Source organism: Aquirufa sp. ROCK-SH2 (assembly GCF_054558315.1).
On sequence record NZ_JBPXKB010000002.1, the window covers coordinates 605,593 to 720,935 of the forward strand.

The 115,343-nt window shown below is 36.7% G+C and carries 92 protein-coding genes and 1 tRNA gene (2 of these 93 only partly in view); 43 read left to right on the top strand and 50 right to left on the bottom strand.

The window, feature by feature from the left end; translation table 11 throughout:
• Positions 1-418: the end of a hypothetical protein gene (locus tag V7S79_RS06635; protein WP_459489776.1), read on the top strand. Its footprint begins 425 nt before the window's first position; only the last 418 of its 843 coding nucleotides appear in the window; its start codon lies off the left edge, out of view; its stop codon occupies positions 416-418.
• Positions 419-494: 76 nt separating this feature from the next.
• On the opposite strand, the gene V7S79_RS06640 is transcribed toward V7S79_RS06635, so the two are convergent.
• Positions 495-1,328, bottom strand: coding sequence for a dienelactone hydrolase family protein (locus V7S79_RS06640; RefSeq protein ID WP_459489777.1), 834 nt, complete (start codon positions 1,326-1,328; stop codon positions 495-497).
• An 86-nt stretch (positions 1,329-1,414) separates the two neighbouring features.
• On the opposite strand from V7S79_RS06640, the gene V7S79_RS06645 reads away from it, so the two are divergent.
• From V7S79_RS06645 to V7S79_RS06655, 3 genes are all read left to right on the top strand, one after another.
• Complete coding sequence (locus V7S79_RS06645; protein ID WP_459489778.1) at positions 1,415-4,783, top strand: ThuA domain-containing protein; 3,369 nt, start codon at positions 1,415-1,417, stop codon at positions 4,781-4,783.
• 167 nt (positions 4,784-4,950) lie between these two features.
• Positions 4,951-5,256 carry a large conductance mechanosensitive channel protein MscL gene (gene mscL / locus V7S79_RS06650; RefSeq protein ID WP_459489779.1) on the top strand — a complete coding sequence of 102 codons (306 nt, stop codon included), beginning with the start codon at positions 4,951-4,953 and terminating at the stop codon, positions 5,254-5,256.
• Positions 5,257-5,392: 136 nt separating this feature from the next.
• Positions 5,393-6,673 (top strand): DUF2130 domain-containing protein, encoded by a 1,281-nt coding sequence (locus V7S79_RS06655; protein WP_459489780.1) that lies wholly within the window; start codon positions 5,393-5,395, stop codon positions 6,671-6,673.
• A gap of 15 nt (positions 6,674-6,688) precedes the next feature.
• Here V7S79_RS06655 and V7S79_RS06660 read toward each other — a convergent pair whose 3' ends face one another.
• From V7S79_RS06660 to V7S79_RS06680, 5 genes are all read right to left on the bottom strand, one after another.
• Positions 6,689-6,895: a VF530 family protein gene (locus tag V7S79_RS06660; RefSeq protein WP_459489781.1), complete on the bottom strand. Its 207-nt coding sequence runs from the start codon at positions 6,893-6,895 to the stop codon at positions 6,689-6,691.
• A 237-nt stretch (positions 6,896-7,132) separates the two neighbouring features.
• Positions 7,133-7,663, bottom strand: coding sequence for a hypothetical protein (locus V7S79_RS06665; protein ID WP_459489782.1), 531 nt, complete (start codon positions 7,661-7,663; stop codon positions 7,133-7,135).
• 57 nt (positions 7,664-7,720) lie between these two features.
• Positions 7,721-9,652 carry an ABC-F family ATP-binding cassette domain-containing protein gene (locus V7S79_RS06670; RefSeq protein ID WP_459489783.1) on the bottom strand — a complete coding sequence of 644 codons (1,932 nt, stop codon included), beginning with the start codon at positions 9,650-9,652 and terminating at the stop codon, positions 7,721-7,723.
• Positions 9,653-9,674: 22 nt separating this feature from the next.
• On the bottom strand, positions 9,675-10,538 hold the full coding sequence (tatC, locus tag V7S79_RS06675) for a twin-arginine translocase subunit TatC (RefSeq protein ID WP_459489784.1): 864 nt from the start codon (positions 10,536-10,538) through the stop codon (positions 9,675-9,677).
• A 15-nt stretch (positions 10,539-10,553) separates the two neighbouring features.
• Positions 10,554-11,843 carry a serine hydroxymethyltransferase gene (locus V7S79_RS06680; RefSeq protein ID WP_459489885.1) on the bottom strand — a complete coding sequence of 430 codons (1,290 nt, stop codon included), beginning with the start codon at positions 11,841-11,843 and terminating at the stop codon, positions 10,554-10,556.
• 167 nt (positions 11,844-12,010) lie between these two features.
• Here V7S79_RS06680 and V7S79_RS06685 point away from each other — a divergent pair, with 167 nt between their 5' ends.
• Together V7S79_RS06685 and V7S79_RS06690 are read left to right on the top strand one after the other, a co-directional pair.
• Positions 12,011-14,056 carry a protein-disulfide reductase DsbD family protein gene (locus V7S79_RS06685; protein ID WP_459489785.1) on the top strand — a complete coding sequence of 682 codons (2,046 nt, stop codon included), beginning with the start codon at positions 12,011-12,013 and terminating at the stop codon, positions 14,054-14,056.
• Positions 14,056-14,499 (top strand): hypothetical protein, encoded by a 444-nt coding sequence (locus V7S79_RS06690; protein WP_459489786.1) that lies wholly within the window; start codon positions 14,056-14,058, stop codon positions 14,497-14,499. Before V7S79_RS06685 ends, V7S79_RS06690 begins: the two co-directional genes overlap by 1 nt.
• A gap of 132 nt (positions 14,500-14,631) precedes the next feature.
• Here the strand turns inward: V7S79_RS06690 and V7S79_RS06695 are convergent, their stop codons facing one another.
• The 6 genes from V7S79_RS06695 to V7S79_RS06720 form a co-directional block, all read right to left on the bottom strand.
• Entirely contained in the window at positions 14,632-14,880 is a 249-nt protein-coding gene (locus V7S79_RS06695) for a hypothetical protein (RefSeq protein WP_459489787.1), read from the bottom strand.
• 216 nt (positions 14,881-15,096) lie between these two features.
• A complete protein-coding gene (locus V7S79_RS06700) occupies positions 15,097-16,818 on the bottom strand; it encodes a M3 family oligoendopeptidase (RefSeq protein ID WP_459489788.1) in 1,722 nt (573 codons plus the stop codon).
• Between the two features lie 51 nt (positions 16,819-16,869).
• Entirely contained in the window at positions 16,870-17,166 is a 297-nt protein-coding gene (locus tag V7S79_RS06705; protein WP_459489789.1) for a type II toxin-antitoxin system RelE/ParE family toxin, read from the bottom strand.
• The gene (locus tag V7S79_RS06710; protein ID WP_459489790.1) at positions 17,156-17,392 is read right to left on the bottom strand and encodes a hypothetical protein; all 237 of its coding nucleotides are present in this window, start codon (positions 17,390-17,392) and stop codon (positions 17,156-17,158) included. The genes V7S79_RS06705 and V7S79_RS06710 overlap by 11 nt, the downstream gene beginning before the upstream one ends.
• 108 nt (positions 17,393-17,500) lie before the next feature.
• Positions 17,501-19,624 (bottom strand): ferrous iron transport protein B, encoded by a 2,124-nt coding sequence (gene feoB, locus V7S79_RS06715; RefSeq protein WP_459489791.1) that lies wholly within the window; start codon positions 19,622-19,624, stop codon positions 17,501-17,503.
• Between the two features lie 17 nt (positions 19,625-19,641).
• Entirely contained in the window at positions 19,642-19,860 is a 219-nt protein-coding gene (locus tag V7S79_RS06720; protein WP_459489792.1) for a FeoA family protein, read from the bottom strand.
• Between the two features lie 395 nt (positions 19,861-20,255).
• Here V7S79_RS06720 and V7S79_RS06725 point away from each other — a divergent pair, with 395 nt between their 5' ends.
• From V7S79_RS06725 to V7S79_RS06755, 7 genes are read left to right on the top strand one after another with little or no spacing between them, the layout of a single operon-like run.
• Complete coding sequence (locus tag V7S79_RS06725) at positions 20,256-20,924, top strand: heme exporter protein CcmB (RefSeq protein ID WP_459489793.1); 669 nt, start codon at positions 20,256-20,258, stop codon at positions 20,922-20,924.
• Entirely contained in the window at positions 20,912-21,592 is a 681-nt protein-coding gene (ccsA, locus tag V7S79_RS06730) for a cytochrome c biogenesis protein CcsA (RefSeq protein ID WP_459489794.1), read from the top strand. Before V7S79_RS06725 ends, ccsA (V7S79_RS06730) begins: the two co-directional genes overlap by 13 nt.
• The gene (locus tag V7S79_RS06735) at positions 21,589-21,795 is read left to right on the top strand and encodes a CcmD family protein (protein WP_459489795.1); all 207 of its coding nucleotides are present in this window, start codon (positions 21,589-21,591) and stop codon (positions 21,793-21,795) included. The genes ccsA (V7S79_RS06730) and V7S79_RS06735 overlap by 4 nt, the downstream gene beginning before the upstream one ends.
• A 6-nt stretch (positions 21,796-21,801) precedes the next feature.
• Complete coding sequence (locus V7S79_RS06740; protein ID WP_459489796.1) at positions 21,802-22,245, top strand: cytochrome c maturation protein CcmE domain-containing protein; 444 nt, start codon at positions 21,802-21,804, stop codon at positions 22,243-22,245.
• Positions 22,246-22,247: 2 nt separating this feature from the next.
• A complete protein-coding gene (gene ccsA / locus V7S79_RS06745; RefSeq protein ID WP_459489797.1) occupies positions 22,248-24,800 on the top strand; it encodes a cytochrome c biogenesis protein CcsA in 2,553 nt (850 codons plus the stop codon).
• A 3-nt stretch (positions 24,801-24,803) separates the two neighbouring features.
• Positions 24,804-25,070, top strand: coding sequence for a hypothetical protein (locus V7S79_RS06750; RefSeq protein ID WP_459489798.1), 267 nt, complete (start codon positions 24,804-24,806; stop codon positions 25,068-25,070).
• Positions 25,071-25,076: 6 nt separating this feature from the next.
• Positions 25,077-26,369 carry a hemolysin family protein gene (locus V7S79_RS06755; protein WP_459489799.1) on the top strand — a complete coding sequence of 431 codons (1,293 nt, stop codon included), beginning with the start codon at positions 25,077-25,079 and terminating at the stop codon, positions 26,367-26,369.
• On the opposite strand, the gene V7S79_RS06760 is transcribed toward V7S79_RS06755, so the two are convergent.
• Together V7S79_RS06760 and V7S79_RS06765 are read right to left on the bottom strand one after the other, a co-directional pair.
• Positions 26,362-27,507 (bottom strand): chorismate-binding protein, encoded by a 1,146-nt coding sequence (locus tag V7S79_RS06760; protein ID WP_459489800.1) that lies wholly within the window; start codon positions 27,505-27,507, stop codon positions 26,362-26,364. The two genes, V7S79_RS06755 and V7S79_RS06760, sit on opposite strands and share 8 nt — an antisense overlap.
• Positions 27,508-27,514: 7 nt before the next feature.
• A complete protein-coding gene (locus V7S79_RS06765; protein WP_459489801.1) occupies positions 27,515-27,937 on the bottom strand; it encodes a hotdog fold thioesterase in 423 nt (140 codons plus the stop codon).
• Between the two features lie 68 nt (positions 27,938-28,005).
• Between V7S79_RS06765 and V7S79_RS06770 the strand changes: the two genes are divergently transcribed.
• From V7S79_RS06770 to V7S79_RS06780, 3 genes are read left to right on the top strand one after another with little or no spacing between them, the layout of a single operon-like run.
• Positions 28,006-28,647 carry a histidine phosphatase family protein gene (locus tag V7S79_RS06770; RefSeq protein WP_459489802.1) on the top strand — a complete coding sequence of 214 codons (642 nt, stop codon included), beginning with the start codon at positions 28,006-28,008 and terminating at the stop codon, positions 28,645-28,647.
• A 2-nt stretch (positions 28,648-28,649) separates the two neighbouring features.
• Complete coding sequence (locus V7S79_RS06775) at positions 28,650-29,690, top strand: sensor histidine kinase (RefSeq protein WP_459489803.1); 1,041 nt, start codon at positions 28,650-28,652, stop codon at positions 29,688-29,690.
• Between the two features lie 11 nt (positions 29,691-29,701).
• On the top strand, positions 29,702-30,445 hold the full coding sequence (locus tag V7S79_RS06780; protein WP_459489804.1) for a LytR/AlgR family response regulator transcription factor: 744 nt from the start codon (positions 29,702-29,704) through the stop codon (positions 30,443-30,445).
• A 96-nt stretch (positions 30,446-30,541) separates the two neighbouring features.
• On the opposite strand, the gene V7S79_RS06785 is transcribed toward V7S79_RS06780, so the two are convergent.
• Positions 30,542-31,609, bottom strand: coding sequence for an AI-2E family transporter (locus tag V7S79_RS06785; protein ID WP_459489805.1), 1,068 nt, complete (start codon positions 31,607-31,609; stop codon positions 30,542-30,544).
• A gap of 108 nt (positions 31,610-31,717) precedes the next feature.
• Between V7S79_RS06785 and V7S79_RS06790 the strand changes: the two genes are divergently transcribed.
• Complete coding sequence (locus V7S79_RS06790; protein ID WP_459489806.1) at positions 31,718-32,419, top strand: response regulator transcription factor; 702 nt, start codon at positions 31,718-31,720, stop codon at positions 32,417-32,419.
• A gap of 104 nt (positions 32,420-32,523) precedes the next feature.
• Here the strand turns inward: V7S79_RS06790 and V7S79_RS06795 are convergent, their stop codons facing one another.
• On the bottom strand, positions 32,524-33,045 hold the full coding sequence (locus V7S79_RS06795; protein ID WP_459489807.1) for a DinB family protein: 522 nt from the start codon (positions 33,043-33,045) through the stop codon (positions 32,524-32,526).
• A 73-nt stretch (positions 33,046-33,118) separates the two neighbouring features.
• On the opposite strand from V7S79_RS06795, the gene V7S79_RS06800 reads away from it, so the two are divergent.
• Positions 33,119-33,195 (top strand) — tRNA-Asp (locus tag V7S79_RS06800).
• Between the two features lie 142 nt (positions 33,196-33,337).
• Here V7S79_RS06800 and V7S79_RS06805 read toward each other — a convergent pair.
• The 4 genes from V7S79_RS06805 to V7S79_RS06820 all read right to left on the bottom strand — a co-directional run bounded on the left by V7S79_RS06805 (position 33,338) and on the right by V7S79_RS06820 (position 37,637).
• Positions 33,338-35,524: a B12-binding domain-containing radical SAM protein gene (locus V7S79_RS06805; RefSeq protein WP_459489808.1), complete on the bottom strand. Its 2,187-nt coding sequence runs from the start codon at positions 35,522-35,524 to the stop codon at positions 33,338-33,340.
• A 217-nt stretch (positions 35,525-35,741) separates the two neighbouring features.
• A complete protein-coding gene (locus tag V7S79_RS06810) occupies positions 35,742-36,242 on the bottom strand; it encodes a hypothetical protein (RefSeq protein ID WP_459489809.1) in 501 nt (166 codons plus the stop codon).
• 27 nt (positions 36,243-36,269) lie between these two features.
• Positions 36,270-36,692, bottom strand: coding sequence for a hypothetical protein (locus V7S79_RS06815; protein ID WP_459489810.1), 423 nt, complete (start codon positions 36,690-36,692; stop codon positions 36,270-36,272).
• Between the two features lie 36 nt (positions 36,693-36,728).
• The gene (locus V7S79_RS06820; RefSeq protein WP_459489811.1) at positions 36,729-37,637 is read right to left on the bottom strand and encodes a hypothetical protein; all 909 of its coding nucleotides are present in this window, start codon (positions 37,635-37,637) and stop codon (positions 36,729-36,731) included.
• Between the two features lie 179 nt (positions 37,638-37,816).
• Between V7S79_RS06820 and V7S79_RS06825 the strand changes: the two genes are divergently transcribed.
• Positions 37,817-38,302 carry an ester cyclase gene (locus tag V7S79_RS06825; RefSeq protein WP_459489812.1) on the top strand — a complete coding sequence of 162 codons (486 nt, stop codon included), beginning with the start codon at positions 37,817-37,819 and terminating at the stop codon, positions 38,300-38,302.
• An 81-nt stretch (positions 38,303-38,383) separates the two neighbouring features.
• Here V7S79_RS06825 and V7S79_RS06830 read toward each other — a convergent pair whose 3' ends face one another.
• Complete coding sequence (locus V7S79_RS06830) at positions 38,384-39,448, bottom strand: helix-turn-helix domain-containing protein (protein ID WP_459489813.1); 1,065 nt, start codon at positions 39,446-39,448, stop codon at positions 38,384-38,386.
• Positions 39,449-39,675: 227 nt separating this feature from the next.
• On the opposite strand from V7S79_RS06830, the gene V7S79_RS06835 reads away from it, so the two are divergent.
• Both V7S79_RS06835 and V7S79_RS06840 read left to right on the top strand, forming a co-directional pair.
• Positions 39,676-40,512, top strand: coding sequence for an alpha/beta fold hydrolase (locus tag V7S79_RS06835; RefSeq protein WP_459489814.1), 837 nt, complete (start codon positions 39,676-39,678; stop codon positions 40,510-40,512).
• 222 nt (positions 40,513-40,734) lie between these two features.
• Complete coding sequence (locus V7S79_RS06840; RefSeq protein WP_459489815.1) at positions 40,735-42,141, top strand: FG-GAP repeat domain-containing protein; 1,407 nt, start codon at positions 40,735-40,737, stop codon at positions 42,139-42,141.
• Here the strand turns inward: V7S79_RS06840 and V7S79_RS06845 are convergent, their stop codons facing one another.
• Complete coding sequence (locus V7S79_RS06845) at positions 42,142-42,918, bottom strand: 3-keto-disaccharide hydrolase (protein ID WP_459489816.1); 777 nt, start codon at positions 42,916-42,918, stop codon at positions 42,142-42,144.
• Positions 42,919-42,992: 74 nt separating this feature from the next.
• A complete protein-coding gene (locus tag V7S79_RS06850) occupies positions 42,993-43,949 on the bottom strand; it encodes a phytanoyl-CoA dioxygenase family protein (RefSeq protein ID WP_459489817.1) in 957 nt (318 codons plus the stop codon).
• A 173-nt stretch (positions 43,950-44,122) separates the two neighbouring features.
• On the opposite strand from V7S79_RS06850, the gene V7S79_RS06855 reads away from it, so the two are divergent.
• Positions 44,123-44,965: a helix-turn-helix domain-containing protein gene (locus tag V7S79_RS06855; protein ID WP_459489818.1), complete on the top strand. Its 843-nt coding sequence runs from the start codon at positions 44,123-44,125 to the stop codon at positions 44,963-44,965.
• A gap of 224 nt (positions 44,966-45,189) precedes the next feature.
• On the opposite strand, the gene V7S79_RS06860 is transcribed toward V7S79_RS06855, so the two are convergent.
• From V7S79_RS06860 to V7S79_RS06890, 7 genes are all read right to left on the bottom strand, one after another.
• Complete coding sequence (locus V7S79_RS06860) at positions 45,190-45,972, bottom strand: glycerophosphodiester phosphodiesterase (RefSeq protein WP_459489819.1); 783 nt, start codon at positions 45,970-45,972, stop codon at positions 45,190-45,192.
• Positions 45,969-48,206: a hypothetical protein gene (locus V7S79_RS06865; protein WP_459489820.1), complete on the bottom strand. Its 2,238-nt coding sequence runs from the start codon at positions 48,204-48,206 to the stop codon at positions 45,969-45,971. Before V7S79_RS06865 ends, V7S79_RS06860 begins: the two co-directional genes overlap by 4 nt.
• A 27-nt stretch (positions 48,207-48,233) precedes the next feature.
• Entirely contained in the window at positions 48,234-49,403 is a 1,170-nt protein-coding gene (locus V7S79_RS06870; RefSeq protein ID WP_459489821.1) for a sialidase family protein, read from the bottom strand.
• On the bottom strand, positions 49,404-50,480 hold the full coding sequence (locus V7S79_RS06875) for a polysaccharide deacetylase family protein (protein ID WP_459489822.1): 1,077 nt from the start codon (positions 50,478-50,480) through the stop codon (positions 49,404-49,406). It abuts the gene before it with no gap.
• 24 nt (positions 50,481-50,504) lie between these two features.
• Positions 50,505-51,782, bottom strand: coding sequence for a hypothetical protein (locus V7S79_RS06880; protein ID WP_459489823.1), 1,278 nt, complete (start codon positions 51,780-51,782; stop codon positions 50,505-50,507).
• Positions 51,783-51,847: 65 nt separating this feature from the next.
• Positions 51,848-53,488 carry a SusD/RagB family nutrient-binding outer membrane lipoprotein gene (locus tag V7S79_RS06885; RefSeq protein ID WP_459489824.1) on the bottom strand — a complete coding sequence of 547 codons (1,641 nt, stop codon included), beginning with the start codon at positions 53,486-53,488 and terminating at the stop codon, positions 51,848-51,850.
• Positions 53,489-53,514: 26 nt separating this feature from the next.
• Positions 53,515-56,910 carry a SusC/RagA family TonB-linked outer membrane protein gene (locus V7S79_RS06890; RefSeq protein WP_459489825.1) on the bottom strand — a complete coding sequence of 1,132 codons (3,396 nt, stop codon included), beginning with the start codon at positions 56,908-56,910 and terminating at the stop codon, positions 53,515-53,517.
• 165 nt (positions 56,911-57,075) lie between these two features.
• Here V7S79_RS06890 and V7S79_RS06895 point away from each other — a divergent pair, with 165 nt between their 5' ends.
• Positions 57,076-57,939 carry an AraC family transcriptional regulator gene (locus V7S79_RS06895; protein WP_459489826.1) on the top strand — a complete coding sequence of 288 codons (864 nt, stop codon included), beginning with the start codon at positions 57,076-57,078 and terminating at the stop codon, positions 57,937-57,939.
• A 104-nt stretch (positions 57,940-58,043) separates the two neighbouring features.
• On the opposite strand, the gene V7S79_RS06900 is transcribed toward V7S79_RS06895, so the two are convergent.
• The 4 genes from V7S79_RS06900 to V7S79_RS06915 are packed head-to-tail and all read right to left on the bottom strand — an operon-like array spanning position 58,044 to position 62,797.
• Entirely contained in the window at positions 58,044-59,294 is a 1,251-nt protein-coding gene (locus V7S79_RS06900) for a hypothetical protein (RefSeq protein WP_459489827.1), read from the bottom strand.
• Between the two features lie 42 nt (positions 59,295-59,336).
• Positions 59,337-60,278 (bottom strand): dihydrodipicolinate synthase family protein, encoded by a 942-nt coding sequence (locus tag V7S79_RS06905; protein ID WP_459489828.1) that lies wholly within the window; start codon positions 60,276-60,278, stop codon positions 59,337-59,339.
• 1 nt (position 60,279) lies between these two features.
• Positions 60,280-61,785 carry a sodium:solute symporter family protein gene (locus tag V7S79_RS06910; protein ID WP_459489829.1) on the bottom strand — a complete coding sequence of 502 codons (1,506 nt, stop codon included), beginning with the start codon at positions 61,783-61,785 and terminating at the stop codon, positions 60,280-60,282.
• Between the two features lies 1 nt (position 61,786).
• A complete protein-coding gene (locus tag V7S79_RS06915; RefSeq protein ID WP_459489830.1) occupies positions 61,787-62,797 on the bottom strand; it encodes a sialidase family protein in 1,011 nt (336 codons plus the stop codon).
• A 122-nt stretch (positions 62,798-62,919) separates the two neighbouring features.
• On the opposite strand from V7S79_RS06915, the gene V7S79_RS06920 reads away from it, so the two are divergent.
• The 17 genes from V7S79_RS06920 (at position 62,920) to V7S79_RS07000 (ending at position 89,819) form a co-directional block, all read left to right on the top strand.
• Positions 62,920-65,913, top strand: coding sequence for a PVC-type heme-binding CxxCH protein (locus V7S79_RS06920; protein WP_459489831.1), 2,994 nt, complete (start codon positions 62,920-62,922; stop codon positions 65,911-65,913).
• Between the two features lie 56 nt (positions 65,914-65,969).
• On the top strand, positions 65,970-69,125 hold the full coding sequence (locus V7S79_RS06925; protein WP_459489832.1) for a PVC-type heme-binding CxxCH protein: 3,156 nt from the start codon (positions 65,970-65,972) through the stop codon (positions 69,123-69,125).
• On the top strand, positions 69,126-70,001 hold the full coding sequence (locus V7S79_RS06930) for a ThuA domain-containing protein (RefSeq protein ID WP_459489833.1): 876 nt from the start codon (positions 69,126-69,128) through the stop codon (positions 69,999-70,001).
• A 17-nt stretch (positions 70,002-70,018) separates the two neighbouring features.
• The gene (locus V7S79_RS06935) at positions 70,019-70,858 is read left to right on the top strand and encodes a sugar phosphate isomerase/epimerase family protein (protein ID WP_459489834.1); all 840 of its coding nucleotides are present in this window, start codon (positions 70,019-70,021) and stop codon (positions 70,856-70,858) included.
• A complete protein-coding gene (locus tag V7S79_RS06940) occupies positions 70,855-72,198 on the top strand; it encodes a PhoPQ-activated pathogenicity-related family protein (protein ID WP_459489835.1) in 1,344 nt (447 codons plus the stop codon). Before V7S79_RS06935 ends, V7S79_RS06940 begins: the two co-directional genes overlap by 4 nt.
• A 158-nt stretch (positions 72,199-72,356) precedes the next feature.
• Entirely contained in the window at positions 72,357-75,464 is a 3,108-nt protein-coding gene (locus V7S79_RS06945; RefSeq protein ID WP_459489836.1) for a SusC/RagA family TonB-linked outer membrane protein, read from the top strand.
• Between the two features lie 40 nt (positions 75,465-75,504).
• Positions 75,505-77,016, top strand: coding sequence for a RagB/SusD family nutrient uptake outer membrane protein (locus V7S79_RS06950; protein WP_459489837.1), 1,512 nt, complete (start codon positions 75,505-75,507; stop codon positions 77,014-77,016).
• Positions 77,017-77,079: 63 nt separating this feature from the next.
• Positions 77,080-78,276 carry an FG-GAP repeat domain-containing protein gene (locus V7S79_RS06955; protein WP_459489838.1) on the top strand — a complete coding sequence of 399 codons (1,197 nt, stop codon included), beginning with the start codon at positions 77,080-77,082 and terminating at the stop codon, positions 78,274-78,276.
• 67 nt (positions 78,277-78,343) lie between these two features.
• Positions 78,344-79,126, top strand: a complete 783-nt coding sequence (locus V7S79_RS06960) for a 3-keto-disaccharide hydrolase (protein ID WP_459489839.1) — start codon at positions 78,344-78,346, stop codon at positions 79,124-79,126.
• A 19-nt stretch (positions 79,127-79,145) separates the two neighbouring features.
• Complete coding sequence (locus tag V7S79_RS06965; RefSeq protein WP_459489840.1) at positions 79,146-81,881, top strand: c-type cytochrome; 2,736 nt, start codon at positions 79,146-79,148, stop codon at positions 81,879-81,881.
• 25 nt (positions 81,882-81,906) lie between these two features.
• Entirely contained in the window at positions 81,907-82,974 is a 1,068-nt protein-coding gene (locus V7S79_RS06970) for an aldose 1-epimerase family protein (RefSeq protein WP_459489841.1), read from the top strand.
• 12 nt (positions 82,975-82,986) lie between these two features.
• Positions 82,987-84,195 (top strand): class I mannose-6-phosphate isomerase, encoded by a 1,209-nt coding sequence (locus V7S79_RS06975; RefSeq protein ID WP_459489842.1) that lies wholly within the window; start codon positions 82,987-82,989, stop codon positions 84,193-84,195.
• Between the two features lie 26 nt (positions 84,196-84,221).
• A complete protein-coding gene (locus tag V7S79_RS06980) occupies positions 84,222-85,253 on the top strand; it encodes a sugar phosphate isomerase/epimerase family protein (protein WP_459489843.1) in 1,032 nt (343 codons plus the stop codon).
• A gap of 22 nt (positions 85,254-85,275) precedes the next feature.
• Entirely contained in the window at positions 85,276-86,433 is a 1,158-nt protein-coding gene (locus V7S79_RS06985; protein WP_459489844.1) for a Gfo/Idh/MocA family protein, read from the top strand.
• Between the two features lie 10 nt (positions 86,434-86,443).
• Complete coding sequence (locus V7S79_RS06990) at positions 86,444-87,943, top strand: sugar ABC transporter ATP-binding protein (RefSeq protein ID WP_459489845.1); 1,500 nt, start codon at positions 86,444-86,446, stop codon at positions 87,941-87,943.
• Between the two features lie 3 nt (positions 87,944-87,946).
• A complete protein-coding gene (locus V7S79_RS06995; RefSeq protein ID WP_459489846.1) occupies positions 87,947-88,900 on the top strand; it encodes an ABC transporter permease in 954 nt (317 codons plus the stop codon).
• A 4-nt stretch (positions 88,901-88,904) separates the two neighbouring features.
• Positions 88,905-89,819 carry a substrate-binding domain-containing protein gene (locus tag V7S79_RS07000; RefSeq protein WP_459489847.1) on the top strand — a complete coding sequence of 305 codons (915 nt, stop codon included), beginning with the start codon at positions 88,905-88,907 and terminating at the stop codon, positions 89,817-89,819.
• 2 nt (positions 89,820-89,821) lie between these two features.
• Here the strand turns inward: V7S79_RS07000 and V7S79_RS07005 are convergent, their stop codons facing one another.
• From V7S79_RS07005 to V7S79_RS07060, 12 genes are all read right to left on the bottom strand, one after another.
• Complete coding sequence (locus V7S79_RS07005; protein ID WP_459489848.1) at positions 89,822-92,917, bottom strand: efflux RND transporter permease subunit; 3,096 nt, start codon at positions 92,915-92,917, stop codon at positions 89,822-89,824.
• A gap of 11 nt (positions 92,918-92,928) precedes the next feature.
• Positions 92,929-94,182 carry a carbohydrate porin gene (locus V7S79_RS07010; RefSeq protein WP_459489849.1) on the bottom strand — a complete coding sequence of 418 codons (1,254 nt, stop codon included), beginning with the start codon at positions 94,180-94,182 and terminating at the stop codon, positions 92,929-92,931.
• A 1-nt stretch (position 94,183) separates the two neighbouring features.
• Entirely contained in the window at positions 94,184-95,266 is a 1,083-nt protein-coding gene (locus V7S79_RS07015) for an efflux RND transporter periplasmic adaptor subunit (RefSeq protein WP_459489850.1), read from the bottom strand.
• A 2-nt stretch (positions 95,267-95,268) separates the two neighbouring features.
• Positions 95,269-96,516, bottom strand: coding sequence for a TolC family protein (locus V7S79_RS07020; protein ID WP_459489851.1), 1,248 nt, complete (start codon positions 96,514-96,516; stop codon positions 95,269-95,271).
• A gap of 186 nt (positions 96,517-96,702) precedes the next feature.
• On the bottom strand, positions 96,703-98,070 hold the full coding sequence (locus tag V7S79_RS07025) for a HAMP domain-containing sensor histidine kinase (protein WP_459489852.1): 1,368 nt from the start codon (positions 98,068-98,070) through the stop codon (positions 96,703-96,705).
• The gene (locus tag V7S79_RS07030) at positions 98,067-98,756 is read right to left on the bottom strand and encodes a response regulator transcription factor (RefSeq protein ID WP_459489853.1); all 690 of its coding nucleotides are present in this window, start codon (positions 98,754-98,756) and stop codon (positions 98,067-98,069) included. Before V7S79_RS07030 ends, V7S79_RS07025 begins: the two co-directional genes overlap by 4 nt.
• 17 nt (positions 98,757-98,773) lie before the next feature.
• Entirely contained in the window at positions 98,774-100,117 is a 1,344-nt protein-coding gene (locus V7S79_RS07035; RefSeq protein WP_459489855.1) for a hypothetical protein, read from the bottom strand.
• Positions 100,118-100,188: 71 nt separating this feature from the next.
• The gene (locus tag V7S79_RS07040; protein WP_459489856.1) at positions 100,189-100,545 is read right to left on the bottom strand and encodes a hypothetical protein; all 357 of its coding nucleotides are present in this window, start codon (positions 100,543-100,545) and stop codon (positions 100,189-100,191) included.
• Between the two features lie 186 nt (positions 100,546-100,731).
• Entirely contained in the window at positions 100,732-101,448 is a 717-nt protein-coding gene (locus tag V7S79_RS07045; protein ID WP_459489857.1) for a pyridoxine 5'-phosphate synthase, read from the bottom strand.
• 31 nt (positions 101,449-101,479) lie between these two features.
• Complete coding sequence (locus tag V7S79_RS07050) at positions 101,480-102,472, bottom strand: aspartate-semialdehyde dehydrogenase (protein WP_459489859.1); 993 nt, start codon at positions 102,470-102,472, stop codon at positions 101,480-101,482.
• Between the two features lie 13 nt (positions 102,473-102,485).
• On the bottom strand, positions 102,486-102,992 hold the full coding sequence (locus V7S79_RS07055; protein WP_459489860.1) for a hypothetical protein: 507 nt from the start codon (positions 102,990-102,992) through the stop codon (positions 102,486-102,488).
• Positions 102,993-103,102: 110 nt separating this feature from the next.
• Positions 103,103-103,690 carry a 5-formyltetrahydrofolate cyclo-ligase gene (locus tag V7S79_RS07060; protein WP_459489861.1) on the bottom strand — a complete coding sequence of 196 codons (588 nt, stop codon included), beginning with the start codon at positions 103,688-103,690 and terminating at the stop codon, positions 103,103-103,105.
• Between the two features lie 164 nt (positions 103,691-103,854).
• Between V7S79_RS07060 and parS the strand changes: the two genes are divergently transcribed.
• Positions 103,855-104,343 carry a type II RES/Xre toxin-antitoxin system antitoxin gene (parS, locus tag V7S79_RS07065; RefSeq protein ID WP_459489862.1) on the top strand — a complete coding sequence of 163 codons (489 nt, stop codon included), beginning with the start codon at positions 103,855-103,857 and terminating at the stop codon, positions 104,341-104,343.
• Complete coding sequence (locus V7S79_RS07070) at positions 104,344-104,802, top strand: RES family NAD+ phosphorylase (RefSeq protein WP_459489863.1); 459 nt, start codon at positions 104,344-104,346, stop codon at positions 104,800-104,802.
• An 86-nt stretch (positions 104,803-104,888) separates the two neighbouring features.
• Here the strand turns inward: V7S79_RS07070 and V7S79_RS07075 are convergent, their stop codons facing one another.
• The 3 genes from V7S79_RS07075 to gcvP form a co-directional block, all read right to left on the bottom strand.
• Complete coding sequence (locus V7S79_RS07075; RefSeq protein ID WP_459489864.1) at positions 104,889-106,064, bottom strand: acetyl-CoA C-acyltransferase; 1,176 nt, start codon at positions 106,062-106,064, stop codon at positions 104,889-104,891.
• Between the two features lie 19 nt (positions 106,065-106,083).
• Complete coding sequence (locus V7S79_RS07080) at positions 106,084-108,489, bottom strand: 3-hydroxyacyl-CoA dehydrogenase/enoyl-CoA hydratase family protein (RefSeq protein ID WP_459489865.1); 2,406 nt, start codon at positions 108,487-108,489, stop codon at positions 106,084-106,086.
• 336 nt (positions 108,490-108,825) lie between these two features.
• Entirely contained in the window at positions 108,826-111,702 is a 2,877-nt protein-coding gene (gcvP, locus tag V7S79_RS07085) for an aminomethyl-transferring glycine dehydrogenase (RefSeq protein WP_459489866.1), read from the bottom strand.
• Positions 111,703-111,806: 104 nt separating this feature from the next.
• Between gcvP and V7S79_RS07090 the strand changes: the two genes are divergently transcribed.
• Positions 111,807-113,408 (top strand): M28 family peptidase, encoded by a 1,602-nt coding sequence (locus V7S79_RS07090; protein ID WP_459489867.1) that lies wholly within the window; start codon positions 111,807-111,809, stop codon positions 113,406-113,408.
• 158 nt (positions 113,409-113,566) lie between these two features.
• On the opposite strand, the gene V7S79_RS07095 is transcribed toward V7S79_RS07090, so the two are convergent.
• Positions 113,567-115,343, bottom strand: the 3' portion of a protein-coding gene (locus V7S79_RS07095; protein ID WP_459489868.1) for a DUF4954 family protein. Its footprint extends 371 nt past the window's final position; 1,777 of the gene's 2,148 nt are visible here — the last part of the coding sequence; its start codon lies beyond the right edge, outside the window; it ends in the stop codon at positions 113,567-113,569.

The following is a 115,343-nucleotide window of genomic DNA, read 5'->3' on the forward strand; positions in this document are numbered from 1 at the left end:
TAGTCCCAATACACCTTTTAGAATTAATTCAGAAGATTTCTTACAATTTGAACATACAGATGGATTCAATTATGCGTCCATTGAATTAGAACATTATCAAAACCTTTGGAAATCTCAAAAAGGACAATTTCAATTGGATTGGATCAATGGTGGGGGAATTGGTTTAATGGTACCACGTTCAGATGTGCGCTTGTTTACCATTGGTAAAAATAATTTGTGGAATATCGCCGGTGCTGGCGCTTCAATAAAAACAGGTTTGCGTTTAAATTTAACCAAATTGTTATTTTTCGAAACAACAGTCAAAGGCGGTTACACCAATTTATGGGATATCCGAACTACTGGAAGATCGGTCGATCATGCCGAACAAGCTGTTTGGTTCGGAGAATTTTATGGGGCACTTGGGTTTAGTATTAGGTAAAAGGTAAGAGGTAAAAGGTAAGAGGTCTTTTCTTTTTTCTCTCTTACCTCTTACCTCTTACCTCTTACCTCTTACATCATTTCAGTCTCTCCTTAAAGTACCCAATCGCTAGGTTCCAAGCTTCTTCAGTAGCTTTTTTGTCGAAATTCGGGTTAGATGGATTTGCGAAGGCATGTTCTGCGTCAAAGATTTTTGCGGTAACTTTTTTACCAGCGGTTTTCATGCTCGCTTCGAATTCAGCTACTACTTTTGGATTGATCCATTGTTCTTTTCCTGCAAAAAGTCCTAAAACATCCGTATTAAGGCCTTTTAATTGCTCGACATCACGGATAGGCATTCCATAGTACATCACGCAAGCAACAGCTTGTTTTTCAGCTAGAATAGAAGCTTTTAATGATAGTCCGCCACCAAAACACCATCCAACGGTTGCAATTTTTGCTTTGGGACCTACATAAGTCATGGCACCCTTGATGATAGATTCTAATCGGGCTGGATTTGCTTCCGCCATGTATTTTCCTGCATCTTCGCGTGTTGTAGCTACTTTGCCATCATACATATCAATGGCTAAAACATTCACATTACCCAAGGTGGAATAAAAATGTTCTGCTTCTCTTTTGATGTGATCATTTAATCCCCACCATTCTTGGAAAACAAACAAAGTATAAGAAGTAGGTTGTGCTGCTTCAAGGTAAAATCCATTGGCTTTTTTGCCATCGGGTGTAGAAAATTCTACCATTTTGCCACCTGCTTTACTGATATGGTGATAGGCTTTGGGCAGTGCGTGTGATTTTTGAAAGGTTTTGTTTTTGGCTAATAATTGCATTTCATCTTTTTTGACGAAGCAACAAGATTGGCCGTTTAGGTTCCATGCCAAAAATAAGGACAGGCAAATTGCGAATAAATTCTTCATAGGATATAAATTTTTTTGCTAAAAATAATCGAAAATTTCGGTTTTAATCTTAATTTGCCAGCTAGTATTTATCTAAACTTATTTTTATGAAATCAACTTGCTTCGGAATTTCCCGAATAGTCTTGAGTTTTTGTTTATCCTTATTCATTTTTCAAAGTTCTTTTGCTCAAACGCTTAATGTGTTGAAAGGGAAAAAGGTATTGGTTTTTTCTTCAACCAAAGCATTTAGACATGCATCTATCAAAGCAGGTAAGGCTGCATTTTTGAAAATGGCAGCTGAAAAAGGATTTCAGGCTGACACAACAGAAAATGCCTCTGTTTTCACAGAAAATAATTTAAAAAAATACCGTGCTGTTGTGTTTTTAAGCACAACGGGCAATGTGTTGAACGATGCGCAGCAAAATGCCTTTGAGCGTTTTATTCAAGCGGGAGGTGGTTACATGGGAATTCATGCAGCAACAGATACGGAATATGATTGGCCTTGGTACACGAAATTGGCAGGAGGGCAGTTTGCTTCTCATCCAGGTCGCCCAAATGTACAAGTGGGTAAAATGCATGTGTTGGATAAATCACATATTTCAACAGCTCACATGCCAGAATCTTTCGATCGCAAAGATGAATTTTATGATATCAAAAACTTCAATAAAGATGTGAAAGTTTTGGTAACTGTTGATGAAAAAACCTATAAAGATGGTAAAATGGGTGATTTTCACCCGATGGCTTGGTACCATGAATACGATGGAGGAAGGGCTTTTTACACCAATTGGGGACATACAGATGAGACTTTTTCGGAGCCTCTGGTATTAGATCATATTTGGGGAGGTTTGCAATGGATTTCAACGGGCGATTTTAATTACAACAAGAAATTAAGAACAGGCGTTTTGCCAGAAGATAATCGTTTTACGAAAACGATTTTAGATAAAGGTTTGGATGAACCAACTGAATTAGCGGTTACTGATGGGGGTAAAATCTTTTTTGGGGAGAGAAAAGGGCTTTTGAAAATGTATGATCCAAAGAAAGGTAAAACGAAAGTAATTGCCGATTTGAATGTGTTTTCTAAATTTGAATATGGTTTAATGGGTGTTAATGTTGATCCCAATTACAATCAAAATAAGTGGATTTATTTGTTCTATTCGCCACAAACGGGCCAAGCAGACACAGCGCAACATTTATCAAGATTTGTGTATGATGATGTGAATGATACTTTGGTGATGAGTTCTGAAAAAGTAATTTTGCGTGTTCCAGTAAAGAGAACAGGATGTTGCCATACAGGAGGATCCATTGCTTGGGATAAAGCAGGTAATTTATATTTGTCGACAGGTGATGATACGAATCCATTTGATTCAAACGGATATTCACCTTCAGACAATAGAGAAGGACGCGCAGGTTGGGATGCAAGAGCAACAAGTTCAAATACCAATGATTTAAGAGGAAAAATTTTACGTATCAAACCACAAGATGATGGTACTTATACGATTCCTTCTGATAATTTATATCCGAATAAAATTTACCATGCCAAGCAAGAAATTTATGTGATGGGTAATAGAAATCCTTATCGTATTTCTGTAGACCAAAGAACGGGATTTTTGTATTGGGGTGAAGTAGGGCCAGACGCAGGCGAATCGACGGAGAAATATGGTCCGAGAGGACATGATGAAGTGAATCAAGCACGTCAAGCAGGGTATTTTGGATGGCCTTTGTTTGTTGCCGACAACAAGGCGTACAATCAAAGGGATTTTGCCAAAGATTCAACTTGGGCGAAATATGATCCGATGGCGCCAGTGAATACTTCTCCACATAATACGGGTTTTGCTCATTTGCCAAAGGCTCAAAAAGCGTTTATTTATTATCCTTACGCAGATTCTCCAGAATTTGGCCCTGTAATTAGTAAAGGTTCAAGAAATGCGATGGCAGGTCCTGTGTATTATAGCGAAGATTATGCTAAAAATTCTGCGGTGAAATTCCCATCTTATTATGATGGTAAATTATTTGCTTATGATTGGGCAAGAGACATTATTTACACGGTTTCGATGAATGAAAAAGGTGATTTTGTCCAAATGGAAAGATTTTTACCTAACATGACTTTCTCGCATCCAATGGATATGCAATTCAACAAAGATGGAGCATTGTATGGTTTGGAGTATGGACCGAATTGGTTTGCACAAAATGATGAGGCGGTTTTATACAAATTAGAATATAACCCTGGGAATCGTATTCCAAAGGTGGAAATGAAAGCCGACAAGAAAGTAGGTGCAGCGCCTTTGACAGTGAAATTCTCATCTGAAGGAACGTTGGATTATGATGGGGATAAAATTACCTATCAGTGGAATTTTGGTAATGGTCAAACATCTTCAGCTGCTAATCCAACCTTTACGTATTCAAAACCTGGAAAATACAAAGCGGTTTTGAAGGTGAAAGATGCCAAGGGTAATGTAGGATCTGCTAGTGTTAATTTGATTGTTGGAAATGAAATTCCAAAAGTTGATGTCACTTTTGAAGGGAATAAATCATTTTATTGGAATGACAAAACAGTTAAATATGAAGTGAGTGTGAATGACAAAGAAGACGGTTCAAGTAAAACCAATAAAATTCCTGCGGAAGATGTTTTATTAAGCATTGATTATTTGGAAGGTTATGATAAAACGGTAATTGCGCAAGGTCATCAAGCCAATACTTCTTTTTCTTCTGGAAAGCGTTTGATGGATTTGTCGGATTGCAAGACTTGCCATGCCAAGGAGAAAAAATCCATTGGACCATCTTGGATAGATGTAAGCAAGAAATACAAATCGAATGCGCAAAACATCGAGACCTTGTCGAAGAAAATCATCAATGGTGGAGGAGGAGTTTGGGGAGAGCAAGTAATGGCAGCCCATCCGCAGATTTCAACTTCTGATGCGAAGGAAATTGTTCAATATATTTTGAGTTTGGGAGATGCGAAAAAAGCTTCTAAGCCAATCAAAGGAGAGTATGTAACTTCGGACAAAGGCAAGCCAGGAACCTTTATTTTTGCTGCAACCTATACTGATAAAGGAAATGGTTCTATTGCACCAGCAACGGGAACGAAAGTAGTTACTTTAAGAGATGCTCACGTAGCAGCGGTTAATTATGATAATTCTGCTAAGTCGATGAAAATGAAAGTAGAAGGATTGGGTGAAATATTAATTGCTACTGGCGATAAAGGTTTTGCGCAATTTGCGAACATTGATTTAACTGGAATTAAGTCGGTAAAGGTATTAGCGAATTACATGGAAGGAACTACGGCAGGAGGCAAATTAGAATTGCATACGGGAAGCGTTTCGGGACCATTAGTAGGGGCCATTGATATCAATGCCAGCAAGCAATTTGACATTCCAGTTAAAGTATCAGGAGTACATGATTTGTACTTTGTATACGTGGCCAACGCAAATTCTGGAGATAAGCCATTGTTTGCGATTAAGGAGTTTTATTTTAACTAGGTATTAGAAGAGAGAAGAGAGAAGAGAGAAAAGAGAAAAGAGAAAAGAGAAAAGAGAAAAGAGAAAAGTACTCTTACCTCTTACCTCTTACCTCTTACCTCTTACCTCTTACCTCTTACCTCTTACCTCTTACCTCAAAATTCATACCTCATAATTCATAATTCAAAATGGGTTTACTACAAGAATTTAAAACATTTGCCATGAAAGGCAGCGTCATTGATTTGGCTGTCGGGGTGGTGATAGGAGGCGAGTTTAGTAAGATAGTCTCTTCTTTGGTAGATGATATAATCACTCCAGCGATATTAACTCCTGTCTTGAATGCAGCACATTTGACAGACATGAACAAGCTGGTGATACCAGGCACAGCCATTAAATACGGTAATTTCTTATCCACATTTATATCCTTTTTGATCGTAGCCTTTGCTTTGTTCATCATCTTAAAAGCCATTAATAAATCGAGGGAGAAGGCGTAGGGTAAGGTAAAAGGTAAGAGGTAATAGGTAAGAGGTAAGAGGTAATAGGTAAGAGGGAAAAGGTAATAGGTAAGAGAAGAGATAGAAAAATAGAAAAGTTGAAAAACACTGCTAGTAGTAAAAGGTAGGATATAACATGCAAGAAATCATTTGTCCACATTGCAAGAAGGCGTTTAAAATCGATGAGTCAGGTTTTGCGGATATTGTAAAACAAATTAGAGATCATCAGTTTGAAGAAGAGATTCAAAATCGTTTGCAAATTGCAGAGCGAGAGAAAGAGAGTGCTGTTCAATTAGTAGAGGCAAATCTTCGAAATAAATTACAAGAATATGTTGCAAAAAAAGAGCAAGAAATTGCTCAAATGAAGGCGAATTCAGAATCTGCCCTGATTCAAAAATTGGCTGAAAAAGATATTAAGATTGCTGAAATGCAATCGAGCATTCAGAACGCTGAAATGCAAAAAAGTCTTTCTGTTCAAGAAGCCTTGCAACAGATAAAAGAAGAACGAGATCAGTTGAAAATTTCTTTGGCTCAGAAAGAATCAGAAGCTCAGGTAGCACTTATTTCACTGCGAGAAAAGTATAATTCCGATTTAAAACTAAAAGACGAATTAATTAAGTCAAAAGAAGAAGAAATAAAATTGCATAAGGATTTTAAGTTGAAATTATCAACTAAAATGCTTGGGGAGACATTGGAACAGCACTGTAAAATTCAGTTTGACATGGTGCATAATTTGGCCTTTCCAAGGGCAACTTTTGAAAAAGATAACGATGCAAAATCGGGAACAAAAGGAGATTTTGTTTATCGGGAGGTTGATGAAAATGGAGATGAGATTCTTTCCATCATGTTTGAGATGAAGAATGAGGGGGATGAGACTGCCACGAAAAAGAAGAATGAAGATTTCTTTGAAAAGCTTGATAAAGATCGTAAAGAGAAAAAATGCGAGTATGCCATTTTGGTTTCCTTATTGGAAAGAGAAAATGATTATTACGAAACGGGTATTGTGGATGTTTCTCATAAATATCCGAACATGTTCGTGGTTCGTCCACAGTTTTTCATTCAGATTATCTCAATTTTGCGTAAAAGTGGTTTAGATTCACTCAAGTACAAAGCTGAGTTGTCGATGATGAAGCGTCAAAACATTGATATCACCAATTTTGAGGAGAATATACGCAAGTTTAAAGACGATTTTGGTTATAATTACAACCAAGCTAGCAAGAAATTCCACTCGGCTATAGATTCGATCGATAAAAGCATTGCCAATCTTCAGAAGGTAAAAGAAGAGTTATTGAGTTCAGATAAAAACCTTCGTATTGCGAACGAAAAAGCGGAGAAATTAACCATTAAACGATTGACACACGGAAATCCCACCATGAAGGCGAAGTTTGATGAAAATGCTAAGGAGGGAGAAGAATAGAGGCTGAAATACCTTTTACCTCTTAACCACTTTCTTCAAATACAACATCTCCACTTTCTTTCTAGCCCATGGAGTGCGGCGCAAAAAGGTTAAACTGGATTTGATGCTTGGGTTAATCGCAAAACAATTGATGCGGATTTGGCGACTCATTTCTTCCCAGCCCATGGTTTCTACCAAATATTCAAGAATAAATTGAAGCGTTTTTCCTTCGAGTGGGTCCATTGGCTTGAAAAATTATAAAATCTATTTAATTCCTTGGTAAAATGATATGGATAAACCTTGTTTTAGATTTCTTAAATGAAAATAGCTTGTAAAATACAAGCTATAAATTTTAATTCTTTCGTGTGGTAAGGCCTAGCCTAAAATGATATCAGAATTCATCATATTATTATTTTATTTGAATGGTTGATAAGCTGTTGTAAAATTAATAGCAATTATTGATAAAACAAATGAATATGATTAATTCACTGACAAATCATTGCCTGATAAAAATCGTTTTTCCGTAATACATTCTTTATTAATGAAATCTTTTTTGAAAACTTTATTAAACCCTGACAGTGAATGTTTTGCTATGATTGAAAGTCTGATAAATGAACTTGAATCATCCCACATTTCTTCTATATTTTCAGTTGTACGAATTCTTACCGCATGTAAATTGTGTGGATTGTTTGTTGAATTGTTCGGCAAATAAGATAAAAAATTATCTTTTAATTTAATGTCATTACCTAGTAAATTCCCTCCGTTATAATCACCAATAGGTTTATAAAAAGTAAGCTCAATGTGTATGTCGAAAATTTCACTGTCAGTTAAATTGACAAATTTAAGTAAATAACTAGTTTCCCCTTTGACGACCTGTTTACTGATATAATCAGATATAACAATATCAGGCTTTTTCGTACTTAAAAAATATTTTAAGAAAAAATAGGATGCGACTACCCCAGTGGTCACACCTGTAAATAGCGAAATTGCAAAGTCAATAAAATTGTTCATGATTAATGGTTAGTTTAACGTATTTTTTTTAACACTAAGTTCACAAAGTTTATTTGATTACATTGAAAGTTCTAACCACCTTAATTCTTTTTCTTCTAAGGTGTTTTTGATTTTTTCAATTTCTTGGGCCCACTTGGCTAATTCTTGAAAATCTTCTGATCCCGCATTTAATTTTTCAATGAATGCCTCTTTCTTCAATTCCAAATCGGCCATTTCCTTTTCCAATTCCTCAAACTCTTTTTGCTCTTTGAAAGATAATTTTTTGGGCTTCGTGGCTTCGAGAGCCTCAGCCACCGCTTTTTTGTTAAAATCCTTATCTAACGGATTTTTGTTGTGATCTGCTTCTGAATTAATAGTATTTCCATTGCTTATTCCGATGCCTGAGGGTCTCGAAGGCGAGGTTTTCGAAGTCTCATTCTCCAATGCCAAACGATAATCCGTATAATTTCCATTAAAGAAATTCACTTCTCCTTCGCCTTCCACCAAGATCAATTGATCCACTAAGTTATCCATGAAGTATCTGTCGTGAGAAACCAATAATAAACAGCCTTGGAATTCACTCAAAAAGTCTTCCAATAACTGTAAGGTATCTAAGTCCAAATCGTTGGTTGGCTCATCCAAAATCAAGAAATTTGGATTCTTGACCAATACTTTCATCAATTGCAATCGCTTCTTTTCTCCTCCGGATAATTTCGAAACGGGCGTATATTGTTGAGCAGTTGGGAATAAAAATTTGCTCAAAAATTGACTCGGAGTTAAACTTTCATTTTTCCCGTAAGGAATCACTTCGGCTATTTCCGTGATCGTGTCAATGACCCTTTGTTCTGGTCTAAACTCAAAGGGTAATTGAGTATAATAGCCAATCACTAAAGTTTCTCCTGGATCGATCGTTCCCGAATCGGGTTGTTCATTGCCTGTTAATAATTGCAAAAAGGTCGTTTTACCGGCTCCATTTTTTCCAACAATGCCTATTCGATCTTTTTTCTTAAATGTATACGTGAAATCATTGACGATTTTCTTATCTCCCCAAGCCTTCTTTAAATGATTGATTTCAATGATTTTATTACCTAGTCTGGACATCTGTATGTTCAATTCTAGTTTGCTATCATCTATCTTCTTATTGGCTTTCTCTTCAGTTTCATGAAAGGCATCAATTCGATATTGCGCTTTTGTTCCTCTCGCTTTAGGTTGCTTGCGCATCCATTCTAATTCCTTACGATAAAGATTTTTTGCTTTGGAAATACTACTCGCCTCGGAAGCCTCACGCTCGGCTTTCTTTTCTAAGAAATAAGCATAATTGCCTTCGTAAGTATATAATGAACCGTCTGCCAGTTCAAACATTTTGTTGCAAATTTTGTCCAAAAAGTACCTATCGTGTGATACAACCAAAACGGTCACATTGGGGCCTGATAAAATTCCCTCTAACCACTCAATGGTCTCAATGTCCAAGTGGTTGGTAGGTTCATCCAAAATCATGATGTCTGGACTTTCAATCAACAATTTGGCCAATGCCAAGCGTTTTTTTTGTCCCCCAGAAAGCGTAGAAACCTTTTGTTCGCCATCAGGAATACCTAAACGTGAAATAATTTGCTTCGCTCTTGCTTCATAATCCCAAGCATTATTTGCCTCCATCAAAGAAAAGGCCTCTTCTAATTCTTTCGGATCTCCCGAAATCATGGCTTTTTCGTAATATTTGATAGCTACTGCACTGGGTAAATCATCTGAAAAGAGGTAATTCAATACTTCCTCATTTTCATTGAAATCAGGATTTTGAGGAAGATATCCTACTCGAATTCCTTTGCGGATAGAGATTTTTCCTTCATCTGGACTTTGCATCCCCATCAATGTCTCCATTAAAGTGGTTTTGCCTGTTCCATTTTTGCCAATTAAGGCCACTTTTTCACCTTTTTGTAAACCGAAAAATAGGTTTTTAAATACCCATCTTTCGCCCAAATTGCGTGAAACATTCTCTGCCGAAAGGTAATTCATTGTTATTTTTTAAAGAATTCGATTAAGAATCCGCTTCTTCTTCTCTCATTTTTCTACGCAATACACCTGCCGAAACAAAGATGCTGATTTCATAGAGTCCAAACAATGGAACTGCTACCAGCATTTGAGAAATGATATCGGGTGATGGAGTAATCAGAGCTGCCAAAACCAAAATAACGATTAAGGCATGTCTTCTGTATTCTCGCATGAATGATGGCGTTAGAATGCCTACTTGTGAAAGTACGTATGCCACCATCGGTAATTGGAAAGTCAATCCACAAGCTAAGGTCAACATCGACAATAGCGAAATATAATCATTGATATCAAATTGGTTTTGGATGGAGGGATCCAATTTGAAATTAGCTAAAAAGTTGATGGCCATAGGCGCAACCACAAAATAGCCAAAAGATACACCTGTGAAAAATAACAAAGAAACCCAGAAAACCGCTCCTCTCGCTGCTTTTAATTCTTTGTTCTTTAAACCAGGTTTGATGAAGCGCCAAACTTCAAAAAAGGCATAAGGAAAGGCAAATAGTAAACCTACAATAACCGACTGAGTCAAGGCCATCATGAATTGACCAGATACTTCTCTGCTTTGAAGAATAAAATCCGCTTGTTGCATGCACAGACTCGTCATACCTGTGTAATCGGCAACTCTACAAAGCAATTGATTGGTATAGAAATCTACTTTCGTAGGCCCCATGATTATGATGCCAAAAATTTCGTTTCGGAAAATCCAAGCAGTAACCGTGAATACAACAATCGACGCTAAGGAACGAATGATGTGCCAACGTAACTCTTCTAAATGATCCATAAACGACATCTCAGTGCCGTCCTTGTCTTCATTCTCACTTGAATTTTCTTCCCAATCTTGATCTAAACTCATTTTGTTTTTTTATAATTAATAAAGTGGGAATTGCTTCATCCACTCATTTACTTCACCTTTAATTTGACTCAATACTGCTTCATTTTCGTGATTCATTAAGGCTTTGTCTACCAAATCCACAATTTGAACCATTTCTGATTCTTTTAATCCACGAGTAGTCATGGCAGCAGTACCTACGCGCATTCCAGAGGTAACAAATGGCGACTTGTCGTCAAATGGAACCATATTTTTATTAATCGTGATATCGGCTTTAATCAAGGTATTTTCTGCTAATTTTCCACTTAATCCTTTTGGACGTAAGTCGATCAACATCAAGTGATTATCTGTTCCTCCAGAAATGATTTCATAACCTTTCGATAAAAACGCCTTCGCCATTGCTTGTGCATTTACTTGAACTTGTTTCGCGTAAGCTTCGAATGTCGGGGTCAATGCCTCTCCAAACGCAATTGCCTTAGCTGCAATGACATGCTCCAAAGGTCCTCCTTGTGTTCCAGGGAAAACAGCGCCATCCAAGCAAGCTGACATCATTTTCAATTCTCCTTTTAAGGTTTTGAAGCCAAACGGATTTTCGAAATCGTTCCCCATCATGATCAAACCACCACGTGGACCACGCAAAGTTTTATGGGTTGTAGTCGTTACTATATGACAATGTTGCATCGGATTGTTCAATAAACCTTTTGCAATCAAAGCTGATGGATGAGAAATATCTGCCAATAAAATGGCTCCAACTTGGTCTGCAATGTTTCTTAAACGAGCATAATCCCAATCTCTTGAATAAGCAGATGCACCACAAATAATCAACCTTGGTTTTTCTTTCAAAGCTGTTGCCTCTACTTTATCCCAATCGATCAATCCCGTTTCTTTTTCTACACCATAGAAGAATGCTTGGAAATATTTACCTGAAAAATTGACTGGAGATCCGTGTGAAAGGTGTCCACCGTGTGATAAATCAAATCCTAAAATTTTGTCACCAGGATTTAAGAAAGATAAAAACACCGCTGCATTGGCTTGTGCTCCTGAGTGCGGTTGAACGTTTGCCCAAGTAGCACCAAACAATTGTTTTGCGCGCTCAATAGCTAAAGTTTCCACCTCATCCACTACCTCGCAACCGCCATAATAACGCTTGCCTGGAAGTCCTTCAGCATATTTATTGGTTAAAACACTACCTTGTGCTTCCATCACCTGTGGAGATGTGAAGTTTTCTGAGGCAATTAACTCAATACCAAATTCTTGGCGATGTGCCTCTTGGTTGATCAAGTCAAAAATTTCTTTGTCGCGTTGGGTTGGGAATGTGCTGGCAGCCATGTATAATAAATGTTCTTTGGATACGTTTAAAGAGCGCAAAAATACGATTTTATATCCGAAATAGAAAAATTTATCGACTAATACAGATTTCTATTTTTCTAAAAGCTAAATTTGAACTTATTTTTAATAAAAATAATTACCTATTTGGTAACAATCTGACCCTTCTTATGAAATTGAAACATATACTCCTTTTATTTTTGACGCTATTGAATTTGCCTTTGATGGCTCAAAAAATCACTCCTGCCAAGTGGTCTTGGACTTTAAAACCCGAAAATCCAAAAGTTGGTCAACAAGCGGAAGTTATTTTCAAAGTAGCGATTCAACCGGGATGGTATTTATATTCATCTGATTTCGATAAAGATTTAGGGCCTGTGGTTACCACAGTTACTTTTAAGCCCAATCAAGGAATAGAAACAATCGGTGATTTAAAGCCAATTAATCCTCATTCAAAGTTTGACGCAGAGATTTGGAATGGCACTTACACCTATTTTACTGAAAAAGCGGAATTTCGTCAAAAAGTCAAAATTGTAGCACCTAATTGGAAAATAGAAGGAATTTATGATTCTCAGTCTTGTTCCAATGAATCGGGTTTATGTGTTCCTATCAAAGGACCTTTTCAAATAAGTAGTCAAAGCGAGTCTTTATCTAAGGAGTCAGCAAGTTCCACGCCAGCCGAAGAGCCTGTAGAAGCAACGAGTACCTCGCAGGTTGCTAGTGTAACTGACTCGGTCATCTCAAAACCTGAAGTAGCAACAGTTAAGAAAGCTGAAGGTCTTGAAATACCTGCTGAAGAATCCTTGTTTTCTTTTTTCTTTATCGCCCTAGGGGCTGGTTTTTTGGCATTATTAACTCCTTGTGTATATCCATTGATACCTATGACGGTTAGTTTTTTTACAAAACAAAAAGGAGGGAAGGGATTAGCATTTTTATATGGAGCATTCATTGTATTGATTTATGTGTTTTTCGGAACCATACTTGCCTTTTTTGCCGGCGCGAGCTTTGCTAATTTCTTGAGTACACATTGGATTCCGAATATGCTATTCTTTATCATATTTATCTTTTTTGGAATTTCTTTTTTAGGAGCATTTGAAATTGTGTTACCTTCCAATTTGGTCAATAATGTAGATGCTAAATCTGATAAAGGCGGTATTATTGGTGTGTTTTTTATGGCATTTACCTTGGTTTTGGTCTCGTTCTCATGTACTGGACCTCTGGCAGGATCTATTTTGATTGCCGCTTCCCAAGGCGCTTTTGTAAAACCCATTGTTGGAATGCTCGGTTTCTCTTTGGCCTTTGCCATTCCATTTACACTATTCGCTGTATTTCCAGGCTTCATGAAAAAACTACCCAAATCAGGTAATTGGATGAATGAAGTGAAAGTTGTGCTGGGATTCTTGGAAATTGCTTTAGCATTCAAATTTCTAAGCGTTGCAGATCAGGTTTATCATTGGCATTTGTTGGATCGTGAAATATTCTTGGCGATTTGGATTGCCATTTTTGGAGCTTTGACTTTGTACCTTTTTGGAAAAATTTCATTGCCACATGATGGACCTGCTGGTAAATTATCGGTACCAAGAACTTTGTTTGCTACTGCCGTTTTGGCTTTTGTGATTTATTTGGTTCCAGGTATGTGGGGCGCACCTTTGAAAGGCCTTTCGGGCTGGTTGCCTCCTATGGGAACGCAAGATTTTAAAGGAGGTTCAGGAGAAACAAGTGTGACTGAAAAATCAAGTTCTGCTGTTAAATATGGCGATTTTTTAAAATTACCCTTGGGACTCGATGGCTTTTTTGATTATGATGAGGCAAAAGCTTATGCTGCCAAGGTAGGTAAACCTATGTTCATTGATTTTACTGGCCATGGTTGTGTGAATTGTCGTAAAATGGAAGAAAATGTCTGGTCAGATCCTCAAGTATTAGCTATTTTGAAAGAGGAATATGTGGTGGTAGCCTTGTATTGCGATGATAAAACGGAATTGCCTAAGGAAAAATGGTATGTGTCTAAAGAAGATGGACAAGAAAAGAAAACTTTAGGAGATCAGAATTTGGACTTTCAAATTACTCGATTTAATTCTAATGCTCAGCCGCATTATGTGTTGATGGACCCAAGAAAGGATCAACAACCTCTGCAAACGCCTGTGGCATTCGACTTAGATGTTGCTCATTTTGTTGATTTCCTAAATAAGGGAGTCGCCGTCTATAAATCCAATCAATAATGCCCTTTGGAAAATATTTTGCTGTTATGCTAGCAACAGCTTTGAAGTATATTGCAGGCCCCATTACGGGCTTTAGTTTGGGTTTAACTTGGTATGAAACTTTATTGTCTTCATGGATTGGATTCATGTTGACGGTCATTATTATCGTTTCGATAGGTAAGTTTTTGGTGAATTGGATTGCTAGTTTTCGGAAGACGAAGCCCTTGATTTTTTCTAAAAGAGCGCGCTACGCAGTCGGCATTTGGCAAAAATTTGGTATCAAAGGCATCGCAGCTTTAACACCTTTGATTTTTACACCCATTGGTGGAAGTTTATTATCCTTATCATTCAAAGTTCCTTTGCCAAGAATCTTATTTTTTATGGCGATTTCTGGCCTTATTTGGTCCTCTGTTTATACGTTGATTATTTATCAATTAACTTTTTTGAAGGAGTATTTATTTTAGGTCTCCGTGTACTTTGTGTTTGCCTAATCTTTATTTTTTAAAACAAAGCTCACCAAGTTCAATATTATAGTAATTAAAATGCATAAAAAAAGCCGACCATGTCGGCTTTTAAAAAACTATCATTGATAAGGATTAATTTCCTTTACTGATTTCTTGTCCGTTGAATAACTTAGCGCGGATTTCATTGGCTTTCACCTCTAATTCTGGTTTAGCATCGTATTTTAATTTTGTTTGAACCGCTGCGCTGTCTGGGTGAACACCATATACGTATTCATTTCCTTCGTTCAAATCTTTTTGCTTGATACGGTTGTTCTTTTGATAATCACATGACGATGCAAGCAATGCAATCGCTAAAACAGGAAGTAAAGATTTTAATTTCATTTTCTTTTTTGTAAAAATTACGGTGCAAAAATAGTAAAGAATTGTGAATTATGAAGTATGAGGGAAGAAATATTTAGTTATTAGTTATTAGTTATTAGTTATTAGTTATTAGTGTTTAGTTATTAGTGTTTGAAAAAATTCAAGTAATTTCTAAAAGTTGATCTAATACCTGATCTAATACCTGATACCTAATAACTAATACCTGATACCTAATAACTAACCACTAATACCCACCAACTGCTTCTTCAAAAAATCCATTAACTCACTGATGTATTTTTTACTAAAGTTGAATTCAATTCCAGCTGTTGCGTAAATTTCTTTCATTGGAACGGTATAACCCAAAGCCAAGGCATCGAGGTATTGATTCAATGCTTTTTCAGGATTTTGGCAATAATTTCTCCAAACTGCAAGAGCACCTAATTGAGCAATGGCGTATTCAATGTAATAAAAAGGGACTTCAAATAAGTGTAATTGCTTTTGCCAAATATGTGCCTTAATCTCTTCTAATCCTGTCCAGTCGGTGATCTTATCTGAAAATTTCGCAATAATTTCCAACCATTTTGTTTCTCTCTCTGCTAAACTATGTTCAGGATTTTCATAAATCCAATGTTGAAAGGCGTCAATCGTGGCAACCCAAGGTAATGTTTCCAAAATGTCTTCCAAATGCTTAATTTTCGCTCTTTTCGCCTCTTCAGGATTACTGAAATATTCATCCCAAAAGTCCATGGTAATTAATTCCATACTCATAGATGCCAATTCAGCCACTTCTGATGGAAAATTTCGGAAGGAATTGATTGGTAAATCCTTGGTTAAAATGGAATGAACCGCATGGCCCCCCTCATGTAATAACGTTACCATGTCGCGCACTTGTCCAGCGGCGTTCATGAAAATGAATGGGAATCCGCTTTCTTCCAATGGGTAATTATAACCTCCTGGATTTTTTCCTTTTCGCGAATCTAAATCAAAACGATTCAAACGAACCATTTCTTTTAAACAATTAGCCAAAAATGGATCTAATTGGTCGAAAACAGTGATGGTTTTAGATAATAATTCCTCACCTGTTTCGAAGGGTTTCAATGGTTTTCTGCCCAATGGATCAACCGCTTTGTCCCAAGGACTTAACTCTGACAAGCCCATAAGGCTTTTTCTTTTTTCAGCTTGTTGGTTCAAAATCGGGACCACCGTTTCTGCTACCGCCTCGTGAAACTCAAAACAATCTGCTGCTGTATAATCGAATCTGCCTAAGCTAGCGAATGAATAATCTCTGAAATTCTCAAAACCTGCATTTTTTGCAACTAAATCACGCTTCTTAATTAATTGACTAAATAAATAATTTAATTCATCCTTTAAACCTAAACGCTTTTCCGCTATTTTTAAATAAACCTCATTGCGTTCGTTTCTATCCGTTGATTCCAAATAGGCATTGGCTTGTTGCAATGTTTTTTCTTGCCCATGAATCTCCACCATCAATCCACCCGTTGCAGCGCCATATTGGGTTTGCAAATTTTGTAATTCAGTGAACAAGGGGATGTTTTCTTCCCTAAAAATTTCTATGGCTTTTTTCATCCCGCGTAACATGATGGAGTAGCCTATACTAGGTAATTCTTGGGTAAATCCGCTTTCAATGACTTTTTTGTTCCATGCATCATCATAAACAGAGGCATTTGGCATAATTTCATTGACAAATTGTTGATAGCTTTTTTGAAGGTCCTCATTTTGATTATCGCAAGACATCTTAATGTATCGCCAAGCAAAATTCTCCGATAAATAACTTTCTAATTCCGAACGCTGTAAACAGAATTTTTCCAATTCTGCCAAACTATGGATTGTTTGATTAGAAAGTTGTTCAAAATACGGTAAAACACTTTCCCAAGTTGATAAAACAAATTCGGCAGGTAGAAAACTCCTAAGAGGAGTTTGAGTTGTAAAGGTTCTCATAAAGCGGATTTTTGACAAAAATACAGACTAGCAAAAGGAAAAGAAAGAAAATTATTTTCTTGGTTGTTTGTTCGGATGTTTTTTTTGATGGAAACAAGCTAAAACTTTAATCGATTTATTGCTAGCATTAATAGTATAATACAGAGAATATGGGAATTTTTTGATTTTGATAGATCGAATGTTTTTATACTTGATTGAAAAAAAAGGATTTGTTGCTAAAATTGAATAAACCTCGATTATTTCTAAAACAAATTTTTTTTGTGTTTTAGAACTGATTAAAGCATAGTAGTTTATGGCATTTTCAATTTCAATTTGAGCCTGGTTAGAAATTAAAATCTTATACTCCATATTTGGTTTTGAGTATAGAAATTGATTCGTTACTACTTAGATAATTCTCTTTATTTTCTTTTAATCGTTGGTCAAGCAACGCTTTTTCTTCCGAATTTAATTCATATTCTAATTCAGCTTCTTCTACTATAATTGTAATAGATTTAGATTGAAACTTTACCTTTATTTCTTCTAATATATCATTCGTTAAATCTTGCGCCGACGATAAATGATAGGTAGTTGACATGATTTTTTGATTTTAAAATAGATTACGAAATTTAGTTAGAATTATTAATACAAATAGATGAACAACTGATTTTTTGTGAAAATTATCAAGTATGTGATGTTTTATTTTTTACTTCAATACTTGATACACTAAAAAGGCTGCTAAATAAGCCAATGTCGTCATGTATCCAAACTGAATCAATGGATATTTCCACGATTTCGTTTCACGATAGGTCGTAGCCAAGGTACTCATACATTGCATAGCGAATGCATAAAAAATAAGTAAAGAAAATCCCAATGCGGCATCGTATAAAGGCTTGCCTGTTTCTGGATTGATTTCTGCACGCATTCTGTTTTTGATGGTGGCATTTTCATCTTCAACCTCTCCACCTAAACTGTAAATCGTAGACATTGTGCCCACAAAGACCTCTCGCGCAGCGAAGGATGTGATTAATGCAATCCCAATTTTCCAATCATAACCTAATGGACGAATGGCAGGTTCAATGAATTTGCCAAAATGTCCTGCATAAGAATTTTCTAGTTTTTCTGAGGCAATTTTATTGGATAATTCTACACCTTGTAAGGTAGGATATTGTTTTTTAACATTGATTTCCACTTGATTAAAACTGTCTCCAGGTCCATAACTGGCAAATACCCAAAGGACAATTGATATGGCTACAATGATTTTTCCAGCTTCAAAAACAAATGCCTTTACTGAGTTTAATATGGAAATAGAAATGTGTTTGAATCTTGGGCCTTTATAAGTAGGGAGTTCCATGATAAAATAACTTCTCTCTTTCACTTTTAAGATTTTAGACATGATCCAAGCCGAGAAAATCGCCATAAAAAATCCCAAAAGATACAATCCAAACAGAGCAACTCCTTGTAAATTAAATAAACCAAACAAGGTGTTTTTTTCCGGAACTACCAATCCGATCAATACCGTGTAGATAGGTAGTCGAGCTGAGCACGACATTAATGGGGTAACTAAAATGGTGATTAAGCGGTCTTTCCAAGAGCCGATTGAGCGAGTACTCATGATGGCAGGAACGGCACAAGCTACGCCTGAAATCAATGGTACAACAGATTTACCATTTAGTCCAAAACGGCGCATCAATTTGTCCATGATGAACATCACTCTAGACATATATCCTGTTTCTTCCAACAAAGAAATGAACAAAAATAGAAAGGCAATTTGTGGAATGAAAATCAATACTCCGCCAATACCTGCTATCAAACCATCGGTCAATAAGCCTGTCAGTTTAGTGTCTGGTAAAATTCCTTTTAACCAATCGTTCAAGGCTGCAACACCACCATCAATGGCATCCATAGGTATCGTCGCCCACGTAAATACTGCCTGAAACATGACAAATAATATGGCCAGGAAGAATAAATAACCACCTATGGGATGTAAAAAAACTTTATCCAATCGGTCCGTCCACGTTTTCACAGGAACTGCATCCCATTGTCTATTTAAGTTGATAACGCAACGTTCTACCACATCCGATAATTGCTCGTATCTCTTTACCGTCTCTGCCGACTTGTAATACTTAGAGCTAAATTGATGTTTTTCTAATAAGGCATCAAAGGTTTCTCTTTGTTCTTGGTTAAACATTTTCATCCGATCATGCTCCATCAACCATAACAAGGAGCGATAAGGGTCTGCTTCGCCAAATTTTGCTTGAATATCTTTTAATAAACTTTCTTCTACAGGAAGTGGAAGGGCATCATTGGAGGCATACAGATTATGTAATGTTTTGGAAACAGCGATACGCAATCCATTGACACCTATACCTTTTTTGGCATTGATTTCAGCCACCTCCACATTAAGTTCTCTTGCTAGTTTCAAAGAATTCAACACGTAGCCTTGATTTTCAGCCACGTCAATCATATTGAGTGCCAATACGGTTGGAATACCTAAGTCCCTCACTTGCGAGAACAACAATAGGTTTCTTTTTAAATTAGAAGCATCTGCCACCACGATGGCCATATCAGGATAGTCTTCATGTGCAGGATTACCCAAAATATTAATGACTAATTCTTCATCAATGGATTTTGGATAAATGCTGTAAATACCCGGTAAATCTAAGATTTCCACTTCGATTCCTGGCTCTAAGTCCCAAATCCCTGTTAATTTATCCATGGTAACACCTGGAAAATTTCCTGTTTTTTGATTCAAACCCGTTAGGGTATTAAACAGAGATGATTTTCCTGCATTGGGATTACCTATAAGCGCTATTTTGGGTCTTTTCACTCGGGTATAAATTTATATTATTTAACTTGGATCGTTGCGGCTTCTTCTTTTCTCATAGAAAGTGTATAGCCAGAAACTTTCACTGCTATGGGGTCACCAAATGGAGCCAGATGGGTCAATTCGACCTCAGTTCCAGGTAAACAGCCCATTTCCAATAATTTTAAGGATAGAATTTCGTCAGTAAAACCTATGATTTCCGCCTTCTCACCAATCTTTAAATCCGCCAATGTTAACATACGAAATTTGATTCTCTTATTTAGAATTGTTCAAAATTAGCACAAATGTACTAAGTATTTTTGATGTAAAAAATGATTAAAATTAGTTATTTAAGAAAAGAGAAGAGAGAAAAGAGGAGAGAGAAGATAGAAAAGAGAAGAGAGAAGATAGAAAAGAGAAGAATTAAGGAAAATAGACTTAATGATTCTTAATGCCTTAATGTTAAAAAAAATCTTTGTGACCATTGTGTTAAATTTCAATTTATTGGGATTCCAAACCTGTCAAAAAACTAGAAATTAATTCTACTTATTAATTAACTGACAACTAATAACTAATCACTAATAACTAATACCTCATTTCCTTCTATTAACAGAATTTCTGTTGTAAATTGCACCTTGCTTAGTAAAATCGACGCATGGTAGTGAATGAAATAGCAGTTTTGGTGAAAAAAGAGATGCAATTGGAATGGCGTCAAAAATATGCTATTCATGGATTGCTCTTGTATTTGGCGTCCACAATTTTTGTTTGTTATTTATCTTTTAAAGCTAAAAATCAAGCTATAAATCCGATTACGTGGAATACTTTATTTTGGATCATTCTGCTTTTTACGGCAGTCAATGCGGTAGGTAAATCCTTTACACAAGAACCTGCTCAACGAAGTGTTTTTTATTTCACCTTAGTGAGTCCGGAGTCGGTTATTTATTCCAAAATCATATATAATTCGCTGATTTTATTACTTATTTCCTTCATTGGCTTTGTTTTTTACTCTTGGGTAATGGGTAATCCAGTGGGGAATATTCCTTTGTATGCGTTGACTTTAGTTTTAGGTGCTATCGGATTTGCATCCACCTTGTCTTTGGTGGCTGGAATTGCCGCACAAGGGGAAAATACTCCCACTTTAATGGCAGTTTTAAGTTTTCCGATCATTATTCCTTTATTACTTTTGTTGTTGAAAATGTCTAAAAGTGCTCTAGATGGGATTTCAATCACAGAAACTTGGGATGAAATTGCTATTTTAAGCTCGTTAGATGTTATTGTAATTGTTTTATCAGGGATTTTATTCCCTTATATATGGAGACATTAAAAAAATATGTGGCACAAATTGCTTGTGTCATTCTGTTGTTTTATACCATTTGGGCAGGATTTAATGCTCCTGTGCCTCGTCAAGCCATCTTGAATGAGACCGTGCGGAATTTGTATTTTCATGTGACCATGTGGTTTACTATGATTTTCTTATTGGGAACCTCTGTCTATCATTCCGTTCAATATTTGCGCAAGTCGGATTTGAAACATGATTTAGTATCCAATGCCTACGTGCAAACAGGCCTGCTTTTTGCCATTTTAGGTTTAATTACAGGGTCTATTTGGGCAAAATTTACTTGGGGAGATTGGTGGACGAATGATCCTAAATTGAATTCTGTGGCTATTGGGATGCTTATTTACTTAGCCTATTTATTGGTTCGATCTTCTATGCCAGATGAGCAACAAAGGGCAAGAATTTCCAACGTGTACAATATCTTTGCATTCTTTATTTTTATGGTCTTGATATGGATTTTACCTCGTATGACAGATTCGTTGCACCCTGGAAATGGAGGAAATCCAGGATTTAATTCCATGGATTTAGATAACCGCATGAGAATGGTATTTTATCCAGCCATTATTGGTTGGACATTATTGGGTTTTTGGATAGCCAATTTGCGCATCCGTGTTATGAAAATTGAACAATTAATCGAAGAAAAGGAGAACGCATGAAATCTTTCTTATTAATGATTGGCTTTATTTTATTGAGCTTTATTGCTCAAGCACAAGAAGTTGAAATGGCGGATAAATTTCGTCAAGATGGTAAAATCTATGTGGTCATTGCAGTCGTTGCAGTAATTTTAACAGGGATATTTGTTTACCTTTTTCGTTTGGATACTAAAATTTCTAAGCTGGAAAAACAATTGAAAAAATAATTCAATATGAAAAAGACACACATTGTTGGCCTTGTTTTAATTGCGATTGCGATTGGTATTATTTTAACTACAACGGCAGATGTATCTACTTATGTCGGATTTGATGAGGCAGAAAAAATTGCTCAAAATGATCCAAATCAAAAGGTGCATGTAGTAGGTAAATTAAAAAGAGATGCCCAAGGGAAAATTTTAGGCTTGAATTTCAATGCTGCATTGGATGCAAATCGTTTGGAATTTATTGTGGAAGATAGTTTAGGAAGAGAAAATCAAGTGATTTATTCGGCACCCAAGCCACAAGATTTTGAAAAATCTGAAAAGATTGTTTTGGTTGGGAGTATGAAACCCGATCGAATTTTTTACTGCGATAAAATATTGTTAAAATGTCCTTCTAAATACCAAGAAGGTAAAATTTCAGCTGATTCAACTGCTTCTTTTGAAGCCAAAAAATAAACATGATACACGAAACAATTGGTTCTGTAGGTCATTTCTTAGTCATTGGTTCTTTCATAACCGCCTTGATTGCGACCTTTGCTTATTTCAAAGCAGCCCAAGCTTCTAATGATTTAATATTGAATGAATGGAAAGTAAATGCCCGTTTTTTCTTTATTGTTCATTTGATTTTTGTAGTGGGTGTTGCGGCAAGTTTATTTGTGATTATTTACAATCATTATTTTGAGTACCACTACGCATTTACCCATTCCTCTTTGGCCTTGCCAACCATGTTCATGATTAGCTGCTATTGGGAAGGGCAAGAGGGTTCATTCCTTTTGTGGATTTTCTGGCAAGCGGTTTTAGGTACTATTTTAATGTTTAAAAATCCGAAGTGGGAAGCGCCTGTGATGGCTGTTTTTGCTTTGGTGCAAACCTTTTTGACTTCCATGATTTTGGGAGTAATTATTCCACTCATTGACTTGAAAATAGGATCATCTCCGTTTTTATTGTTGCGTGAAGCGCAACCTGATTTGCCAGTTTGGAGTATGCAACCCAATTTTATTCCCAAAGATGGACGTGGTTTAAATCCTTTATTACAGAATTATTGGATGGTCATTCACCCTCCAACCTTGTTTTTGGGATTTGCTTTAACTTTGGTTCCATTTGCTTATTTAATAGCGGGTTTATGGAAAAAAGAATTAACAAGTTGGATCAAACCTGCTTTGCCTTGGGCGCTTTTTGGTGCAGGTATTTTGGGTATTGGCATCATGATGGGAGCTTATTGGGCTTATGAAACCTTGAATTTTGGGGGATATTGGAACTGGGACCCCGTCGAAAATGCCTCTTTTGTGCCTTGGTTGGTATTGGTTGGTGGCATTCATACCATGATCGCCTACCGTAATTCTAGTGCTGCGCTGAAAACCTCGATTATTTTAGTCATTGCTACTTTTATTCTTGTCTTGTATTCAACCTTTTTGAATCGCTCAGGGATTTTAGGAAATGCCTCTGTTCACTCATTTACCGATTTAGGTTTGTCTGGACAATTACTTTTGTACATGGGAACGTTTCTTTTTGTGGCTATTGCTTTAGCCGTTTGGAGATGGAAAGATTTGCCGAAAGATGAAAAAGAATTGTCTATTTATTCTCGCGAGTTTTGGATATTTATAGGGGCTTCCATTTTAGGTTTGTCTGCTTTTCAATTGACTTTCACAACCTCTATTCCTGTTTACAATAAAATTGCGGAGGCTTTTGGTTTAGTTTCCAATATTGCTTTACCAGCGGATCAGGCTGAACATTACAGCAAAATTCAATTATGGATTTTTCTCGCCATCGCCTTATTGAGTGGTATCGGACAATTTGTTTGGTGGGGGAAAATCAAAGAATCGACTTCTTGGAAGCCTTTAGGGACTTCTGCCATTACTGCTACTCTATTGGCAGTTGTGATGATTAATGTCGGGAAAATTTACACGGTTTCTTACATTGCTTTGTTGTGGAGCAGTTTATTTGCGCTAGTAGCCAATTTTAGTATTCTTTGGTTTTTAATTCGTCAAAAATTCAGTTTAACGGGCGGTGCTACTGCACACGTTGGATTAGCAATCATGTTGATTGGTATTTTATTTTCTTCAGGTTATTCCAAAGTAGTGTCATTGAACCGTTCTGGATTTGCTATTTCGAACAAGGCGGAGGAGTTTACGAAAGATAACAACAAAGAAAATAAAGAAAATCTTCCACTTTGGTTGGGCCAAGGCGCTCAAATGCAAGATTATTTAGTAACCTATAAAGGACGTAAAATCGAAGTTAGAGGCCAAAAAGGGTATTTTAATCGCAAGGATTTTGAAATCATTGAAGGCGATTTTCATGCCGTTGCTTTGAAAGATATTGTAAGAGATGGGATCTCTATTGCTAAAAAAGGTGATACTTTGACGGTGGAACCGGAGAATACGTATTATGAATTAGAATTCAAAAATGCCGAAGGTGAGGCCGTTTCACTTTTCCCAAGATGGCAAGTGAATCCGAAAATGGGAACAGCTATTTCACCTGATGTGAAGCATGCTTTCTCTCATGATATTTACACCTATGTGTCTTTGGATCCTCGATTGGCTGCGGAGGCAGGAGAGGAGAAGCAATGGAGTCCAACGACAAATTCAACGGTTAGCATCGGAGATACCTTGTTCTTAAATGATTTTGTGGCGGTTTTAAAGGATGTAGCCCGAGTAACCACTGTTGAAAATATTACTTTGGGACCCAATGATGCAGCCGTTCAGGCAAATTTTCAAGTTCTTGGTAAAAATTATCAACAATATGAATTAAATCCTGTTTTTGTCATCAAAGATGGAATGGTTGGGATGCCTGCTTTTGAAAGTGAAGAGACTGGTATTAAGATTAAGTTTACGTCCATTAATCCAAAAACGCAGGAATTTAGTTTTGCAGTGAATACCACTCAGCAAGACTTAATCATTATCAAGGCTTTGGAAAAACCGTATATTAATTTGGTTTGGATTGGGTCAATATTGATATTTATTGGATTATTTGTTTCTACTTTTAGGTATGTTCAAAAATCATTAATGGCTTAAATTATGAACAAAAAAGAGGTTTTAAGTTTATCGGCGGGGATTGGTTTTTTCATCATTTGGGTCATTGACCTAAATGCACCTACTCCCGTGGAAATTCAAGGTAAATTTTGGTTAGAGCTTTTTTTCCATTATAATTGGTTGATGTTTTGCATGGCTTGTTTGTTTTATTATCAAATTAGCAGAAATGAAAGATTAAAATCCGAGGCTGATTCATCCCAGAAAAAACCTCCTGTTTCGGATAAAACCAAAAAGAAAAATTTAAAAAAATAAAGTCCCATGGACCCCGATACTAGTATTCAGCATTCAGAAATAATCGCCATTTTGGCATCCATGATTTTCAGTGCCTTCTTTTCAGGTGTAGAAATGGCATTTGTTTCGTCCAATAAATTGTATTTTGAACTAAAAGCGAAGCAAGAAATTCTTTCTGCCAAAATCATCTCTAATTTCAATCAGCACCCAAGTCGTTTCATTGGAACGATGTTGATAGGCAATACTTTGTCCTTGGTGGCTTATGGTATTTTCATGGAGGAATTTTTGCATCATTTGATTTTAGCCAATATTCCGTTGATTACCAGCGAGATAGTTGCCCGATTATTGGCATCTGTCGTAGCTACAATTTTGATTTTAACTACTTCGGAGTTTACACCCAAAAGCATCTTTTTGATTAATCCAGATGTTATTTTGGAATTTTTAGCTATCCCAATTTGGATCATTTATATGTTGATGTTCCCATTGGTTTGGTTGACAGTGGGTTTATCCAAATGGTTTATTACCAAAGTGATGCGCTTGACCTATTCAGAGGAAAAACCAGCATTTGGTTTAACCGATTTGAACCATTATTTGCAAAACTTGAATCGAAAAATTTCCACTGAAGAAGAAGCAGAAGTAGATACGAAAATTTTCCACAATGCCTTGGAATTTAAACAGGTAAAAGTGCGCGATTGCATGATTCCCAGAACAGAAATCACGGCCATAGATTTGGAAGAAGGCATTGACGGTTTACAGAAAGTGTTCATTGAAAGCGGTCATTCCAAGGTGTTGGTTTACAAAGAAAATTTGGAAGATGTCATTGGGTATTGCCATTCCTTGGCTTTGTTCAAAAAACCAAAAGATTTACAAGCAATTTTAACTCCCATTCCCATCGTTCCTGAAGCGATGCCTGCCAATGATTTAATGATCAAATTTTCGAAAGAAAGAAAGTCTTTGGCTTTAGTTGTGGATGAATTTGGGAGTACTTCTGGACTTGTTAGTATGGAAGATGTGATGGAACAAATTTTTGGAGAAATTCAAGATGAATACGATGATTCTGAAGATTGGGTAGAAAAGAAGATTGATGAAACGACTTTTGTCCTTTCTGGACGTCATGAAATCGATTACTTGAACGAGAAATACGATTGGAATTTGCCAGAGGGTGATTATGATACGCTGGGTGGAATGTTGATTAGTCTTTACGAGGATATTCCTGGAGTTAATGAAGTGATTACTTTACAACCTTTCAAATTTCAGATTTTAACAACCAAAGATGCACGAATTGATACGGTCAAAGTTAGTTTAGGCCAAGTTAATTGATTGTTTCAATGATTGATCGAACGGTTTCGCATTTCATTTCCGTTTCCAACCACTCTTTTTCAACATTTGAATCTTCCGTTATTCCACATCCAGCATAATAGGTAGCAAGGTATTTATCAGTCGACTCTTCTATTTTAACCGTTCGTAAATTCACGAATAAATGTATTTCATGGTCAATGTTGATAGGACCTAAGTAACCACTGTACATTTCTCTATCGTGCAATTCAGCTTGTTTTATCCATTGAATAGCACTTTCTTTCGGCGTTCCGCAAACAGCAGAAGTTGGGTGTAAAAGTGAGAGCATGATTCCTGAAAGTGTCGGTAATTGCACTTTCTTCGTATCCACCACGTATTCTGTTTTAAGGTGCATCAAATTGCCCGCAATGACTGTTTTGGGTCCAATTTCATCGTATTCTCTCAATCGTATTTTTTTGAAACATTCAATGATGTACCGACTGACAAATGCTTGTTCTTCGATTTCTTTATGCGTCCAAGTCGCCTGCTGCACACTTAAAGCATCTCCTTGTTCATTCAAAGCAGATTGAGTTCCAGCCAAAGCGATTGTTTTAAATAGTCCCTCCTGGTTTTCTTCTACCAATATTTCTGGACTCGCGCAAATCCACGTGGCTTGTAATTTTGGTAAATAGAAAGCAGAAACAAAGGCTTTGGGATAAGCCTGACTTAATTTTAAAAAAGCTTCGATCGGAGAAAATTCTTTGGAGAATTCACTTTGGGAAAATCGAGATAACACAACTTTTTGGAAGTTCGCTGCCTGTATCTCCGCTACTGCTTCTTTGGCTTTTTGGATAAAATGATCTTTGGTTTTTGAATCTGAGTGTTTATGTACTTCAAAAGGTGCCGTGTCGATTTTCTTTTCTAAAATCCCACTTTGAATTTCCGATGCTTCTAAAAGGAAGGGTGTTCCTTCAAAGGGAGCAGCGATAAATCCTGGCCCTAATTCATTTATTGCTAATGTATTGATTTCTTTACCGCCATTTTTGTCAATCAAAAGTGTTGTAATATCCTGATTGGGTAAACGCCAAAGCGCTATCGCATCATTCGCTTTTTGCGCATTATGCCAAATAGATTCCCATGTGGATAGTGATATTGTTTGATTTGACTTGGCGGAATTATTCATTTTTGAATTATTTCGGGAGTAAAATTGCAACGGTTAATCGACTTGCACAAACTAAATTGTCATGTTCATCGTGAATTTTAATTTCATAAACGTGCATTGTTCTACCAATTCTCAAAGGCGTACAAGTGCCAATGACGTAACCTCCTTTGACAGATTTTAAATGGTTGGCATTGATTTCAACCCCAACGGCAATTTGCGTTTTAGGGTCTTCAACAGCCAATGTTGATGCTACACTGCCAAGTGTTTCTGCTAAAACAACCGATGCACCTCCATGTAACAAGCCAAAAGGTTGTTTTGTTCGATGGTCAACGGGCATTTTTGCTTTTAAGCTTGTTGAAGTTAATTCAATGAACTCGATTCCAAGGTGTTCGAGCATATTTCCTTTTCCCCAATTATTCAATGACTCTAAACTAGTAGAAGTATTAAACATATAATTTGTATTTTTGTGCGTAAAATTCGCAATTATTTAGCGATTTCAATCCCTTAATTCAATTATTTATGCATTCAACAAAAGACATTTACTTAGTACGACACGGAGAAACAGATTACAATCGATTGGGAGTTGTGCAAGGAAGTGGCATAGATGCCGATTTGAATGAATTGGGACGTCAACAAGCGCAGGCATTTTTTGATCGTTATCAACATTTGGAATTAGATAAAATCTATACTTCTAAATTAAAAAGGACGCATCAGTCAGTAGAAGGATTCATTCGTAAAGGAATTGATTGGGAGCAACACGAGGGCTTAAATGAAATTTCTTGGGGTAGTAAAGAGGGGAAAGAAGCGAATGATGAAGACAATTTATATTATAAAAATTTAGTCAATACTTGGCGTGAAGGCAATGTTCATGTTACTTCCGATGAAGGGGAAAGTCCTTTAGATGTACTGAATCGTCAAAAACCTGTGGTAGATTTAATCATTGCTAGGCCAGAGGAAAAGTCTATTTTAATAGCCATGCACGGTAGAGCGATGCGGGTTTTATTGACACATTTGTTCAATGAACCTTTGCATAAAATGGATCATTTTGCACATTATAATTTATGTTTATATCATTTAAGATATCATTACCAAAAAGCTGAATTTGAATTATTGGACGCTTGCAATGTAGAGCATTTGAAGCATTTGCCTGAATCGATGTAAAGATGAAAAGATCCAAGCTATATTGGTTATTGCAATTGGGAGGTTGGGTCACTTGGTCCTTGAACGAAGCCTTGTTGTATACCAATCAATATGGCTGGAAATGGGCATGGGCGATTGCCTCCATCATCAATATTTTTGTTGCCATTTTTTTGACACATCAATACAAAAAAATATCCCTTCACTTTCATTGGCATGAATTGAGTCTATATAAAATGTTACAGTGGCATTTTATATCGTTGGTCATCATGTCGACATGTATGGCAGCGCTGAATATTCCCTTCGATTATATTTTTCTTCAGGAAAGTTTTGAAGTGGATTTGAGTCCATTCATTGTTCTTCAAATTATTTTTAATTTCATGAAGCCGATTGCCATTTGGCAATTGATTTATTTCTTTTTTCAGTATTCTAATAAAAAATTGGAAATGGAAAGAGAGAATGATCAATTAGAACGAACCATTCAGGAAACGGAAGGGAAGGTTTTGAGGGCACAAATGAACCCCCATTTTGTTTTCAATGCCTTGAATAGTATTAGAGCGTTGATTACCGAAGATCCGCAAAAGGCAAAGAAAGGAATCAATCAATTGTCGAAATTGTTGCGCAGTTCTTTGCTGACTGAAAGAAAAAAAACCATTCCTTTTTCAGAAGAGATGGAGACAATTACAGATTATTTGGCTTTGGAAAAAATCAGATATGAAGAACGATTGGAATGGGAATTTCAGATAGAGCCGAATTGTTTGAAAGCACAAATTCCACCGATGATTTTACAAACATTGGTAGAAAATGGAATAAAGCATGGTATTTCTAAGTCGGTAAAAGGAGGTTGCATCAAAATTAAGGCGCAGGAAATTCAACAAATGTTGGTGATTGAGGTTGAAAATCCGGGACATTTGATTGCGAAAAATGCAAGTCAATTGGGGCTAGGCTTAATTAATTCCCAAAATCGTTTGCGAATTTTGTTTGGAACTACCGCTCAACTAAGTCTATCACCATTGAACAAAAATCAAGTACAAGCAAAATTGATTTTGCCTTACCTTGAGGAATAATTTTGAATGCCATGAATGCAATTATTGTTGATGACGAGCGATTAGCTAGGAACGAGTTGAAACGTTTATTGGAAAATTTTCCCAATATTCAGATAGTAGGAGAGGCTTCTAATACAGACGAAGCAGGGACCTTAATTGAAGAATTACAGCCTGATGTTTTGTTTTTGGATATTCAAATGCCAGGAAAAACAGGTTTTGAGTGGTTGGAAGAGTGGGATGGATTTTTGCCAGAAGTTATTTTTACGACAGCCTTTAATGAATATGCATTGAAAGCCTTTGAGGTAAATGCCTTGGATTATTTATTAAAGCCCATTGAATTATCGCGATTGAGTGAAAGTATTCAAAAATTAGAAAAGCGCGTATTTCAGGTTCAAAGAACGCAATCATCGCAGGCAGTTAGTCCAGTAGGGCATGTGCTAGGAGCTCAGGATCAAATTTTTGTCAAAGATGGAGAAAGGTGCTGGTTTGTTCGCCTGGATAAAGTCCGCTTGTGTGAGTCGATGGGAAATTATGTTCGCTTGTTTTTCGAAGACCAAAAACCTTTAGTTTTAAAATCCTTAAATGCCTTGGAAGAACGTTTGGACCCCAAAGTATTCTTCAGAGCGAATCGAAAGCACATCATTAACTTGAATTACATCGAAAAAATTGAACCTTGGTTTTCAGGTGGCTTGCAAGTCACATTGATTGGAAAAGGCGAAAAAATTGAGATTTCTAGAAGACAATCGATACGTTTTAAGGAGTTACTTTCTTTGTAGAAGAGAGAAGAGAGAAGAGAGAAAAGAGAAGAGAGAAGAGAGGAAAGAGAAGAGAGAAAACTCTTACCTCTTACTTCATAAATCATAATTCATAAATCATACATCATACCTCTTCCCTCTCTTCGGTGCTTCTCCCAATAAATACCCATAGGCTTCTAAAGCGGGAACGTGGTCAAAAATAACTTTCATGATGGCGGTTAAAGGCAGAGCTAAGATCAGTCCTGGTATTCCCCAAATTAACTCACCGATTAACAAAACAAACATCGCGACCATGGGATTAACACTTACTTTGGATCCAACTACCAATGGAGTAATGAAATTGGCTTCAATGAATTGGACGGCAGCCACCCAAGCAATAACAGCCAAGGTGTTGGCAGGACTTAAAGAAATTAGGCTAAACAAGATGGGGAAAAGGGTTGCCATCCAAATTCCTACATAAGGAACGATTAATAATAGCCCAGTTAAAATTCCAAAGAAGATGGGATATTCTACACCCATCCAATAAAATCCTACGCAATTAACAATGGCGACAATCAGCATGACTAAAAAGAGGCCAATTAAATAGCTTTGCACCACTTTTCCTGTTTTACTCATGATACCACTGAGTACCTGAGCTTCGGTATTGGGGAAAACCTTTCCTAAAAAGCTAGCGAAAAAATTTCTGTAATAGAGGAAAAAGAAAACGAAGATGGGAATTAAAATAACGGTGGTAATGATGTGAATCATTGTGCCAAAAGTGGTTGTTAGAATTTCACCCGAATTTTTCAATAAACTGATGGTTTGATTGCTTAATTCCAGCATTTGTTTTTTTCTAGAGATGTTCAGGTTTCTAGATAAAAATGTTTGAAGAGAGGAGATCCACTTTTCGGTTTTTTGAATGAAATTAGGCCAATCGGAAATGAATTCGGCCATTTGTAAGGATAAAAGCGAGATAACCCCTGTAAGAATGATGAGGGTAATCAATAAAGAGATAGCGATAGATAAAGACCTGGGTAATCCTCTAGATTCCAGTTTAGTACATAGCGGAAGAAGCAATAAGGCAAAAATCAATGCAAATGATAAAAGGATCAACAGATCTTTCATCCAATACATTCCGATAAGAACCAGGCAAATGGAAATTAATACAGAAGCAAGACGTAAAGCATAGGGAAAATGGGATGGCATAGCTATTTGATTAAATAAAAGCTTCTCTAAATTAGGTAAAAAATTAACAATTTGGTAACATTGAGCTTTCTATATTTGTACCAAGTTTTTCAACATCAAAGCAAATTTATGAATCTTCCTTTAAGTTCTTCTAAAATTTTATTGGTGGATGATGATCCAGATATTTTAGAATTGTTAGAATACAATTTGGCCAAAGAGAATTATGTTCTAAGAAAGGCAAATGATGGAAAAGAGGCCTTGCAAATTGCGAAAGAATTTATCCCTTCATTGATAATTTTAGATGTAATGATGCCCGTGATGGACGGCATAGAAACTGCTCGTCAACTGAAGTTGGTGCCTGAATTGAAAAACACCTTGATTTTATTTTTAACGGCTCGTGGGGAAGAATATACCGAAGTTGCTGCTTTTGATGCAGGTGCACATGATTATATCATCAAGCCTATCAAACCAAGAGCTTTGGTCAGTAGAATCAATGCAATTTTAAAGAGAGATATTGTTTCGACTGTTTCAGAGACGGAAACGAATATTATTGAAATTGGTGGAATTGTGATTAATCGTAATCAATATTCTGCTACTTATGAAGGAAGCACTTTGGTTTTACCCAAAAAAGAATTTGAATTATTGTCTTTTTTAGCCAAGAATCCCAATAAAGTCTTTAATAGAGATGAGTTATTGGAAAAAGTGTGGGGAACAGATGTGTTTGTGGTAGAACGAACGGTGGATGTTCATATTCGTAAATTGCGTGAAAAAATTCCAGAAAATTATATCAAAACGCTAAAAGGAGTGGGGTATATGTTTTCTGTGGAATAGAGGGTAATGTAGAATTAAGAATGTAGAATTGATAATGATGTAAGACGTAAGATGTATGATTATGTTGTTTTACATCATACATCTTACGTCTTACATCTTACGTCTTACATCAATTCGTATTTTTCTCTCAATACCTTCAAATGGTGTTTTTCGTGTCCAGCGATCATCCAAGCTAAAGCTCGAACGCTGATGTTAAAGTTATTGACCTGTCCCATTTTATTCCATTGTACTTCATTGAAAGATTGAAACAAGCAAATACTTGCTGTTCTTGTGGCGGTATATTGTTGCAATAATAATGGAGGATTCTGAACTTCAAATTGGGCTTCTACCAAATAGGAATTTTCATCAAAACCAGGTAGGGATTGTTTTTCTCCACGACTAATGGCTAGCGCTCGGTAGGAAAAAATTCTTTCTGTGTCAATGATATGTCCCAATAGTTGAATTCTTGTCCACTTATTCGTTTGGTAGGCAAAGTTCCAATCATGAGGGGTTAAATTTTCATAAATAGATCTTAATTCCAATGCATTTTTTTCCAGAACCTCAAACAGGTTTTCATTGGCTGTAAAATTCAGATATTCAGCGAAATACCTTTCGTTTGGGAATTCATGATGGAGAGGAGGGTGCATATTTTTTATTTTTTTTTAACAAAGGTATTGTTTAGATGGATAAAATGCCTAATTTTGTGCCACAATAAGGCACGGTCCGGTAGTTCAGTTGGTTAGAATACATGCCTGTCACGCATGGGGTCGCGGGTTCGAGTCCCGTCCGGACCGCCAACAAAAATTTAAGTCTCTGATTTTCAGGGACTTTTTTTTGTGCCATACAGAAAATGTAAATTGACGTAAGATGTATGATGTAAGAGGTAAGATGTATTCTTAATTCTACATTTTTAATTCTAAATTCCTCTTACATTTCTCTCTACACCACCAAAAATCCCATTTCCCGCAGTTCCCCGATTATTTCTCCTTGCCAAAATTGCTGAAAATCACCTAAGCCCGATTGTGTATATTCATTTTGGAATTCTTCAAAACTCCAAGTTTTATGTGGGCCTACACTTATGCTTTCAAGTATATTTACGAGCCATGGGCCTATTTTCTCAGGAACAAGTAATTCTTCCTCTTCTCGACCCATACTCATGTGTAAAATAATTTTCCCACGAGTGGTCTTCCCTAAGCTTGGAGTGGGCCCGAGCCAACATATTTTGGAGTTCGCTTTTGGTAATTTTTCTTCTTTGGAAGACAATATTCGTGCTATGTAATTTTTCGGGATTTGTGTCCGTGGAATTTTGAAATCAAACCATTCTTGTAGCGGCATGTCCAAACCAATGCCATGCATGTAATTAAACAATGACTTTTTAAGCCCCTCACTAAAAGCTGCATGATCCGTTCCTTTCGGATCCTTATGCTCTAAATCGTTGTTGGCAAATTGTCCTGGTGTGGGGTTTAGGATTGAAATGTGATAGTCTTCTGGATTTAGACCCACGGGACTATGCGCTGTCAAGGCAAATTGATGCCAAAAGCCTGAGTGCATGACTCCATTTTCAATCAATTGGCGAACTACTTCCAGAGAATCCACCGTCTCCTGTGCGGTCTGCGTTGGGAATCCATACATCAAATACGCATGGACCAAAATGCCTGCCTGCGTAAAATGATCTGCCACTTGTGCCACTTGCGCTACAGTGACTCCTTTTTTTATTAGGTCCAACAATCGATCCGAAGCAACTTCCAAGCCTCCCGAAACGGCGATACAACCTGAGCGAACCAGCAATTGACATAAATCCTTGGTGAAACTTTTCTCAAATCGGATATTCGTCCACCAGACCACTGTCAAGTCTCTGCGTATGATTTCCAAGGCTACATCGCGCATTAATGCTGGCGGGGCAGCTTCATCTACGAAATGGAAACCATTGTTTCCTGTTTGTTCAATCATCGCTTCAATGCGATCGACTAACATGGGTGCTGTTGTGGATTCGTAGTTTTTGATGTAATCCAAAGAAATGTCACAAAACGTACATTTGCCCCAATAGCATCCATGTGCAAGTGTCAATTTGTTCCAACGTCCATCGCTCCATAAACGATGCATTGGATTCGCTATCTCAATGACGGATAAATACTTGTCTAAAGGTAAATCCGAGTAATCTGGAATCCCGACGTCCTTTTGTTTTACATCGGAATCCTTTGACCCGTTGAGGTATGTGACCGTTCCATCGATGCAGCAAAAAGTCCGTTTTAGATCCTTCAATTCCCTTGCGCCTCTCAAATGTTCCAATAAGTTCATTAAAGGTGTTTCTCCATCATCTAATAGAATAAAATCGACAAATTCAAAAACACGGGTCTCTTGCAGGGAGCGTAGTTCTGTATTTGCATATCCTCCTCCTAATGCGACCTTGATCTCGGGATGGTGTTTTTTGATCCATTGCCCACAACGCAAGGCGCTGTATAAATTGCCAGGAAAGGGAGCTGTTATGGCTACTAAATCGGGTTTTTCGTTTTCGATTTTGGCCTTTAATAATTCCACCAATAAATCATCGATGTAAGTGAGTGGCGCTTGTAATGCTTGGTTTAATTCTTGAAAACTGGAGGCTGATCTTCCTAGTCGTTCCGCGTAGCGACTAAAACCAAAATGGGGATCAACAGCATCGATGATTAAATCAGAAATATCTTCTAAATAAAGCGTAGCTAAATGCCTAGCTTTATCGCGGACACCCATACTGCCAAAGGCCCATTCCAAATCTGAAACCTGCTGAAAACGAGATGCTTCAGGTAGGTAGTTTTGTTCGGCAATTAGGTGTGCAAGTGTGGGGTTTTTATCGTGCAAAAAAGAAATGACTGGGTCAATGCTGCGAATATACGACTGTTTTAGTCGGAGCATTCGCTGCCCGTTTGCGTTCAGTTTTTTGCCTGAAGCTTCAATGTGTGCAAATAATTGTTTGAGTCCCTCTTTTGAAAAAAGCTTCAGAATGACCTCCAATCCTAAGTCAGTTTGATAGGACTCAAGACCTTTAGTATTCAAAAATCCCTTTAAATAGGCCGTTGCAGGGTAGGGCGTATTTAATTGGGTGAAAGGAGGGGTGATGAAAAACACCTTGGGTTTAGTTGCGCTCATGTCGCTCAAAAGTACTTGAAATACCCTAAAAAGAAAAGGCTATCTATTGATAGCCTGCTTTCTTTTTTTCTCTTTTTTCTTCTTTTTTCTCTTTCGGAGTTTTGGTCGGTTCTTTCTTTTCCGCCTTTTTGGAATTCATGCCTTTGGCCATGGTGCTATTTTTTAGGAAAGCAAGAACGGAAATAATTTTGATAAACCGATAGCTAACTACCTAATTTTACTTCAAGATCTCAATGATGTCTTTTGTGTCATAGCGAAGCCATTCCACCACTTGCTTGCCATCTTTGATGCCATCAACGGAATGGATGACCGTATAGATTTTCTTATCTCCTCGGGTCAGGGAATATAATCCATACGCCGAAACATAATTGCTAGCACCGAAATACCCGGGTTTATCGTAAACCATTTCATTGATGTCATACAATTTCTCCAATTTCATGGTAATTCCTTTGGCTTTAAAATTGGTAAACATTTGCATGTTCTGGTCCAAAGTTGTAGTATCTAAATTATCATAGAAAACCGCATCTTTCGAATAGGTACTTCTATACGTTGCTGAATCACCACTTTCCATGGCTGTCATCGATTTTTTACTTAATTCAATGTTGTCTGAACTTGATAAAATGTATCCAACAGCATTATTAGGTAGATTTTTTGAATCTTTTTCGCAAGAAATCAATGAGATTGTAGTGGCAAGAGCCATCAAGATTAATTTTTTCATCTATTGTTTGTTAAAATTTGTGTGAGATTATAAAACTGACCAATCGGTATAGGTAGTTTCAACTGAACCTAATTTATTCCAAGCGTCCAAAGTTTTTTGTACTTTATTCATGGCATTTTGTCCAAATGGAGTGTATACTCCCTCCGATTTGTAAATTTTATTTCTTGCAGCTTCTGAATCAAAAATCCAGATAAAACCCGTTTGATTCAGGTTTTTTCCACGTACACTTTGTATTAAAATCAACTTACATTGAAATTCTTTTTCCATTTGCGGCTGAAGCGTTTGATGAAAGAAATCAACATATTGTTTCATGCTTACATTGGGTGCTAATTTTAATACGCCCGAGTGAATACCAATCAATGATCCTTTTTTGAAGTTTTGTGCATTTGAAGCATTTGATACCATTAAAAAAGCAAAAAATAAGAATCCGATTTTTGTGAAATTTTTCATGATAATAAGTTTAGAATGTATATGATAAGATTTGATTTATTTTTTTATTCCTCTAGAAAATTGCTCTACTGAATCAATTTTACCGGCTAAATTAAAACGGAAAAATTCGACTAAATTTTTCTCCCAAACAGTTCCGTCTTTTAATACACGTTTTTCAGTTGCGTAAACCATTGCCCCAGAAACAGGGTCTGTATCTTTTAGTTTGAAAGGTAAAATCATGTAAGGTTTCCAGTCCAAGGATTTAAATTCTGCAAACATGGCAGGAAGCATATCTTTTTTCAAGATGCTTTTGTTTCCATCAAAATCTTCAATTATAACTTCCTCTGCCATTTCTTCAGCTGCCGACTTTACGTCCATCGAATTGTATGCTTTTACAAATTTTTCGATGGATGCCACTTCTCCACGATTTGAAAATTGAAAGGGTCTACCATCTACCTCTACATTCGGTTTGTTAGCAATGTATTTTCCTCCAGACGTTTTGCCAAATTCATTGCTAGCTGGAATGCTCACATATTGGTTGAAATCGATGATTTTTCCTTCTTTATTTAATTTGAAAAGTTCAAATAAATTAACTTTTTGTTTAGAACCATTTTTGAAAACACGGTCTTCGGTCGATTGTAACATAACAATTTCATCAGAAGAACCTTGTACCTTAATAGGTAAAATTGCCAATGGCACATTGTTCAAGCTTTGCATTGATTGATGCCATTTTCGGTTAAAGTCGCCACCCGATTTTTGCATTTCTTCAGAATAGAATGCGGATTCAGCCTCAGAGCTATTAGAATTGTAGGCTTTAACGGATTCTAAAATAATTTTAGCACTTTTTTCAGAACCCAATTGAAATCCTTTGCCATTGTCTTCGCCATGAAGGATTTTACCAACTGTTTGCGCTGTGATTGTCAATGTAGAGGTAAGTAATGCCCCTAGTAAAATAATTTTTTTCATGTGTATTTTTTTGAAAATGATATAACGAAAGCAAGTACCAATTAAGCAGTCTATAATGGAAATTTTGAGAATGCTATTTTGTTCCTTTTTGTGTTTTTCGGAACAGATGTTTGCTGGTATTCAAAAGAAGTAGTACTTCATATTCATAGTTTTGAAACACAATTAAAAACGATTATATAATGAGAAAAACTATTTTAAGTATGTTAGTTGCCACAGCTATGTTGGCATGCACAAGTGAAGCAGATAAAAACGCAAAACTTGGCGAAGAGAATGTAAAGTATTACTCACATGTGTGGGATGTAGCATTGAATGAAGGCCGAACAAATATTCTAGATACGGCTTATGCAGAAAATGCAGTTTTGCATACCGTTCCTGAGGTTAAGGGTAAAGCAAATGCAAAAGCCTATTATGAGAATTTTGTGGTAGGATTTTCTGAACGTCAATTCACTGTTAAGGAATCTTTTGCTGATGGTGATAAATTAGTAAAATATTGGCAGTTTAAAGGAAAACATACGGGGCCATTTTTTGGTATTCCTGCCACAGGAAAAGAAGTGGATGTAATAGGATGTACCATTGTTAAAATGAAAGACGGTAAAATTCTTGAGGAGCAAGATTTTATGGATAATTTGGCTTTTATGCAACAGTTGGGAATTATTGCTAAGTAAGTTATTAGTTATTAGGGATTAGTTATTACTAGAAATATTATTTACATTTCTCACTAATAACTAATCCCTAATAACTAATAACTAATCCTGTTTTTCTTTGATGTAAACGGAAGGAGTGAGCCCCTTTCTCGTTTTAAATGCATCGATAAACTTGGATCTTGACACAAATCCAACTTCGGAAGAAATGGCTTCGATGGTGATTTTTTTGGCTAAACCTTTGTCAATCAATTCGCAGGCGTAGTTGATTCGAAGATCATTTTTCCATTCTCCAAAGGTTTTGTTGAGTTCTTTGTTGAAATAATTGGATAATACTCGCTCAGGAATTTTTAAGTCAAAAGACATTTGAGACAAAGTGAAATCTTTTTTGATAAAAGGTAATTCTTCCAAATAAGTTTGAATGGATTTTTCAAATTCTTGGGAGTCAATATTTAGTTTGATTTCTTTAGCGAAACTGGATTTGATTTTTTGGAAGGTATTTTCTTCCTCTATTTCCACCGAATAGGAGATATTTCCGTAGAGGATTTTTGGAAACAAAAACAGAAAAAAGTTTTGTATAAAAAAACCACCTCCACAAATACGGAAAAAATGTTTTTCACTAAATAATTCAATGGAAGAAATGCCTAAAATTAAGAATGGTTTGGTATACAAGGTAATCATGTGACCAAGACTGGTTACTGCGATCAAGACTTGTAAAAAAATGAGTGTGAAAAACCAACGTTGGATAATGACATGATTGGTAGGTGTGACTCCAAATTTTTGAATTAAGATTCGTTTGTTCCAATAGAAGTAAACCAATGAAATGATGGCATATAGTATGACGTGAATGGAACGTGCATATAGGAGCTGTTCAAAGCTTACCCAGTAAAAATTTAGGCGGTAATCCTCTGTGAAATTGACAATTTCATGTGCCATTTTGGTTTTTACGTCTAAGGGTAAGGTGGTAAATGGCGAGCAAGCAATGGCCACAAAAATGGCTGGGATTAAATGGATCGTATCGATCAATTGAAAAGATTTATTGCTAGAAACGGTATGTTTCACATAAAAAAAGAGGGTGGGGCCTAATAAATAAGACAAGGGTAAAAAATGAACGAAACAAATGCCTTCCCAAAATTCTATTTTGCTATAATGAAGCCCAAAATAGACCATGACCACTAAATTGCAACATAAAAAAAATAGGGCCAAAAAGATATTTGAGCGGTTTAGCGAACTCAAATAATAAATGAGTATAAAAGAAGTAAATAGCCCAAAAACGGGTGCAAGAATTTCCAAGTTGTGATATAATTTGTTTACAATATAAAGAAATTAGTTTTTTTTATATTCTTTGTGCAAAATTTTATCATCAAAAATGTCAGTAACACTGTAAAATTTTAATCATGAAAATACTTTTCTTACAATTATTAATAGTCACAAGTCTTTTTGCTCAGCAAAAAACAAGCCCTATTCCTTATGGGAACAACCCGAAAGTGGGCAAATATGTGTCTATTAGAGGTTTCAATATGTATTATGAAATTTATGGGAAAGGAGAACCTTTGTTAATCATTCATGGCAATGGTGGATCTATCGAAAATTTCAAGTTTCAAATTCCTTTTTTTAGTCAAAAATATCAAGTAATTGTAGCGGATAGTCGTGCTCAAGGTAAATCGGTGGACGACCAAGATTCTTTGAGTTATGAAATGATGGCAGATGATTTTGCTGCTTTACTCGATCATTTGAAGTTGGATTCTGCTCACGTAATCGGCTGGAGTGATGGAGGAATTAATGGCTTATTGCTGGCAAGCAGACATCCTCGAAAAGTAAAAAAATTAGCGGTTACGGGAGCCAATTTAATTCCAGATGCAGATTTGGCGATTGATGCTTGGGTGGTTCAAGATGTAAAAAATACAATAGATAGTTTACAGAAAATGCCACAAAGTATGGCAGTAAAGCGTTCCTTGAAATTGCAAAATCTATTGTATTTTCAGCCTCATATTAGTCACCAGGAATTGGCTAAAATTCAATGTCCCACCTTGGTAATTGGTGGAGATAATGATGTGATTTTGGCAAAACATACGGTGGAAATTGCTGAAAATATCCCAAAATCCTATTTGTGGATTTTGCCTAACTCGGGCCATTCGACGCCTATTTTCTACAAAGACTTGTTTAATAGCACAGTGGAAGATTTTTTCAAAAAGCCGTATAGGAAATTTGAAAAGGCGGACAAGTTTAGGTAAGAGGTAATAGGTAAGAGGTAAGAGGTAAGAGGTAATAGGTAAGAGGTAAGAGGTAAGAGGTAATAGGTAATAGGTAAAAGGTAATAGGTAAATGGTTGAAGCTCGATGGCTGAGCGGAGTCGAAGCCGGAGAGATGAAAGCTAAGAGGCTAGAATTGTTATATTTTAATGAAGAATGTAATAATTTTTGTATTTTTGCAGATTGTATTCTAAAATTATATCCATGCGTTTATTATACTTAATCATTATCCTAACCCTTTTTCAGGCATGTTCTAAAGAGGAAATTAGTCCTGCCACTACCAATAACCAACCTGTAACAACTAATCCTGTTGTAAAGAACGACAGTGTTTTTAAATACATTGCTACCAAATTTGATTTAACCAGTACATATCCCAAAATGCAAGATGTGCTGTTTAACAATGCTTGGGTTCAAATTGGAAGTTTATCGGGCGGTTTGGATCATTGTCATTATAAGGTTTTCTATTATAAAGGGGTGGAGCATTTGATTTTAAATCCAACATCGGTAAATAAAGTCCCTTTGATTCATTTAATAAATAAATCGGGAATTTGGGAGGTAGAAAAAACGTATGACGGACCTTTAAGCAATTTTTCTAGTCCAGTTTCATCTGATATGGGTTCAGATGGTAATTATTTCCTATCTGAATATGGTTCAGAGGCCTTTGGAACTAATAATCTACCGGGCGGTCCAAGTGTAAAAATTCAAGTAGAGGATAATTTGACATTGAAATTTACTAAAGCAAGTGGGCAGGAAGATCATACTTTTTATTCAAGTGCCAAAGGTGATTTGAATGGAGATGGATTGGAGGACAATGTTGCATCAATGATGGGCGGTCAAAATGGTAAATTTCCTGGCGTTGCTGGATTAATGGTTTATACTCAAAATAAAGATGGTAGTTTTTTCGAAGACAGGAACTTTATTTCGGATCCCAATACGGATGGTACGTATCCCAATATAGAAGGTGTTACTTCCATTGGTGTTGCAAATGTCATGGGGGATTCTAGGCCAGAAATTATTGTTAGCGGTCCATTTTTAGGCATTGCTATTTATGCTTTTAACGCTCAAATTCAAAAATTTCAATACGTCAAAACTAAGTTTGATGCTGGATTTTTTGTGTTAGATAAATCAAAAAATAGGAGTCCTATTGAAACGCGAATCGTGGATTTTAACAATGATGGTTTCTTGGATTTGGCACTGGAATTTGAAGGGGATCCAGGCGGAGGAATACAAATTTGGTGGAATGATGGTAAGGGGAATTTCGCAGCAGGGCCTCAATATTTTTTTTCCAACACCGCCGTTGGCGAAAGGTATTTTGATGTAGTTGATATCAACGGAGATGGATGGCAAGATATTTTTATTGGAGGCTGGATGGGATCTTCATATAATTTAAAAAATAGTTTCTGGTTAAATAATAAAAATAAATCTTTTGCCTTTTACGATAAAGATTTAGTGATCAATCCTGCAGAAAAGTCGAACATAACCCATCAAATTCGAGGTTTTATGTCCAATGGGAAATTTAAAATTATAGGTGTCACTGGGCAATACGATTTTTTACTTGATGCTGGAAGGTATCAGTTCAAGGTCATTGATATCAGTAATTTTAAATTATAATTATTTTGATAAGTCCAACACTTCTATGTTTCGGAAATCAATTTCTTGACCTTCACTCTGCAAAGCAATAAAACCACTTTTTAAGAGTTGGCCATCTATTTTTATGGCAGGGTTATAGCGATTTGCTACACCACCACCCATTTGTGGTTGAGTGTATTCCAAAACTGTTTGGCCATTTATCTTATGAGTTACCAAAGAATCACCACGAACGATTAATTCCGCCGTGATCCATTGTTCATTTTCAAAGGTTGGAGAAGTAGAATTGATGCAATGTCTTGGATCTATTTTACCTTGATAAACAACATCCGTTCCTGGAGAGCACATATTTCCAGTAGGTCTCGGTTTCCCATCTGCTAAAACTCCAAGGAATTGCATTTCAACAGAAATTGGCCAATCTTGTTCCTTAGGCATTGTGTTCGGATCTTGTGAGTGAAACATCACACCCGAATTTTTTTCAGTATAGCTGGGAGCATCTTTTCTCCACACGCCTGTAAAACGATATTGTAGTCGTAAAATATAATGTGAGAAAGGTTTATTGAAATATAAATGCCCATAACGTTCATTGAACTTATCATATTGATCATATCTCACTTTGATCATTCCATCCTCTGCCCTAAAGGTATTGCCAAAATTATCTCCTACCTCATGGTGGTGAATTTTTACCGTCCAATTGTCTAAATTTTTACCATTAAACAGTTGAATCCATTTTTCTTTTTTTGGCTTGGCATTGCCTAGGAACGATATGGATAATAGGGTGAGAATCAGAATCTTTTTCATGTAATAGGTTTATTATGCTGAGTAAATTAGGTAAAAATTAGCACAAAAAAGCAATCCGATTCTCCTTTTTCATCTTACCAATTTTTCAATCCTAAAATTTTCTCCCCTAATTCATTCAACTCAGCAGTTTTATACTTGGTTTGTTCCCATTTTCTAGGATCTCCAGGGAAGGCATACCCCTCAGGGGCAATGCGGTTTTTCCATGAGTTAATTCGCCAATTGCGTAATTCTTCATTGTCTTCTTCTGCAGGCATCATAGAAATATATTGTGCACAACGTACTTTATCGCTGTTATTTGCTCGAATTCCATGTGGTTGCGTGCTATTGAAAATCAATAAATCTCCAGCTTCTAATTTAACTTTTGTAGGAGTAAACCCTGTCGTATCTGGTTTGAAGCGATCTCGGTTTTCGGGTTGACTCAATTTCCAAGTATCGTAGGTTCTAAATAGTTCAGGGATACATTGAAATCCACCCATATTTTCATCCAATTGGTCCACCAATGCTAAGACGCCTTGTACATTCACAGGCTTTGTTTCAGGGTCATAATCCCAATGAATAAATGCTTTGTATTCATGTCCCGGTCGAATGGGAAAATTTAAATTGGCTCGATCAATTGTAACCCATAATTTCTCCGTTCCCCAAATATCAACAAAGGCATCGTATACCTTTTGTATTTGGCGATTATTCCATAAATGTTGGTTGTTATAACACTCCACCATACCCGTATTTGCCAATTCCTTCATTTTCATTTCTGCTCTAGGTGCTGTGTACCATGTACTCGGGTCCTTAGGGTCTTTTTCCTCAAACTCCCATAAGAAATTTGCGGTGGCTAATGCTTGTTCTCTAGGAACAGCATTTTTAATAATGATGTAACCATTGTGTTTCCAGAAATCCCAATCTGCTTCGCTTAATACTCGAAGAGGAGCACCATTGGAACGATCGTTTAATTGTAGTGTACTACTTTTTGCTGTGGATGGATTTCCGGGAATATCGTAATGTGCGTTATTGGGCACCATTGTTTCGTTTGACATAATCCTATTTGTTGAAAGGTTTTCTAATTTATTAATTTTATCAGATTTTCTTTGTTTTTGTTGTGACAAATTTCCGTAGAATTCCCTGATTTATTTTTCTCTGAATTGATAGATATTTGTACTGTATTGATATTTTATTTGACAATTGTAGATTATTTATAGATATTTAGTTAATGAAAATAAATTTTGAGCAAATTCGTGCTGATGAAAATAGTTCGTTTCGGATTTTATTGACACCGAAATTGAATGAAGTTTTTTATTGGCATTTTCATCCAGAAATCGAATTGGTTTATGTAGAAGCCGAAAAGGGAATTCGGCATATTGGGGATCATATTTCCACTTATTATGGTGGTGATTTAGCTTTGATTGGGCCACATATTCCTCATTTGAATTTTGATTATGGGGTCAAAACGGTTGCGGAAACAGTAGTTATTCAGTTTCCTGAATTTTATTTTGAGCATGGTTTATCCGTTATACCTGAATTGGATAAAGTAGCTACTTTAGTAGAGAGAGCAAAATCTGGATTGGCATTCAATGGAGAAACCAAGCAAATAGCAGGGGCTCGACTGAAGAAATTAAACGAGTTAGACAGATTTCATCAATTTGTTGAATTGATGGGAATTTTGCAATTTTTGGCTGAAAGCGAAGAGTATGAGGCATTACAAGTTCGGCCAATCGCGAGTCAAAGTGTGTTGAAACAACAAGAACGCATGCATCGGATTTATCAATTTGTAGAGAAGAATTTCCAAAATGCCATTGATGTTCAATCCATTGCCGATGAGGTTAGTTTAAGTGTACCTGCATTTTGCCGTTATTTTAAAAAAAGCACTCATTTGACCTATACCGATTTTGTCAATCAGTATCGAATCAATTATGCCAAAAAGCTTTTATTACAAAATAAAACGGTGACAGAAACTTGCTTTGAATCGGGCTTTGAAAGCCTATCTTATTTTAATCGTGTTTTCAAAAAATTGACAGGAGAGGTGCCTTCGAGGTATGAAGTAGGTAAGAGGTAAGAGGTAATAGGTAATAGGTAATAGGTAAGAGGTAAAAGGTAATAGGTAATAGGTAAGAGGTAAGAGGTAAGAGGTAATAGGTAATAGGTAAGAGGTAAAAGGTAATAGGTAATAGGTAAAAGGTAAATGTTTTTTTCTCTGGCTTCGAGAACCTCAGCCATCGGGTTATTGCATCATCTGGCTTCGAGAACCTCAGCCATCGGGTTTAATTTACCTTTTACCTCTTACCTCTTACCTCTAACATGATCCGTTTGGATCAAATCCAATTTCCACTCAATGGCCTTATGGTAGTTAGTAGGATTGTCCAAAGGTCCTAAAATGTCACTGAAGACTTTGACTTTTTTGTCGTGTATTTTTTGAACCAATTGTTCGTTTACAATATTCCAAGAGACATCAAAAGCGTAGGGTTCTAAGCGGGAAATTTTAGTATCTATTTCTGCTTCTGATCGTAAACTTGGCATTCTTTTGGAGGCTGGAAAAACCGTTTTTAATTGGGCAAGAAAATCATCTGAGCCATAAAAAATGGAATGTTTAGCTAAATCATATTTCTGTAGCATTTCTACCAATGGTGTGGCTGCTACTTGTTTACAATCTACATAGATATAGGTTTTTTTCGAATGGTTCTTATTCCAGTTCGAGATCAATTGGGCTGTTTCTTCCAAAGTAGGAATCTTTTCTTCTGGAAAGGCCTGTTCCCATCCTTTGTTGGCTCGCAAATTTTTTATTTCTGCCAAAGTCAGAAGCGCAATAGGCCCGATTCCATTGCTTGTTCTATTCAGTGTTCCATCATGTAAAATGACTAATTGATTATCTGCCGATGTTCTTACATCAATTTCGATGTAATCAACACCCAATTCTAATACCTTTTGGAAGGTTGCTAAGGTATTTTCGGGAGCCAGTCCCGAATTACCTCTATGGGCAGAAATTTGTATGTTACTTTGGCCAAATCCTATGTTGGAGAGGGTTAATAAAAATATGATTAAATAAGTAGAGTAATGATTTTTCATTTTCTTGGCTCTGAAATGACTCCCAAATATCTTCCCATCCAATAGGGCAATAACCAAATATCTCCTGCGCTATGTTCTGATAGGCCATTGCCTCCATTTCTGTCTAGATTAAACATATTTGCATTGTGGCGTTGAATGGGTCTTTCATCAGGAGGAAGCACTTCTTTAAGCGTTTGTTTACGGAAATTCTCAGGAATTTTTACAATGTCCTTTCTGTGACTATTTTGAATACTCCAGTCGATTAAATCCAAAGGATGTTCCCGAAGATACCAAGCGGCTTCTTCTAAATCGAATTGTTTTGTTTTAGTTAGGGCAGTAAATATATTCCAAGCACCTTCTTTTTCTGGACGTTCAATTTCCCAATGGTCAATGATGGATTTTTTAAAACTGGCTTTTAAGGTATCATTGAATGCATATCTATAAAGTCCCCAATACCCAACATAATACATCTCGTCATCTGAGTGATTCCAACTATCTGACATATTTTTGGCATGTTCATCAGCATTAGGATCAGCTTTACCCAAAATACTAAATGGACGCATTAAATTTTCATAATATCCGTATTTTGTCAATAATTCAAAGGCTTTTTGTTTGTATTTCTCTTTTTTGGTGAAATGATAGGCAGTTTGAAGCATTGCCGTAATATTCGATGAATTTAGTTTTCGATCGCCTACGTTTTTAGGGAATGAATTCACATAATCCGGGTGCCATTTTCCCCACATGGTTGGTTTGCCATCAAAATCAATCAAGTAAAGATTGTTCTTTAAAATGTGCGACATCAAGGTGTCAATCAACACAATGGAGCGTTTTTTCAAATCAGGATCATCTACTAATTCCGCCATTGCTCCAAAAGCAAAAATATGACCAATTACTTCATCGCTACTGGTTGTCGATTTGAAATCCCATTCAGGATCTGGAGAATGCTGCCATCTTTCTGGATCCGATAAACTGGAAATAAATCCTCGTCTTTCAAAAGAGCGTGCAGGAAATCCTGGGACTGGAGTTAGCTTGTACAAACGTTCCATCGCATCCAATGATTCTCTGCAATTTTGTAAAGCTTCAGGATCTTTTGTAATCGCATATCTGAAAATTTCTCCTCCCAAATACATGGAAGTCCAAAGTCCATCATTGTCTGAATCGGATAAATAACCAGTCGTTACATTTCCTTTTTCAATGCGATCCAATGAAGCATTAAATCCATTTCGAATATGTCTTTTACGGACTTGTTGGTCATAAAAAACGGCCTTGTCGTGCAAAGTCATTTTTTTGAAACAAATTTGTCCCAAACCTGCATTGGTTGTTATTAAAACCGAATGATTCGGTCCTTCCGAAATATCTTTTACTTCATTGCTTGGCAACCAACGCTCGCCATTGTAGTAGTCGAATTTTCCATTCGATTTCAAAGCAAAGGCTCCTTTTGTTGTTCCAAACCATATTTTGTCTCCCAAGGCTTTCACTGAAGTGATTTCGGTCCAAGGTAATTTTTGTTGAATATCTCCTGCTTGTTTTTGTGTTTTTGTGTCAAAGATTAGGTAACCATTATTTGTGCCTAAATACAATTGATGGGTGTTTTCAGCAATGTCAAAAGCCGTGAAAGGTCCACCCGAGAAACATTTTTGCAAGTTTTTTTGAGCTAGAGAAAGGCAATAAATCGACTTTTGTCCCAAAATGAAAAATTGTTGACTAGAGCTTTGGTAAATCAAATCAAGCACAGAATCATCTTGAATATTGAATTTTGCCAAGGTGTTAGAATTTTGAATCAAATGGACATTGTGGCCATCTGAAATTAAAAAGCTGAAATCCTTTCCGCCTACTACTTGATTGGCAGTAGCTAATTCATGTCGAGAATAAATACTTCCCGCAAATGCATGGCTTAATACCGCTTTATCATCCACTAAAATGAATTGATTTTGGTATTTATTCAATCCTACGATTTTTTTAGGTGCACTGGTTCGATACTTTGTGTCTTTTATCAAAGTTCCTGGATAAAGAAATTCACCATCATGCGGTAAAAGTGTACCCGTTGAACTCATTAAAATGATATTACCATTCCTATCTGATTCAGCATTGATCAAGCTACTATTTTTATCTTTATTCAAAAAATATTTGATGCTATAGTCTTGCCAATAAGGTTTATCTTGATAAACAGGTTGTTGACTTTTTTGAGCCAAAATTGGCTGAAAAAAAGTGAAAAGTCCTAAGAAAATTAAAATCGTTTGTTGTATGTTTTTCATAATTATATAGGTTCAGAATGAAGAATGCTATTTTATTTTGTTCGGGTCAATGACCACATATTTGATGGATTTTTGATCTTTTCCGATGTGCGATGAATAGGAGAGGTGCAATAATCCGTCTTTACTTTGGCTCAAACTGGGGTAGGAAAAACTGCCTTTATTTGGTTCCACTTTCTCGATGAAGGTTTTCCATTTCCAAGATTTTCCTTCGTCATCAGATAAAAATAGGCTCAATTGGTTTCTGCCATCCTCTATATCATTTCCCACAAAAGCCAAGCGGCCATCTTGTAAAAATAATAGCTCCACGCTGGCGGTATTAGGAATGTCTGTTTTGGTGGAGGCGGACCAAGTTTCGCCGTTATCCAACGATTCGCTGAGATGAACTCTTGGAGGATTGTCACCACTGTCTCTACAATAGGCCAAAATTTTACCGCTTTTTAAATTGACAATGGCTGGTTGAATAGGACCTCTGCCTACTAATGGTAAACTTGGGTGCCAAGAATCGCCCTGATCATCAGAGATGGCCATCATGGAAAAATTATATCCATCAGAATAGAGGGGTAGAATTATTTTGTTGTTTTCTAGGACCAATGGTTTGATTCTAGTCATCCATCCAAAACTTCTTTTTACAGCATCTTCGCTCGCTTTTTGGATCATTTGATCGTATTTGGGAGCGTAACCTGCCCATCCGATGTGATGTTCAGGTAATTGTTTCAATTTGCTTGCAACCTCTTTCGCAAATTGATCATTCGGTTTTAGTAAAATATTGTCTTGCCATTCCCAAACAGGCGCTCCTGAATTTTGGTAATTATTGGAAGTCCTAACTCTTAAAATAGATTGTTCCCATTGATTCGCTTGAACCGCAATCCAAACCAAAAAAAGTTTATTTTTTTGATTTAAAAACAAGACAGGATTGCAGTCTGGAATGTTGGGAGTATCTGCCATTAAAAAGGGTTCTGACCATTTTTTATCACCTTTTTTCAATCGGGCACCCATTAATTTAACATCGTCTGATGTTCTTTCCCCACTTCCATAAAACCATACAGCAAGGTAGTCGCCATTGGGTAAAAGGACATGGCTATTGCCGTGAACGTGTTTTTCTTGTCCTGGAAAAATAAGCATGGATTCAAGAATAGCCGAATTTTGAGCTAAACTTGAAAAAGATGCGAAGAATAGAAGAATAAGTACTTTTTTCATTTATTTGATCTTCTTGCGTCTTTCCAATAATTCACGGAAAGTGGTTAAAATGATGCCTTCTTTTTCAATATAGGCTTTTAAATCGGGATGCATCAGAGAATTCATATCTGCCAAACGAGATCCTCCTGAACCGCTAATAAATTTAAATTCCTCCGTAATATCGCTGCTATGCACAATCAACATCGCTACCCCTGGATTCATATTTTGCAAAGTAGAAATCCATTGTTGAGCTTTGTATTTACCCCAATCGGCTGAACTGACATTGGAACCTTCGGGTTTCCAATCGCCACTATATGTATGTAAATCATCCAAAACAGGTAAGCCCGCATTCCACAATTTTTCACCTATTTTTTTGGCTTCAGGTCCCATATCTGTCAATCCATATTTGACAGCAGGTAATTTCATGCCCTCCACATATTTTCCTTCCGCTTTTAATTTTTTGATCAAAGGCAGATTCATGGATTCGAATAACATTTTATTATTTCCACCAGGGAACATGACTGGAATTCCTTTTTCGATTCCCACTTTGATATAGCGTTCCAAAAAGGGAGGATAAGCGAAGAGTGTTCCCATGTGAGAATCTAAATGTGTTGGCTTCCAGCCTAATTTTTCAGAGCGAGCAATTTGTGCGCGGATTTCTTTTTCTACTTCATCTGGACTAGCATTTTTGATGACTTGTTCCACACTGTGATACATACAAGCATCTCCATCTGTTAAACCTGGGACTTGTTGAAAACCTGACAATGCTGGCCAACGATATTCATTCCACTCAGAAGTTAAGGTTAGGTGTAGACCTGCATCTAAATTTGGGTGATTTTTTTGAATGTAGTGAACAAAACTAGCAGCCCAGGGACATGGCATCATGATACTGCATGAAGTGGCAACTCCTTGTTCGATGGATTTATATGCACCTTGGTTGGAAGAATAAGACATTCCGCAGTCATCCACATGGAAAATAACCACTTTTTTCCCTTTCGGAAAACCCATTCGCTCAGCATACGTAGGTTCTATTTGTTGGGCAATAAGTTGAGATACGGTAAAGAAAAGTATCACAAAAGATACGAGAGCTCTTTTCATAGTAAATAATAATTGATGATGGTGTTATTTAATGGGCTGCGGGCTTGATTTGACTAATTCCAGCGCTTTTTCCATGTATATTTCTGCAGTCATTTCGCCTAAGCTTGTCCGACTCACATATTCATATCTTTTGAAGCTGTTGTAATCTACCTTCGCGAGCATATATCCGAATGCGTCGTTGGTTAGACCAAAAAGGAAAGGCATTTTGGTGGGCATATTTCGTTTTATGTAATATCCAACATTGGGTAATGCTTCGCCGGGGATGGTTAATATTTGGGCGGGACCAATGTTAAGTAAATTCACTTGTGTGCTTACCACATTCGGTTTTTTCGATTCGTATTTTAAGGGTGAATTATATAAGATATAACGCATCATTTCTGAGTCAACGGGCAATTCTACCATTTTATGGGTACAAAAAATACTTGGATTTTGTAAGGTTGGTGCATTGGAAATAATTCTCAAAGCTTCATCTGCCAAAAGATTTCCAATTCGAATACATTCTTCCCAGGTATTATCTTCTTTTTGTCCTTGACCTTCTTTGCCATACTCTAAGCGAGTATCAGCTGTGACCATTCCACCTTGCGCTCCATTCATAAACAAAGCGATTCCGCCTGTTTTTTCTTCAATTCTATCGTACAAGGGCCCAACTAAATCAGGGCTCAAAATACCTTGCTTACTTCCTAATACTTCTGGATGTACTGCATAATTGACCAAGGTTGCAATGGTTTTGCCAGAAGTGGATGTTGCTTGAATAACACCACAGCGTGGGTCGTAGAGAGCGGGTGCATAATAATTGTAGGCAATTTTTCCTTTGGCTTCTGCTACATTAATTTTTAAAGTGGCTGGTTCTAATTTTTTGATGGCTTCGTTAACTGCGTCTGCAATTTGTTGAACGCAAAAATCTAAGTATTTTAAATCGGCATAGTTTTTTCCTTTTTCATCTGGAAAACCGTATGCATCTGGGGCACTATGTGTGTGTGTAGCGCCAATTAAAATATTTTCAGGTGCTATCCCTTTGATCAAAGCTCTTGATTTATTACCCAATATAGAAGACCAACCTAGGTTATCTACATTAACGATGGCAAATCGTGTATTTCCTTGTTCGAAGACCATCGCTCTGGCATACAATTCGCCTTTTTTTTCTGTGCTAGGTTTTGGGGTACCAATTCCCCCAGAAACAGGTAATAATGGATTAGGTGTAATGACTCTAACAGCTGCCCCGACTTTTAAGTCCTGGGCAGTCGCTAAAGCTGAAAAACAAATTGAAAGTATTAAAAGGGAAAAAACTAACTTAATTTTCATTGATGATTAAATAGGTAAAGAGCATTTTAAACGGGCTATGAAACATAGCCCGTTTAAAAAAATAATTAGTAAGGTTTGTTAGTGCCTTGCAAAACCCACGGTTTAGACCACGCACTATTTTTGCCATCTGCTTGAGAAAAATTAGTAATTTCTAATTTGTCCAATGCAGCGGCTGCATTTTTTGCATTGATTCTTAATTCGTCTTGCATGTAGTAAAAACGAAGCGGTAAAGCTTGACGTTTACCTGCAGGTCCAGCTTTCAAATCAGGGAAACCTGTACGACGGAAATCAAACCATGCCTCAGTAGCAGCTGTCCAGCTAGCGATCCACTTTTGTTCGATTACTTGTTGAACAGTTCCTTTGTAGCTTACACCATCATTAGCTAAATAAGTAGATGCATCTCCACTTTTACCCCAAGTTGATAGAGAGGCTTTTACTCCATTTTCATAATACGTTTTCGCATCACCAACAGACCAGCCTTTTAAAGCAGCCTCAGCTAAAATGAAATTCACTTCTGCCGCAGAAATTAAACGAGCTTTTAGTAATGCTCCATTTGCATTTTTATACATTGGATTTAGGAACGAAACGTGTGGGTTAAACGAAGTTTGCCCGGGCGTAGGATTCATATTATAAGCAGAAGGTAATTGAGAGAAAGAAGTTGGTAATCCAACATAATCTGGATTGGTATCAACCATCGTTTTTCCAACTACATCTGGCGACAAATATCTTTTTCCATCAATGATTTTATCTGTTTTAGCTGGTAATGTTTCATCAACGACTAAAGGAATCTCAACTTTTGCAGCCCAAACACCTAAACGAGGATCTTTTACAGCTTGTAGGTATTTGACAAATGTAGCAGCCATTTTGATACGTCTATAATTACTACCGCTGACATCATACACTGCATTAGCAGGCCAAGAAGTTCCATCACTTGTTCCTGGAAAAGCCATAGTTGCATCATCAGAGTTAGCTGTAATAATTGGATAGTTAGCAGCATTTTTTACGATATTTTCAATTCCCGCTTTTGCCACATCAGGCTTTTTGCTTGAAATACGCATGAAATAACGTAATGCCAATGAATTTGCCATTTTTCTCCACTTAGTAGGATCACCTGCATAGATTACATCAAGGTTATCAACAATATTTGAGTAATCAGCTTTTTGTTTAGATAATAGCTTATTTGCTTTATCTAAATCTGCTAAAATTCCAGTATAAATTACCTCTTGAGAATCGTATGATGGAAGAATATTAGCAACCCCTCCCGTTTCACCTTTTAACGCATTTGTATAAGGTGCATCTCCCCAAAGGTCAGTGATTAATCCAAAAAGAAATGCTTTGTTAATTAAGGCAACTCCTTGGTGAAATTCTAGATTTAAAGCAACTGAACGATTGTACAATAAGTCATTATTTCTTAATAAATCGTAATAACCTGTCCAGCTTTGATTTCCACCCCAATCATAATCATTATGGCCAGAAGACCAAGCATCTTTTTGGGTATGTTGTACTACTCCAGCAATATCTTGATAGCCTAAATTGACATAGTTTTTAGACATTTCAGTTAATACTGTTGGGAGAATTAAATTCGGGTTAACCACATCTGGCTGAACGCCATTGGGGTTAATGTTCACTGTTGTTAAGTCCTCGCAAGAGAAAAAAGCTCCTGATAACAAAGTGAAAGCGACAATTTTTATAAGTCTAATTTTCATGATTTTAATGTTTTAAGGTGCTTAGATTAAAATGTTAAACCCAATTTGAAACCAACTGGAATAACCCAAGGTGTAACATTGTATCTTTCAATTCCTTGTTTGAATTGAGTTCCTGCTTGCGTTCCAGCTTGAGGTTGGAAAGCGGTTTCAGGGTCAATTCCAATTTTAGAAGCAGTCCATAAAATAATATTACGGCTGTAAACAGAGAAGTTCGCACTTTGTAAACCTAAGTTTTTCACAAAATTGCTAGGGAATTCATAGCCTAAAGAGATTTCTCTCAATTTTACGAAAGATGCATCAAAGGTTGCTGCACGTGTAAAGCTCCAAGGATAGTTGTCTCCATAAGGTAAAATTCTCGTATTAGGTCCACCTAAGTTTTCTTCATATCCAGTAATATTTCCTTTTGAATCATAAATGGCGATTACCCCTGGATTAAATACACCATTTGGATAAACCTTTCCACCATATTCAAATGGATATCCACCGTATTCTTTGGTAGGTCCACCCACAATTGGGAAATAACCATTTCCATTGATACGAATCATTTTATCTTGATTTGCTACCAAGTAATTACGAAGAGCATCTCCAGTTAATCCATTTGGATTAATCAAATTATCCAAGAAACGTTGAGATTTTAAATCTGATTCACTGTAACGGTAAGTTTGTGATACGAAATCACCACCACTTCTCCAGTCGAATGTCATATTTAAACTAAAGTTTTTGTAGCTTAAAGAAGTTTGTAAGCCTAAAATAAAATCTGGATTGAAATTACCGATTTTTGTTTTAGAATTACTTGCACTTACTGATTGCCATGAACCATCAGAATCTAAGATAGGATATCCAAAGTATTTTGAATTTTGATCTTTTACCGTAACAATTTCAGCATCATAGATATCTCCAATTTTGTCTCCCACGTAAGTCCAAGCGCCACCTTTGGCATCTGTCCATAAAGTATAGAAGTTTAAACCTTCAGAAAGCTCTTTAATGGTGGTTTCGTTTTTATAGAAATTGGCTGTTAAATCCAATCTCCATCCATTTTTATCAATCGGAGTACCCCCTGCAGTTAATTCAATACCTTTGCTGACTAATAATCCAGCATTGATATTCTTTGATGTAAAGCCTGTTGATGAAGGCAATGTTGTTGGTATAATTTGGTTGCGATTTTCAACTGTATAGTACGTTCCAGAGAATCTTAAACGATTTTTATACATGGTTAAATCTGCTCCTAAATCATAAGAAGTTGAAATTTCAGGCTTTAAGTCTGGTAATAAAATGGAACCTGGTTTGTTCAAACGTGTGATAGACCCCCATGCTTCATTATTACCTAAAGTGTTAATTAATGCATATGGGTTGGTATCATTACCTACTTGCGCTACGCCTGCTCTTACTTTCAATAAATCAATTTTATTGTTTGAGATGTTGAACATTTCATTCAATAAAACACTTAGAGAGGCAGAAGGATAGAAGTATGATCTGTTTTCAACAGGTAATGTACTAGACCAATCGTTACGAGCGGTCAAGTCCAAATAAATCATATCTTTATAGCCAATGTTCGCCATACCGTATCCACTATAAACCACTTTTTTAGTTTGATAGCTTGAATAGTTGATATTAGTATTTGCGATATTTTGAAGTGTAAATAAGCCAGGGATAATCAAACCTGTTCCACCTTTTGAAGAATTGTTCACGTCTGATGTTCTTGAATTTCTAGCATTTCCTCCAGCTGAGAAAGAAAGAGAATAATCGCCAATTGTTTTCGCCCAAGTAGCTAAGAAATCAATGTTTCTTTCATATCTATCTAAATTGATGATACCGTATGCACCATTTTTTTCACTCGTATACGATTTCGCGATTTTAGTCTCTCTGGTCTCACCATAAGTATCCAATGAATAGCGAGCCATTAAGCTTAATTCTGGAGTAATTTGATAATCCATCTTGATGTTACCAAAACCACGGTCACGTACAAATGAGTTATTTACTTCATAGGCTAAGAACCATGGGTTATTGAAGCTACCAATCGCTTGCGATTTTTGCTGTAAACCTTCTTGGCCTGGAACCCAATAGTTTTTTAAATCCATGATATTGATATGCGGAGAAACTGCATAAGCCCATTGTAATGGGTTGGTTCCTCTTTCATTCGCTGGTCGATTATTCGAACTGTTTCTGCTTACATCAATATTAGTACTTAATTTGATCTTATTAGAAAGTTTGAAGGAAGATGCAATGGCCAATGAATTTTTGAATAAATCAGAATTTGGAATGATACCTCTACTTGTCATATTAGAATAAGACATTCTATAATTAGCCACATCATTACCGTTTGAAATGGAAATTCCGTTGGTAGTTGTGATTCCTGTTTGAACAAAATTCTTCACATTGTCTGCATACGACTTTAGTTCAGTTGGAATTTGCTTTCCGTTGGCATCCTTTGGACTATTCCATTGAATAGCAGTATAACCTTTATCTAATTCCGGTCCAATTCCTCCTGCAGAGCCTTCTTCGATGCTCAAAATTCCACCTGGATAAGGATTGTTGTCAGGAGTAAATGGTAATACACCTGATGCAAACTTAGAGTGCATTTTCAGGAATTTGTATGGTTGATCAAAAACGGTATTGGAAGTAATGTTAACCGTCATTTTCTTTGCCTTCGCACCATTTTTGGTTGTAATCAAAACAACCCCGTTACCCGCTCTTGATCCATATAATGCCGCGGCACTTGGTCCTTTTAAAACGGAAACACTTTCAACGTTTTCTGGATTCAAATCCGAAATGGCATTACCATAATCCACGCGGTTATCATTACCAATTTGACTGACGTTATTCAATGAGTTGATCACTGGAACGCCATCGATAACAAATAAAGGTTGGTTGTCATTACTCAAGGATTTTGCTCCACGAATGATCATGCTGACAGAAGATCCTGTTCCTCCTGTGGCATTAATGCTTACGCCTGCCACTTTACCGGATAGTGAATTTAGAACGTTTTCATTAACGACACGGCTTAGGTCTTTTCCTGCAACTTTTCCTACAGAGTATCCAAGTGATTTTTCTTCACGTTTGATCCCCAATGCAGTAACAACAACCTCATTAAGTTCTGAAGTCGAGTTGGCCAAAGAAATGTCTATCACGGAACGTGAACCAACATTTACTTCTTTTTTCTCAAATCCTACAAATGAAAAAACCAGCACAGGGTTTGTGCCAGAAACTTCAATCGAATAGGATCCTGAGATATTACTCGAAGTTCCTTTACTGGTACCTTTTAAGGTAATACTGACACCCGGTAATTCTGTGCCATCAGAACTGGAAGTCACCTTTCCAGTTATCAGTCGAGACTGAGCGAATGTGACCGAATAGCATCCCGCTATTAAGCCAACTGTAACTAAGCAATGCCGAAGCATTTGTTTGTAAAAAGTTAATTTCATAATTAAATAAATTGGGTTAACAAAAAGACGGTTTCTAAATAGGTTTATAAATTTTAACAAAAAAATACATTTTAAGCATTGAAAAGTTAAATAAATTTGCCAAATAGCATAACTATTATGGCATATATGTAGTGTTACTACTAAATATTCTACTTATTTAATTCAATGAAGGCACAATTATTAAAAGTTTCCAACCAACCATTACGGTCATTTAGTGTTCGTCGCGACATAGTTAGTTACTTTTTTAACAAGTATCATTACCATCCTGAGAACGAATTGTTATTAATTGAAAAAGGAACGGGTACTCAATTTGTTGGAGATAGTATACAGCGGTTTCAAGATGGAGATTTATTGTTCATAGGCTCCAATTGCCCACATTATTTACGAAGCGACGATAATTATTTTCAAGGAGATGAAAATTTGAAAGCATCAGCTTTGGTAATTCATTTTAATACGGAACTCTTTGGAAGTGCATTTATGAATTTGCATGAGAATCGTTTTGTGTCGAATATCATGGATGAATCGAAAAAAGGAGTCCGAATTTTAGGGCGAACAAAAAAAATGATCATTCAAAAAATGAATGAAATTTTAGATTCGGAAAATACCAATCAGGTTTTGCAATTATTTCAAATTTTAGATGTTTTATCCTCTTCCAAAGAAATTGAATTTTTATCCTCTGGATTATTGGAAACAACGACCAATGAAAAAGAAGCTGGCCGATTGAATTTAATTTATAATTATTCAGTAAAACATTTCAAAAGAAAAATTACCATCGATGAAATCGCAGGCGTTGTAAGTTTAAGTCCTCTTTCTTTTTGTCGGTATTTTAAAACCAAAACTCGGAAAAACTACATCAGCTTTTTAAATGAAATTCGCGTAGAATATGCTTGCAAATTGATCAAAGAAAACAAACTACTCGTTACCCAAATTTGTTACGAATCAGGATTTAATAATTTCACCAATTTCAATAAGGCGTTTAAAAAAATTACGAGTAAAACTCCTTTTCAATTTGCGAAGGAATTTAATTAGGAAGAGAGAAAAGTGAAGAGAGAAAAGAGGAGAGAGGAGAGAGAAAAATAGGTAATAGGTAATAGGTAAAAGGTAAAAGTATTTTCTTCTCTTTTCTCTCTCCTTTAAAATCGATTATGCGCCCCTTTTAGTTCTCCATGAGAATAACTAGCAATTAATGCCAAGGCAGCTATGATTAAAAAAACGATGACTAGGTTTCTAGCATATTTTTTCCAATCCAACTCTTTCGATGAAAATACAACCTGCGTGTCTTTGAGCAAGAATAATATAATACCAAAATTGACAATATATAAGTATTGCTCAATGCGGTATGTACTTAAAATAGCAGATGTAACCAGTAAACTTAAAAAGATATATAATCCAAAATGAGCAATAAAAAATTGTTTTAAGGTGGGATACTCCAATCGATTTGATTTGGAATAAGTGTAGATCCAATACATACTTGCTGCCAAAATAAGAAATAAACTGTCCCATCTCAGAGATAAAACAATAGCTTCAGCATCTGAAAAATTCAATGCGCCAACTGTTTCACTTAAGCGATCCATGCGGAAATTTTGTTGCCACATGATGAATGGAATAATTAATGTTAGTAAAAGGATGGCTGGCCATTGATTTGGAATATCTTCCTCACTGCTATCTTCCCATTTGGATGTAAATGTTCCGTAGGCCATTCCGATTCCACCGAAAAATCCCAATGAATATTCCATGACATTCCAAAAATTGAATTTAATTTCAGAAACCGTCCCCAGTACCTGCAGGAAATTTCCAAAAGCAAATCCGAATCCTCCGCCCAATCCTGCAAATAATGCTACTCTTAATGCTTTCCATTGCTGTGTACGAAATAAAAACCAAGTCAATGCGGTAGCCAATCCAAGCACTCCTGCCCAAGATTCATCCCTAGGTGGTGTCATCAAAAACTCGAATTGGACAATGATGAAAAAATAAAAGAGTAAAGCTCCCACAACCATTTCTACCAATAATGTGGACCAAGGAATGGGATTCTTTTTCGAATCGTTCAATGCTAAGCCAAATAATCCGCCTCCGATAAATCCATATAATCCTCCAATGATAAATAAACAGGCTAATCCATAATAGACATTGACAAAATCAGTCCCTCTTCCATATCCAACCACCAATCCATAGCTCATCACTCCTCCAATTCCCCATCCCAATGCTCCTGCCAAAATGATTCGAAATGCTTTTGCCGTCCAATCTTTGCGATTTGCTAACAATAAAATACTGATGGACCCAATAGAGCCCGCCCATGCCGCTCCATGCTCATGACCAAATTGTCCCCGCACCGCCCATGCAGTCGCTAAAGACATTGCTACAAGAAGAATTGCTTTGATGTTCATACTTTATATTATTAAAGAGAAAAGAGAAAAGAGAAAAACCTCTTACCTCTTACCTAATCCAATTCCCTCCACCATCGACAATCTCGAATAGTCTAATAAAAGCTTGTCGATGTTTTTTGTTTGTTTTTCTGTTAAAGTACCCACTGCTCTTCGAGTAGCGAGATTGATTTTAAATCCTCTTTTTTGCAAGGCGTATTTTGCACTTGTTGGATATACATCATGCATAACATCCATGTTGTCTAAAAAGAATTTTTGAACCTCCTCTACTTGTTTTTCCTTTCCAACTTGGTTGAAATTTTGACAAAGCCAAACGATCAATTCAGGGAAATAATTTCCTTGAATGCAGGATAATCCCATTGCTCCAGCTTTTAAAACAGCCACTGCATGACCCATATAAGCATCGTATAAACCAAAATTATACCCTTGAGCCATCCTAATTCGATTGGCTACTTTGGTAAAATCAAGTGAAGTATCTTTGTGATAAACCAATCGGCCAGAAGGTAATAAATCTTCTAAAACTTCAGGACTAATCAATCTTTTATAAGGAGAAGGGCATTCATATATTCCAAATGGAATACCTGGAGTTAGTTCCATGTAATGATGCATGTGTTCTAAAAATAAGGCATCCGACTCATTTTCTTTGACCATTTGGTTGTTTAAAATGATTACGGCTTGAATTCCTAGTGCATAAATTTCTTTGGAGAATTGAGCCATGTCTTCAATGCTTCCTTCCAATGTTCCCGTGGCAACAACGGGTACTCGTCCTTTGGCTGCTTTAACAACAGTATCTATTAATTGTATTCTTTCTTCCCGACTCAATTCATACATTTCACTGGATAAACAATTGGCAAATAAACCTACTGCTCCCGCCTGAATATACATTTCCGTTAATCGAGCGATTCCATCCAAATCCAATGTTAAATCATCATTGAAAGAGCTTATCATTACAGGTACAAAGCCTTTCGGTAATTTTTGTTGCATCATTTTACGATTTACTTTTTAATTTTTGAATAATTGTGCCTATCAGAACTATGGAAATCGTGCCGATGACCACTGTCATTTTTGAATCAAAAGGACTCTTTAAATATTCCGGTAGACTATCTTTAAATGATATCCATGCGATAATGATTACTCCAGCAATCGCGGCAATTTTTGCGGCAAAATTTTGCACATTTTTGGTTAGAAAACCCATCAGAAAAATACCTAACATTCCTCCCGCAAAAATTCCTGATAACTTCCACCAAACATCTAATAAACTTTTAACCCCAATCATGCTGATACCAAAAGTAATCCCCAATAAACCCATGACGATGGTAGCAATATGTAAAACGGTTAATTGCTTTTTGGCAGGAAGGTCTTTTTGGATATATCTCAAATAAATGTCTTTTAAAAAAACGGTTGCCGAACTGTTCATTCCGCTGCTCATGGTACTCATAGCTGCAGATAACAAGGCTGCCATCAATAAGCCTAAAAATCCTTTGGGAATTTGTGTTTTCATGAAAAAAGGTAACACACGGTCGCCATAATCAGAAGGTAGCAAAGTATCAATCGCGATGTTTTTTTCGATGGAAACTTGTTGTTTTAATTCCAAAATTAAAGCGGGGTTTTCCATGTAAAAAGTATAAAGCGCTGTTCCGATAAAGAAAAACAAAAACGAAACGGGCACAAAATACATGACACATAACCAAATGCTTTTGGCAGCAGCCTTGGCATCTTGAGCAGTGTGATAGCGTTGAATATAGTTTTGGTCAATACCAAAATTGGTCAGATTGATAAAAAAACCATACAGCAAAACGACCCACACGGAACTCGTACTAAAATCTGGCTGAAAACTTCCTAAACTGAACTTATCATCTCGAACTCCAATTTCAATGACTTTGCTAATACCTGTTTGGTATAAAATAATTCCAATGATCATTAAGGCACCGCAAGTTTTTAGAATAGCTTGAATCACTTCTGTCCAAATCACGGCTTCCATACCGCCAAGAACCGTGTAAAAAATAATACAGCATCCCGAAACGATGATGATTAAACGCATGTCGATGCCAGTTAATGCATTGATAGTAAGCGCTATACCATAAAAAATAGTCCCCATTCTGGCTAATTGTGTCATGATAAAACACAACATCGCGTAGGTTCTTGCCCAAGATCCAAATCTTTTTTCTAGATGTGTATAGGCGCTTATTTCGCCACTATTTCGGTAAAAAGGGACAAAATATTTGGTAGAAACCCAAGCGGCAAATGGGATAGAAAGACTAAATGCAAAAGGATTCCAATTACTTCCAAATGATTTTCCTGGATCACCCAAAAAAGTGATCGCACTTAAAAAGGTGGCATAGAAACTAAGTCCCAATGCCCAACCTGGGATTTGCCCAGAGGCTGTTGTAAATTGCTCGGAACTACTATTTTTCCTGGAAAAATAAATTCCAATTCCTACCATACAAAGTAGGTAAATGACAATGATACTTAAATCAAGAATGGGTAATTCCATATTATAATTTGATTACAACGTGCTTGATTTTTTCTCTTTTCCAAGTGTAGGTGATGTGGATTTTCCCATCCTTGCTTTGAATAACAGCTGGATAGGAGAATTCAGCTTTGGGTGTGTTTTCCAAAACAGCAATTTCTTTCCAGGTTTGTCCATCCTCTGAAATAACCACATTTAATGGAGAACGATTTCCTCCCCATTCTCTGGATTCTTTGGTTACATGATTGTACACCAATACTTGTCTGCCATCTTTTAAAGTAACCGCATCTGTTCCAGAATTCGGGTTTGGCAAAGTAGTTGCTTTCAACGCGGACCAAGTTTTTCCTTGATCTTTTGAAAATGCCTCTAAAACATTTCCATTTTTGCTTCTACATAAGATTTGTAAACGACCATCTTTTAGAAATAAGACACTCGGTTGAATGGCCGAAAATTCTTTCCCATCATTGATGGCATCGGTTCTAGACCAAGTTCTTCCTCCATCTTTGGTCATTTCAAAATGGACTCTCCATCCATTATCTTCTGAACTAGTTGGACATAATAAGGTGCCGTCTTTTAATAAAACGGGTTTATTTTTGATGGGCCCTAAAATGCCTTCTGGTAAAACTTCTGCGTTAGACCAGGTTTTTCCTCCATCATTAGAACGGCGCATCATTCCCCACCAATCTCTGGGCGTTGGACCTACTTTGTAAAAAAGCAATAATTCTCCTTGTGGCATTTGAAATAACACAGGATTCCAAGTAGGATAACGAATATCTTTGTTTTGAACACCATTTGCCACTTCCACGGGAGCTGTCCATTTGCCGCCTTCCATTCTACTTACCCAGATTCCCACATCTTTATGGCGTTCTTCCGTTCCTCCAAACCAAGCAGCCACTAAACCAGTAGGCGTTTCTTCTATAGTAGAGGCATGACAAGAAGGGAAAGGAGCTGTTTCGTAAATAAATTCCGATTTTTCAATTTGCGCGAATGCGCCATTCGCTAACACTAAAAGTGCTAGTAGATACAGTATTTTCATTGTTTAATAGGTTCAAATTTTGCCCAATTTAGTGTTTTTGTTGGACTTTTTTTATTTGATGAAAAAAAGATTTGATAAAATTTCTTTTAACTTGCAATTCTAAACCTATAAAAATTTTGAAAATGCGCTATCTACTACTGCTAGTCGTACTAGTGATGTATGCTTGCACGCCAGAGAAAAAAAATGCTCCATTATTGTCCAAAGAGCATCAAAAAGCCATGCAAGACTTCCAAATTATGGAAGGATTTGACATACAAATGGTCGCTGCGGAGCCGCTTATTGCCGACCCTGTTGCCATGGAAATTGACGAAGATGGAAATTGGTTTGTACTAGAAATGCCAGGTTATCCTTTGGATTTAAGTAAGACGGGTCAAGTCCGAAAATTAATAGATACCAACAAGGATGGACTTCCCGATAAATCGGAAATTTTTGTCGATTCATTGACACTCCCCATGGGAATCATGAAATGGAAAAAAGGAATTATTGTGGCAGATGCACCCAATATTCTCTATTTTGAAGATACCAATGGGGATAATAAAGCGGATAAAAGGGAGGTGGTTTTGACAGGTTTTTCCTTGTCGAACCCTCAGCACAATATGAATACGCCCAAATTTGGTCTTGATAATTGGATTTATCTTGGTCATTCAGGGTCAATTAATTCTTTCGCCTATGAGTATTTATTTGGGGATAAGGGAAGTGATATTCGTTACCCAAGTAATGCAAAAGCACCTCAATTAGCTAAAAATGGAAATGGTCGAAACGTGCGATTCAAGCCAGATGTTTTTGGATTGGAATCCATGTCAGGCGAGACTCAATATGGGCACACATTTGATCCATGGGGACATCATTTTTATACAGATAATGCGGATCATCTTTTTCATGAGGTTATCAACGCGCGCTACACTAGTATGAATCCCAATTTGGTTATTCCTGAAGCGATGGAAAAAATTCCAGATCATGGCGATGCCTGCGAGGTTTACCCCATTTCTGAAAACCCGAATCATCAATTGTTGACAGATGTGGGCGTTGTTACTTCCTCTTGCGGGATTACTTGGTACGATGGCGGTGCTTTTGGAAAGGATTTCTCCAAAGTCACTTTTGTCGGAGAGCCAGTACATAATTTGGTGCATGCTGATATTATTAACTCAAATGGCGCAACCTTCAAAGGTTCCCGTTTACTGGAGAAAAAGGAATTTTTAGCCTCAAAGGATCCTTGGTTTAGGCCAGTTAATTTTTATGTGGGTCCCGATGGTGCCTTGTACGTCGTTGATTATTATCGTCAATTGATTGAACATCCAGAATGGATGTCGGATGAGGTCAATAAAAGTGGGGCTTTGTACAATGGAAAAACCAAAGGTCGGATTTATCGAATCACCAAGAAAGGTGCCAAAGGATTCGATTGGATGAATGAATTAAAATTGTCTGCTGAAAAATCGGATAAATTAGTAGAACTTTTACGTTCAGAAAATGGCTGGTATCGCAAAACAGCGCAGCGTTTATTGTATCAAAGAAAAGATGTTTCAGTAGCTGAATCTTTGCATCAAATATTGGAAAAAAAAGAAGCTGAGGCGAGTATTCCTGCACTTTGGTTATTGAAGGATTTTAATCAAATTTCTACCAAAGATTTATCCAATGCTTTAGCCAATGAAACAGAAGGAGTAAGAGAAAATGCGCTTAAAGTAGCTGATTTGTTAATGAATCGCCCTGCTTTTGCTCAAGATCCAAGCTTGAAAGCTTCTATCATAAATATCGCTGATGATCCCTCTGCGCGAGTTCGTTTTCAATGGTTATGTTCTTCTGGATTTTTCAATTTCCCTGAAGTTGCTTCATTAAGAAGTAAAATTGTCAATCAAGATATTGATGATCATTGGGTAGGAGTGGCTGCCATTGCGGCTTCCAAAGGGACAGAATTAGATTTATTAAAGAGTGCCATCTCTAATTTTGGTGCAAAACCAAGTGATGGAAAAGAGAATTTCTTTGCTTATTTGTCTGCTGCTTTATTGAAGAAAAATGATTTAAGCTTTTTGTCATTGACCTCAGATAACCTTGTTGCAAATGATTGGTGGCAAGCGGCATTGTTGAAAGGTTTAGCTACTTATGCTGCTTATGCCGAACATAAAGTTCAATTAAGTGAACCTCAAAAAAATGCCTTAGCTCAGTCGTTTTTAATTGCGCCTTCCAGCAAAATGCGTAAGGCGATTATCGAGACCTTTAAATTGACAGGAATTCCACAAAATTCCCCTTTTTTCAAACAAGTTTATTCCCAATTTTTAGCCAGCAAAGATGCCCTTTTTCAAGAAGACGCTTTGGCTATTTTGACCCTTAAAAAAGATCCAAAATTCAATCAACAATTGGTCTCATTCATTGTTACAAAACCTAGTGAGTCGATTCAGTTGGCCTCCATCAAAGCCTTGCCGAGTCAATTAGGTTCAACGGATTTGAAAAAAATCAATCAAGTATATCAACAAATGAACATGCCTTCTCGGAAGGCTTGGATCAATTACATGGTGGTTCATTTGAATTATATGACCACTTTATTGAAAGAAGTTGCCAATAAAAATATTCCAAGAGCAGATTTAGCTTGGCCACAGATTGTGGAATTAATGAATTCCGATGATGCCGTGGTTCGTAAATTGGCACGAGAGGTTTTGGCGATTAGTGAAGATAGAAAAGCCATTTTACAAAATTATTTACCTGCCGCTGAAATGGCGGGCAATGCAGCCAAAGGAAAAGAAATTTTTAAAGTCAATTGCACCGTTTGCCATCAAATTGCTGGTGTAGGTGGTATTTCTTTTGGACCAGATTTATCTACGTTAAAAAGTAGAAATGCTTTGTCAATTATCACGGAAATCATTAATCCTAATAATTCAATTGCCGATAAATATGGCAATTGGGAGCTTGTATTAAAAGATGGTACCAAATTGTCAGGCATTATTACCTCTGAAAATGATAACTCATTGAGTTTAAAACAGATGGGAGGTGTGACTACTTTGATTGAAAAATATCAAATACAATCAAGAGTGTCTGCCAAATTATCTGCCATGCCGAATGGTTTAGAAGCGAACATTAAATTGCAAGAAATGGCAGATTTAGTGGCATTTATTAAGGGTAAATGATTTTTTCTTTCTATTTTGTGCGCCAAAACCTATTTTAATTATAAAAAATAACAAAAATGTCTAAAAAGATTCAATTAGGCGTGATTTTAACCATCATCGCTGTTTGCTCTCTTAGTTTCTTGCAACCCAAAGCTCCCAAGATTATTCCCTTGGCCATCAATACGCACATTGCTTTAGTGGGAGGAAACATGGGTTCCAGAATGATCAATTACGATCATTTTGAAACAGAAATGCATCTAAGGTACCCAGAGAATAATTTACGGGTTAGAAATTTATGCGATGGTGGAGATACCCCGGGTTTTCGTCCACATTCAGCGAGAAATCAGCCTTGGGCATTTCCCGGTGCAGGTAAATTTCAAGATGAATTCGCTAATCCATCTGGTAGTGAGGGACATTTAGAAACACATGATCAATGGTTGACGCGTTTAAAAACAGATATTGTTATTGGATTTTTTGGATATAGCGAGTCGTATGAAGGTAAAGCGAAATTGGATAATTACAAAGCAGAATTGACTGCATTTATCCAACATACTTTGGCTCAAAAATACAATGGTGTTTCTGCTCCAAAATTAGCAATTGTTTCACCAGTTGCTTTTGAGGATTTAACTGCCTTGTATGATTTACCCAATGGGAAAGAACAAAATGCCAATTTGACTCTCTATTCTCAAGCCATGAAAGAGGTTTGCGAAAAGCAAGGTGTTTTATTTATTGATGCATTTTCAGCATCTAAAAAATGGTACGAAGAATCGGCAGATCCTTTGACGATTGATGGGTTTCAATTGAATGATAAAGGGTATCAAAAATTAGCATTATTCTTAGCCGACCAAGCTTTTGGAAAGAAAAATTCCACGATTGAATCCAGACGTAAATCGGTCTATGATGCTGTAGCAGAAAAAAACTGGATGTGGCACACCGATTATAAAATTCCGAATGGTGTTCACGTGTATGGACGAAGATACAATCCTTTTGGACCAGATAATTACCCTGCTGAAATTGAAAAAATTCGTCAAATGACAGAAAATAGAGAAAAGGCGATTCAGGCAGCGATTCATGGACAAACCTTTGATTTGGTAGAGGCGGATGCACAGACTCGAAAATTAGATCCCGTCAAAACGAATTTTAATCCAGAGAAAAATGGAAGTTTGACTTATTTATACGGACAAGAGGCGCTAAATGCCATTAAAGTTGCACCAGGGTATAAAATCGAATTGTTTGCTTCTGAAGCAGAATTTCCTGATTTGGCTAAACCTGTTCAAATGACATTTGATAATAAAGGTAGATTGTGGGTGGTTTGTATGCCTTCTTATCCTCATTATAAGCCCGGCGATCCGAAACCGAACGATAAAATTATTATTTTAGAAGATACTAATAACGACGGGAAAGCCGATAAAGAAACTGTTTTTGCCGAAGGACTTCACGTACCTGTTGGAATGGAAATTGCGCATGATGGAGTCTATATTTCCCAAGGGACTAATTTAGTCTTTTTAAGAGATACCAATGGAGACGATCATGCGGATACCAAAGAAGTAATTTTAAGTGGTTTTGACGACCATGATACGCACCATGAAATTTCTGCATTTGTGACAGATGAATCTGGAGCAATTTATATGGGTGAAGGGGTCTTTTTACATACGAATGTTGAAACGCCTTATGGTACAGTACGAGCAACAAATGGTGGATTTATGCGATATAATCCAGCTAGAAAGCATTTGGAGCGTGTGGCGCAATTGTCTATTCCAAATCCTTGGGGGATTGCTTTTGATAAATGGGGACAAAATTTCTTTGCAGAAACATCAGGTCCCGATGTAAGATGGATGATGCCAGGAACCACAAAAAATAGATACGGGCAAACCGGACATAAATCATTTACCTTGATTGAAGAAAAGCATTTGGTTCGCCCAACTTCTGGATTGGAATTTGTGTACAGCAGACATTTTCCAGATGAAGTACAAGGCGATTTTTTAATCAACAATACCATTGGCTTTTTAGGAATGAAACAACATGTTTTGACGGATAACGGTACTGGATATACGTCAAAACATCGCCAAGATTTAATCGTAGGTGAAGATAGGAATTTTAGACCGGTGGATATGGAGTTTGCACCCGATGGATCATTGTATGTGATAGATTGGCACAATATTCTGATAGGTCACATGCAACATAATGCAAGGGATCCTTTGAGAGATCATACGCACGGTCGAGTTTACCGAATTACTTATCCATCTCGACCTTTGGTTAAGCCGGCAAAAGTTTTTGGGGCTTCTGTAGAGGAATTGTTGGACAATTTAAAATTGCCTGAATACCGTACTAGATACCGAGTGAGAAGGGAATTGAGAGGAAGAAAAGCGGATGAAGTTTTGCCAAAAATTACTACTTGGGTGGCTCAATTAGACAAATCAGATCCTAATTACGAACACCATGTCTTGGAAGCCTTATGGGTTTCTTGGGGATTGAATAAAGTAGATCAAAAAATATTGAATCAATTATTGAATTCAAAGGATTATCACGTAAGGGCTGCTGCTGTTCGTGTGTTAAGATATACAGGGCATCAAGTGGCCGATCAAGCGGAATTATTGGCCAAGGCAGCGGAGGATGAACATGGAAGAGTTCGAATGGAAGCATTCGTAGCTGCTTCTTGGTTGCCTCAAGAAAAGGCTTTACCTATTTTAGCTTTGGCTAAAAAACATCCTTTGGATGATTGGATGAAAGAACCCCATGAAATAGCGGTTGCTCATGCATCTGGTCAAAATGTAGCCAAGAAGAAAGAGGCCAAAGTGGAGTCGGATTTATTGGGTAATGATTTAGTCATGTTCAAGGAAGGTCAAAAATTATTTGCCAAAGACGGTTATTGCAATACATGTCACCAAACAAATGGTAAAGGCTTGGTTTCTTCGGGTTTTCCACCCTTGTCAGGGTCTAATTGGGTGACAGGTAATGAAGATCGTCTGATTAAATTGGTATTGAAAGGTTTGATGGGACCAATTGAGGTTTCTGGTGTGAAATATCCGGGACAGGTTCCAATGACGCCTTATGGTGGCTTGATGAATGACAAGGAAATTGCGGCTGTTTTGACTTATGTTCGGAATGCTTTTGGAAATAAGGCTTCCGTGATTAAGCCTGAAAAAGTAAAAGCAGTTAGAGCAGCTGTTGCCGCCAAAAAAGATTTTTATAATGTATCTGAATTGTTACAACAACATCCTTTAGAAAAATAGATGAAAAATTTTATTCGAGTTATTTTGAGTTTTTGTTTGGTTTTTGTCTTCGTTCAAACGGGTTTTTCACAGAAAAAATCTGGAAAAAAACCATTGATTGTTTTTGTTTGCGGAGATCATGAATACAGTGGAGAAGAAACACTCCCGCTTTTAGCTAAAATCTTGGAATCACAATATGGATTTAGAACCAAAATTCTCAAATCATTTCCCGATCAAAATGCCGAGAAAAATATTCCTGGATTGGAATCCTTGGCGGATGCCGATTTAGCGGTATTCTTTTTGCGTTGGCGATTATTACCAGCCGATCAAGTTGCCCATATTGAAACCTATTTGAAATCCGGAAAACCTATTATGGGCTTTAGAACGAGCACGCACTCGTTCAATTATCCCAAAGGTGATCCTTTAGAATCTTACAATGGATTTGCTGAAAGAGCATTTGGTGCGCCTCCAGGATGGGGTGGCAAGGCTCAACACACTCATTACGGGCATAATGCAAGTACAGATGCAACCATTATTCCAGAGAAATCGCAACATCCGATTTTAACAGGCGTGGATCCTACTTTTCATGTACGTTCTTGGTTGTATCGTGTATTACCAGATTACCCGAAAAAAGGAACGGATTGGTTAATCATGGGAAAAGCGGTTAATCCAGATAAAGCAGCAGTAGATCAGCCCATTGCGTGGACTTGGGAAAATGAATACAAGGGAAAAGTTTTTTTTACAACGATGGGGCATCCAGAAGATTTTTCTGTTGAGCCATTTCAGCGCTTGATCGTCAATGCCATTCATTGGGAATTAGGAAAAAAAGTGCCTACAAAGTGGGGAGGAAAATTAGATATCAATGTTCCTTACAGAGGAATGGTTAGTTCAAAATAAATATTAATTCGAATAAAATGAAATATCAGATTGCAATGAATACCCTCGTTTATGGACCAGATATGAACGAGTCGATTATCCAACATTTGGCATACATCAAAGAAGTAGGTTATGAAGGAGTGGAGATTCCTATTTTCAATACAGATTTGGCTTATTGGAAACCATGGAAAGAGGAAATTGACCGATTAGGCTTAACGGTTTTTACGGTGACCTTTTTGGGTGCAGATATGAATACCATTTCCTCGGATCCTTCAGTGCGTCAAAATGGGATTGAATTCTTGAAAAAGGCAGTAGATGTCACAGCATATTTAGGAGCGACCTGGTTATCGGGTCCTTATCATTCGGCATTGGGTGTTTTTTCTGGAGCAGCACCTACACAACAAGAATTGGATTGGTCCAAGGAAAGTATGTTGGCCGTAGCGGCTCATGCTGAGACCAAGAATGTGATTTTGGGATTGGAATATTTAAATCGCTTTGAAAATTATGTGGTTAGTTCAGCAGATCAATTGCATAGTTTGGTGAAAGCTATCAATCATCCCAATGTGAAAATCATGTTTGATACCTTTCATGCGCACATAGAAGAGTTTAATACAGGAGAAGCCATGGTGAGAATTGCCGATGAAATCGGACATATTCAATTGTCGGAAAGCACTAGAGCGACGTTAGGTGAAGGACAAGTTCATTGGGATAATGTTTTCGATGGTTTAAAGCGGATGAATTACAAAGGATGGTTAGTCGTGGAGGCATTTACTCCTTTATTGCCAGCGGCTTGTATTTGGAGGAAAAATTATACTACTGAAGCGGAATTAGTATTAAAAAGTTACCAACATATTCAAAAGCATTTAAGTAAAATATGAAAACGAAACTTTGGCTAATAGTCCTAGCATTTATAAGTGTCCCAGCTTTTGGACAAAAATCGAAAAGTACGCCCGAGACGGCCCTGAAAGATTATATGGGAAATGGAGACAAAAGTTTCCAATGGGAATTGAAAGATTCGACAGCTTTAGGATCAGTAATGGCTTATCATTTGTTGTTAACTTCTCAAAAATGGCATGATATAACTTGGCGACATCAATTAACTGTATTTGTTCCTAAAGATCGTAAATACCAAGACGCCTTGTTTTTTATTACAGGTGGATCAAATAAAGAGGAGCAACCTAATTGGAGTAGCAAAGACGGGCTTTGGCCAGCTTTGTCGGCCTTTGCTGCAAAGAACAAATCCATCGTCGCTTTGATCAAACAAGTGCCTAATCAACCTATTTTTGATGGTCGAACGGAAGATGAAATTATATCTTATACGCTTCACAAATACAAAGAAGACAAAGATGTTACTTGGCCATTGTTATTTCCAATGGTAAAATCAGCGGTTCGTGGCATGGATGCGGTGCAAGAATTTGTGAAGAAAAAAACGGAATTTTCTGTCAATAATTTTGTGGTAACTGGCGCATCGAAAAGAGGCTGGACAACTTGGTTGAGTGCAGCCATCGATGATAAACGAGTGAAGGCAATTGCACCGATGGTGATAGACATGCTGAATATGCCAGCCACCTTGAATTATCAATACACTACTTATGGAGAATATAGTATCGAAATTGAGGATTATGTGAAGTTGGGTATTCCACAAGGTACAGGTACACCAGACGGCAAGGCGATTACGAGTATGATTGATCCATTTTCTTACCGGGCAAAGTACAATATTCCCAAAATGATATTCATTGGAACCAATGATCCTTATTGGACGGTAGATGCGACCAAGCATTATTACAATGAAATCCCTAATAAAAATTTGATACATTATGTGCCAAATGCGGGACATGATTTGGCAGGAGGAAAACAAGCCTTGGAGGCATTGAGTGGATTTTTCGCCAATGTGGTTCAAAACAGGGATTTGCCATTGCCGGTTTGGGAGATTAAATCCAATAAAACCGCTGCTGAATTATCGGTGAAAGCCTTGAGTCAAGATTTTGTAGAAGCGACTTTGTGGTATACAACTTCTTCTGACCGAGATTTTAGAAATAATTTATGGTTAAGTGAGCGAGTGAAAATTTCCGATTTATCCAACATCAAGATTGAGCAAAGCTATCCTAAAAAGGGATATACAGCCTTTTATTTAGATTTGAAATACAAAGATCCAAGTGGGGGTAATTATTCAACGGCAACAAGGATCTATGTCTTAGATTCGGGGAAAGTATTATAAGAGATAGTTTCTATTTTTCATTTTTTTTAGAAATATTTTAACTATCCTATGTTATTTAAGGATAGTTTACTTGCAAAGCTTTGATAAAATTACATCGTGATAAAGAATTAGTTTTCTTTTCAGCGGTCAATTTTTTGATAACTTTTAAACCTATTTCTATGAAAAACAAATTTGACTATTTCCAAAAAGGAAATCGGATCTTAGCGATGCTAATGGTTATGATTTTCTTTTTTACCTCCGTTGCTTTTGCACAGCAACAAAGTTTACGAGGGAAAGTTAGCAGCTCGACAGGCGAGTCGTTAATTGGTGCAACGGTTTCCATTATCGGAACTACGCGCGGTACTTCTACTGATGCGGCAGGTAATTACAAGATTGATGTTAAGTCTGGAGATAATCTGCGATTCAGTATGGTGGGTTATGCTTCTAAAAATGTAAGCTATGCTGGGCAGGCTACTTTGAACGTTTCTTTAGACGCTGATGACAAAACCTTGAATGAGGTTGTTGTTGTGGGTTATGGTTCTCAATCTAAGAAAGAAATTACAGGTGCTGTTCAAACGATTGGTTACAAAGAATTGAAAGATTTACCAGTTACTCAAATCGGCCAAAAATTACAAGGTCAATTAGCAGGTGTTCAAATTAACCAAACTACGGGTCAACCAGGAAAGGGTATGAGTATCCGTATCCGTGGTCAATTGTCTGTTTCTGCAGGTTCTGAACCTTTATATGTAGTAGATGGATTTCCGATTACAGGTTCAATTGGTGCTATGAACCCAGATGAGATTGAAGATATTTCGGTATTGAAAGATGCTGCTTCAACTTCATTATATGGTTCTCGTGCTGCGAATGGTGTTGTTTTGATTACCACCAAAAAAGGAAAAGGAAGTGGAACAAACGTAAGCTTTAATGTTTACACTGGAGTTCAACAAGTTCCAATGAAAGGTCGTATTAAAATGATGGATGCGGTTCAGTTTGCTCAATTCAAGAAAGAATTCTACGAAGATGCGAAGCAACCTGTTCCAGTTGAATTCCAAAATCCTTCACAATATGCAGGAAAAAATAACGATTGGTATGATGCTTTGATTCAAAAAAATGCACCAATTACTAGCTACAACTTATCTATTACTTCAAACAAAGAAAAATCTAGAACTTCTTTGGTTGCAGGTATTTTAGATCAAAAAGGGGTTGTTCTAAATACAGACTACAAGCGTTATTCATTGCGTTTGAATTCTGCATATGATATTTCAGATAAAGTAACGATTGGTTTTAATGTGGCTCCTCAATTGACTTATGATAATACGCCTAGAACGGACGGTGATCGTTCGAATGGTATTTTGTTCAATGCTATACATACTTGGCCAATCATGCCTATTTATGAAGCAGACGGAGTTACTTTAACCAAATACAATAAATTTCCTGCAAGTACAGGTAATATTTGGACGTATGCGAACTGGGTTCGTTCTGCTCAAGAAATCACAAATGAGACAACAACAACCAATTTGTTAACAAATGGTTATATGGAATATGAGCCAATCAAAGGCTTGAAATTCAAAACAAGTATGAATGGTGAGATTTTAAGAACGAAATATTTCTGGTTTAATCCATCTACAGCAACAATTGCTTTGAATACTCCTACACCTACAACTGCGGTTTCCATTCGTCAAAACTTTGAAAACTTATCTTGGTTGAATGAGAATACTGTAACATATAACAAAACAATCAACGAAGATCACAAATTGGAGTTATTAGGAGGTTATACAAATCAATATTTCCGTCAAGAATCTACTCAGGTTCAGGCAGATACTTATTCTGATGATCGTCTTCCTACTATTCAGGGTGCAATTAATATCAACCGTGGGGCAACAAATAGTGGTGTACAAGAGTGGGCATTGACTTCCTTCTTAGCACGTGCTACTTATAACTACAAAGGTAAGTACTTAATTAACGCTGCGATTCGTCGTGATGGATCTTCTCGTTTTGGTGCTAATAATCGTTGGGGAACTTTCCCTTCTATCGGAGCGGGTTGGGTTGTATCTGATGAGCCATTCATGAAAGACATTCCAGCAGTATCATTCATGAAAATTAGAGGTAGTATTGGTGAAATTGGAAATAATAACATCGGTAATTACACGCAATATGCTTTGATTAACAATACAGTGAACGGAGTATTTGGTAATACAGTAGCTCCAGGTGCTGCAGTTTCAACTTTAGCTAACCCTAATTTAGGTTGGGAGAAAACACGTCAATTAGACTTAGGTTTGGATTTAAATCTTTGGAATGATCGTGTGAACTTCACATATGATTACTACTTGAAAAATACAACTAACTTATTGTATTCTGTTCAAATTGCTCAAGAGTCTGGTTTTGGTAACTTCAACGATAACATTGGAGAAATTAAATTCTGGGGACATGAATTTGGCGTAAGCACTAAAAATACTACGGGTGCAGTAAAATGGACTACTAATGCGAATATCTCTTTCAATCGTAACGTAGTGGTTGCTTTAGCTCCAGGAATTGATCGTGTATATGGAACTTTCCACATCACTAAAGTAGGTCAACCATTCGGACAATTCTATGGTTTTATTTCTCAAGGAATGTACAAAAACCAAGCGGATGTTGATGCTAGCCCTAAAGTTCCTGGTCGTTCATTCCCAGGTACAATTAAACTTTGGGATGCTAACGGAGATGGTGTAATCACAAATGGTGGTAATAACGATGACCGAGTAATCATGGGTAATCCATTCCCTGATTTCATTTATGGTATTACAAATAACGTGACTTACAAGAATTGGGATTTCAATATCATTGGTTCTGGATCTTATGGAAACCAATTATTGGTTCGTCATATTTATTCAACAGCTAACTTAGATGGTCCTTTTAACTTATTGGAAGAAGTGGCAAATCGTTGGAGATCAGAATCTCAACCAGGTGATGGTAAATATGGTACTACTGTTGGTGGTGGTAACGTAACAGGTATTGAGCGTGACTGGATTAACTCTCGTTTCATCGCAGATGCATCTTACTTTACAATCCGTAATATCACATTGGGTTATACATTCAATAAGCCTTCAAAGGTGTATAAATCGCTTCGTGTTTATGCTTCTTGCCAACAAGCATATGTATTTACTAATTATTGGGGTGGACCAAATCCAGAGGTTAGTTCTCAAGGAAATGGACAAGGAGATGGTGGAAACTTGAGTCAAGGTATTGACTTCTCAAGTTACCCAGTTCCACGTACTTTCACTGTTGGAGCCAACTTTAACTTTTAATTAGGCCAGATATATCACATATATTTTAGATTTAGAAACAATGAAAAATAAAATCATATTAAGCTGTTTGTTAGCCCTTGGTTTAGCGGGCTGCACAGAGAGTTTCTTGGATATTACTCCAGAAACCAATTTAAGTTCGGTGACCTTCTTTAAAACCCAATCGGATTTTGAACAAGCTGTCAACGCATGTTATGTTCCTCTTAGAACAATCTATAATGACCGTTCTTGGTTATTGTCAGAGATGCACTCAGATAACACCTATTATGCACGTAACACTGCTTTTGGTGCAACTGAACAACAAGAGGATTTGGCGGATTTCTCCATTCCAGTTTCGAATGGTTTAACTACCAATACGCACGTTTTGAACCAATATCGTCAAGATTTTTTGATTATTGCTCGTGCAAATCAAATCTTGTCTTTGATTGATAAAGCTGATTTTGATGCAACAGTAAAGGCAAATTTAAAAGGTCAAGCACAATTCATGCGTGGATTCGCTTATTTTGAATTGTACCGTTATTTCAATAAGGCTCCTTTGCAATTAACTCCAGTAACTACTCGTGAGGCTGCTGCTGCACCACTAGGGCAGGCTGCTGATTTAGAGAAAATTATCATTGGAGACTTGACGGGTGCTGCGGCTTCTTTGAAGACAAAAGCTACTCAAGAAGCAGGTCGTGCTACTGCTGGTGCTGCCAAAACGGTATTGGCTAACTTGTACATCATTAAGAGAGATTGGCCAAGCGCTGAAAAATTATTGAAAGAAGTAGTTGCTGAAGGAAGTTATTCTTTAATTCCAGATTACAACAACGTATTTTCAACTAGTACAGCGAATAAAAACAATGCTGAAAGTGTATTTGAGGTTCAGTTTCAAGAGGGATCTAACGGTTACAATGGAACATTCATGTACAACTTCTTGCCTCGTCCAATGTTAGAGTCGGAATTAAAGACACTTTCTGGAACTTCTAATCCACAGCCACAAACAGGTGAAGGTAATAATATCCCTACTCCAAACATTATTGCTGCTTTTGAAGATGGCGATTTGCGTAAAAATGCTTCGATTGGTTATATTACTTGTTCTTCTACTTTATGGGAAGGCAAAACCTATCCAATCATCAAGAAGTTCATGAAAACGCACTCATTAAATGGTAACCATGGAATGAACTGGCCTGTATATCGTTATTCAGAGGTATTATTGTTTTTAGCGGAGGCTTTGAATGAGCAAGGTAAAACAGCTGAGGCCGCTACTTTTATGAACATGGTTCGTAAGCGTGCAGGTTTAGCTGAGACAACTGCTACAGACCAAGCATCATTCCGTACTGCTTTGATGAAAGAGCGCCGTGTAGAGTTAGCTTTTGAAAATAAGCGCTGGCATGACTTAGTTCGTACAGATACTTACAAAGCTGTTATTACTGCTTATGGAGCTGAAATCAAAGCAAATCCTTTCTCATACTATTACCAAAAAGGTTATACTTTGCGTAGTAATTCATTTAGTGTAATTGAAAAATACTACCCAATGCCTGCTGATGAAGCTGCATTGAATCCAAATATTAAGTAAAATTTGTTTTTTGTTTTGATAATAGCCGTTCCAATCTTAGGGACGGCTATTTAATTCTACTTTATGATGAAAACATTTTCTTATATATTTTCTAGTTTGACTTTTTTGTTTTTTTTCAGCCTTAAGGCTCAAAAAAATACGATTAGTTTTGAAAAAAAAGTTCTTTCTAATGAATTTGTATCAGAGGGTGTCAGTGTTGCAGACATCAATAAAGATGGGAAATTGGATGTTATCGCTGGAGCCTTTTGGTTCAAAGCGCCACATTGGGAAAAAAATCAATATTCAGATGATATTCGCTATGATCGTTCTTTGAAAACCTTTGATAAAAATCATGTTTTTAAAGTGGACGATGGTTATAGTAATTCATTTTTGAATTTTAGCCAAGATATTAATTCAGATGGTTGGGTAGATATCATCAAAATTGGTTTACCAGGAGAAGCCGTTTATTGGTTTGAAAATCCTAAAAACAAACCAGGTTTGTGGAAGTCACATTTTCTTTCTAATTCCATTGGAAATGAATCTCCTTTATTTGAAGACGTCAATTTAGATGGTAAAAAGGATATCATTTGCAATGATTCCAAAGCTAAAAAAGTGGTTTGGCTGGAATCGCCTTCGATGAAAAAGGATACGAATTGGATTTCACATGCCATCAGTAATAACCCAGCAATCGGAACTCATAAATATACCCACGGTTTAGGTTTTGGCGATTTGAATAAAGACGGGAAAAAAGATGTTATTATCAAAGAGGGTTGGTGGGAATCGCCGAAAGATGTCAAACAAGAAAATTGGATATTCCATCCTTTGAACCTTCAACATGATGCCGCTCAGATTGTCGTACAAGATGTGAATCTAGACGGTCAAATGGATTTAATCAGTTCTTCCGCACATGATTATGGAATTTGGTACCATCTTCTAAGTGAAAATGGGAACAAGGTCGAAACTCAATTGATTGACAATCAACTTTCTCAAACACATTCATTGGCTGCTTTTGATTTCTCAAAAGATCAGGTGAATGACTTTGTGGTAGGCAAAAGGTACATGGCGCATAATGGAAAAGATCCAGGAGAATTGGAAGCAGCTAAATTACTTTGGTTTGAATGTTTACCTGGTAAAAATCCCAAATGGTTGAAACATGAAATCGATAATGATTCCGGTTCCGGAATACATTTGGAAATTATTGATATGAATAAAGATGGTAAAAAAGATATCGTGATATCGAATAAGAAAGGTGTTTTTATTTTTCTTCAAAAGAAATCTTAAGATACCCCCTAAAACATTTTTACTTCTATGTATTTTTCTTTAAATTTTAAACTTAAAACCTAGTAACATGAAAAAATTAATACTTTACATGGGGGTAGTTTGTCTACTTTTCTCTGTAATATCTTTTAAACAAGATGACTCCAATTCGTCTAAAAAATCAAAGGAAAAAGGTTTCAAACAAATTTTTGATGGAAAAACATTGAAAAACTGGGATGGAGATCTTACTTATTGGAGAGTAGAAAATGGTTGTATTGTTGGTGAAATCACTCCAGCAACTACGTTGAAAAGAAATCAATTCATTATTTATCGTGCAGATCAACCTGCCGATTTTGAATTCAAAGCTGACTTTAAAATTGCAAAAGCAGGGAATACGGGTGTCAATTATCGTTCGGAGGAATTAACACCTGACTTGCCATTTGCTTTAAAAGGATATCAAGCCGACATTGATGGCGCTAATCGTTACACAGGTCAAAATTACGAAGAAAGAGCTCGTACCACTTTGGCATATCGTGGAGAGATTTCTGTGTTAAACGAGCAAACAGATCCTGAGTTAAAGAATAATTTAAAAACATATTCGCAAAGAAATAATTGGACTGCTCGTAAAGTGACAGGTTCTTTAGGTTCTTCGGATTCACTAAAAACAATCATCAAATCTGAAGATTGGAATGAAATTCATATCATTGCAAAGGGAAATCATTTACAGCATTTTGTGAATGGTGTATTGATGAGTGATGTAACAGACTTAGATGAAGTTAATGGGAAAAAATCGGGTTGGTTAGGCATGCAAGTACACGTAGGACCGCCGATGAAAGTAGAGTACAAAAATATCCGTTTGAAAAAATTAAAATAAACCTATAAACAAATTGAAAATGAAAACAGTATTAAAAATTGCCATTGTTTTTGGGGCGATTTTTGCTTTGGCTAGTGCGAATTTTAATTCGCTCTTCAAAGTAAACCCTGCCGTTGAGGAAGGTGCAAATCCCAAAATAGATAAAATTCGCCTACAACCAGGCTTTAAAATTGAACATTTATATAGCCCTTCAGATGCTAAAATTGGATCTTGGGTAGCTATGTGTTTTGATGATAAAGGTAGAATCATTGCTTCCGATCAATACGGTGGACTTTTTCGTTTGAAAGTTCCTGCCATCGGTTCAAAAGATGTGACTCCACAAATTGAAAAATTAAAGTTTGGAAAAGGAGTAGATACGCTTGGTATTGGAAATGCGCATGGTTTATTGTACGCTTTCAACAGCTTATATGTGGTTGTCAACGCACGCGCTACTCCAGCTAATCCTCAACCTGCTGCTGCGGCTGGAGGAAGAAATGGTTTTTCTCAAGGATATGCTCCAAGAGGTAGTGGATTGTATCGAGTTCAAGATTTGGACGGAGATGATCAATTTGATAAAATTACCTTAATGAAAGAATTTAAAGGAGAAGGCGAGCATGGTCCTCACTCCATCATTCTTTCACCTGATAAAAAATCTTTGTATTTAATCAATGGTAACCACACGGATGTACCTGCCTTGGATGCTTACCGTTTACCAAAAAACTGGCATGAGGATAACTTATTTCCTTTAATCAAGGACCCACGTGGACACGCCAATGATCGTTATGCACCAGGTGGATATGTGTTGAATTTTGATCCAGAGGGTAAAAAATATGAATTAGTAAGTGCTGGTTATCGAAATGCATTTGATATTGCTTTCAATGAGTCGGGCGATTTATTTGCTTATGATGCAGATATGGAATGGGATTTCGGTTTACCTTGGTACCGCCCAACACGTATTTGCCACGTAACTTCTGGTTCTGAATTTGGATGGAGAACAGGTAATAGCAAATGGTCTCCTTCTTTACCTGATAATTTACCACCGGTATTAAACATTGGACAAGGTTCACCTACTAGTTTATTATCTTTAAGAGATGCTAAATTTCCAGCTAAATACAAGAAATCATTATTGGCTTTCGACTGGACGTTCGGTATTGCTCACTTAATTAAGTTAAAGCCTCAAGGTTCAACTTATACAGCTGACAGAGAAGAATTTTTATCAGGAATTCCACTTCCATTAACGGATGGCGTGGTAGGCCCGGATGGAGCTTTGTATTTTATGATTGGTGGTCGTCGTTTGGAATCTGATATGTACCGTGTGTATTATGCAGGTCCTGAAGAGGCAGTAGCGAAAGCTCCAGCACCATCGATCAATCCTTTGAATGAATTACGTCGTAAATTAGAGCAATTCCACCAAGGACCTAATCCAGCTGCAGTTGCAACAGCTTGGCCAGCTTTGAATAATCCTGATCGTTTTGTGCGTTATGCAGCTCGTATTGCTTTGGAGCACAATCCGGTAGATACTTGGAAAGAGAAAGCTTTGAATGAAAAAGATCCAGTTGCTGCTATCAATGCTTTAATTGGTTTGATTCGCGCGGACAAGCCAGAAAACAAGTCTGCTATTAATGCGGCATTGTTGAAAATTGATAACAAAGGCTTTAATGAAGCTTTGCAAATTGATTATATCCGTGCATTTGAATTGAATATTTTGCGTAATGGTTTACCAGATGCTTCTCAATCTGCAGCTATTGTTGCTAAGTTTGACGCCTTGTATCCTGCGAAACAAATGAACTTAACTCGTTCATTGAGCCGTATCTTGATTACTTTAGAAGCTCCAGGTATTATACCAAGAACTTTGAAGTTGATGGAAACAAAAGATACTGCATCTGTGGCAGCTTACCGTGTTGAAACGGCTACTTCTTCTGCCGATTTAATTATGCGTAATCCTCAATATGGTACAGATATCGCTCGTATGTTGGAGAAAATTCCACCGGCACAAGCTACTTATTTAGGAACAATGTTAAGTGCAGCTAAAAATAACTGGACGCCAGAATTACATGATCGTTATTTCACATGGTTCCGTAATGGATTTAATTTCAACGGTGGTCGTAGTTATGTAGGTTTCATTGATCGTGCTCGTAAATTGGCATTGAAAAATGTAGCGGAGGCTCAAAGAGCTAAATATGATAAAATGTCGGGTGCTGAATTATTGACAGCCAATGGTAACGACTTAGTGAAAATTGATTATCCAAAAGGTCCAGGCAAAAACTGGAAATTGGAAGAAGCAGTTGCTTTGTTAGATGAACCATTGACGAACCGTAATTTTGCAAATGGAAAATCTTGGTTTGCTGCTACCACTTGTAAAAATTGCCATGCTTTAGGATCTGATGGTGGTGGTAATGTGGGTCCAGATTTAACCAATTTAGGAACTCGTTTCTCTAAAAAGGATATCTTGGAAGCTATTATTAATCCAAATAAAGTAGTTTCAGACCAATACGCAGCTTCTCAATTGATGTTAAGAAATGGAACATCTGTGGTGGGACGTATTACCAACCAAGATAAATTAGCATTCTATGTTTCACAAAACCCTTATGCTCCTGATCAAGTTGAAAAAGTATTGAAGAAAAATGTTACTTCTGTGAAATATTCAGGTGTATCACCTATGCTTGCTAACTTGATTAACAGTTTAAGTGCAGAAGAATTGAAAGATTTGATGGCTTATTTGTTATCTGGTGGAAACGAATCGAATGCAATGTTCGCAAAACCAGCTGCTAAATAATTGAATCATAAATAATTAAATAATAATGAAGTATCCTTGGGAAAATAAAATCTCTAATCACAAGCAACTCGGAGGAATAGAAACCTCTGTATTAGACAACGGAGCAGGAAAGGGAGTCCGAGTTGCTTGGATGGATACAGGTTCTGGCTTACGCTATAAAATTGTACTTGACCGTGCAATGGACATAGCGGAAGCCTTTTACCAAGAAAAAAGTTTAGCATGGATTAGTCATGCAGGAGTTACAAGTCCACAACCATTTGCTGACCAAGGTTTACATTGGTTACGTACCTTTGGTGGTGGACTTTTAACTACATGTGGACTCGACCATGTAGGTGGTCCTGAAGAGGATGAACATGGCAGTCGAGGGGTTCATGGAAAAATAAGCAATCAGATGGCTGAGATTGTATCCATCATTCAACCGGATATTCGTTCAGGGAATTTGGATATGAGTATTACGGGTATCATTCGTCAAAACGTTATTTTTGGACCTTGTCTTACCCTAAAGAGAACCATTTCGGGTAGATTGGGAGAGCCATTTATTCGAATTCAAGATGAAGTGTTGAATGAAGGGAATACTTCAGCTCCATTGATGTTATTGTACCATTTTAATTTTGGCTGGCCCTTGATTGATGCAGGTACAGATATTGTAGCAAAAGGAAAATGGAAATACCGCTTTGAGGGAATCAATGAACCATTGATTTTTAAAGAAGGGAATGAGTATAAAAAATGTCCAGATCCATTGGATATTCATTTGGGAAATGGAGAAGAAGTGGCATTTATAGATGCAGCAGAAGATGTGAATCACCAAGTAGTTTGCGGATTGTACAATTCAAAAATTGGCTTGGGAGTTCGCATGAAATATGATAAACGTTCTTTACCTAGTTTAACCAATTGGCAGCATTTTGGTGTCAATGAATATGTAACAGGTGTAGAACCCGGAACTCATCCACCCATCGGTCAAAAGGCCGCCAGAGAGGATGGATCCTTGATTTTCTTAGCACCGAACGAAACCAAGAAATTTGAAATTACTTTGGATGTGCTAGATCAACAAAAAAACAACAATGAATTAACAGAATTTTTACAACATATATAAGCCTATTTTAAAATGAAAAATAAAGCAGCAAAGGCCCTTGAGCAAGGAAAAGGAATTTTGAGATTAGCTCCAACTTGGGTACCCCGTTCTTTTTGTGTACCCGGTAGAAGAATAAAATTACATCCAGATGATTATTATGTTTTAGGTGGTGTGCGAGGTGGAATCGATGAGCGTTGGTTATCATCTACGACTCCTGCTAAAAACGGGCCATTGACGGGTGAAAATGAGGGTTTAAGTGCTGTTGTTTACACAGAAGGCGGAAAAGAGGAGCAAGTATTGTTGGTAGATGTGATTCAAGAATTAGGTGCTCAAATCATTGGAGATCGCCTATGGAATGAATATAAATCTTGGCCGATGTATTCGAAGTTTTTTGATAACATGGGACCTTTGCCACATCACATTCATCACAACGATGAGCATGCGGCGAAAATTGGACAATTAGGAAAGCCAGAAGCGTATTATTTTCCTCCTCAATTGAATAATCATGGTGGAGATTTCCCTTATACATTTTTTGGAATTGCTCCAGGAACAACCAAAGAACAAATCAAAGAATGTTTGATGAATTTCACCAAAGGCGATAATAAAATCACCATGTTCTCTCAAGCATTCCCACTAATCCCAGGAACGGGTTGGGATGTGCCTCCAGGGATGTTGCACGCACCAGGAAGTATGTGTACCTATGAGCCACAAAAAGCCTCTGATGTGTTTGCGATGTATCAGTCATTGGTTAATGAAGCAGTGATTCCAGAGGAATTATTGTGGAATGGTACTCCAAAAGAGGAAATGGGCAATTATGACCAATTGATGGAAGTAATTGATTGGGATTTAAATACCAATCCGAATTTATTGGAAACTCGTTTTATGCAACCGATTCCAGTTGCTGATGAAAAAGAAATGGAAGCAAAAGGCTATTCAGAAAAATGGATTTGCTACCGTTCAGATGCATTTAGTGCCAAAGAATTAACCATTTTCCCTGGACAAACGGTTACGATTACTGATGCGGCTGCTTATGGACTTATCATGATGCAAGGACATGGTAAAATGGGTGTTTGGAATATCGAAACTCCTGCTTTAATCCGTTATGGACAATTAACGAATGATGAATTTTTTGTAACTGAATCCGCTGCGAAAGAGGGAGTAACCATCACGAACCATTCTTCAACGGATCCAATTGTTATGTTGAAACACTTTGGACCTAAAAATCCAGATTTGAAATTTTAAATTTATTTTAAAAACCTATAAATCATATGAAACCAGATAATATATATCCAAAATTGCATAATGCAACTTGGCCAGGAATTGTTGGTAAAGGACCTGATTCAGAACCCGTTATTTCATTGGATCAGATGTTGCAAATGACAGCTGCTGCAGAAGTAAATGGCACGAAATTCGATGGAGTAGATGTTGGACTTTTAGGCCCACATTTCGATATTGAATCAGGTAAAGAAGGTGCAAAACGATTGGCGGACAAAGTAGCAGCCCACGGTTTAGAAATTGGTAGCTTGGTGGCTCCCATTTGGGGTGGACCTGCGATAGGAAGCAAAGCAGATCAAGATCATTTTGTGGACATGGTTCGTAAATCGTGTGAAGTTGGTCAAACCTTGAGAGAAATGGGAATTCGTCCGAATGGAATTGTTCGTATAGATTCTGCCAGTGGTGTATCTGATTGGGCAAAAGATCCTGTCGGAAATTCAAAGAAAATTGTAGAAACATTCCAACGTGCTTGTGATGTAGCGGCAGATTACGGTGAGCGTTTGGCAGCAGAAGGAGAAATTTGTTGGGGAGGTATGCATTCATGGAAGCACATGGTAGAAACCTTAGAAGCAGTAGATCGCAAAAACATTGGTTTTCAGGCGGATATGTCGCATACGCTTCTTTATACCATGGGTTACAATGCGCCTGAGCATCGTATTTTACCAGATCAATATGATTGGCAAGATCGTGAAGTATTGAAAGATGCTTTGAAGAAAATTACTTCAGCTTTGCGTCCTTGGACCATTGATTTTCACGTGGCGCAAAATGATGGAACAGTTCATGGAACAGGTAGTCATGATAAAACAGGTCGTCATTGTCAAGCAACAGATCCAAATGGTAAATTAGTCGTAGCAGAGGATGCGGGTTATTGGTTAAGAGATGAAAAAGGTGAATTAACCAAAGCATTTAAGCATATCTGTTGGGATGGTTGTATGTTCTCGAATGAAGTGATGTTACAACAAAAAACGTGGAATGATATTTTAGCAACGATGATTCGAGTAAGAGAAGCACATGGCTGGTCTTAAGAATCGGTAAAAGAGGATGAACATGGAAAAGAAAAAATTAAGAATAGGATTAATAGGAACTGGTTTTATGGGAAGAACCCATTCAAACGGTTTCAATAGAATTACCAACTTTTTCCCCAATTTAGCTTATGAGCCAGTTATGCAGGCTGTTTGTTCCAGAAATGAAGCAAACGTAAAAGCTTTTGCGGCACAATGGGGCTATGCTTCTTATGAAACAGATTGGAGAAAATTAATTGCAAGAGATGATATCGATGCAGTAGATATTTGCACGCCGAATGATACGCATGCTGAAATTGCCATTGCGGCGGCTAAAGCTGGGAAAATGATTTTGTGCGAAAAACCTTTGTCGAGAACTTTGGCAGAAGGAGAGGAAATGGTAAAAGTCATTGAAGAAACAGGTGTTCGTAATACGGTTTGGTATAATTACCGTCGTTTACCGGCTGTTTCTTTGGCTAAACAAATCATTGACTCAGGTAAATTAGGTCGTATTTTTCATTACAGAGCAAATTTTTTACAAGATTGGACGATTAGTCCAGATGTACCTCAAGGTGGCGCTGGAACTTGGCGTTTAGATGTTGAAGCCGCAGGTTCGGGTGTTACTGGCGATTTATTGGCGCATTGCATCGATACAGCTTTGTGGTTAAATGGTGGTATCAATGATGTTTCAGCTTTGACAGAAACTTTTGTTAAGGAACGTGTTCATTCAGGCACTGGACAAAAACAAAAGGTAGGTATTGATGATGCTTGCCTATTCCATTGCCATTTTGATAATGGATCTTTAGGTTTATTTGAATCTACTCGTTACGCAAGAGGACACAAGGCATTATATACTTTTGAAATCAATGGAGAACACGCTTCTTTGCGTTGGGATTTACATGATTTGAACCGTTTAGAAATGTTTGATCATAGCGATGATTCCATTGTTCGTGGATGGAAATCCATTTTAGTAACGGACGGAGATCAACCTTACATGGATAAATGGTGGGTGCCAGGTTTGATCATTGGATATGAACATAGTTTCGTGCATCAAGCTGCCGACTTCTTGTTGTCGCTTGAGAAAAACGAACCTTGTTCACCGACTTTCAAAGAGGCCTTACAAACTCAAAAAATCTGTGAAGCAGTAATTGCATCCGGAAGAGACCGTCAATGGAAGGACACAAACGTAGAATGGCCTTGCTAAAAATGGGTGAATGAAAGAAAAAGAAGACAAACCTATTCTTGAGTTAAAAAGCGTTTCAGTTGGCTTTTCAGGGATTAATGTGCTTCAAAAAATAGATTTAAGTTTATTTTCGGGTGAAATTCATGCGCTAGTCGGTGAAAATGGAGCTGGGAAATCAACCTTGATGAAAATTATTTTAGGAATCATCTCTCCAGATAAAGGAGAGATGATTTTTTTTGGACAAAAAAGAGCGAATCAAAATCTGCGTCAAATCATGGAATCAGGAATTTCCATGATACACCAGGAAATCATGCTTGTGCCAGAACTCAGTGTAGAAGAGAATATCTACTTAGGTAGAGAAAAGGAATTAGGTTTTTTTCCTTGGGAACAAAAAAAACATTTGCGCGAAAAAGTAAACCTTCTTTTAAACGAATGTCAGATTCATTTAAATCCAGTTGAAAAGGTCAAAAATTTATCCATTGCAGACCAGCAATTAGTGGAAATTTTAAGAGCTATTTCCCAAAAAGCTAAATTGATTTTAATGGATGAGCCTACTTCCTCTTTGAGTGAGAAGGAAGTGGTTTTATTTCAAAATTTGATTCAAAAATTAAAAAAGGAGGGGGTAAGTATTTTATTTACTTCCCACAAAATGGAAGAAATATTCAATTTTGCGGATCGAATAACGGTATTGAGAGATGGAAATTTGATTGCGAGTAATTTGAAAACACAAACGAACGAACATGAAATTGTGTTTCAAATGGTGGGGAGAGAAATGAATCAATTTTTCCCAAGCAGACAAGTGCAAATCGGAGAGAAGGTTTTGGAAATCAAAAATTTGACCTGTAAAGGGAAATTTGAGCAAATTAATTTTGATTTACATGCGGGGGAAATTGTGGGTATCGGAGGTTTAGTGGGAGCAGGAAGAACAGAAATCGGAATGGCAATCAGTGGTTTGTTGAAAAAGGACGAAGGGGAGATGGTGTTGAATGGTCAACATGTTGAATTTAATAAGCCCAAAGATGCCATTGATGCTGGAATTGCTTACGTCAGTGAAGATCGAAAAGCGATGGGTTTTATTCCTGAATTTTCGATTCGAGAAAATATTACTTTATCTGTTTTGTCAGATTTGCAAAATTTGGGTTTTATACCGCTTGATTTAGAGCAGGAAATTGCGTCAGAACATATTAGTAAGCTGAAAATTAAACATTTAAGCGAACATCAAAAAGTAGAAAATTTAAGTGGAGGCAATCAACAAAAAGTTGTTTTTGCCAAAATTTTACAGCAATCTCCCAATCTATTAATTTTGGATGAACCGACTCGGGGAATTGACGTTCAAGCGAAATTTGAAATTTATACCTTGATGAATCAAATGGTTTCTGAAGGTAAATCCATTATTTTGATCTCATCTGATCTACCTGAATTGATGCACCTGAGTGATCGAGTTTTGGTTATTTCAAAAGGAAAACAAACGGCTATTTTGTCGAAAGATCAAATCCAAGCGGATGAAATTATGAAAAATGCAATGTTATAAGCGATGATAAAAAAAATAAAAGAGGGAATTTTAAAAAGTCAATCAGGCGGAATTTTTATTGCCTTATTGGTCATCTGTTTTTTGATTAGTACCCAAACTTCTCGTTTTTTGACAGAAACCAATTTAATGGTCATCTTTAACCAAGTATCCGTAAATGCCATTTTGGCTTTTGGTGTCACTTTTGTGATTATTTCTGGTGGGATTGATTTGTCATTGGGCTCTATGTTGGCTGTTGCTGGGGTTGTTGCTGCTATGTATTCCAAGTCGGAAGATGGAAATGTGTGGATTGCTTTACCATTAGCTTTATTGGTCGGTGCTTTGATGGGTGCCATCAATGGCTGGATCATTGTTTTGTCTAAAGTTCCGCCATTCATAGTTACTTTAGGTAGTATGACAATTGCCAGAGGTTTAGCATTAATCATCAGTGATGGGCGCCCAGTTTCTGATTTATCTGAGTCATTTAATTTTATCGGTAATGGCGATTTTATAGATATCCCCATTCCGATTATTTTTCTGCTGATCACTTTTGTGTTTTGTGCAATTTTATTGAATAAAACCGTATTTGGCCGTTATGTCAAAGCCATCGGAGGAAATGAAACAGCTTCATTTGTTTCTGGAATTCCAGTTAATCGGATTAAGTGCTGGGTGTATGTTTTAAGCGGTATTTTTGCCGCTATCGGTGGAATATTGTTATCAGCACGTATCAATACCGGTCAACCAAACGCGGGTTTGGGTTTTGAATTAGATGCTATTGCGGCGGTTATCATCGGAGGTACAAGTACAAGAGGTGGAAAAGGAAGTATCATTGGAACGCTTTTAGGTGTTTTATTCATTGGGGTAATTAATAATGGCTTAGATTTAATGAATGTATCTGCCTATTGGCAACAGGTTGTGATGGGAGGAATTATTATTTTAGCGGTTGTAATTGATCGCTTTTATCAAAATATTAAAAAATAGGATTATGAAAAATATTGTAGGATTTAGTACCATTGTTGTATTTGCACTTTTGATGATTGTCTCTTGTGGGAAAAAGGAAAATGATGGAAAGAAGAAGTTGGTGATTGGTGTTTCCATGTTGAGTATGCAAAATGAGTTTATACAAAAAGTGGCACAATCCTTAGAAAAAAATGCGGAGGCGAATCAAGTGGAATTAATCGTGATTGATGCTGAAAGATCGGCTTTAAAGCAAGTGGAGCAAGTGGAGAATTTCATTAGTCAACAAGTGGATGCTATCATTTTAAATCCATGCGAGTTTGATGCCTCTTCTCCTGCTGTTTTAAAAGCGAAAAAAGCTGGTATTCCAATTGTCAATGTTAATTCTTCTACCAACGAAATTCCAGATGCTTGGGTGGGATCGGATGATAAAGAATCGGCGAAAATGGCTATAGATTTTATTGCTAAAAAATTAAATGGCAAAGGAAATGTATTGATGATTCAAGGCTACATGGGCCAAGCAGCACAAATTGACCGTGAAGCTGGGGCGATGGCAGCGCTAAAAAATTATCCAGGTTTGAAATTATTAACGAGTCAAACAGGTGAATGGGATAGAGCGAAATCGATGGCATTGATGGAAAACTGGATTCAGTCTTACGGGACACAAATTAATGCCGTTTTTGCACAAAATGATGAGATGGGTTTAGGGGCAATGCAGGCATTGATAGATGCTAAATTGAAAGATAAAGTGATCGTGGTGAGTGTGGATGGGATTGGAGATGCAATGAAAGCGGTGAAAGCAAAAAAATTAGATGCAACAATTATTCAGGATGCTGAAAATCAAGGTAAAAAAGCCATGGAATTAGCCATTCAATTGATTCAAAAAAAGAACCTGAAAGAGAAATCCATTCAGATTCCCTTCCAAGTTTTTACTGCACCTTAAATTTATCTAGATAGTCTTTTCTTCAAAGCCGCATGGTAAATTAAAGGGAAGACTAATAAGATAAATAAAGTAGCTGTAACTAATCCTCCAATGATGACAATGGCCAATGGTTTTTGACTTTCAGAACCAATTCCAGAACTAACAGCTGCTGGTAAAAGGCCAATGGCAGCCATCATGGCAGTCATAATCACTGGTCTTGTTCTTAATTTAACTGCATTAAAAATAGCTATGGATAAATCGGATTCTTGTAGAGATTGATGATGTATTTCAGAAATTAGAATTACACCATTTTGGACACAAATTCCAAAGAGTGCAATGAAGCCAACTCCTGCCGATATTCCAAAATTCATCCCTGTTAAATGCAAGGCAAAGATTCCACCAATGAGAGCAAAAGGGACATTAATTAAGACATATCCTGCGTCTTTGGCATTTCCAAACATGATAAAAAGCAAGACAAAAATCATAATTAAACTGATGGGAACCACTTGAGATAAACGGTTGGTTGCTCTAACTTGATTCTCAAATTCACCTGCCCAACCGATGCTATAACCATCAGGTAATTTAATTTTATTCTTTACATTGGTTTGCGCTTCAGCAATGGTGCTTCCTAAATCTCGATCTCTAACTGAAAATTTAACCCCAATAAATCGTTTAGTATTATCTCGATAAATAAAAGCAGGCCCCGTTGATTTCTCCAATTTTGCAATTTCTTTCAAAGGGATTTTGGTGCCTTTGATGGTAGGAATCATTAATCGCATGATGTCATCTTCATTCTTTCTGAATTCTTGCGAATACCTAATTCGAATATCAAAGCGTTTTTCTCCTTCATATTTGGAAGTTGCGGTTTTTCCCCCGATGGCCATTTCGATGACAGCTTGGGCATCCGCTTTCGTGACACCGTAAATGGCCATTTTTTCTTCATCTAATAAAATACTCACTTCTGGCTGACCAATGTTACGCAAGATTCCTACGTCTTTGACTCCTTCTACATCTTTGATTTGTGCAATAACTTGGTTCGCGATTTCATCTAATTTCCCTAAGTCGTCTCCGTATATTTTAACTGCATTAGAGGCATTCATACCGGCCACAGCTTCCGCCACATTATCAATAATAGGCTGAGAATAATTATAGTTGATTCCCTGGAAATTCTTGAGGCGGTGATCCATTTCATTCACCAATTGGTCGATGCTTAGCTTTCTCTTCCATTCCTCTTTGGGTTTCAAGTTTACTTGCATTTGAACATAATAAAATCCACTTGGGTCAGTTCCATCATTGCTTCGGCCAACTTGGGATAATACGCCATTCACTTCAGGAAAAGTTCTCAATTCATTTCTAAGAGTTTTGACCATCTTGACCGTTTCAGGTAAGGATGTACTCATGGGTAATTTTGCTTCTACCCACAAAGCACCTTCGTTCAAAGGAGGCAAAAATTCAGAGCCTAACCATTTGGCAGAAAAAATGGAAAAAGCAAAAATGGCAATAGAAACAGTTAAGGTGATCTTTTGGTGAGAAAAGGTCCATTTAAATGCATTTCCAACAATTCGATTGATAAAATCGATGAAGAAATTATGTTTCTCTTTTACATTTTTGTTCAATAAAATAGAACTTAAAACGGGCACTAGTGTTAAGGTGAAAATCAATGCACCAAGTAGGGCAAAACCAAGCGTATATGCCAAAGGAGAAAACATTTTTCCTTCTACCTTTTGGAAAGCAAAAATGGGTAATAAGGCTGAAATGATGATTAATTTGGAGAAAAAGATGGCTTTTCCAAGTCCTGTTCCTGTCTTTTTAATCAAACTCATTTTGGCCAATTTATTATATGCCGACATGCCTACTTTTTCTGCTCGATGATCTAGGGTGACAAACAAGCCTTCCACCATTACCACAGCTCCATCAATGATAATTCCAAAATCCACTGCTCCGAGTGATAATAAATTAGCCGACATTCCTTTCAGTTTCAAACAAAGAAATGCAAATAATAATGCTAAAGGGATGATGATAGATACAATCAAAGTTGTTCTCCAATCAGCCATGAATACAAATACAATTACTGTTACCAAAATAATGCCTTCCAATAGGTTGTGCATAACCGTTTTGGTACAATAGGCCATTAAATTATCACGGTCATAAAAAGTGACCATTTTGACATCAGACGGTAATACTTTGGTGTTTAATTCCTCTATTTTAGTCTTGAGTCTCTCCAGCACTTCGCTAGGATTTTCTCCTTTTCGCATGACGACAATACCTTCTACCACATCGTCGTTCGAGTTTAATCCAACTTGTCCCACTCGAGGTAAATTGCTGATAATGACAGATGCGACATTTTTTACTAATAATGGATTCCCATTATTATTGTCTACAATAGTATTTTCAATGTCCTCAATGGTCTTCACTAATCCGATACCTCTTACCACAAAGGCTTGGCCATTTTTTTCAATGACATCCCCACCAACATTTAAATTGGATTTCGAAATGGCTGTGAAGAGTTCCAAAGGGGTTAAATCATATTTTTGTAGTTTTACTGGATCAATAGCAATTTCATAGGTCTTCTCTCTTCCTCCAAAAGCAACGATATCCGCAACACCCGGTACTGCTCTTAATTGACGATCAATGGTCCAATTTTGAATCGTTAATAATTCCCTGGAATCCCTTTCTTTGCTTTGTAAAGTATATCGAAATATTTCCCCAGTCGGTCCGTAAGGAGGTTGCACATCAGGCTCCACGTCATCGGGTAGCTTTACCGTGTTTAATAGGTTATTGACTTGCTGTCTAGCAAAGAAATCTTCTACATCATCTTCAAAAATGATTTTGATCACAGACAATCCAAACATGGTAATGCTCCGCACATTTGTTTTTCTCTGAACACTATTCATGGCAATTTCAATGGGCGTTGTAACAAAACGCTCCACCTCTTCTGCACTTCTTCCATTCCATTCAGTTACAACAATGATTTGTGTGTTGGTTACATCCGGAAATGCTTCAATAGGTATATTGATGTAGCTAATTACCCCTCCAATCGTTAAAATGCCCACCCAAAAAAAAGTGAAAAAACGATTTTTCAATGAAAAGGCTAACAGGTTTTTAATGAATTTATTCATGATAAATTAATTTAAAATTCGGTATGAACGCGGATACCCCATACGCAAACAGGGCCCCGATCTTTGTTGTATCCAGGATTGATGATGTACTGGAAATCTGGTGAAAATGTAAACGAGGTATTGTCTAAAGCATAGCTATAGAAAGCTTCTAAAATACTTTCCTGACCATAATTTAGATTGCCATCTCCAATCATAAAGCCATTTCCTCCCAATTGTTGATATTTTTGGTGTGATGCAGATAATCCATTTGCTACGATTGCTAAGCCTGCAAAATCGTTTTTACGTTTCCATTTTTGACCAAAAAAATGGATTCCTGCAGAAATTGATTCATCAATTTCTGTGAAGGCCCATGTTTCATTTTTTCCATCATTTAAACCAAATCTACCAAATACGCCAAAAATATCTTTGTGTGTCAATTCTGCATTGATTCCAAATCCCATTTTTGTTCGGTAGGATTTTCTCGTAGATGTTATATCTGGAGTGCCATTGAAATTTTGATTGGCTTGATCGTAATTTCCCATCCCTGCTTGATTTCGGTAAACTAACAAACGAATAACCGCTTGATCGCTTTTTGATATAGAGATAGGTTTGGTAAGTTCTAAATTAATTCCATTGGCTATGTCATATTGATAATCTAAATCTGGACCGTTGGCTGAAGTCGGAACGGCAGAAAAAGAAGCTCTAATCTCAAATTTGGGTTGAATGTATTGTGCGTATATTCCTGAAGTATATCCACGAGTATTCGCTGCATAATCCCAACTTCCTTGCGACATCAATGACCAATTCATAAAATGTGCTCTCGGGTCATGTGAATAAGTATTGAAATCGAAATAGTCTGCCAATCCGAATTTGCCTATGACAATTTTGATGGATTGATTATTTTTCAAGTCAAAAACTTGTGATAAAAATAATCTTGCAACATACACCACTGGTTCCGGATTCCCGATACGAAATGTTTCTCCATTGGTAAATCCACCCAAGCCTTTAGCTTGAGAAAGACCTTTACCTCCCGACATTTCAGGATTAAACGTGAAATTGCCTCCTTTCCAAAGTTTACTATCAAAAAATAGGGTAGAAGTTAAGGACATCGCACCTTCTTCTTGCGGAATCAAACTATTATCCCCCGTATATTTGGCTGAAAACGCTGAATGATATTGGTAAATACTTGTTTGCTGAAAGTGCAAACTGATTCTTCGGTTGCTCGAATCTGTTTGAGCAATCGTCCAAAAACTCAGAAAAAGAAATACAAAAATTAGTACTCTCATTTTAGTCATTCAATGCGTCGTAGATCAACATGCCGTTTTTCGAAATCACTTTTTCGCCTTTTTGTAAGCCATGACTGATATAACTTACGTTCCCTATTTGACGATATACTTCAACCAATCTCGTTTCAATATTCGAACGATCTTTGTAAATCATTACCCAGTTTTTACTTTTATCGAAAATGACCGCAGAAGAGGGTACTGTAATCATCTTATTGTGTTCTGAATATTCAACATTGATGGTCGCATTCATTTCAGGCTTCAACTTATAATCGGTATTAGGAATTCTAATTCTAACCTTCATGGCCTTGGTATCTGGATCGATGGTCGTAAAGATTTTATCAATTTTTCCTTTGTAGATTTGATCTGGATAACTCAAAGTGCTTACGTTAGCCACATAACCGTTTTGAATCAGTGGAATATCACTTTCATTCACATTGGCCATAGCCCAAACTTCATTGATTTCCGCTATACTAAACAAGGCGTTTGAATTATCTGATCTGATTTGTTCATTAGGTGAAATGTCTTTTTTAACAATAAAACCACTCATAGAAGCAGTTAAATTGTAAATGGAACCCTTTTTCATGTTGTAAATACTGTAAATTTCATTGATTCGGGCCAATTCTGCTTGTTGTTGTTCCAATTCTCTTTGAGCTACAATGACGTCTTTTTCAGAAGTTAATTTACTACGATATAAATCTTTCGCTACTTGCAGGTTTTTTTCTGCAACCGCAACATTTCCCAATGCATCTAATTTGTCTCTTTCAAAACCAGCTAATTCACCACTTCGAATGACAGCAAGAATTTGACCTTTTTTGACATAATCGCCCAGTTCCACATTGATTTTAATGACATTACCACCTACCAAAGAGAATACTTCAGCTTGTTTGTTATTGTCTGCTTGGATTTTTCCGAACAATCGGAGTTCATTTTTGACATCTGCTAAATCTGCGTGATAAAATTCACAGCGGGCCAACATCGTGTCGCTTAATCGGAAAGCAAGTGCTTGACTCCCTTCTTTATTTTCTTTGGAACAGGAAGCAAAAATGATAAATGCCCCCAATAGGATAAATAGCGTATTTTTCATACTTAAAAATTGTCTTGTGCTGTACTTAATTTAATCTGTTCTATCGTAGTTGCTAATTGGATTTTAATCCTTGAAATTTCGGATAAAGCGTTGTTATAGGATTCAAAAAAATCGACGAATTCTAAAATTCCGATATTCCCTTTTTTGAAATTATCCGTCATCCCTTTTAAAGTTATTTCAAAATCATCATTGTAGAGATGGATATTTTTTTGGTATTCTTTGGCAGTTTGTTGGTATTGCAAATAATTGCTTTGAACTTCAGATTCAATCTGATTCTTTAAACTTTTGAGCAAAGTGTTTTTTTGTTCTACTTGAATTTTGGCGGTATTTATATTTCCCTGATTTTTATTCCAAAACATCAATGGGATTGCAAAACCAATATTTACTTGTTTTTGAAAAGCTCCGCCACGTTGGTCATATGAAGAAAATAGGGTAATGTCTGGCTTTGCTAATTTTTGTTGATAGGAAAGATAAAGTTCACCAAATTCGATATCTTTTTTGGCCATTAAAAAATCGGGTCTGTTGTCTAAAGATTTATTGATTAATTCATCCAATTTTAGTGGAATGATGAACTTTGCAAAATCAGATTCGCTGATATTTGGCTTTATGATGGATTTGGTTTGTAGTAATATTTGCAGCTTGGAAAGTTCCTCGAAATAATCGGAAAATAAAGCTGCTCGATCATTGTTTAAATTTAAGTATACGCCTTTTAAACGAACCAAATCCTTTAAAGGAATATTGCCTTTTTGTACCTGCGTTTCAAATGACGACATGATTTGATCCAATTGTGCCAATTGGTTATCGTACTTTTTGATCAATAATTCCTTTTGACTTAATAAATACAAACCTGCATGTAATTGAAATTTCAACTGACGCAATAAATCAGCGAATGCCAATTCCGCCATTTGAGTATTGGTTTTGGCTAAATCAATTTGAGCTTTTCTTTTGCCTCCAAGTAAAATCAATTGCTCAATTTGAACACTTTGCTGGCCACTATTTCCTAAATGAAAAATCTTGTTGTTTTCAGGATCAATGGCATTAAAGTCTGCAGTAAGAACAGGGTTTGGATACAGTTTAGCCTGAAGTTCCTGTGCTTTTTGTACATTGATGTTTAAGTTCGCAGCCAATAATTGATAATTGGACGAAATAAATAATTTATCGGCCTGAGAAATAGAAATAGATAAGGTGTCTCCCAAAGCAAAAGCCTTGATGGAAACCATCCAAAATAGAAATATTAATTTATTTTGCATTGTTCGAATTCTTTACAACGATACGAAATTGTAGAAATCGAACTTAAATTGAACTTAAAATGATTTTTATTAAGAATTTATTTCCTCTTTTAGCCCTCTGGCTTCGACTCCGCTCAGCCATCGAGCTCAAAACCTTTACCTCTTACCTCTTACCTCTTACCTCTTACCTCTTACCTCTTACCTCTTCTATTTATGCAAAGGCAAATAAATAGTAAATCTATTGATTGAATTTACCGTACTTGAATAGTCAATTTTACCATGATGCAATTCAATAATTTTGTTGACTAAAACCAAACCTAATCCAAAACCTCTTTTACCCTTACTGTTTTCTCCTCTGAAAAAATGTTGAAATAAATAGGGTATTTCTGGATCTGCAATTACTTTTCCTTTGTTCGAAATTTGAATAATTAAATGGTTTCTTTGGTTTTTGAAATGAATAATTGCTTTGTTTTCTGATGAATAATTGACACAATTCAACAGTAAATTTTGAATGACCATTTTCATCAAGCGCTCGTTTCCTTGAATTGAAACACCACGGTCGGAATCTAATTTTTCATCAAATATGATGTCAAATTTAAATTTTGGGTGAATTTTTTTGCAATCGGCTACCCAATCAAACACAACATCATCCATTCGTAATTCCTGAAAAGTTAAATTGGAATGTGTCTCTACTTTGGCTATTTCCAACAAAGCGTTGATCATGTCGCCCAATAACTTGGTATCTTCTTTTTGATTTTTAATTCCTTCTTTCAATAACAACTTATCTTCTTCCGATTCCAGTTTTTCTAAGTTGGAAACCAAGATGGAAATAGGGGTTTTTAATTCATGTGAAATGTGGTGAATGGCATGTTTTTGAAAGGCAAATGAATTTTGTAACCTTAGCATTAAATCATTGAAGCGATTGGTCAATAAGTATATTTCATCCTTGTTTTCTGGAATGGGTAATAAATGATTCGCTGTTTCGATATTGATAATCTTCAAAGCAGCTGCCATCGAAATAATAGGTTGCGTAATCTGCTTGGCTAAAATAAAGGAGGAAAGAAGAATGAGTGCCGATATAATGATAAATAATATCCCCAGGGCGTATTTTAAAAATTCCAATTTACTATAACCAAACTCATCATATGCTTTTGATATGCCATAATATTCGATTCCATCATCGATGAAATAAATGCCCACTACGTCATTTTCACCTTCCTTACTTTCAATGATTTTTTTTCGACTATTCAAACCGTTTAATAAATCATTGGAAAATTCGATCACTGTGTCATCTAAACTAGAATAAATTAATTGTTTCTTTGAATTAAATAGTAAGGTTTTTTCATTCAATAATTTATTGATTTTCAAACGCCCCATAGATCGAATGATGTTGTGGTTGGAAGCTTGTGATTCTTCAAGAAAAGTAATCGTCGAGATGATGTGGTCCTTGATTCTTTGTTGAAATTCTTCTCTTCGATAATTAGAAAAAAGCGTGAATATCAAAAGGAAGGCGAAGCCAGTAATAGCGATAGCTAAGATGGAAAAATACACCAATATTCTTTGTCTTATATTCATAGGATATCTAAATAATAGCCAAAGCCAATTTTGGTTTTAATCAATTGTTTGACAAATGGTTTATCAATTTTCTTTCGAAGAAAATTGATGTATACTTCAATCGTATTGTTGTTGTCGTCCAAAGACCCGCCCCAGATAAATTTATTTAGTTCTTTCTTTGTTACAATTTTCCCTCTTGCATTCACTAGCATTAATAGTAAATTGAACTCCCTTGGAGTTAATGTGATGTCTATATTTGCTCTTTTAACTATATTTTTACTTAAATCTATTAATAAATCTTCGATTCGAATGATATCTTGATTGGGTTCTTGTTTTTTTACACGTTTTAATAATGATTTGATTCTTGCAGAAACCTCTTTCATGAAAAATGGCTTTGTGAGGTAATCATCTGCACCCACATTGAAGCCTTCCATTTTGTCTTCCAATTCATCATAGGCTGTGAGAATCAAAATAGGAGTATTTTGATTCTCTTTTCGAATAGATTTACATACCTGAAATCCACTCATGTCGGGTAGATTGATATCTAAAATGACTAAATCGAAATGCCTATTTTGAAAACTTTCTAAAGCATGTTCACCATCAAAAACTTGTTCCACCTGATAAGACTCATTCAATAAAAAATCAGAAAGATTTTTACTGATCATCTGATCATCTTCAATTAACAATATTTTTGGATGTTCATGCATTTTTTTCAAATGAATTATTAAATAAACAATTGAAATTGAAGTGTTAAGCTATTCAATCGATCTCCCGATTTCACTTCTCCATCTTTTACAAAATAGCTAGGTCTGTTTTGTAAATCCAAACTTAATTTAGCTTTATTCCCTTGTAAATAATAATTGATACCCAAATTATAAGTATTTACAGGCAATCCATTCATTCGATCATAAGATGCTAAGCTTGAGGCAAGATAAGGCATCCATCTATTTGACATACCTGCCGTTTTGGAAGGTAACAAATAAGCAATTTGTGAATAAATAATATGTCCTGTTCCAAACATGGGATAGGAATTTCCATACGTGGCACCTTGTCCTGTTATCGAATTACTTGAATTCAAATTAGTTCCATTGGCTGGATTCATTGCTCCATTGTATCGCAAATAATTGGTCCCGTAATTGGTATTAAAATATCCCAAATAGGCATTAATGGCACTATGTCTAGCTTTGTTCAAGGGTAAATCCACAAAACTTTCTACCGCCCAATGCATCATTTGCTGATAAGTAGTATCTCCCACAGCATTTTTTGACCACATCGCATTGGATTGATGAATAAATCCTCCTGCAATATTTACAATTTTTTTGGTGCCTAAATAGGAGCCTGTCATGTAAGGAGTTGTGTGATTTTCATGATCAAAAAATTGATAAATCAAATAAGCTTGTTGTTGCAATGAATGCCCTTTTGTGCTAAAATTAGCATAGTTAGAAAGTGCTGGGGGAGTTTGCCCATTGGAACTGATAGGGAAGGGGTCACTTAATATGAAACGATAATCCCAATGACCGATTTGTCCTCTTGCATAAACGCTTAATTTTCTAGAAAACTGATCAATTTGATCTACTGTTGTTTGTGCAAAAACAGGCACATCCATGCTTGTAATGGTTCCGATACTTGGTTGAGAAAATCGTGATAAACCAGAAATGATACTCAATCCACCTCCAATTTTCAATTGATTTTGTTCTGAAACCCTATATTCTCCCAATGCATCATGGAAAAAAGGTGCAATTTTCCGATTACCAGTTGAATTGTATTGGGCATTAAAATTGTTTTGCCCAAATTGAAAATAGATAAATGCCCGATCGGTCAATTGTCCATATAATTGAATTCTTGTTCTTCTTAAACCAATATCGAAAGTATTCGATTCTGGATTACCTTCTACGGTGGTTCCTGGATTATTTTCTGTTGTGCGGACCCAAACTTGATTTAAAAAAGTAGTTTGAAAATAATGACTACCACTTTCGTTTAATTTGACTTTTAGAACTTCATTATCAGTTTGTCCAAAAATTGTATTGGAGATACTTAGGAATAAGATAAAATATGCAAATTTTTTCATCGCGTGTAAGTTTTGGGCATTGAAATGCCATTTGAGAATAAATAAATGTAAAAAACGGAGGAAAAATGATCCTACAGTCGTAGGTTTTGAAATTCTAAAAAGTAAGAAATTTGATAAGCTTTGATGAGATCAAAGTGTTCTTGAGAAGTGGTAATTTCTTGTTTAAGTGTATTTAAAAGGGAAGTGGCAATTGAAAATTTTGCAAGTGAAAAAACCTTTTCAATGCTAGGCTCATTTTGATCAACTTCTTCTTCAACTTCCTCTTCTTCAAGGTCTATAACTATCTGATTTTGTGTTGATTTAGAAGTTGAATGTAGGCTTTTATGATTTTTTGTGAAAGTTTTAGCACCTTGAGCAATAGTCGTTATACCAAGTCCTAAGCTCAGTATAAAAAGAATTTTCAATAAGTGTTTAACAAAGTATTTCATAAACATATTCGAAGAGAGAAGAGAGAAGAGAGAAGAGAGAAAAGAGAAAAGAGAAAAGAGAAAAGAGAAAAGTTTTACCTCTTACCTCTTACCTCTTACCTCTTACCTCTTACCTTTTACCTTTTACCTCTTACCTCTTACCTCTTACCTCTTACCTTTTACCTCTTACCTCTTACCTCTTACCTCTTACCTCAACTGTCTTTTATACAATTGAATCGTATTTTCTAATCCATAATACAAGGCATCACAAATCAATGCATGTCCGATGGAAACTTCATCCAAAGGATTCACCTGGGCTTTGAAAAATGCCAAATTCTCTAGGCTTAAATCGTGTCCAGCGTTGATGCCTAACCCCAATTGATGCGCTCTAAATGCAGCTTTTCTATAATCAGCAACCGACTTTACGGGGTCTGTTGGAAAAAGCTCTGCAAATGGTTCTGTATATAATTCGATTCGGTCAGCTCCTGTACTTACTGCCGCTTCAATCATTTCCAACACAGGGTCCACAAAAATCGAAGTTCTGATACCCGCTTCTTTAAACGGGTGAATTAATTTTTTCAATAATTCTTGATGCTCAACGGTGTTCCAACCGTGGTTGGAGGTAATTTGTCCCAAAGCATCAGGTACCAAGGTAACTTGCTCAGGCTTGACAGCCAAAACCAATTCAACGAATTTTTCTTCCAAAGGGTTCCCTTCGATATTGAATTCTCTAGAAATTTTTTCTTTCAAAGCGTAAACATCTGCATATCGAATATGGCGTTCATCGGGTCTTGGATGAACCGTAATTCCTTCTGCACCAAATCGCTCACAATCCAATGCGACTTGTATCAAATCCGGATTATTGCCTCCTCTTGAATTTCTCAAAGTGGCAATTTTATTGATATTTACACTTAGTCTAGTCATATAAAAAAGGCCGGAAGAACCGGCCTGATTATTAAATTAAGTTATTTTTGGCCAAATATTCCGCGATTTGCACCGCATTCGTAGCGGCACCTTTTCGTAAATTATCAGCTACGATCCAAAGGTTTAATGTCTTTGCTTGAGATTCATCTCTACGGATACGCCCTACAAACACTTCGTCTTTTCCATGTGCGGTAATCGGCATTGGATAGTGGAAGTTTTTCGGATCATCTTGTACGATAATACCTTCTTCCTTCTCAAGGATTGCACGAACCTCTGCTAAATCAAAATCATTTTCAAATTCAATATTGACTGCTTCCGAGTGTCCTCCAATCGTTGGGATACGAACCGTGGTAGCTGTAACCGCGATGGAATCATCCATCATGATTTTTTTCGTTTCCAAAATCATTTTCATTTCCTCTTTGGTGTATCCATTTTCTAAGAAAACATCAATATGAGGAAGAACATTTAAATCAATTTTATGCGGATAAACTTTGTTATAGTCGGTTTTTCCAGCTCTTTCATCAAATAATTGATCAACTGCTGCTTTACCTGTTCCGGTAACTGATTGATAAGTGGATACTACTACACGTTTGATTTTGTATTTTTTGTGCAAAGGGTTCATTACCACAACCATTTGTATGGTAGAGCAATTAGGATTTGCAATAATTTTGTCGTCTTTGGTTAAAGTACTTGCGTTGATTTCTGGAACCACTAATTTTTTGCTAGGGTCCATTCTCCATGCAGATGAATTATCAACAACGGTAATTCCTGCTGCAGCAAATTTGGGGGCAATTTCCAACGAAGTACCTCCTCCAGCTGAAAAAATAGCTACATTAGGTTTCATAGCAATAGCCGTATCAAAGCCAACTACTTCATAATCTTTGCCTTTGAAGCTAACTTTTTTGCCAATGGATCTTTCCGAAGCTACCGGAATTAATTCAGTTACTGGGAAATTTCTTTCCGCCAATACTTTTAAAATTTCACCGCCTACCAAACCAGTGGCGCCAACTACTGCAACTTTCATTTTTATACTTCTATTAAAATTGATAATTCCACGCTACACCCAAATTCGGTCCTAAAGGGCCTATGGGATTTAATTTCAATGTTACCTGTTGATTAGATTTTGCTAATTCATTGTAACGATTTAAGGCTTTGTTAAAATGTTTCATACTAACAGTGCCTAAATAAATATTGAATAAAGCTGTTCCTCCTACAATTGACCAATAAAAGCCATCAGAAACCTTGTCTTTACTCAAAAAAGAATACAATGCAACTGCGGTTGATAAACCGGAAACCCAGCCCATTGTTTTTCTTTGTTTTTTAAAAGTCAAAAATTCATAACTGATTTCTGGGTCCTTGGCTTCCAATAAAGGAATTTGAAGGGCAGAAGGGGAGTCGATGATTTGACGCTTATAAATGTATTTATTATCAAAAATCGATTGCTTCTGTTCAATGGGATATAGTTTTGTTTTTACTTCATCTTGGCTATGGCACAAGAAAGGGATAAAACTCAGTAAAAAAATCACTAATTGTTTGATTTTCACAACTCAATTTACTTGATAGCTCGCAAAATTAGGGCTTAAAGTTTGAACTAGAAAGGAAAATTGTAATAATTCTATGTATTCGGTTTTTTAGATTTAAATCGATTGGATTTTTACATAGTTTCCACTCTGTACAGCCGAGAAGGGGTGATGATGATATCTAATGGGATATCTGTCATTTCCATATCATCTATTTCACTGAATTCTTCGAAAAGACTTAGTCCGATTTTAATTAAGTTATTAGAACATTGTGCCAAATATTGATCATAAAAACCCTTGCCATAACCTACTCGGTGCCCCTTTTTATCAAAAGCCAACAAAGGGATAAACATGAGTTGTATTTCCTGGGGGTTTATTAGATTCTCTAGATCCTCCATAGGTTCCGGTATACCCCATTTGGATAAAACAAGTTCATTGGCCGAATTGATTTTGAAAAATTGCATCTCAATCCCATTCATTACCCTTGGAAAACAAAGCGTATGGCCACCATTCATCCGTGTAATATCTTCATGAATCTGCGCTGTTTCGATTTCATGTTTTGCGGCGATGGGCAAAAAGGAAGCAATGGTTTGAGGCCTAGTTAATTCTTGGATATATTTCTCTACATTCGAACAGAGACTCTTATTCAATTCTTGGAACTGAATCTCTGTCAATTCTTTTCGTTTTTCAAGAAATTGTTTTCTTAGATCAGCTTTAAACATGTACGAAATTACATAAAAGATGGATAAGAAAATTATCAGTAAATAGGTTTTTAATATCAGTTTTTATAGATCTATGAATGTTTATATCATGTAAATTTGATGGTTATTGAAAAATATGTACAAATGTCTTATTTTTGTAGACAAATGTCCTAAATATTAAAATTATGGCAACGGCAATTGAAAAATTAGAGGGTAAACTTGATAAAGAAATAGCTGCTTTTTTTAAATCAAGTAATATTAATGTAGGTAGACGGATTAGCTATGAGGAATTTTTAGAGGATAAAATGTTGATTGTCATTGCGATAAGAGCAGGAATTCCTTATTCTCTATTTGACTTGATTCAAAATAATACTCCATTTTCTGAAAATGATTGGGCCAATTTTCTGGACATTTCGACAAAATCTTTACAACGATATAGGGTAGCATCTGAGCATCACTTTAAGCCTATACACTCGGAGAAAATAATTGAAATGGCTGAAGTTACTAAGGTCGGATTAGATGTATTGGGTAATTTAGAAAAATTCAAATTATGGTTAAATACGCCAAATTTCGCATTAGGGAGTTTAAAACCACTTGATTTATTGAAAGACTCTTATGGCAAGGAACTTGTCATCAGTGAATTAACACGTATTAACCACGGAATATTCGTCTAAATGGAGGTGTATAGGCTTGCAAGAGAAAAGTTTGCTACCCCACTTTCTGGTAAAGGTTCAGCATTCTATGGTGCAAGATGGAATCAAAAAGGTACAGAATTGATTTATACCGCTCAAAACAGGTCACTTGCCATGGCTGAAATGGCTGTACATTTAACCCTTGCTACCTTGCCGGAAGATTTTGTGATTATTACGATTGAGATACCAGATGATCTTGTAATTCAAGAATTCAATGAATCTGATTTGCCAAAAGATTGGAGAGAATTTCCTTTTCCACCTTCAACTCAAAAAATAGGCAGCAACTTTGTAATTGAAAACAAAAATTGTGTTTTAAAACTGCCTTCTGTTGTTGTTAAGGGTGATTTTAATTTACTAATTAATCCCAATCATTCAGATTTTTCTAAAATTTCAATTGTTAATGTGGAGAAATTTCCTTTTGATAAACAGATATTTGAATAAAATATCTCTTTGAAGTAAATTCTTTAAATTATAAAAAAAGCTGCCCTTTCAGGCAGCCTTCCATCTATTTATTGATAAAGTATTTTCTATAATAATTCATAAATGCCTGCAACTCCTTGTCCACCGCCTACACAAGCTGTTACCATGCCATATTTTTGGTTTCTGCGTCTCATTTCATTGAACAATTGAATGGATAATTTAGCGCCAGAGCAACCTAGGGGATGTCCCAAAGCAATGGCTCCTCCATTCACATTTACGATGTTGGGATCTATGCCCAATGTTTTGATCACTGCCAATGACTGCGCGGCAAATGCTTCATTCAATTCGATCTGTTGAATGTCGTTCAATACCAATCCAGCTTTTTTCAAAGCGATAGGTATAGCTTCCACTGGACCAATGCCCATCAAACTTGGTTCTACCCCTGCTGTGGCATAACTAGCCATTCTTGCAATGGGTTGAACATTTAATTCTTTTAAAAACTTTTCTGAAACGACCATCACAAAGGCAGCCCCATCAGAGGTTTGAGAAGCGTTTCCAGCAGTAACCGTGCCACCCATGGAAAATACGGGTCTTAATTTTCCCAATGCCTCCAAGGTAGTATCTGCTCTTGGGCCTTCATCTTTTGAAACGATGTATTCTTTCGTTTTTTTCTTTCCTGAAGCGGCATCAAAATAATTTTCTGAAACTTTGATTGGGACAATTTCGCTTTCAAATTTTCCTGCCTGTTGCGCTGCTAAGGCTTTTTGATGTGATGCAAAAGCGAATTCATCTTGTGCCGTTCTGCCGATTTCGTATTTTTTACTTACTTCTTCAGCTGTTAATCCCATTCCTATATAATAGTCTGGATGTTCGGTAGCAATGTCGTAATTTAATACGGTTTTATGTCCCATCATGGGTAACATCGACATCGATTCAGTTCCACCGGCGATAATACAATCAGCCATTCCTGAACTGATTTTTGCGGAGGCTAGGGCTATGGCTTCTAAGCCTGAACCGCAATATCGGTTAATGATGAAACCTGGTACATTTTTAGGCAAAGAAAGCAATGAAATATAACGAGCCATCTGCATGCCTTGTTCTGCTTCTGGTATAGCATTTCCTACAATTAAATCGTCGACTCTGCTTGGGTCTAAGCTTGGTACTTGGGCAACCAAATGCTTGATTACCTCCGCGGCTAAAGTATCTGGGCGCATGGAACGAAAACCACCTTTATTGGCTTTTGCCACTGCTGTTCTATATCCTGCTATGATGTATGCATTCATAAGTCAAATGTTAAAAGGATTAATTTCTCAATGGTTTTCCACCACCTAATAAGCTTCCAATTCTTTCCAAAGTCTTTTTCTCGCCAGAAAGCGATAAAAATGCTTCTCTTTCTAGATCCAATAAATATTGTTCAGTTACCATTTGAGGTGCATCTAAATCACCCCCGCAAATGGCATAAGCTAATTTATTGGCAATTAAAGCATCGTGCTCAGAAATGTAATTTCCTAATTTCATTCCGTAAATTCCTGCTTTGAATAAAGCCAAACCTTGTTTGCCTTCTACCCAAACATTGGATCTAGGTTGTTTTTGTACATAACCAGCATCTGCTAATGCCAATGCCTCTTTTTTAGCCTCAGCAATCAATTGACTTCGATTTAAAACGATTCGATCGAAGGGTCTTAAATAATTCATGTCCCTTGCTTCATGGGCAGATGTACTGACTTTTGCCGTTGCAATATTCATGAAGGCATTTTGTAAACGATTCAATTCCACATCCCCATTTTGGCGCGCATCACCCATGCGAAGGGCCATTTCTTTGGTTCCTCCACCTGCTGGAATTAATCCAACTCCTACTTCTACTAAACCCATGTAAGTTTCCGCATGTGCCACCAATTTATCCGAGTGTAAACATATTTCGCAACCTCCACCTAATGCAAGTGTATGAGGGGCAATCACAACGGGTATCGATGAATATCGTACCCGCATCATCGTGTTTTGGAAAATGGCAATCATTTGATTGACTTCGTCAAATTCTTGATTGGCTGCATACATAAATAACATGCCTAAATTCGCGCCGGCAGAGAAGGCTTCGATGCCTTCGTTTCCAATCACTAAACCTCGGTAGTTTTTTTCTGCTAAATCAATCGCTTTTTGAATTCCTTCCAAAACACCTTGCCCCATGGTATTCATTTTTGAATGAAATTCTAAACAAAGAATATCATCACCAATGTCCATGATGGTCGCATCATCATTTTGGTAAACAACCTTTTCAGGTTTGAAATTAGCTAATGCGATGTTTTTCTCAGAACCTGGAATCGTTTGATACGATTTTGTTTCTAAATCATAATATTTACGAACCCCTGCCTCGGTTTGATAGAAACTGTTGCAACCATTTGAAATCATTTCATTGACCCAAGCCGCAGGTTCAAAACCATTTTCCCGCATCAAATCAATGCCTTTTTGTACTCCTATGGCATCCCAAGTTTCAAAAATTCCCATTTCCCAACCAAATCCTGCACAAATCGCTTGGTCAATTTTGTAAAATTCATCCGCAATTTCAGGTACACGGTTGGAAGCATATCGGAAGCCATCCAAGAAAGTTTTTCTGTAAAATTCCCCCGCTAAATCTTTTCCTGCTAATAAATAGTCAAATCGTTTGCTTAATGAATCGATGGCCTTGGTTCTTTCCAAAGTTTCAAATGATACCTTTTGAGTAGGACGGTATTCGAAAGTTTGTAGGTCCAAAGCTAAAATTTCACTTTTCCCATTGGCACCTTTTATCTTTTTGTAAAAGCCTTGACCTGTTTTATCCCCCAGCCATTTATTCTCCATTAATTGTTGGAGCATATTGGGTAAAGTGAAAATATCCTTGCTTTCATCGTTTTGCAAGGCTTTTTGTAGATTGTTAGCCACATGAACCGTTGTGTCTAATCCAACCACATCAGAAAGTCTGAACGTGCCTGATTTAGGTCGTCCTACTACTTTTGATGTTAATTTGTCCACTTGCTCAACACTTAAACCTAATTCTTCAACCACTTTCATGGTTTGCATCATGGAATAAACTCCTATCCGATTCGCAATGAAAGCAGGGGTGTCCTTGCAAATTACCGTAGTTTTACCCAATAATGTTTCTCCATATTTTGCAATAAAGTCAACGACAGAAGAATCTGTTTGCGGGGTTGGAATGATTTCCAAAAGTTTCAAATACCTAGGCGGATTGAAAAAGTGAGTGCCGCAAAAATGCTTTTGAAAATCTTCGCTTCTTCCTTCTGACATCAAATGTATCGGAATTCCTGAAGTGTTAGAACTGATTAAAGTACCTGGGCTTCTAAGCTGGTCTACTTTATCATACAATGATTTTTTGATCTCTAAATTTTCAACAATCACTTCGATAATCCAGTCTACCGACTGAATATCTTTTAAGTTATCATCAAAATTTCCGAGTGTAATATTTTCGGCAAAGCTGCTTAAATATAAGGAAGCAGGCTTTGCCTTTATCGTTTGTTGAAATGCGTAATTGACAATTCTGTTTTTTACCAAGGGATGCTCTAAGGTTAAGCCTTTGGCTTCTTCTTCAGGCAAAAGATTTTTTGGTGCAATATCTAATAGCAATACCTTTACGCCTATATTGGCAAAATGACAAGCTATTCGTGAACCCATGATTCCAGAGCCAAGGATAGCTACTTTTTTGATGGAACGATTCATTGAATTGTAGTTTAGGTTTTTATTGAGGTGCTAATTTACTTAAAAAATAAAATGTTATGCAAGCATACTATATTTATTTTTCATAGAAGAGAGAAAAAGAGGTAAAAGGTAAGAGGTAAAAGGTAAAAGGTGTCAGATATAAAAGATTATTTTTTGTTCATGAACCATTGGCTTCGAGTGCCTCAGCCAACGTATTCAAACAATATTACCTCTTACCTCTTACCTTTTACCTCTTACCTCTTACCTCTTACCTCTTACCTCTTACCTCTTACCTCTTACCTCTTACCTCTTACCTCTTACCTCTTACCTTTTACCTCTTACCTCTTACCTCTTACCTCAAACGTAGCTCTCTATCGGCTCACAAGCGCAAACCAAATTACGATCTCCATAGGCAGAATCGATGCGAGAAACGCTTGGCCAGAATTTATTGGCTTTTACGTAGTCCAATGGGAAAACAGCTTTTTCACGGCTATAAGGACGTGTCCACTCGCCTAATAGGACGATGGATTGTGTATGGGGAGCATGTTTTAAGACATTGCTTGTTTTATCTGCAAGGCCGTTCTCAATTTCTCTAATTTCCTCGCGAATGCTTAGTAAGGCATTGATAAAACGATCTAATTCCTCTTTGTTTTCAGATTCAGTAGGTTCAATCATTAAAGTTCCTGCCACAGGGAAAGAAAGGGTAGGTGCATGGAAACCATAATCCATTAAACGTTTTGCTATGTCTTCTGCTTCAACACCTGCACTGAGTTTAAATGGACGACAATCTACAATCATTTCATGTGCACATCTTCCTTGTGTTCCTGTATATAAAATTGGAAATTCTTTTTCCAAATGTGCTTTGATATAGTTGGCATTTAAAATAGCAGTTTCAGTCGCAGTTTTTAAACCTTCTCCACCCATCATTGCGATGTAGGCATAAGAAATGGCTAAAATACTTGCTGAACCAACTGGGGCTGCAGAAACTGCGCCATGCTTTTCAGCTTCAATGGAATCTGTAATTACGTGACCTGGTAGAAAAGGTACTAATTGAGGAGCAACCCCAATTGGCCCCATGCCTGGTCCACCGCCACCATGCGGAATACAAAATGTTTTATGAAGATTCAAATGGCAAACATCAGCTCCGATTGTTGCTGGAGAAGTTAATCCTACTTGCGCATTCATATTAGCACCATCCATGTAAACTTGTCCTCCAAATTCATGAATGATGGCACAAACTTCTTGAATAGATTCTTCAAATACCCCATGGGTACTTGGGTAAGTCACCATTAAACAAGCTAAATTATCTTTGTATTGTTCCGCTTTTGCACGTAAATCAGCAACATCGATATTTCCATTGGCATCGCAAGGTGAAACAACTACCTTCATTCCTGCCATAACAGCAGAAGCTGGATTCGTACCATGAGCAGATGACGGAATGATGGCAATATTTCTGTGTGAATCGCCACGACTTTCATGATATGCACGAATAACCATTAGTCCAGCGTATTCGCCTTGTGCACCTGAATTGGGTTGCATAGACATTGCCGCAAAACCAGTTACTTCACACAACCAAGCGCTTAATTCGATAATCAACCTTTGGTATCCTTTGGTTTGATATCCTGGCGCAAATGGGTGAATTTTACCTAATTCCGGCCATGTGACCGGGATCATTTCCGTGGTTGCATTCAATTTCATGGTACAAGACCCCAATGAAATCATGGAGTGAACCATCGATAAATCTTTGTTTTCCAAAGATTTTAAATAACGCAACATTCCGTGCTCAGAATGATATTTATGGAAAACGGGGTGACTCAAATAAGAAGAAGTACGAACGAGTTCTTTAGGTAATTTCCAAGAAACTTCAATTTCCTCTCCACCAATGGATTGACCTTTGGCTCTTTGGAAGAAAGCTAAAATTTCGATCACATCATCTTCATTGGAAGTCTCATCCAAAGCAATGCTTAATTTTGAGGCATCTTTTTTGAAATACCTAAAATTACGTTCAGCTTCCTCTGCAAATTCTCTGATATCAGCCGTAAATTCACCTGTTTTAACGGTGATGGTATCGAAGTGATGCGTATTTTCAATTTCAAAGCCTAATTTCTTCAAACCCGCTGTCAATAATTCCGTTAAGCCATAAATTTTGCTAGCAATATTTTTCAAACCTTCTGGTCCATGGTAAACGGCATAAGCCGCAGCCATGATAGAAAGTAAAACTTGTGCTGTACAAATATTGGAAGTTGCCTTTTCTCTTCGGATATGTTGCTCACGAGTTTGCAAGGCCATTCTCAATGCTCTATTTCCCTCTGAATCCACGGAAACTCCGATGATACGACCGGGAATATTTCTTTTGTATTTTTCTTTCGTTGCAAAAAAAGCAGCATGTGGCCCACCAAAACCCATTGGTACACCAAATCTTTGTGAACAACCAATGACCACATCAGCTCCCATTTCTCCTGGAGGAGTTAAAATGGTTAATGCCAATAAGTCGGCAGCAACAACGACTTGTAATTCTTTTTCTTTGGCAGATTGAATCAGCGATTGGTAATTTAAAACTTCTCCATTGGAAGCTGGATATTGAACCAATAAGCCATAAAATCTTTCGTCTGTCACATCAAAATTTTCATGATTTCCTACGACAATTTCAATTCCAATAGGTTCTGCCCTCGTTTTTAATACATCAATCGTTTGTGGTAAGCATAATTCAGAAACGAAAAATGCTTCAGCCTTAGATCTAGAAGCAGGTCTTTGACCATACAACATGGTCATTGCTTCAGCGGCTGCTGTACCTTCATCCAATAAGGAAGCATTCGCCAATTCCATTCCCGTCAAATCGATGATCATTGTTTGGTAATTCAATAACATCTCTAAACGACCTTGTGCAATTTCTGCTTGATAAGGTGTATAGGCTGTGTACCATGACGGATTTTCCAAGATGTTTCTCAAAATTACCGAAGGAACAATCGTATCATAATATCCCAAGCCAATGTGGCTTTTAAAGATTTTATTTTGACCCATGATGGCTTTGAAATCTCTTAAAAACTCAAATTCAGTTTTAGGATTTGGTAAGCGCAATGGATTTTTTAATCTGATTTTAGACGGAACAGTTTGTTGAATTAATGTCTCTAAGCTGTCGACACCAATGGTTTTCAACATTTCTGAAATATCGGTCGGATCTGAATTATTATGACGTAATGAAAAATCTTCGCGATACTTGAAATTTGGAATCATATTAGGCTGGGTTGATGATTGAAAAAACGCTACAAAAATAATCTTTTTATGGGATTTATTTTTCAATTCTTATCTTCGTAGCTTAAATATTTTCTTCAACAAATATGAAACAAAAATCGATTCAAGTTTTAATGCTTATTTCAGCATTTCTGCTAACATTATCCACTGCATTTGCACAGGTAAATCCAGTAACTTATGCCTATTCAATCAAGGCAGAAGATTTGAAAAAACATTTAACTTTTATTGCATCCGATAGCTTAAAAGGTAGGAACACAGGTTCAGCTGAACAATTAGTTGCCGCAAAATACATCGCTGATCATTTTAAAAAGGTTGGATTAGCGCCTGTTCAAGGCAGTTATTTTCAAAAAGTAGATTTAGTGAATCGAGCTTGGACAAATATTTCATTGGAAATCAAGGGTAAGAAATACGAATATTTAAAAGATTTTATGGCAAATGCTTTGGCGCCTGTAGTCGCTGGAACAAAGGCTAAAGTCGTTTTCGTAGGTTATGGAGTTCAAAAAGGAAATTATACCGATTTTGATCCATTGAAACTTAAGGGCGAATATATCTTGGCATTTGAAGGTGAAGCTAAAGATGCACAAGGAAATTATGTTTTATCAGGAACAAAAGATCCTTCGGCTTTCGGAAAAGGGGACGGATGGAAGGAAAAAATGAAATTAGCCAAAGCTGCTGGCTCGAAGGGCTTAATTTTGATCACTGATAAAGATGAAGTAGGTTTTGGAAATCAAGTACGTCAGCGCCAAGTTATGATGCAGCGTTTTGGTAATGAACGAATGGTTCAGAAAGATGAAACGATTAATCCAGCAGGAGAATTTCCTGTTCTGTTAATTTCAACAGAAATGGCTGCACAACTCTTGAACACAAGCCAAGAAAATTTATTAGCGTATAAAACGAATTTGGGGAAAGAAAAAAAATCACTTCCTTCTAAGTTTAAATCGAATTCAATCAACTTAACGATTGAAAGAACGGAAAAGCCGGTAGATACGTATAATGTAGTAGGTTATTTAGAAGGAACGGATAAAAAGGAAGAAGTGGTTGTGATTACTGCGCATTATGATCACATTGGAATTTCCATTGATGGACAAATTAACAATGGAGCCAATGATGATGGTTCAGGAACTGTGACTGTTTTGGAATTAGCAGAAGCCTTTGGAAAGGCAGCAGCCGACGGACATAGACCAAGAAGAAGTATTTTATTTATGACCGTAACGGGAGAAGAAAAGGGACTTTTAGGGTCTGAGTATTATTCTAATCATCCATTATTCCCATTAGCAAATACAGTTTGCGATTTGAATATTGATATGACGGGTCGAGAAGATGATGATCACATTGGGAAGCCAGATTATATTTATGAAATTGGTTCTGATAAACTTTCTTCAGAGCTTCGTCAAGTTTTGGTAGATCAAAATCAAAAGCATGTGGGATTAGATTTAGATTTTAAATTCAATGACCCAAATGACCCGAATCGATTCTATTATCGTTCTGATCATTATAATTTTGCCAAACACGGAATCCCTGTAGCCTTCTTTTTTAATGGTGTTCATGCTGATTATCACCAACCTACAGACGATGTGGATAAAATTGAATTCGATCAATGCCAACGCGTCGGCCGATTAGTTTTTTACATGGCTTGGGAAATTTCAAACAGAGAACAACGTTTGAAGGTAGATTCGAATAAACCCTGATTTTAGGTAAGAGGTAAGAGGTAAGAGAGAGAGAAAAGAGAAAAGAGAAAAGAGAAAAGAGAAATGAGAAAAGAGAAAAGAGAAAAGAGAAAAGAGAAAAGAGAAAAGAGAAACTTTTACCTATTACCTATTACCTCTTACCTCTTACCTCTTACCTCTTACCTTTTACCTCTTACCTCAAATAAAAACCTCTCATGCGCTTTTTTAGCTTCATGGATGAATTCATTGTCATCCAGGTCGCCAATGACAGCATTCATTTCTTTTTCATTTCCAAACATAGAAAGTCGGAAAGGATCTTCATAATCTTTTGATCTGGAATTTTGAATGCCATTGCTAAGGAATAGTGAAACTTCCTCCGCTTTTTGCATCCAAGATCGAATAAATTGAGGGTCAGATAAATCGCCACCTGAAATTTGCTTTAAAGCGATTAATGCTTGCTCAAATTTTTCTTTAGGATAAATAATTGCTTGCGATTCATACCATTCATGTACTTGGTTCCATCGATTAATTTCGCCAGATTTGATGGCCCTCTTTAGTTGATTAATTGCAGCCGTTTGAACCATTTGACCTCCTAAATTATCCCAATCACAAAGTGGTTTTTTAAGAAAAGTTAGATCTTCATTCGCGTAAATTAATCTTTGTTTCGCGGCATAGTAATAGATTAAATCTTTGAATATATGATAGGCCTTAAATGCTTTGGCAATTCGAGTTGGGCGTTTGGTATTTTCAATTCCAGTCACCCAAACATCCAAAGGATTGTGTTCATTCGCGGGGTTTTCCAGCCAAGATTTTCCTATTTCTGTGATTTCTTTTCGGTCATTTAAGGAATTTGTTTCCAAAGAATTACCTACCCAGAAACACAATAAATCCAAACTTTGAACCATTTCTAACATTGTATCTGGAGCTAGATAATCATATTCTAGTAGCATATTTTTATGAATACGCTGATCTCTGTTGTGAAATTTCCAAGCATTTCTGGCTAAAGCATACATATTGTATTGAAACCAATAGGCTGCAATAATTAATAATCCTCCCGTTTTTTCATCATTTCCTAGAAGTGAAAAAGGAAGGGGATTTTGAATTTCAGCAGGATAATTACCTTTAGATATTAAGTTGAAGCTCGCAAATTTGGAATTGTGTTTTAGGCTCACAGACAATCCTGGCCAAAAGCCTCTTCCCGTTTGTAATTCTCCATCTGCACCTCGGCTATTGTGATTAGATCCCAAAGTAGCCCCTGCTGCCATGTTGCTTTGACCTTTTATGATAGCTGCACACAAAAACGAATTATTGTGGTGTTGCTCATGCGATGGAAAAATAAGCGCATTTAATACTTCGCAACACGAAATGGTTGAATTGTTTCCTAAATAGGAATTGATCAATCTAGCGCCATATTTTAATTGCGAGTGGGATTCCAAAATAAATCGAACAGCTTTAACACCGTAAAATATTCGACAACCTTCGTGGATAATGCCATTCACAATTTCACAACCTTCTCCAATTTGAGTGGAGGCCTTTTCGTTGGAAAAAATGGTTAAATTTTTTAATTTATTGGCACCTTTAATATAGGTATCTGAGCCCATATTGACATCTTTGATGATCCCCGTATTTTTAATAACAGTTCGATCTCCAATTTGTCCATAAAATCCTCGTTCTTTTGAAAATTCTTTTTGAGTCATTTCAAAAAAACGCTTTTGTAAATCTATATCATCTCTATTTTGAGTCCACAAATAGGCATCAGCCAATTGCATATTTTCAAAAGGAACTACTTTACGCCCACCATTTTCATTTCCTAATTCCAGCCAAATTCGAATTCGTTCTTCTTCCCCCTCTTTGACAATACCATTTCCAAATTTGGCAGTTGGGGTGGTAGCTAATTCGTTGACTTGCAAGATCATGACTTCGTTACCAATTTGGTAATGAGAAAGTAGATTTACT

Bases quoted from the DNA above. Each gene is read 5' to 3' on its own strand.
- V7S79_RS06870 (WP_459489821.1), bottom strand. From the start codon at position 49,403: ATGAAAAAAGTACTTATTCTTCTATTCTTCGCATCTTTTTCAAGTTTA.
- V7S79_RS07020 (WP_459489851.1), bottom strand. From the start codon at position 96,516: ATGCAAAATAAATTAATATTTCTATTTTGGATGGTTTCCATCAAGGCT.
- V7S79_RS07045 (WP_459489857.1), bottom strand. From the start codon at position 101,448: ATGACTAGACTAAGTGTAAATATCAATAAAATTGCCACTTTGAGAAAT.
- V7S79_RS06775 (WP_459489803.1), top strand. From the start codon at position 28,650: ATGAAAAGATCCAAGCTATATTGGTTATTGCAATTGGGAGGTTGGGTC.
- V7S79_RS06740 (WP_459489796.1), top strand. From the start codon at position 21,802: ATGAAAAAGACACACATTGTTGGCCTTGTTTTAATTGCGATTGCGATT.
- V7S79_RS06810 (WP_459489809.1), bottom strand. From the start codon at position 36,242: ATGAAAAAATTAATCTTGATGGCTCTTGCCACTACAATCTCATTGATT.
- V7S79_RS06690 (WP_459489786.1), top strand. From the start codon at position 14,056: ATGCCCTTTGGAAAATATTTTGCTGTTATGCTAGCAACAGCTTTGAAG.
- V7S79_RS06790 (WP_459489806.1), top strand. From the start codon at position 31,718: ATGAATCTTCCTTTAAGTTCTTCTAAAATTTTATTGGTGGATGATGAT.
- V7S79_RS07015 (WP_459489850.1), bottom strand. From the start codon at position 95,266: ATGAAAAATACGCTATTTATCCTATTGGGGGCATTTATCATTTTTGCT.
- V7S79_RS06875 (WP_459489822.1), bottom strand. From the start codon at position 50,480: ATGAAAAGAGCTCTCGTATCTTTTGTGATACTTTTCTTTACCGTATCT.
- V7S79_RS07080 (WP_459489865.1), bottom strand. From the start codon at position 108,489: ATGAATCGTTCCATCAAAAAAGTAGCTATCCTTGGCTCTGGAATCATG.
- V7S79_RS06840 (WP_459489815.1), top strand. From the start codon at position 40,735: ATGCGTTTATTATACTTAATCATTATCCTAACCCTTTTTCAGGCATGT.
- V7S79_RS06855 (WP_459489818.1), top strand. From the start codon at position 44,123: ATGAAAATAAATTTTGAGCAAATTCGTGCTGATGAAAATAGTTCGTTT.
- V7S79_RS07035 (WP_459489855.1), bottom strand. From the start codon at position 100,117: ATGAAAAAATTTGCATATTTTATCTTATTCCTAAGTATCTCCAATACA.
- V7S79_RS07040 (WP_459489856.1), bottom strand. From the start codon at position 100,545: ATGAAATACTTTGTTAAACACTTATTGAAAATTCTTTTTATACTGAGC.
- V7S79_RS06670 (WP_459489783.1), bottom strand. From the start codon at position 9,652: ATGAATTACCTTTCGGCAGAGAATGTTTCACGCAATTTGGGCGAAAGA.
- gcvP (WP_459489866.1), bottom strand. From the start codon at position 111,702: ATGATTCCAAATTTCAAGTATCGCGAAGATTTTTCATTACGTCATAAT.
- V7S79_RS06750 (WP_459489798.1), top strand. From the start codon at position 24,804: ATGAACAAAAAAGAGGTTTTAAGTTTATCGGCGGGGATTGGTTTTTTC.
- V7S79_RS06655 (WP_459489780.1), top strand. From the start codon at position 5,393: ATGCAAGAAATCATTTGTCCACATTGCAAGAAGGCGTTTAAAATCGAT.
- V7S79_RS07025 (WP_459489852.1), bottom strand. From the start codon at position 98,070: ATGAATATAAGACAAAGAATATTGGTGTATTTTTCCATCTTAGCTATC.
- V7S79_RS06705 (WP_459489789.1), bottom strand. From the start codon at position 17,166: ATGGAGTATAAGATTTTAATTTCTAACCAGGCTCAAATTGAAATTGAA.
- V7S79_RS06960 (WP_459489839.1), top strand. From the start codon at position 78,344: ATGAAAAAATTAATACTTTACATGGGGGTAGTTTGTCTACTTTTCTCT.
- V7S79_RS06860 (WP_459489819.1), bottom strand. From the start codon at position 45,972: ATGAAAAATCATTACTCTACTTATTTAATCATATTTTTATTAACCCTC.
- V7S79_RS06825 (WP_459489812.1), top strand. From the start codon at position 37,817: ATGAGAAAAACTATTTTAAGTATGTTAGTTGCCACAGCTATGTTGGCA.
- V7S79_RS06885 (WP_459489824.1), bottom strand. From the start codon at position 53,488: ATGAAAATTAGACTTATAAAAATTGTCGCTTTCACTTTGTTATCAGGA.
- V7S79_RS06820 (WP_459489811.1), bottom strand. From the start codon at position 37,637: ATGAAAAAAATTATTTTACTAGGGGCATTACTTACCTCTACATTGACA.
- V7S79_RS06850 (WP_459489817.1), bottom strand. From the start codon at position 43,949: ATGTCAAACGAAACAATGGTGCCCAATAACGCACATTACGATATTCCC.
- V7S79_RS06895 (WP_459489826.1), top strand. From the start codon at position 57,076: ATGAAGGCACAATTATTAAAAGTTTCCAACCAACCATTACGGTCATTT.
- V7S79_RS06845 (WP_459489816.1), bottom strand. From the start codon at position 42,918: ATGAAAAAGATTCTGATTCTCACCCTATTATCCATATCGTTCCTAGGC.
- V7S79_RS06755 (WP_459489799.1), top strand. From the start codon at position 25,077: ATGGACCCCGATACTAGTATTCAGCATTCAGAAATAATCGCCATTTTG.
- V7S79_RS06815 (WP_459489810.1), bottom strand. From the start codon at position 36,692: ATGAAAAATTTCACAAAAATCGGATTCTTATTTTTTGCTTTTTTAATG.
- mscL (WP_459489779.1), top strand. From the start codon at position 4,951: ATGGGTTTACTACAAGAATTTAAAACATTTGCCATGAAAGGCAGCGTC.
- V7S79_RS07030 (WP_459489853.1), bottom strand. From the start codon at position 98,756: ATGCATGAACATCCAAAAATATTGTTAATTGAAGATGATCAGATGATC.
- V7S79_RS06640 (WP_459489777.1), bottom strand. From the start codon at position 1,328: ATGAAGAATTTATTCGCAATTTGCCTGTCCTTATTTTTGGCATGGAAC.
- V7S79_RS06925 (WP_459489832.1), top strand. From the start codon at position 65,970: ATGTCTAAAAAGATTCAATTAGGCGTGATTTTAACCATCATCGCTGTT.
- V7S79_RS06880 (WP_459489823.1), bottom strand. From the start codon at position 51,782: ATGAAAATTAAGTTAGTTTTTTCCCTTTTAATACTTTCAATTTGTTTT.
- V7S79_RS06695 (WP_459489787.1), bottom strand. From the start codon at position 14,880: ATGAAATTAAAATCTTTACTTCCTGTTTTAGCGATTGCATTGCTTGCA.
- V7S79_RS07050 (WP_459489859.1), bottom strand. From the start codon at position 102,472: ATGAAAGTTGCAGTAGTTGGCGCCACTGGTTTGGTAGGCGGTGAAATT.
- V7S79_RS06785 (WP_459489805.1), bottom strand. From the start codon at position 31,609: ATGCCATCCCATTTTCCCTATGCTTTACGTCTTGCTTCTGTATTAATT.
- V7S79_RS06990 (WP_459489845.1), top strand. From the start codon at position 86,444: ATGAAAGAAAAAGAAGACAAACCTATTCTTGAGTTAAAAAGCGTTTCA.
- V7S79_RS06720 (WP_459489792.1), bottom strand. From the start codon at position 19,860: ATGTTAACATTGGCGGATTTAAAGATTGGTGAGAAGGCGGAAATCATA.
- V7S79_RS06975 (WP_459489842.1), top strand. From the start codon at position 82,987: ATGAAAAATAAAGCAGCAAAGGCCCTTGAGCAAGGAAAAGGAATTTTG.
- V7S79_RS06700 (WP_459489788.1), bottom strand. From the start codon at position 16,818: ATGAGAACCTTTACAACTCAAACTCCTCTTAGGAGTTTTCTACCTGCC.
- V7S79_RS06985 (WP_459489844.1), top strand. From the start codon at position 85,276: ATGGAAAAGAAAAAATTAAGAATAGGATTAATAGGAACTGGTTTTATG.
- V7S79_RS06970 (WP_459489841.1), top strand. From the start codon at position 81,907: ATGAAGTATCCTTGGGAAAATAAAATCTCTAATCACAAGCAACTCGGA.
- V7S79_RS06830 (WP_459489813.1), bottom strand. From the start codon at position 39,448: ATGGTCTATTTTGGGCTTCATTATAGCAAAATAGAATTTTGGGAAGGC.
- V7S79_RS06965 (WP_459489840.1), top strand. From the start codon at position 79,146: ATGAAAACAGTATTAAAAATTGCCATTGTTTTTGGGGCGATTTTTGCT.
- V7S79_RS06645 (WP_459489778.1), top strand. From the start codon at position 1,415: ATGAAATCAACTTGCTTCGGAATTTCCCGAATAGTCTTGAGTTTTTGT.
- ccsA (WP_459489794.1), top strand. From the start codon at position 20,912: ATGGAGACATTAAAAAAATATGTGGCACAAATTGCTTGTGTCATTCTG.
- V7S79_RS07060 (WP_459489861.1), bottom strand. From the start codon at position 103,690: ATGTTTAAAGCTGATCTAAGAAAACAATTTCTTGAAAAACGAAAAGAA.
- V7S79_RS07070 (WP_459489863.1), top strand. From the start codon at position 104,344: ATGGAGGTGTATAGGCTTGCAAGAGAAAAGTTTGCTACCCCACTTTCT.
- V7S79_RS06980 (WP_459489843.1), top strand. From the start codon at position 84,222: ATGAAACCAGATAATATATATCCAAAATTGCATAATGCAACTTGGCCA.
- V7S79_RS06995 (WP_459489846.1), top strand. From the start codon at position 87,947: ATGATAAAAAAAATAAAAGAGGGAATTTTAAAAAGTCAATCAGGCGGA.
- V7S79_RS06765 (WP_459489801.1), bottom strand. From the start codon at position 27,937: ATGTTTAATACTTCTACTAGTTTAGAGTCATTGAATAATTGGGGAAAA.
- V7S79_RS06865 (WP_459489820.1), bottom strand. From the start codon at position 48,206: ATGAAAAACATACAACAAACGATTTTAATTTTCTTAGGACTTTTCACT.
- V7S79_RS06950 (WP_459489837.1), top strand. From the start codon at position 75,505: ATGAAAAATAAAATCATATTAAGCTGTTTGTTAGCCCTTGGTTTAGCG.
- V7S79_RS06680 (WP_459489885.1), bottom strand. From the start codon at position 11,843: ATGGCTGCCAGCACATTCCCAACCCAACGCGACAAAGAAATTTTTGAC.
- tatC (WP_459489784.1), bottom strand. From the start codon at position 10,538: ATGAGTTTAGATCAAGATTGGGAAGAAAATTCAAGTGAGAATGAAGAC.
- V7S79_RS07000 (WP_459489847.1), top strand. From the start codon at position 88,905: ATGAAAAATATTGTAGGATTTAGTACCATTGTTGTATTTGCACTTTTG.
- V7S79_RS07005 (WP_459489848.1), bottom strand. From the start codon at position 92,917: ATGAATAAATTCATTAAAAACCTGTTAGCCTTTTCATTGAAAAATCGT.
- V7S79_RS06945 (WP_459489836.1), top strand. From the start codon at position 72,357: ATGAAAAACAAATTTGACTATTTCCAAAAAGGAAATCGGATCTTAGCG.
- V7S79_RS06770 (WP_459489802.1), top strand. From the start codon at position 28,006: ATGCATTCAACAAAAGACATTTACTTAGTACGACACGGAGAAACAGAT.
- V7S79_RS06805 (WP_459489808.1), bottom strand. From the start codon at position 35,524: ATGAGCGCAACTAAACCCAAGGTGTTTTTCATCACCCCTCCTTTCACC.
- V7S79_RS06795 (WP_459489807.1), bottom strand. From the start codon at position 33,045: ATGCACCCTCCTCTCCATCATGAATTCCCAAACGAAAGGTATTTCGCT.
- V7S79_RS06910 (WP_459489829.1), bottom strand. From the start codon at position 61,785: ATGGAATTACCCATTCTTGATTTAAGTATCATTGTCATTTACCTACTT.
- V7S79_RS06935 (WP_459489834.1), top strand. From the start codon at position 70,019: ATGAAATATCAGATTGCAATGAATACCCTCGTTTATGGACCAGATATG.
- V7S79_RS06900 (WP_459489827.1), bottom strand. From the start codon at position 59,294: ATGAACATCAAAGCAATTCTTCTTGTAGCAATGTCTTTAGCGACTGCA.
- V7S79_RS07090 (WP_459489867.1), top strand. From the start codon at position 111,807: ATGAAACAAAAATCGATTCAAGTTTTAATGCTTATTTCAGCATTTCTG.
- V7S79_RS06760 (WP_459489800.1), bottom strand. From the start codon at position 27,507: ATGAATAATTCCGCCAAGTCAAATCAAACAATATCACTATCCACATGG.
- V7S79_RS06930 (WP_459489833.1), top strand. From the start codon at position 69,126: ATGAAAAATTTTATTCGAGTTATTTTGAGTTTTTGTTTGGTTTTTGTC.
- V7S79_RS06955 (WP_459489838.1), top strand. From the start codon at position 77,080: ATGATGAAAACATTTTCTTATATATTTTCTAGTTTGACTTTTTTGTTT.
- V7S79_RS06660 (WP_459489781.1), bottom strand. From the start codon at position 6,895: ATGGACCCACTCGAAGGAAAAACGCTTCAATTTATTCTTGAATATTTG.
- V7S79_RS06685 (WP_459489785.1), top strand. From the start codon at position 12,011: ATGAAATTGAAACATATACTCCTTTTATTTTTGACGCTATTGAATTTG.
- V7S79_RS07010 (WP_459489849.1), bottom strand. From the start codon at position 94,182: ATGAGAGTACTAATTTTTGTATTTCTTTTTCTGAGTTTTTGGACGATT.
- ccsA (WP_459489797.1), top strand. From the start codon at position 22,248: ATGATACACGAAACAATTGGTTCTGTAGGTCATTTCTTAGTCATTGGT.
- V7S79_RS06725 (WP_459489793.1), top strand. From the start codon at position 20,256: ATGGTAGTGAATGAAATAGCAGTTTTGGTGAAAAAAGAGATGCAATTG.
- V7S79_RS06940 (WP_459489835.1), top strand. From the start codon at position 70,855: ATGAAAACGAAACTTTGGCTAATAGTCCTAGCATTTATAAGTGTCCCA.
- V7S79_RS06735 (WP_459489795.1), top strand. From the start codon at position 21,589: ATGAAATCTTTCTTATTAATGATTGGCTTTATTTTATTGAGCTTTATT.
- V7S79_RS06905 (WP_459489828.1), bottom strand. From the start codon at position 60,278: ATGATGCAACAAAAATTACCGAAAGGCTTTGTACCTGTAATGATAAGC.
- V7S79_RS07075 (WP_459489864.1), bottom strand. From the start codon at position 106,064: ATGAATGCATACATCATAGCAGGATATAGAACAGCAGTGGCAAAAGCC.
- V7S79_RS06665 (WP_459489782.1), bottom strand. From the start codon at position 7,663: ATGAACAATTTTATTGACTTTGCAATTTCGCTATTTACAGGTGTGACC.
- V7S79_RS06710 (WP_459489790.1), bottom strand. From the start codon at position 17,392: ATGTCAACTACCTATCATTTATCGTCGGCGCAAGATTTAACGAATGAT.
- V7S79_RS06915 (WP_459489830.1), bottom strand. From the start codon at position 62,797: ATGAAAATACTGTATCTACTAGCACTTTTAGTGTTAGCGAATGGCGCA.
- V7S79_RS06890 (WP_459489825.1), bottom strand. From the start codon at position 56,910: ATGAAATTAACTTTTTACAAACAAATGCTTCGGCATTGCTTAGTTACA.
- V7S79_RS06835 (WP_459489814.1), top strand. From the start codon at position 39,676: ATGAAAATACTTTTCTTACAATTATTAATAGTCACAAGTCTTTTTGCT.
- parS (WP_459489862.1), top strand. From the start codon at position 103,855: ATGGCAACGGCAATTGAAAAATTAGAGGGTAAACTTGATAAAGAAATA.
- V7S79_RS06780 (WP_459489804.1), top strand. From the start codon at position 29,702: ATGAATGCAATTATTGTTGATGACGAGCGATTAGCTAGGAACGAGTTG.
- V7S79_RS06920 (WP_459489831.1), top strand. From the start codon at position 62,920: ATGCGCTATCTACTACTGCTAGTCGTACTAGTGATGTATGCTTGCACG.